Origin of the sequence: Methylocystis iwaonis, assembly GCF_027925385.1 — a bacterium.
Classification (GTDB): Bacteria; Pseudomonadota; Alphaproteobacteria; order Rhizobiales; family Beijerinckiaceae; genus Methylocystis; species Methylocystis iwaonis.
The window spans coordinates 170,727-283,804 of sequence record NZ_AP027142.1 but is presented as its reverse complement, the minus strand read 5'-3'; the positions used below and the strand labels follow the sequence as shown (position 1 = coordinate 283,804).

General features: G+C 64.0%; 108 protein-coding genes (2 of these 108 cut by a window edge). 52 read left to right on the top strand and 56 right to left on the bottom strand.

The window, feature by feature from the left end:
- Both mutS and QMG84_RS01360 read right to left on the bottom strand, forming a co-directional pair.
- Positions 1-2,193 carry the 5' portion of a DNA mismatch repair protein MutS gene (gene mutS / locus QMG84_RS01365; protein WP_281929929.1) on the bottom strand. The gene continues 468 nt to the left of window position 1, outside the view, so the window shows 2,193 of its 2,661 coding nt (coding positions 1-2,193); its start codon is at positions 2,191-2,193; the stop codon falls past the left edge of the window.
- 192 nt (positions 2,194-2,385) lie between these two features.
- The gene (locus QMG84_RS01360; RefSeq protein ID WP_281929927.1) at positions 2,386-3,267 is read right to left on the bottom strand and encodes a hypothetical protein; all 882 of its coding nucleotides are present in this window, start codon (positions 3,265-3,267) and stop codon (positions 2,386-2,388) included.
- Between the two features lie 416 nt (positions 3,268-3,683).
- On the opposite strand from QMG84_RS01360, the gene QMG84_RS01355 reads away from it, so the two are divergent.
- The 3 genes from QMG84_RS01355 to QMG84_RS01345 are packed head-to-tail and all read left to right on the top strand — an operon-like array spanning position 3,684 to position 5,646.
- Positions 3,684-4,601 (top strand): glycosyltransferase, encoded by a 918-nt coding sequence (locus tag QMG84_RS01355; RefSeq protein WP_281929925.1) that lies wholly within the window; start codon positions 3,684-3,686, stop codon positions 4,599-4,601.
- Positions 4,602-4,603: 2 nt separating this feature from the next.
- Positions 4,604-5,233 carry a class I SAM-dependent methyltransferase gene (locus tag QMG84_RS01350; protein WP_281929923.1) on the top strand — a complete coding sequence of 210 codons (630 nt, stop codon included), beginning with the start codon at positions 4,604-4,606 and terminating at the stop codon, positions 5,231-5,233.
- Positions 5,197-5,646 carry a GtrA family protein gene (locus tag QMG84_RS01345; RefSeq protein ID WP_281929922.1) on the top strand — a complete coding sequence of 150 codons (450 nt, stop codon included), beginning with the start codon at positions 5,197-5,199 and terminating at the stop codon, positions 5,644-5,646. Before QMG84_RS01350 ends, QMG84_RS01345 begins: the two co-directional genes overlap by 37 nt.
- A 56-nt stretch (positions 5,647-5,702) precedes the next feature.
- On the opposite strand, the gene QMG84_RS01340 is transcribed toward QMG84_RS01345, so the two are convergent.
- Positions 5,703-6,659, bottom strand: coding sequence for a GlxA family transcriptional regulator (locus QMG84_RS01340; protein WP_281929921.1), 957 nt, complete (start codon positions 6,657-6,659; stop codon positions 5,703-5,705).
- 81 nt (positions 6,660-6,740) lie between these two features.
- Here QMG84_RS01340 and QMG84_RS01335 point away from each other — a divergent pair, with 81 nt between their 5' ends.
- Positions 6,741-7,463 carry a DJ-1/PfpI family protein gene (locus tag QMG84_RS01335; protein ID WP_281929920.1) on the top strand — a complete coding sequence of 241 codons (723 nt, stop codon included), beginning with the start codon at positions 6,741-6,743 and terminating at the stop codon, positions 7,461-7,463.
- 130 nt (positions 7,464-7,593) lie between these two features.
- Here QMG84_RS01335 and cobS read toward each other — a convergent pair whose 3' ends face one another.
- Both cobS and QMG84_RS01325 read right to left on the bottom strand, forming a co-directional pair.
- Positions 7,594-8,592 carry a cobaltochelatase subunit CobS gene (gene cobS / locus QMG84_RS01330; protein ID WP_281929918.1) on the bottom strand — a complete coding sequence of 333 codons (999 nt, stop codon included), beginning with the start codon at positions 8,590-8,592 and terminating at the stop codon, positions 7,594-7,596.
- Positions 8,593-8,626: 34 nt separating this feature from the next.
- On the bottom strand, positions 8,627-9,220 hold the full coding sequence (locus QMG84_RS01325) for a J domain-containing protein (protein WP_202070848.1): 594 nt from the start codon (positions 9,218-9,220) through the stop codon (positions 8,627-8,629).
- Positions 9,221-9,428: 208 nt separating this feature from the next.
- Here QMG84_RS01325 and QMG84_RS01320 point away from each other — a divergent pair, with 208 nt between their 5' ends.
- The 3 genes from QMG84_RS01320 to QMG84_RS01315 all read left to right on the top strand — a co-directional run bounded on the left by QMG84_RS01320 (position 9,429) and on the right by QMG84_RS01315 (position 11,582).
- Positions 9,429-9,740, top strand: a complete 312-nt coding sequence (locus QMG84_RS01320) for a BolA family protein (protein ID WP_281929915.1) — start codon at positions 9,429-9,431, stop codon at positions 9,738-9,740.
- A gap of 291 nt (positions 9,741-10,031) precedes the next feature.
- The gene (locus QMG84_RS21360; RefSeq protein WP_350356501.1) at positions 10,032-10,463 is read left to right on the top strand and encodes a DUF4189 domain-containing protein; all 432 of its coding nucleotides are present in this window, start codon (positions 10,032-10,034) and stop codon (positions 10,461-10,463) included.
- A 93-nt stretch (positions 10,464-10,556) separates the two neighbouring features.
- Entirely contained in the window at positions 10,557-11,582 is a 1,026-nt protein-coding gene (locus tag QMG84_RS01315) for a glycosyltransferase family protein (RefSeq protein WP_281929914.1), read from the top strand.
- Positions 11,583-11,589: 7 nt separating this feature from the next.
- Here the strand turns inward: QMG84_RS01315 and QMG84_RS01310 are convergent, their stop codons facing one another.
- Positions 11,590-11,886, bottom strand: a complete 297-nt coding sequence (locus tag QMG84_RS01310) for a DUF6156 family protein (protein ID WP_281929911.1) — start codon at positions 11,884-11,886, stop codon at positions 11,590-11,592.
- A gap of 154 nt (positions 11,887-12,040) precedes the next feature.
- Here QMG84_RS01310 and QMG84_RS01305 point away from each other — a divergent pair, with 154 nt between their 5' ends.
- The 5 genes from QMG84_RS01305 to QMG84_RS01285 all read left to right on the top strand — a co-directional run bounded on the left by QMG84_RS01305 (position 12,041) and on the right by QMG84_RS01285 (position 15,340).
- Positions 12,041-12,505 (top strand): hypothetical protein, encoded by a 465-nt coding sequence (locus QMG84_RS01305; RefSeq protein WP_281929910.1) that lies wholly within the window; start codon positions 12,041-12,043, stop codon positions 12,503-12,505.
- Positions 12,506-12,592: 87 nt separating this feature from the next.
- A complete protein-coding gene (locus tag QMG84_RS01300) occupies positions 12,593-13,765 on the top strand; it encodes a phosphoserine transaminase (RefSeq protein WP_281929909.1) in 1,173 nt (390 codons plus the stop codon).
- A gap of 60 nt (positions 13,766-13,825) precedes the next feature.
- Positions 13,826-14,068: a type II toxin-antitoxin system antitoxin VapB gene (gene vapB / locus QMG84_RS01295; RefSeq protein ID WP_281929907.1), complete on the top strand. Its 243-nt coding sequence runs from the start codon at positions 13,826-13,828 to the stop codon at positions 14,066-14,068.
- A 3-nt stretch (positions 14,069-14,071) separates the two neighbouring features.
- Entirely contained in the window at positions 14,072-14,473 is a 402-nt protein-coding gene (locus QMG84_RS01290) for a type II toxin-antitoxin system VapC family toxin (RefSeq protein ID WP_281929905.1), read from the top strand.
- A gap of 246 nt (positions 14,474-14,719) precedes the next feature.
- On the top strand, positions 14,720-15,340 hold the full coding sequence (locus tag QMG84_RS01285) for a L,D-transpeptidase (RefSeq protein ID WP_281929904.1): 621 nt from the start codon (positions 14,720-14,722) through the stop codon (positions 15,338-15,340).
- A gap of 270 nt (positions 15,341-15,610) precedes the next feature.
- Here the strand turns inward: QMG84_RS01285 and QMG84_RS01280 are convergent, their stop codons facing one another.
- Positions 15,611-16,246: a Crp/Fnr family transcriptional regulator gene (locus tag QMG84_RS01280; RefSeq protein WP_281929902.1), complete on the bottom strand. Its 636-nt coding sequence runs from the start codon at positions 16,244-16,246 to the stop codon at positions 15,611-15,613.
- A gap of 171 nt (positions 16,247-16,417) precedes the next feature.
- Here QMG84_RS01280 and leuD point away from each other — a divergent pair, with 171 nt between their 5' ends.
- From leuD to ptsN, 6 genes are all read left to right on the top strand, one after another.
- A complete protein-coding gene (gene leuD / locus QMG84_RS01275) occupies positions 16,418-17,023 on the top strand; it encodes a 3-isopropylmalate dehydratase small subunit (protein WP_281929901.1) in 606 nt (201 codons plus the stop codon).
- Between the two features lie 144 nt (positions 17,024-17,167).
- Complete coding sequence (lptB, locus tag QMG84_RS01270; protein WP_281929899.1) at positions 17,168-18,169, top strand: LPS export ABC transporter ATP-binding protein; 1,002 nt, start codon at positions 17,168-17,170, stop codon at positions 18,167-18,169.
- 123 nt (positions 18,170-18,292) lie between these two features.
- Positions 18,293-18,898, top strand: a complete 606-nt coding sequence (locus QMG84_RS01265; protein WP_281929897.1) for a sensor histidine kinase — start codon at positions 18,293-18,295, stop codon at positions 18,896-18,898.
- Between the two features lie 145 nt (positions 18,899-19,043).
- Positions 19,044-20,633, top strand: coding sequence for an RNA polymerase factor sigma-54 (gene rpoN / locus QMG84_RS01260; protein ID WP_281929896.1), 1,590 nt, complete (start codon positions 19,044-19,046; stop codon positions 20,631-20,633).
- A 242-nt stretch (positions 20,634-20,875) separates the two neighbouring features.
- Positions 20,876-21,439, top strand: a complete 564-nt coding sequence (gene hpf, locus QMG84_RS01255; RefSeq protein WP_202070865.1) for a ribosome hibernation-promoting factor, HPF/YfiA family — start codon at positions 20,876-20,878, stop codon at positions 21,437-21,439.
- 157 nt (positions 21,440-21,596) lie between these two features.
- On the top strand, positions 21,597-22,061 hold the full coding sequence (gene ptsN / locus QMG84_RS01250) for a PTS IIA-like nitrogen regulatory protein PtsN (protein ID WP_202070866.1): 465 nt from the start codon (positions 21,597-21,599) through the stop codon (positions 22,059-22,061).
- 19 nt (positions 22,062-22,080) lie between these two features.
- On the opposite strand, the gene QMG84_RS01245 is transcribed toward ptsN, so the two are convergent.
- Both QMG84_RS01245 and QMG84_RS01240 read right to left on the bottom strand, forming a co-directional pair.
- Positions 22,081-22,371, bottom strand: coding sequence for a con-10 family general stress protein (locus tag QMG84_RS01245; RefSeq protein ID WP_202070867.1), 291 nt, complete (start codon positions 22,369-22,371; stop codon positions 22,081-22,083).
- Positions 22,372-22,527: 156 nt separating this feature from the next.
- Positions 22,528-23,325, bottom strand: coding sequence for a response regulator (locus QMG84_RS01240; protein WP_281929895.1), 798 nt, complete (start codon positions 23,323-23,325; stop codon positions 22,528-22,530).
- Between QMG84_RS01240 and QMG84_RS01235 the strand changes: the two genes are divergently transcribed.
- From QMG84_RS01235 to QMG84_RS01220, 4 genes are all read left to right on the top strand, one after another.
- The gene (locus QMG84_RS01235) at positions 23,313-23,894 is read left to right on the top strand and encodes a NepR family anti-sigma factor (RefSeq protein ID WP_281929893.1); all 582 of its coding nucleotides are present in this window, start codon (positions 23,313-23,315) and stop codon (positions 23,892-23,894) included. The two genes, QMG84_RS01240 and QMG84_RS01235, sit on opposite strands and share 13 nt — an antisense overlap.
- On the top strand, positions 23,891-24,460 hold the full coding sequence (locus QMG84_RS01230) for a sigma-70 family RNA polymerase sigma factor (RefSeq protein WP_281929891.1): 570 nt from the start codon (positions 23,891-23,893) through the stop codon (positions 24,458-24,460). The genes QMG84_RS01235 and QMG84_RS01230 overlap by 4 nt, the downstream gene beginning before the upstream one ends.
- A 79-nt stretch (positions 24,461-24,539) precedes the next feature.
- Positions 24,540-25,937, top strand: a complete 1,398-nt coding sequence (fumC, locus tag QMG84_RS01225; RefSeq protein ID WP_281929888.1) for a class II fumarate hydratase — start codon at positions 24,540-24,542, stop codon at positions 25,935-25,937.
- 362 nt (positions 25,938-26,299) lie between these two features.
- Entirely contained in the window at positions 26,300-27,562 is a 1,263-nt protein-coding gene (locus tag QMG84_RS01220; RefSeq protein WP_281929886.1) for an alpha/beta hydrolase, read from the top strand.
- 190 nt (positions 27,563-27,752) lie between these two features.
- Here the strand turns inward: QMG84_RS01220 and QMG84_RS01215 are convergent, their stop codons facing one another.
- From QMG84_RS01215 to QMG84_RS01200, 4 genes are all read right to left on the bottom strand, one after another.
- Positions 27,753-28,847, bottom strand: coding sequence for an alpha/beta hydrolase domain-containing protein (locus QMG84_RS01215; RefSeq protein ID WP_281929885.1), 1,095 nt, complete (start codon positions 28,845-28,847; stop codon positions 27,753-27,755).
- Positions 28,840-29,463 (bottom strand): UdgX family uracil-DNA binding protein, encoded by a 624-nt coding sequence (locus QMG84_RS01210; RefSeq protein ID WP_281929883.1) that lies wholly within the window; start codon positions 29,461-29,463, stop codon positions 28,840-28,842. The genes QMG84_RS01215 and QMG84_RS01210 overlap by 8 nt, the downstream gene beginning before the upstream one ends.
- A gap of 108 nt (positions 29,464-29,571) precedes the next feature.
- On the bottom strand, positions 29,572-30,120 hold the full coding sequence (locus QMG84_RS01205; protein WP_281929881.1) for an RBBP9/YdeN family alpha/beta hydrolase: 549 nt from the start codon (positions 30,118-30,120) through the stop codon (positions 29,572-29,574).
- Positions 30,120-31,805: a lysine--tRNA ligase gene (locus tag QMG84_RS01200; RefSeq protein WP_281929880.1), complete on the bottom strand. Its 1,686-nt coding sequence runs from the start codon at positions 31,803-31,805 to the stop codon at positions 30,120-30,122. Before QMG84_RS01200 ends, QMG84_RS01205 begins: the two co-directional genes overlap by 1 nt.
- Positions 31,806-31,972: 167 nt before the next feature.
- Between QMG84_RS01200 and QMG84_RS01195 the strand changes: the two genes are divergently transcribed.
- Positions 31,973-32,215, top strand: coding sequence for a type II toxin-antitoxin system VapB family antitoxin (locus QMG84_RS01195; RefSeq protein ID WP_281929878.1), 243 nt, complete (start codon positions 31,973-31,975; stop codon positions 32,213-32,215).
- A 9-nt stretch (positions 32,216-32,224) separates the two neighbouring features.
- Positions 32,225-32,608, top strand: a complete 384-nt coding sequence (locus QMG84_RS01190) for a type II toxin-antitoxin system VapC family toxin (protein WP_281929877.1) — start codon at positions 32,225-32,227, stop codon at positions 32,606-32,608.
- Positions 32,609-32,702: 94 nt separating this feature from the next.
- Here the strand turns inward: QMG84_RS01190 and QMG84_RS01185 are convergent, their stop codons facing one another.
- The 3 genes from QMG84_RS01185 to moaA form a co-directional block, all read right to left on the bottom strand.
- A complete protein-coding gene (locus QMG84_RS01185; RefSeq protein ID WP_202070877.1) occupies positions 32,703-33,017 on the bottom strand; it encodes a hypothetical protein in 315 nt (104 codons plus the stop codon).
- 409 nt (positions 33,018-33,426) lie between these two features.
- Positions 33,427-34,308, bottom strand: a complete 882-nt coding sequence (locus tag QMG84_RS01180) for an NAD(P)-dependent oxidoreductase (protein ID WP_281929875.1) — start codon at positions 34,306-34,308, stop codon at positions 33,427-33,429.
- Between the two features lie 4 nt (positions 34,309-34,312).
- The gene (gene moaA, locus QMG84_RS01175) at positions 34,313-35,350 is read right to left on the bottom strand and encodes a GTP 3',8-cyclase MoaA (RefSeq protein WP_281929874.1); all 1,038 of its coding nucleotides are present in this window, start codon (positions 35,348-35,350) and stop codon (positions 34,313-34,315) included.
- A gap of 195 nt (positions 35,351-35,545) precedes the next feature.
- Between moaA and QMG84_RS01170 the strand changes: the two genes are divergently transcribed.
- The 3 genes from QMG84_RS01170 to fabD all read left to right on the top strand — a co-directional run bounded on the left by QMG84_RS01170 (position 35,546) and on the right by fabD (position 39,294).
- Complete coding sequence (locus tag QMG84_RS01170; RefSeq protein ID WP_281929872.1) at positions 35,546-35,920, top strand: gamma-butyrobetaine hydroxylase family protein; 375 nt, start codon at positions 35,546-35,548, stop codon at positions 35,918-35,920.
- Between the two features lie 144 nt (positions 35,921-36,064).
- Complete coding sequence (gene acs, locus QMG84_RS01165) at positions 36,065-37,996, top strand: acetate--CoA ligase (protein ID WP_281929871.1); 1,932 nt, start codon at positions 36,065-36,067, stop codon at positions 37,994-37,996.
- A 353-nt stretch (positions 37,997-38,349) separates the two neighbouring features.
- Complete coding sequence (gene fabD / locus QMG84_RS01160) at positions 38,350-39,294, top strand: ACP S-malonyltransferase (protein WP_281929870.1); 945 nt, start codon at positions 38,350-38,352, stop codon at positions 39,292-39,294.
- Between the two features lie 63 nt (positions 39,295-39,357).
- Here fabD and QMG84_RS01155 read toward each other — a convergent pair whose 3' ends face one another.
- Positions 39,358-40,101, bottom strand: coding sequence for an outer membrane protein (locus QMG84_RS01155; RefSeq protein ID WP_202070885.1), 744 nt, complete (start codon positions 40,099-40,101; stop codon positions 39,358-39,360).
- A gap of 393 nt (positions 40,102-40,494) precedes the next feature.
- Here QMG84_RS01155 and fabG point away from each other — a divergent pair, with 393 nt between their 5' ends.
- The 7 genes from fabG (at position 40,495) to QMG84_RS01120 (ending at position 47,375) form a co-directional block, all read left to right on the top strand.
- Entirely contained in the window at positions 40,495-41,232 is a 738-nt protein-coding gene (fabG, locus tag QMG84_RS01150) for a 3-oxoacyl-[acyl-carrier-protein] reductase (RefSeq protein ID WP_202070886.1), read from the top strand.
- Positions 41,233-41,541: 309 nt separating this feature from the next.
- Positions 41,542-41,781, top strand: coding sequence for an acyl carrier protein (locus tag QMG84_RS01145; protein ID WP_016918578.1), 240 nt, complete (start codon positions 41,542-41,544; stop codon positions 41,779-41,781).
- Positions 41,782-41,900: 119 nt separating this feature from the next.
- Positions 41,901-43,163: a beta-ketoacyl-ACP synthase II gene (fabF, locus tag QMG84_RS01140; protein WP_202070887.1), complete on the top strand. Its 1,263-nt coding sequence runs from the start codon at positions 41,901-41,903 to the stop codon at positions 43,161-43,163.
- 185 nt (positions 43,164-43,348) lie between these two features.
- A complete protein-coding gene (gene mltG, locus QMG84_RS01135; protein ID WP_281929866.1) occupies positions 43,349-45,340 on the top strand; it encodes an endolytic transglycosylase MltG in 1,992 nt (663 codons plus the stop codon).
- Between the two features lie 51 nt (positions 45,341-45,391).
- Positions 45,392-46,264: a YicC/YloC family endoribonuclease gene (locus tag QMG84_RS01130; RefSeq protein WP_281932074.1), complete on the top strand. Its 873-nt coding sequence runs from the start codon at positions 45,392-45,394 to the stop codon at positions 46,262-46,264.
- A gap of 72 nt (positions 46,265-46,336) precedes the next feature.
- Positions 46,337-46,978, top strand: coding sequence for a guanylate kinase (gene gmk, locus QMG84_RS01125; RefSeq protein ID WP_281929864.1), 642 nt, complete (start codon positions 46,337-46,339; stop codon positions 46,976-46,978).
- Positions 46,979-47,009: 31 nt separating this feature from the next.
- Positions 47,010-47,375 (top strand): DUF488 domain-containing protein, encoded by a 366-nt coding sequence (locus QMG84_RS01120; RefSeq protein WP_281929863.1) that lies wholly within the window; start codon positions 47,010-47,012, stop codon positions 47,373-47,375.
- A gap of 57 nt (positions 47,376-47,432) precedes the next feature.
- Here the strand turns inward: QMG84_RS01120 and rsmA are convergent, their stop codons facing one another.
- The 6 genes from rsmA to purL all read right to left on the bottom strand — a co-directional run bounded on the left by rsmA (position 47,433) and on the right by purL (position 53,111).
- Positions 47,433-48,359: a 16S rRNA (adenine(1518)-N(6)/adenine(1519)-N(6))-dimethyltransferase RsmA gene (gene rsmA, locus QMG84_RS01115; RefSeq protein WP_281929861.1), complete on the bottom strand. Its 927-nt coding sequence runs from the start codon at positions 48,357-48,359 to the stop codon at positions 47,433-47,435.
- Complete coding sequence (gene pdxA / locus QMG84_RS01110; RefSeq protein WP_281929859.1) at positions 48,356-49,351, bottom strand: 4-hydroxythreonine-4-phosphate dehydrogenase PdxA; 996 nt, start codon at positions 49,349-49,351, stop codon at positions 48,356-48,358. Before pdxA ends, rsmA begins: the two co-directional genes overlap by 4 nt.
- A 254-nt stretch (positions 49,352-49,605) precedes the next feature.
- Positions 49,606-49,848, bottom strand: coding sequence for a hypothetical protein (locus QMG84_RS01105; RefSeq protein ID WP_202070892.1), 243 nt, complete (start codon positions 49,846-49,848; stop codon positions 49,606-49,608).
- Between the two features lie 382 nt (positions 49,849-50,230).
- The gene (grxD, locus tag QMG84_RS01100; protein WP_202070893.1) at positions 50,231-50,572 is read right to left on the bottom strand and encodes a Grx4 family monothiol glutaredoxin; all 342 of its coding nucleotides are present in this window, start codon (positions 50,570-50,572) and stop codon (positions 50,231-50,233) included.
- Between the two features lie 51 nt (positions 50,573-50,623).
- Complete coding sequence (locus QMG84_RS01095) at positions 50,624-50,854, bottom strand: BolA/IbaG family iron-sulfur metabolism protein (RefSeq protein WP_202070894.1); 231 nt, start codon at positions 50,852-50,854, stop codon at positions 50,624-50,626.
- A 19-nt stretch (positions 50,855-50,873) separates the two neighbouring features.
- On the bottom strand, positions 50,874-53,111 hold the full coding sequence (gene purL / locus QMG84_RS01090; protein ID WP_281929855.1) for a phosphoribosylformylglycinamidine synthase subunit PurL: 2,238 nt from the start codon (positions 53,109-53,111) through the stop codon (positions 50,874-50,876).
- Positions 53,112-53,405: 294 nt separating this feature from the next.
- Between purL and QMG84_RS01085 the strand changes: the two genes are divergently transcribed.
- Complete coding sequence (locus QMG84_RS01085) at positions 53,406-54,329, top strand: OmpW/AlkL family protein (protein ID WP_281929853.1); 924 nt, start codon at positions 53,406-53,408, stop codon at positions 54,327-54,329.
- A 438-nt stretch (positions 54,330-54,767) separates the two neighbouring features.
- Here QMG84_RS01085 and QMG84_RS01080 read toward each other — a convergent pair whose 3' ends face one another.
- The 8 genes from QMG84_RS01080 to hemE all read right to left on the bottom strand — a co-directional run bounded on the left by QMG84_RS01080 (position 54,768) and on the right by hemE (position 63,473).
- Positions 54,768-55,649: a ParB/RepB/Spo0J family partition protein gene (locus tag QMG84_RS01080; protein ID WP_281929851.1), complete on the bottom strand. Its 882-nt coding sequence runs from the start codon at positions 55,647-55,649 to the stop codon at positions 54,768-54,770.
- Between the two features lie 41 nt (positions 55,650-55,690).
- Positions 55,691-56,512 carry a ParA family protein gene (locus QMG84_RS01075; RefSeq protein ID WP_281929849.1) on the bottom strand — a complete coding sequence of 274 codons (822 nt, stop codon included), beginning with the start codon at positions 56,510-56,512 and terminating at the stop codon, positions 55,691-55,693.
- Positions 56,496-57,146: a 16S rRNA (guanine(527)-N(7))-methyltransferase RsmG gene (gene rsmG, locus QMG84_RS01070; RefSeq protein WP_281929848.1), complete on the bottom strand. Its 651-nt coding sequence runs from the start codon at positions 57,144-57,146 to the stop codon at positions 56,496-56,498. Before rsmG ends, QMG84_RS01075 begins: the two co-directional genes overlap by 17 nt.
- Complete coding sequence (gene mnmG / locus QMG84_RS01065) at positions 57,143-58,987, bottom strand: tRNA uridine-5-carboxymethylaminomethyl(34) synthesis enzyme MnmG (RefSeq protein WP_281929847.1); 1,845 nt, start codon at positions 58,985-58,987, stop codon at positions 57,143-57,145. The genes rsmG and mnmG overlap by 4 nt, the downstream gene beginning before the upstream one ends.
- 58 nt (positions 58,988-59,045) lie before the next feature.
- Positions 59,046-60,344: a tRNA uridine-5-carboxymethylaminomethyl(34) synthesis GTPase MnmE gene (gene mnmE / locus QMG84_RS01060; protein WP_281929846.1), complete on the bottom strand. Its 1,299-nt coding sequence runs from the start codon at positions 60,342-60,344 to the stop codon at positions 59,046-59,048.
- A gap of 236 nt (positions 60,345-60,580) precedes the next feature.
- Positions 60,581-61,846 carry a transcription termination factor Rho gene (gene rho, locus QMG84_RS01055; RefSeq protein ID WP_202070901.1) on the bottom strand — a complete coding sequence of 422 codons (1,266 nt, stop codon included), beginning with the start codon at positions 61,844-61,846 and terminating at the stop codon, positions 60,581-60,583.
- 154 nt (positions 61,847-62,000) lie between these two features.
- The gene (hemJ, locus tag QMG84_RS01050; protein WP_281929845.1) at positions 62,001-62,420 is read right to left on the bottom strand and encodes a protoporphyrinogen oxidase HemJ; all 420 of its coding nucleotides are present in this window, start codon (positions 62,418-62,420) and stop codon (positions 62,001-62,003) included.
- 24 nt (positions 62,421-62,444) lie between these two features.
- Positions 62,445-63,473, bottom strand: coding sequence for a uroporphyrinogen decarboxylase (hemE, locus tag QMG84_RS01045; RefSeq protein ID WP_281929843.1), 1,029 nt, complete (start codon positions 63,471-63,473; stop codon positions 62,445-62,447).
- A gap of 432 nt (positions 63,474-63,905) precedes the next feature.
- Here hemE and QMG84_RS01040 point away from each other — a divergent pair, with 432 nt between their 5' ends.
- From QMG84_RS01040 to dnaQ, 4 genes are read left to right on the top strand one after another with little or no spacing between them, the layout of a single operon-like run.
- Positions 63,906-64,532 carry a Maf family protein gene (locus QMG84_RS01040; RefSeq protein ID WP_281929842.1) on the top strand — a complete coding sequence of 209 codons (627 nt, stop codon included), beginning with the start codon at positions 63,906-63,908 and terminating at the stop codon, positions 64,530-64,532.
- Positions 64,533-64,540: 8 nt separating this feature from the next.
- Complete coding sequence (gene coaE / locus QMG84_RS01035; protein ID WP_281932072.1) at positions 64,541-65,128, top strand: dephospho-CoA kinase; 588 nt, start codon at positions 64,541-64,543, stop codon at positions 65,126-65,128.
- Entirely contained in the window at positions 65,106-65,276 is a 171-nt protein-coding gene (locus QMG84_RS01030; RefSeq protein ID WP_281929840.1) for a hypothetical protein, read from the top strand. Before coaE ends, QMG84_RS01030 begins: the two co-directional genes overlap by 23 nt.
- A gap of 13 nt (positions 65,277-65,289) precedes the next feature.
- The gene (gene dnaQ, locus QMG84_RS01025; RefSeq protein ID WP_281929838.1) at positions 65,290-66,012 is read left to right on the top strand and encodes a DNA polymerase III subunit epsilon; all 723 of its coding nucleotides are present in this window, start codon (positions 65,290-65,292) and stop codon (positions 66,010-66,012) included.
- A gap of 181 nt (positions 66,013-66,193) precedes the next feature.
- Here the strand turns inward: dnaQ and secB are convergent, their stop codons facing one another.
- The 14 genes from secB to QMG84_RS00955 form a co-directional block, all read right to left on the bottom strand.
- Positions 66,194-66,679: a protein-export chaperone SecB gene (gene secB, locus QMG84_RS01020; protein WP_202070907.1), complete on the bottom strand. Its 486-nt coding sequence runs from the start codon at positions 66,677-66,679 to the stop codon at positions 66,194-66,196.
- A gap of 108 nt (positions 66,680-66,787) precedes the next feature.
- Positions 66,788-67,669, bottom strand: a complete 882-nt coding sequence (locus QMG84_RS01015) for a 3-hydroxybutyryl-CoA dehydrogenase (RefSeq protein ID WP_281929835.1) — start codon at positions 67,667-67,669, stop codon at positions 66,788-66,790.
- 172 nt (positions 67,670-67,841) lie between these two features.
- The gene (locus QMG84_RS01010) at positions 67,842-68,786 is read right to left on the bottom strand and encodes an electron transfer flavoprotein subunit alpha/FixB family protein (protein ID WP_281929833.1); all 945 of its coding nucleotides are present in this window, start codon (positions 68,784-68,786) and stop codon (positions 67,842-67,844) included.
- Position 68,787: 1 nt separating this feature from the next.
- A complete protein-coding gene (locus QMG84_RS01005; protein ID WP_281929831.1) occupies positions 68,788-69,534 on the bottom strand; it encodes an electron transfer flavoprotein subunit beta/FixA family protein in 747 nt (248 codons plus the stop codon).
- Between the two features lie 120 nt (positions 69,535-69,654).
- Complete coding sequence (locus QMG84_RS01000) at positions 69,655-70,500, bottom strand: rhomboid family intramembrane serine protease (RefSeq protein ID WP_281929830.1); 846 nt, start codon at positions 70,498-70,500, stop codon at positions 69,655-69,657.
- Positions 70,501-70,559: 59 nt separating this feature from the next.
- Positions 70,560-71,987: a lipopolysaccharide biosynthesis protein gene (locus QMG84_RS00995; protein WP_281929829.1), complete on the bottom strand. Its 1,428-nt coding sequence runs from the start codon at positions 71,985-71,987 to the stop codon at positions 70,560-70,562.
- A gap of 169 nt (positions 71,988-72,156) precedes the next feature.
- Entirely contained in the window at positions 72,157-75,201 is a 3,045-nt protein-coding gene (gene ileS / locus QMG84_RS00990; RefSeq protein ID WP_281929828.1) for an isoleucine--tRNA ligase, read from the bottom strand.
- A gap of 213 nt (positions 75,202-75,414) precedes the next feature.
- Positions 75,415-75,723, bottom strand: coding sequence for a hypothetical protein (locus tag QMG84_RS00985; RefSeq protein ID WP_281929826.1), 309 nt, complete (start codon positions 75,721-75,723; stop codon positions 75,415-75,417).
- Positions 75,724-76,127: 404 nt separating this feature from the next.
- Positions 76,128-76,787, bottom strand: coding sequence for an arylesterase (locus tag QMG84_RS00980; protein WP_202070915.1), 660 nt, complete (start codon positions 76,785-76,787; stop codon positions 76,128-76,130).
- Positions 76,788-76,867: 80 nt separating this feature from the next.
- Positions 76,868-77,827: a bifunctional riboflavin kinase/FAD synthetase gene (locus QMG84_RS00975; RefSeq protein WP_281929824.1), complete on the bottom strand. Its 960-nt coding sequence runs from the start codon at positions 77,825-77,827 to the stop codon at positions 76,868-76,870.
- Between the two features lie 86 nt (positions 77,828-77,913).
- Positions 77,914-78,498, bottom strand: coding sequence for an NYN domain-containing protein (locus QMG84_RS00970; protein WP_281929822.1), 585 nt, complete (start codon positions 78,496-78,498; stop codon positions 77,914-77,916).
- A gap of 204 nt (positions 78,499-78,702) precedes the next feature.
- Entirely contained in the window at positions 78,703-79,173 is a 471-nt protein-coding gene (locus QMG84_RS00965) for a MaoC family dehydratase (RefSeq protein ID WP_202070917.1), read from the bottom strand.
- Between the two features lie 51 nt (positions 79,174-79,224).
- Positions 79,225-80,109, bottom strand: coding sequence for a TIGR01459 family HAD-type hydrolase (locus QMG84_RS00960; protein WP_281929819.1), 885 nt, complete (start codon positions 80,107-80,109; stop codon positions 79,225-79,227).
- Positions 80,106-80,822, bottom strand: coding sequence for a carbonic anhydrase (locus QMG84_RS00955; RefSeq protein WP_281929817.1), 717 nt, complete (start codon positions 80,820-80,822; stop codon positions 80,106-80,108). Before QMG84_RS00955 ends, QMG84_RS00960 begins: the two co-directional genes overlap by 4 nt.
- Before the next feature lie 100 nt (positions 80,823-80,922).
- Here QMG84_RS00955 and QMG84_RS00950 point away from each other — a divergent pair, with 100 nt between their 5' ends.
- The 3 genes from QMG84_RS00950 to QMG84_RS00940 all read left to right on the top strand — a co-directional run bounded on the left by QMG84_RS00950 (position 80,923) and on the right by QMG84_RS00940 (position 84,652).
- A complete protein-coding gene (locus QMG84_RS00950; RefSeq protein WP_281929815.1) occupies positions 80,923-81,792 on the top strand; it encodes an HpcH/HpaI aldolase/citrate lyase family protein in 870 nt (289 codons plus the stop codon).
- Between the two features lie 94 nt (positions 81,793-81,886).
- Positions 81,887-83,242, top strand: coding sequence for a COG4223 family protein (locus QMG84_RS00945; RefSeq protein WP_281929813.1), 1,356 nt, complete (start codon positions 81,887-81,889; stop codon positions 83,240-83,242).
- Positions 83,243-83,257: 15 nt separating this feature from the next.
- Positions 83,258-84,652, top strand: a complete 1,395-nt coding sequence (locus QMG84_RS00940; RefSeq protein ID WP_281929812.1) for a heme biosynthesis protein HemY — start codon at positions 83,258-83,260, stop codon at positions 84,650-84,652.
- A 271-nt stretch (positions 84,653-84,923) separates the two neighbouring features.
- Here QMG84_RS00940 and QMG84_RS00935 read toward each other — a convergent pair whose 3' ends face one another.
- Genes QMG84_RS00935 through QMG84_RS00925 form a run of 3 tightly spaced genes read right to left on the bottom strand, consistent with a single transcriptional unit; the run spans position 84,924 to position 87,267 of the window.
- Complete coding sequence (locus tag QMG84_RS00935; RefSeq protein WP_281929811.1) at positions 84,924-85,484, bottom strand: Smr/MutS family protein; 561 nt, start codon at positions 85,482-85,484, stop codon at positions 84,924-84,926.
- Positions 85,481-86,608, bottom strand: coding sequence for a murein transglycosylase A (gene mltA / locus QMG84_RS00930; protein ID WP_281929809.1), 1,128 nt, complete (start codon positions 86,606-86,608; stop codon positions 85,481-85,483). The genes QMG84_RS00935 and mltA overlap by 4 nt, the downstream gene beginning before the upstream one ends.
- Positions 86,578-87,267, bottom strand: a complete 690-nt coding sequence (locus tag QMG84_RS00925) for a Tim44/TimA family putative adaptor protein (protein WP_281929807.1) — start codon at positions 87,265-87,267, stop codon at positions 86,578-86,580. Before QMG84_RS00925 ends, mltA begins: the two co-directional genes overlap by 31 nt.
- A 127-nt stretch (positions 87,268-87,394) precedes the next feature.
- Here QMG84_RS00925 and QMG84_RS00920 point away from each other — a divergent pair, with 127 nt between their 5' ends.
- Positions 87,395-87,877: an FxsA family protein gene (locus QMG84_RS00920; RefSeq protein ID WP_281929805.1), complete on the top strand. Its 483-nt coding sequence runs from the start codon at positions 87,395-87,397 to the stop codon at positions 87,875-87,877.
- 240 nt (positions 87,878-88,117) lie between these two features.
- The gene (locus QMG84_RS00915) at positions 88,118-89,503 is read left to right on the top strand and encodes a M20/M25/M40 family metallo-hydrolase (RefSeq protein WP_281929803.1); all 1,386 of its coding nucleotides are present in this window, start codon (positions 88,118-88,120) and stop codon (positions 89,501-89,503) included.
- Positions 89,504-89,506: 3 nt separating this feature from the next.
- On the opposite strand, the gene QMG84_RS00910 is transcribed toward QMG84_RS00915, so the two are convergent.
- Together QMG84_RS00910 and QMG84_RS00905 are read right to left on the bottom strand one after the other, a co-directional pair.
- Positions 89,507-89,980 (bottom strand): pentapeptide repeat-containing protein, encoded by a 474-nt coding sequence (locus QMG84_RS00910; protein ID WP_281929801.1) that lies wholly within the window; start codon positions 89,978-89,980, stop codon positions 89,507-89,509.
- Positions 89,981-90,101: 121 nt separating this feature from the next.
- A complete protein-coding gene (locus QMG84_RS00905; protein WP_281929799.1) occupies positions 90,102-91,859 on the bottom strand; it encodes an alkaline phosphatase family protein in 1,758 nt (585 codons plus the stop codon).
- A gap of 224 nt (positions 91,860-92,083) precedes the next feature.
- On the opposite strand from QMG84_RS00905, the gene hemA reads away from it, so the two are divergent.
- A complete protein-coding gene (gene hemA / locus QMG84_RS00900) occupies positions 92,084-93,370 on the top strand; it encodes a 5-aminolevulinate synthase (protein WP_202070929.1) in 1,287 nt (428 codons plus the stop codon).
- Positions 93,371-93,648: 278 nt separating this feature from the next.
- A complete protein-coding gene (locus tag QMG84_RS00895) occupies positions 93,649-93,915 on the top strand; it encodes a hypothetical protein (RefSeq protein WP_281929798.1) in 267 nt (88 codons plus the stop codon).
- 128 nt (positions 93,916-94,043) lie between these two features.
- On the opposite strand, the gene QMG84_RS00890 is transcribed toward QMG84_RS00895, so the two are convergent.
- Entirely contained in the window at positions 94,044-96,305 is a 2,262-nt protein-coding gene (locus QMG84_RS00890) for an NADP-dependent malic enzyme (protein WP_281929796.1), read from the bottom strand.
- 226 nt (positions 96,306-96,531) lie between these two features.
- Between QMG84_RS00890 and QMG84_RS00885 the strand changes: the two genes are divergently transcribed.
- Together QMG84_RS00885 and QMG84_RS00880 are read left to right on the top strand one after the other, a co-directional pair.
- Positions 96,532-96,945, top strand: coding sequence for a hypothetical protein (locus QMG84_RS00885; protein ID WP_281929794.1), 414 nt, complete (start codon positions 96,532-96,534; stop codon positions 96,943-96,945).
- Positions 96,946-97,115: 170 nt separating this feature from the next.
- A complete protein-coding gene (locus QMG84_RS00880) occupies positions 97,116-99,530 on the top strand; it encodes a TonB-dependent receptor family protein (protein ID WP_281929792.1) in 2,415 nt (804 codons plus the stop codon).
- A 316-nt stretch (positions 99,531-99,846) separates the two neighbouring features.
- Here QMG84_RS00880 and QMG84_RS00875 read toward each other — a convergent pair whose 3' ends face one another.
- Positions 99,847-102,339, bottom strand: a complete 2,493-nt coding sequence (locus QMG84_RS00875; protein ID WP_281929791.1) for a putative bifunctional diguanylate cyclase/phosphodiesterase — start codon at positions 102,337-102,339, stop codon at positions 99,847-99,849.
- A 332-nt stretch (positions 102,340-102,671) separates the two neighbouring features.
- Between QMG84_RS00875 and QMG84_RS00870 the strand changes: the two genes are divergently transcribed.
- The 4 genes from QMG84_RS00870 to QMG84_RS00855 all read left to right on the top strand — a co-directional run bounded on the left by QMG84_RS00870 (position 102,672) and on the right by QMG84_RS00855 (position 107,999).
- A complete protein-coding gene (locus tag QMG84_RS00870) occupies positions 102,672-103,763 on the top strand; it encodes a CorA family divalent cation transporter (RefSeq protein WP_281929790.1) in 1,092 nt (363 codons plus the stop codon).
- A 104-nt stretch (positions 103,764-103,867) separates the two neighbouring features.
- A protein-coding gene (prfB, locus tag QMG84_RS00865; protein WP_281929789.1) for a peptide chain release factor 2 occupies positions 103,868-104,999 on the top strand; the annotation gives its coding sequence in 2 pieces (ribosomal slippage) (positions 103,868-103,936 and positions 103,938-104,999; 1,131 coding nt in all).
- 278 nt (positions 105,000-105,277) lie between these two features.
- The gene (locus tag QMG84_RS00860; protein ID WP_281929788.1) at positions 105,278-106,984 is read left to right on the top strand and encodes an OFA family MFS transporter; all 1,707 of its coding nucleotides are present in this window, start codon (positions 105,278-105,280) and stop codon (positions 106,982-106,984) included.
- 142 nt (positions 106,985-107,126) lie between these two features.
- Positions 107,127-107,999 carry an undecaprenyl-diphosphate phosphatase gene (locus QMG84_RS00855; protein ID WP_281929787.1) on the top strand — a complete coding sequence of 291 codons (873 nt, stop codon included), beginning with the start codon at positions 107,127-107,129 and terminating at the stop codon, positions 107,997-107,999.
- A 246-nt stretch (positions 108,000-108,245) separates the two neighbouring features.
- Here QMG84_RS00855 and QMG84_RS00850 read toward each other — a convergent pair whose 3' ends face one another.
- The 4 genes from QMG84_RS00850 to QMG84_RS00835 all read right to left on the bottom strand — a co-directional run.
- Entirely contained in the window at positions 108,246-109,421 is a 1,176-nt protein-coding gene (locus tag QMG84_RS00850) for a site-specific DNA-methyltransferase (protein ID WP_281929785.1), read from the bottom strand.
- Between the two features lie 141 nt (positions 109,422-109,562).
- A complete protein-coding gene (rnhB, locus tag QMG84_RS00845; RefSeq protein WP_281929783.1) occupies positions 109,563-110,174 on the bottom strand; it encodes a ribonuclease HII in 612 nt (203 codons plus the stop codon).
- Between the two features lie 112 nt (positions 110,175-110,286).
- On the bottom strand, positions 110,287-111,405 hold the full coding sequence (locus QMG84_RS00840; RefSeq protein WP_281929781.1) for a PA0069 family radical SAM protein: 1,119 nt from the start codon (positions 111,403-111,405) through the stop codon (positions 110,287-110,289).
- Between the two features lie 406 nt (positions 111,406-111,811).
- Positions 111,812-113,078, bottom strand: partial view of a homospermidine synthase gene (locus QMG84_RS00835; protein WP_281929779.1) — the 3' portion only. Its footprint extends 167 nt past the window's final position; 1,267 of the gene's 1,434 nt are visible here — the last part of the coding sequence; its start codon lies beyond the right edge, outside the window — the gene reads right to left on this strand; its stop codon occupies positions 111,812-111,814.

Genomic DNA, 113,078 nt, shown 5'->3' with positions numbered 1-113,078 from the left:
GGTCGCCGTGCCGCGGCCGATCTCGTCGAGAATGACGAGCGAGCGCGGTGTCGCGCAATTGAGGATCGCGGCGGTCTCCACCATCTCGACCATGAAGGTCGAACGCCCGCGCGCGAGATCGTCTGAGGCGCCGACGCGCGAAAAGAGACGATCGACGACGCCGAGACGCGCCTCTTGCGCCGGCACGTAAGAGCCCGCCTGCGCAAGCAGCGCGATCAGCGCATTCTGGCGCAGAAAGGTCGATTTGCCCGCCATGTTCGGGCCCGTGACAATGGCGATGCGGCCGGCCTTGTCGCCGGAGAGTTCGCAGTCATTGGCGGCGAAGGCCTTGCCTTGCGCTTGCAGCGACGCCTCCACGACCGGATGGCGCCCGCCGATGATGACGAACTCCAGCGAATGATCGACATGCGGTCGGGTCCAACCGCGTTTCTCGGCAACCTCGGCGAGCGCGCTCGCGACATCGAGCCGGGAGAAGGATTGCGCCAGCGCTTGCAGCTCCTTGGCGCCGGCGAGAATCTCTCCGGCGAGCGCGTCGAAGATGGCAAGCTCACGCGCCAGTGCGCGATCGGCGGCGGAAGCAATCTTACTTTGCAGCTCGACGAGTTCCTGCGTCGAAAAGCGCATGGCGTCCGCCATGGTCTGACGATGCGTAAACATCGAATCGAAAGGCGGGCGTAGAAGCTTCTCGCCCTGCGCGGCAGGCGCTTCGAGGAAGAAGCCGAGAAAATTGTTGTGCTTGATTCTGAGCTTCGCGCCTGTCTGCTCCGAGTAGCGCGCTTGCAGCGAGGCGATCACCACGCGGCTCTCGTCGCGCAGCGAACGCGCTTCGTCGAGTTCGGCGTCGCGACCCTCGCGGATGAAATCGCCATTACGCTTGTCGAGCGGCGGGCTGTCTTTCAGGCTTGTCGCAATTTCGTGAGCGAGCGCAGCGTCGGCGGTTGCGAGCGTCGCCGCTTCGCGAGCGATCTCCGCCGGCGCCTCGGCGCCTGAGAAGATCGCCGCAATGTCGCGGGCGGCCGAAAGCGCCGCCCCGACGCTCGCAACGTCGCGCGGCCCGCCGCGCTGCAATGCGAGACGCGAGACGGCGCGCGCGAGATCGGGCGCGCGTGCGAGCTTTGCCCGCAAGGACGCGCGAATTTCTGGCTTTTCGAGAAAGAAAGCCACGGCGTCGAGCCGCGCGTCGATCAAAGAAGGATCGGTGGAGGGCGCGGCCAGCCGTTCGGCGAGAAGCCGTGCGCCAGCGGATGTCACCGTGAGATCGACAACCGAGAGCAGCGAGCCCTCGCGTGCGCCCGAGAGCGTGCGGGACAGCTCCAGATTGGCCCGCGTCGCCGCGTCGATATCGAGCGTAGCGCTTTCGCGCAGGCTCATCGGCCGCGACAGCGCCGGGCGGCCGCCTTTTTGCGTGCGCTCGACATAAAGGATAGCGGTAGCCGCCGCGGCAAGCTCGGCCTCGCTGAGCGCGCCAAAACCTTCGAGCGTCGACACGCCGTAGAAATCCACGAGCCGCCGCGCCGCGTCGCCGGCGTCTCGCCCAAGCGGGGCGACGGGCGCGCCGAGCCCTGAGAAGATCGTGGCGAGCGCCTCTTCCCGGCACAGCGTTTCGGCGGCGACGATCTCGCGCGGCTCCAAGCGCGCCAGCGTGGAGGACAATTCGCTTTGCGCGCAATCGGCCACCGTAAACACGCCCGTCGAAATATCGACGCTTGCGACGCCATATCGCCACGCCCCATCGCCGCGCGCGCGGGCGACGGCGGCGAATGCATTGGCGCGCGCCGGGTCGAGCAGCGCGTCTTCGGTGATCGTGCCGGGCGTGACGAGCCGCACCACGTCGCGCTTCACGACGGACTTCGCGCCGCGCTTCTTGGCTTCGGCCGGGTCTTCGATCTGCTCGCAGACGGCGACGCGGAAGCCGAGCGCGATCAGCTTTTGCAGATAATCATTGGCGCGCTCGACCGGCACGCCGCACATTGGAATATCTTCGCCGAGATGCTTGCCGCGTTTGGTGAGCATGATGCCCAGCGCGCGCGAGGCGATTTCGGCGTCCTCAAAAAACAGCTCGTAGAAATCGCCCATGCGGTAGAAGAGCAGGCAATCGGCGTTTACCGATTTGATCTCGATAAATTGTGCGATCATCGGCGTCGCGCGCGCCGCGCCGGTCTGATCCTGCCCTTGCTCCGCTACTTTTTCCATGGCCGCACTTTAGCGGCGGCCCGGCGGCGGCGCCATTCGAGGCGCCGCTTTCATTGTGGAGCGCGCATGAAAAAGCCCCGGATCGAAGATCCGGGGCTGCGCCTACCTCCAGAGCGCCAGGAGGATGATGATCGGGATCGGCACCCCGAGGAGCCAGAGCAGAACGGAACGGCCTACGCCCATTTTCGCCTCCTACCAACGCATGGCGGATGAGAAGCCCAGATTCTCGTCGCGGTGACGCCCGCCGAGGGTGGCGCCGCCCCAGGCGGAGGCCGCCGCGAGCAGCATCGCCGCCGCGGCGACGAAGCTCGCGATGATCCCGGCCTTGCGGGCCTTGTCGGCAAGTTCCTTGGCGCGCGCGTGATCGTCCCTCACCTGCTGCGCGACGGCGTCGACCCGGGCGCCGGCGTCGGCGGGAGCAACGCCGCTGGTGGACGCCAGCACGTTCTGGAGATAGCTGCGATCCTCGCCGCTGATCTCGCCTGTCGCCTGGCCGCGCGCGACGATGCGAGAGACGATTTGCCGCGTCTCGGCCTCATTGGTCCCTGACGGAGCCGCCCCGGTCCGCGCGCCGCCGTCGCCGCGCATCAGCGTATCGACGCGATAATCGACCGGGTTGGTCATCCCGCTCTGCTGCGCCTGCTGGGTCGCCTTTTCCACGCCGGCTTTGCCGAGGTTGTAGAGAGACGAACCAGCCGCGAAGGCGACGATGAGAATAGCTGTCGCCCAGACCACGAGCCCATGCGCGCCGTCACGCACTTCCGCCTCGTCGCGCGGCGCATCGATATTGCGGCGGCGCAGCCGCCCGCAGACATAGCCGCCGGCGGCATAGCTCGCGACCGTCACCCACAGCACCCAGAGCGCCAGCGCGAGAGCGTGGGTGAAGGGCGACGCGCCCTCATAGGGCGAGGCCAGCGACAACCCGATTCCCGAGCCGAAGGCCGCCATGACGAAGGAGATGGCCGTCGTTACGGCGACGCCCGCGAGAATGGCGCCCCAATCGACGGCGGTGAAACGCGAGAGCGCGAGGCGCTCGGCGGTGGGCTCCAGGCCCCGCCCGATGACGTCTGCCATGGCGACCTCCTACCGCAGACCGAGGAGCGACAGGATCGCCATGACGATCACGACCAGACCGATGAGATAGATGATGTTGTGCATCGCGGCCTCCCTTCGGCGCGCAGTTGCGCCGGGAGCTGAAAAGAGATGCGACAACGCGGGAGAGGGGCGAATGTTCCGGCGCGCGGGCGGGGGCGAGGAGGCCAGGCTGCGCGGCGCTCGTGGTTGGAACGATACCCAGAAACGCCGATTGATAGGGTTTTCCCTCAAGCAAACAGGCCGCCGCGTAAGTCGCCACTACTTAACATGAAATCAACGATCTCACTTTATACAGCGTGGTTTGATAATCTGAGTTCTCAAGACGGGCGCAACCCCATATGTCAGGTCGCCTCCATTCATCGCTGACACGATCATCGCCCTGGCTCTCCGTCATCATGCCTACCTACCAAGGCCAACGATGGATCGACGCCGCGCTCCGATCGGTTGCGGCCGAGCCGGCGGACGGCATTGAGATTCTCGTTTTGGACAGCAGCCCGAACTCCGAGACCTTGGATATCGTTCGTCGCTACGATTCATTGCTGAATTTGCGCGTCATGAAACGCGACGAAGCTTCGATGTGGCATGCCCAGACCAACATCGGCGCGGAAAGAGCTGAGGCGGAACATCTTTGTTGGCTGCATCAGGATGATCTTTGGCTGCCGGGGCGCATCGAGGCGATCAGAAAATGGATAGAGAAAGCTCCAAACGCCGCGCTTCATCTGGCGCCGAGCGTCATTGTCGATGCCGATGGCCGAACGCTAGGCCTATGGCGCTGCCCATTGGAAAAAGACGCGGAGATCGACTCCAGCGAGATTGTGCAACGGCTGATCGTGCAGAATTTCGTATCGGCGCCCGCGCCGGTATTCCGAAAAGACGCTTGGCTTTTCTGCGGCGGGCTAGATGAAGCGCTATGGTATACCGCCGACTGGGATATGTGGCTGAAGCTCGCCGCTTTGGGGCCCGTTCACTACCATAGCGAGGCAACGACCGCGTTCCGGGTCCACAACAGCTCTCTTACGGTGACGGGCGCCGGCAAAATCGAGGAATTCTCGCAGCAGATGCAGATCGTTTTCGACCGGCACCTGCCCACTCTCGCTGAAATTGACAACTGCGCCGAAGCGGCCGGCCGCGCCTCTATCCGTGTCAACGCCGCGCTTGCCGCAGCGTCCGGAGGCGATTTCAGCCTATTGGCGCCCGCCGTTGCAGCGGTGCTGGGCCTCGGGCCGCTGGGCGTCGCGCGATATCTGAGAGACTCCCGCATTTATGATCGGATGGCGCCTCGCCTGCGGGCGAAGTTCGCGGGAGCCTTCTGATCATGGCGCTAGGCCCTCGCATCCGTGGCATTTTTGGCCCCTATGAGCGCCACGTCGCCGAAGCGTACAGGGCGGTCTTCCTCAATATCGACGCCTTGGTCGATCGCATCCGCCAGTGGGCTCCCGATGCGAAGGAGATATTGGAAGTAGGGTGCGGCGAAGGCGCCGTGACCGAGCGTCTTAGCGCCGCCTACCCCAACGCCCAGATTACGGCGATTGATCTGACGCCGCGGCTCGGTCGCCTTTACGCTGGGCCACGCGAAAGGGTGCGTTTTTTGCAGAAAGACGTTCAAGAAATCGCAAGGGTGAATCCGAACGCCTTCGATCTCGTCATTCTGTCAGACGTCTTACATCATGTTCCCACCGAAGGACGGCGCGCCCTGCTTGACGCGATCCGACGGGCAACGGCTGTGAATGGCAAATTCGTGCTCAAGGATTGGGAGCGGACCCGAACGCCGATCCACTGGCTTTGCTATGCGTCCGATCGATACATCACAGGCGACGCCATTAGCTATCTGACGCGTGACGAACTGATACGAAAGATCGACGATAGCTTCGGGCGAGCCGCACGTATCGAGGAGGCCCCCATTGCGCCATGGCGAAACAACATCGCCATATTGGTTGCGCCATGACCTTGCGTTTGGCCGCGGAAAGGTCCGGGCGCTATACTCTCATCGGAGCATTCTGCGCCGCGATGCACAACGTGCTTTTGATTGGCGGGGATTACCTCGGATTTCATTACGTCCAGATGAATATGGCTTCCTATTCTTTCGTGACGCCTTTAGGCTATCTGCTCCATTCTGCCTTTACTTTCCAGACGCCCAAATCGATACGCGCCTTTTTGCGTTATGCGTCCAGCATCGCCGCGGGCGTGCCGCTTTCCATCGGCATCATGGCGTTTCTCTGCGACGGCCTCGGTCTCCCGGTCGCTATCGCGACTCCGATCGCGACTCTTGTGCTGTTCGTGTGGAACTATTGCCTTGCGCATTGGACGATACTCGGCCAGTTCTGGCGGCGCGAGACATGGTCCAACCTCTCGCGATAGACCCCAGAGCGCTTTCCGCTAGATCGGTGTCTGGCGGCAAGCGCGCCCAATTCGCTTTAGCGCCCGTCCACCCGCGCCTGGCGGCGAAGACCTTGGGGCGGAACGCCAAAGGTTTGGACAAAAGCGCGACGCATTCTTTCGGGGTCGCCGAAGCCCACTCTGGCGGCGATGATTTCGATCGGTTCGACTCCCGCCTCCACACGTTCGCGCGCAACCTCGAGCCGCAGCCGCTCGATGGCTTTGGCGGGGCTCAAGCCCGTTGCCGCCGCAAAGGCGCGGCTGAAGTGGCGCGGGCTCATGCACGCTTCTTCCGCGAGCTTTTCGACCGTCCAACGCCGGTCGAGCCGGCCGCGCACTTTCTCGAGCAGAGACGCGAAGCGATGGTCCGGACTATCAAGCTCGAGCAGCGCCGAAAATTGCGACTGTCCGCCCGGCCGTCGATAATAAACAACCATCTCCCGCGCCGCGCGCTTGGCGATCTCCTCCCCCAAATCCTCCGCCGCCAAGGCGAGGGCCAGATCGACGCCGGCGCTGACGCCCGCCGACGTCCAGATCCGGCCCTGGCGGATGTAAATTCGATCGGCCCGGGTCTGAACTTGCGGAAACTGCCGCGCGAAAGCCGGCGCGGCGCGCCAATGGGTCGTCACGGAGAGTCCGTCGAGCAGTCCGGCGGCGGCGAGGATGAAGGCGCCGGAGCAGACGCTGCAGAGCCGGCGCGCGCGTCGGTCGGCGTCGCGAACGGCGGCGAGGGTCTCGTTGCACGCCATCGCGGCTCGTGCGCCCTCGCCGCCGACGACGATCAATGTGTCGATCGTCTCGATGTCGGAAAGCGCTTCGACCGGCAATTCGACGCCCGAGGAGGCCCGCACGCGCCCCTTTTCCTTCGCGGCCAAAACGGTGCGATAGGCTCCGCCTGCTGCAAAGCGCGACGCGATCTCGAAAACCGCAATGGGGCCGGCGGCGTCGAGGAGCTGAAAGTCCTCGTAAAGGAAAAAGGCCACGGTCCGGATCATGGCCTAAAATGAGGGAAAAAGGTCGTTTCGACAATGACGCGCCAAAGGTGAAATAGAAGCGCCCGAAAATGGAGGCGCCCCATGAGCCCACGCCCTTTCACCATCGTCTTCGCGCTCTATGACGGAATGACCCAGCTCGATTTCACCGGCCCGCATGAATTTCTGAGCCGCACGCCCGGGGCCGTGACCCTTGTCGCCAGCCGCGACGGCGGCGCGGTGAAATCCGACCGGCTCGAATTCGGCGGGACGGTTCCGCTGGCGACTGTCTCCGGCTGCGACCTGCTTTGCGTCCCGGGAGGCCTCTCGGCCACCGCAGTCGCGCTCGACCGGGTCTTCATTGCGGAGATTCGCCGCCTAGGGCTCGGCGCACGCTATGTGACGTCGGTCTGCACCGGCTCGCTGATCCTCGGCGCGGCGGGGCTTCTGAAAGGGAAGCGCGCGGCTTGCCACTGGGCCTGGCGCGAGCTCCTGCCGCTCTTCGGCGCCATTCCGCAAGCCGACCGGGTGGTGCGCGACGGCGACATCATCACCGGCGGCGGCGTGACGGCGGGGATGGATTTCGCCTTGACCGTCCTCACGGAGATCGCCGGCGCTGATGTGGCGCAGGCGATCCAGCTCGGCCTCGAATATGATCCCCAACCGCCCTTTCATGCGGGCTCGCCCCAATCGGCGCCGCCGCAAGTCCTCGCCCGTTTTCAGGCGACCGCCGCCCCGCTGATCGAAAAACGGCGCGCCCAGGCCGAGGAGGCCGCGCGGCTTTTGGTTGGGGATGCGTCCACGACCGAGACGGACGTCATACTTTGATCCGTCGTCAGCCTCCCGTCATTGCGAGCGAAGCGAAGCAATCCAGGCCGCGGCGGCTGCCCTGGATTGCTTCGTCGGCTTCGCCTCCTCGCAATGACGGGTCATGCTTCCCAAAATGCCGAGGCCGCCCTTAGGTCATCACCACATTCACCGCGCTCTCCGGCAGCTCCTTGCCGAAGCAGCGCTGGTAGAATTCCGCGACCAGCGGGCGCTCCAGCTCGTCGCATTTATTCAGGAAGGTCAGGCGGAAGGCGAAGCCGACGTCGTTGAAGATTTCGGCGTTCTCGGCCCAGGTGATGACCGTGCGCGGGCTCATGACGGTCGAGAGGTCGCCGGCCATGAAAGCGTTGCGGGTGAGATCGGCCACGCGCACCATTTTATTGGCGACGTCGCGCGTCTCCTTGGAGACGCCATAGGATTTGACCTTCGAGATCACGATATTGGTCTCGGCGTCGTGGGACAGATAATTCAGCGTGGTGACGATCGACCAGCGGTCCATCTGCGCCTGATTGATCTGCTGCACGCCGTGATACAGGCCCGAGGTATCGCCGAGACCCACCGTATTGGCGGTGGCGAAGAGACGGAAGCCCGGGTGGGGGCGAATGACGCGGTTCTGGTCGAGGAGCGTCAGGCGACCGGAGACCTCCAGCACGCGCTGGATAACGAACATCACATCGGGACGGCCCGCGTCATATTCGTCGAAGCAGAGCGCGACATTGTGCTGAACCGACCAGGGCAGAATGCCGTCGCGGAACTCCGTGACCTGCTTGCCGTCCTTGAGCACGATCGCATCCTTGCCGACGAGATCGATACGCGAAATATGGCTGTCGAGATTGACGCGCACGAAGGGCCAGTTGAGCCGCGCCGCCACCTGCTCGATATGGGTGGATTTGCCGGTGCCATGATAGCCCGTGACCATCACGCGGCGGTTGCGCGCGAAGCCCGCGAGAATGGCGAGAGTCGTCTGCCGGTCGAAAAGATAGTCCGGATCGATGTCCGGCACATGCTCGTTGCGCTCGGAAAAGGCCGGAACCACGAGATCCGTGTCGATCCCGAAAACCTCGCGCGCCGAAACCTTGATGTCGGGCACGCTTTCGAGACCCGAGCCGGATTTAACTTCTTCGACCAAAACCGTCCTCCGTCTGGCGGGCCGGCGCTCGCGCTCAGGCGAGCCGCGCGGCCCTCAGCGTCTTATAGGCATGAATGATTTCCCGCAATTTCTCCTCGCGGGAGCGATCGCCGCCATTGGCGTCGGGATGATGACGCTTGACGAGCTCCTTATAGCGCGCGCGCACCGCCTCGGGTCCAGCGGTCTCGTCGAGATCGAGCGCCGCGAAAGCCCGCATCGTCACCGGCGAATAACGCGGCTCGCGCTTCTCGGGGGCGCGCCGATGGAATTTGGCGCGGTTCATCCCCAGCGGGTCCGCCGTCGGGCCGCCCTCCTCGCGAAAGCCCGTCGCGCCGCGGCGCGTGCCCATCGCCCAGGTCGGGCGGTGGCCAATGGTCGCGTCCTTCATGTAGCGGGCGACGTCGGCGTCATTCATCCCGTTGAAATAATTGTAGGTGGCGTTGTATTCGCGAACATGGTCCAGGCAGAAGCAGAAATATTGCCCCTCGCGCAGCCGGCCCATGGGGGCGCGATAGGCGCCATCGGCCTCGCAGCCCGGCGAATCGCATTTCATCGTCGACTCGCGCTTCTCCTCGCGCGGCCGACGCTGCGTTCTGATACGGTCGAAGAGGGGCGAATTCAGATCCATCGGGTTTCATTATGATGGCGCGGGGCGGCGCCGCAAGCGCGAACCGCGCCAATTTTGTTGTGCGCCCGATCTTGCAAGAGAGGCGCCCGGAGCTTGGCGCTTCTTCCGATTGCGTCTAGAGCGAGCAACGGAATCGGCGCCGGATGGAAAGACCGGAGCAGGCTCCCGCGAGGAACCCGCTCTCGAGCTCTAGACATGGAGAAGGAATATGGCGGATCAGGGTAAAAGCGCCGTGAAAGGGCCGGTCGCCGCGAGCATCGAGTCGAAGCTCACCGAGGCGCTCGCGCCGATCGCTTTGAATGTTATCGACGAATCGCATCACCACGCCGGCCATCATCACGGCGGCGACAAGCGCCACGGCAATGAGAGCCATTTCCGGGTGGAAGTGGTGAGCGCCGCCTTCGAGGGCAAGAGCCGGGTGGAGCGCCACCGGATGGTAAATGCCCTGCTGGCCCAGGAGCTTAAAGAGGGGCTGCATGCGCTGGCGGTGACGGCCAAGGCGCCGGGGGAACCGACCTAACTGAGTTTCATCCTACGATGCTCGCGTGCGAACAGCCGGCGGCGCCTCGCAAGAAATAACAACTCAATTTTGGGGTCTCTATGCAGACCTCGCTAACGCGCGAGCTGCGGTTTTGGAGAAGGGCTAGTCCCTACCATCGTCCGGCTCTTGCATGGGAGCCGCCTCGCAACAGGCTTTCTGAATATCTTGGAAGTGAGAGCCGACGTCGAACCTCCGCGAATATAGGGCCCTAAAGTGTAGCCGAGCCATGATTCTTCCACTAATATTACTGGCCCTTGTCTAAAGGAGGTTATGGTGAAACACCGAAACTTAATTGCTGCGACACTCTGTTTCAGCGTTGCGAGTATGGTATCCCAGGCCGCCGATTTTCAACAAGCGCCACTGACACTGCCGACAATTATCAAGCTCACAGGCGGACATCGGTGGATTTCTATCGCGACTGCGAGATGGAATGATATCAATGGACGCGCTCGTTCGGCAGTTGGGTTTGCCGAAGGCCAGTCTGCTAGCGCTGCTTCGGCCGAAGCGATCCGTCAATGCCAAGAGCGAGGTGGGCGCGGATGCGCCACTCTCGGCACATATGACAACGGGTGCTTCTTCGTCACAATCGGAGTCCGATCAGGTTCTGTCTCTATCGGAACCGGATCGACAAGGCAGCGTTCAATCGAGAACTGCGAAAACGAGGGATATATCTGCCAGAAACCGATTGGCGGCTGCGTATAATCATTCTGTTGGGCGGAATCGATGCGGGATGCCCATTCGCGGTTGCAAATCGCAGAACAACTGGCACTGAAATCAAAGGAAATAGCGCCGCTGATGAAAGTTTATTTCTGCATCAATGAAAGCGGCCTCGTTCATTATATCGATCACTTGCGCGCGGCCGTGCGCTCGGCGCGCCAGATCGGCCGGCTGGAGCCGCATATTCTCTTCGACGGCGACCCGGCGATCCTGAAAGAGGCGCTGGCTGGCTGCGAGGCGGCCATACACCGACAAAAATCCAGCGTCGCCGAAGAGATCGCGCAGACCGAGGAGACGGCCGAATGGCGCAGAGGCGTCGCCGAAGGCGCGCTGCTGCGGCTGGAAATACCGGTCGTCGAAACCGACGACGACTATGTCCTCTACTGCGACTGCGACACGATCTTCACCCGGGCGGTTGGTCTATCTCACCTGAAACCGCGTTTTCTCGCCGCCGCCCCGGGTCATAATCCCAATGAATGGGACATGATTTGCTCCGGCGTTCTGCTGCTCAACGTCAAAAACATGCGAGCGGAATATCCCGCCTATATGAAATATGCGGCGGCAAATCTTGGCCGGCCTGCCTATTACGATCAGGAAGTTCTCAACGAATATTTCGTCGGCCGCATCGACCGCCTGCCCATCGAATATCACTGGAAAACCTATTGGGGCGCAAACCCGCTCGCCTATATCGTGCATTTCCACGGGCTGAAAAGAACGCATCTTGCCTGGATGCGTGACCCCATTCGAAGAGCCGAGCTGAAAAAGCTTTATTTTCTCATCATGTTCGAAAATGACGGCTTTGAATATTACGGCAAAGTCTTCGACAGCATCGTTACCAATGAGGCGCCGTCCTTTGCGCGGCTGATTTTGGGGCGCGTGAAAGACGTTCTAAGATTTGTCTTTCGGCGCGCCAGGAAATTTTCTTATCGACTCCTCGAGGAGGACGTCCCATCGACTTTCGACGAGACGTCTTACCTGTACAACAACCCGGACATCGCCATCGGCGTCTACAATGGCGCCATTCGCTCCGGGTGGAGCCACTACCGCGTCCATGGAAAGCTGGAGGGCCGCCCGGGCGGCGCGGTCGAGAGCAAGGCCGTCTAACCCAGCCTCACGCCCGCACCGGCGCCCCGTTCTCGTCGCAATCGACCTCCGTCACCTCGTCTCCCAGCTCGACGCGCGCGCGCAGGAGCGAGCCGTCGTCGCGATAGGCATATTGGTGGGAAAGCTCCACCTCGCCATAGACCAGCTTCTCGCAGGTCGCGATGCGGCCAGAGGCGTCATAGCTGACCCGAAAATAAGTATTGCGATTTCCCAGCTCGCTTTCGGCCAATGGCTCGACCAGCTTGAGCGGCATGCGCACGCCGCTATAGGTGAGAAAATAGCGATATTCTTTGGCCTGCGACATTGTCGATCCTCCCGTTTTCTTATGCGTTATGTGCCTAGAAAGAATCGCGCCAACATCGATCCGGCACGACGCTTGCGGAAAGCGCTCCGAGCAGCCCCTCGACGGGCCTGCATTGTCGCAACTGCGACAGAATACATGAAGAGGAGTGCGAGAAATGAGACTAGCCGAAGCCTACGCCAGCGCAACGATCGAACAAATCGAAGCCGCCCTCGCCGGCGGCAAGCTTGTGGTCTTTTCCGTCGGCCGTCCGCCGTCGCCGGACCATAAGGTCACCCGCAGCGCCGCCCTTGCCGAATATGTCTTCGCCAGCCCGGCCGTCGACGACGCCAAGGCCCCCGTCTTCGCCGAGAACCCCGTTACGGTGGCGTTGGTCGGAACCCCGGGCTGGGCCCGTGCGTTTTCCGCCGACGGCGCGGTCGTGGCCGATTTCTCCGCCGGAGCCGGCGCTGCCGAGATCAAATTCGACAGCATCTCCGCAACCCCGGGCTTTCCCCTCAAGGTTCTGTCGCTGAAGATCTCTCTGCCGGCCGAGACGGTCACCTATGAGAAGACGGAATATGGCCATATCTATCTGACTGGCCTGGAAAACGCCCATCGCAAGCTCTCCGTGCGCGGCTGATCCGCGCCTCTGGGAGTCTTGACGATTTCGTGACGAAAGCGTAGCGCGGGGCGGACTTTTCTCGTCCCGCCTTTCTCAGGACATCCCATGGCTACGACGTCCAAACCCGGCCAAAAGCCGGCGAACCCGCGTTTTTCCTCCGGCCCCTGCGCCAAGCGTCCCGGCTGGTCGTTCGAGAACCTTAAAGGCGCGGCGCTCGGCCGCTCGCATCGCTCCAAGGCCGGCAAGGACAAGCTCGCGCAGGCCATCGCGCTGACCCGCGAGGTTTTGCAGGTTCCCGCCGATTACCGCATCGGCATCGTCCCGGCCTCCGACACCGGCGCGGTGGAGATGGCGCTGTGGTCGCTCCTGGGCCCGCGCGGCGTCGACGTCGCCGCCTGGGAGAGCTTCTCGGCCGATTGGGTGACGGACGTCATCACGCAGTTGAAGCTCCCGAACGCCCGGACCTTCACCGCCGCTTTCGGCGAGCTGCCCGATCTCTCGCAGATCAATTTCGACAATGACTTCGTCTTCGCCTGGAACGGCACCACGGCAGGCGTGCGCGTGCCCAACGCCGATTTCATCCCGGCCGACCGCAAGGGGCTGACGATCTGCGACGCGACCTCCGCCGCCTTCGCGCAGAACCTCGACTTCTCCAAGCTCGACGTCACCACCTATAGCTGGCAAAAGGTGATGGGCGGCGAGGCGGCGCATGGCATGCTGATCCTCTCGCCGCGCGCCGTGGAGCGGCTGGAAAGCTACACGCCGGCCTGGCCAATGCCCAAGATTTTCCGCCTGACCCACAACGGCAAGCTGGTTGAGGGCATCTTCGAGGGCGACACGATCAACACGCCCTCGCTCCTCGCGACCGAGGACTATATCGACACGTTGAGCTGGGCGAAGTCGATCGGCGGCCTGCCGGCGCTGCGCGCCCGCTGCGACGCCAGCGCCAAGGCCGTCGCCGATTGGGTGGCGAATACGCCCTGGATCGAGCATCTCGCCGAGAATCCGGCGACGCGCTCCAACACCGGCGTCTGCCTCATCTTCTCGGACAAGAGCGCGGCGCAGAGCGAGGCCGAGAAGGCGGCGCTCGCCAAGAAAATGGTCGCCATGATCGAGGCGGAGGGCGCGGGCTATGATTTCGGCGCCTATCGCGACGCGCCCCCCGGCTTTCGCATCTGGTGCGGCGCGACGGTGGAGGCGTCCGACGTTGCGATCCTGACGCAATGGCTCGACTGGGCCTATGCGGAGGCGACGGCGGCGGTCGAGGCGGTCGGCTGACCTTGATGCTCCCTGCGCGTTGATATATCTTTTTCGGATATATCCGCGCTGGAGGCTCATATGGACAAAGCGAAGCTATTCTGGTCCGGCCGTTCACAGGCGGTGCGGCTTCCGAAAGACTATCGCATTGAAGCGGATGAGGTGCGAATCCGCCGGCGCGGCGACACGATCATTCTCGAGCCAATCCCGAAAGACTGGACTTGGCTCGACACGCTCGCGGGAACGCTCTCCGAGGACTTTCTGGAAGAGGGCCGCGAGCAGCCGCCCATCCAAGAGCGTCCTGACCTCGACAGCGTATTTTGATCCTTGCGCTACCTTCTGGACACCAACGCCGTCATCCACCTCCTGAAGACGGCGGACTCGGCGCTCGCGCGAAGGCTGCGCCAGCACCGGCCGGAAGACGTTTGCATCTCGGCGATCGTCACCCACGAACTCTATTTCGGCGCCTTCAAAAGCGCTCGGGTCGAGGCCAATCTCGCCCGGCTGCAAGCCTTGCTGTTCGAGGTGCTGCCCTTCGACCTGGAAGACTCTATCGCCTCGGGGGAGATTCGCGCGAAGTTGCGCGCGGAAGGGACGCCCATCGGCCCATATGATCTCCTCATCGCCGGGCAGGCGCTGGCGCGGGGTCTCACGCTCGTTTCCGCGAATGTAAAAGAGTTCCGCCGCGTTGAAGGGCTGACGGTCGAAGACTGGACCCACTCGGGCTAATCCGCGCTTCCCGCCCGCGTTCCGCCCTCCCCGGCGTCAGGCGGGAGCTATGCTCCCGTTCTAGCTCTTATACTGTTGCACGAGAGTCACTCCCCACACGGAAACGCGCGCCTGTCGCCTAGGCGGGGCGCTTCGCGCTTGCGATGGCCGAGCGTCTGCGAGACTAATCAAGGTGATCGCTTTCCCGCGCCTAGCTTGGCGGCGCGGGGCTTTTTGTCTTCTGCCGCAATCGAACAAGGGATACTCATGCGACGGCTCGTCCTAGCATCGCTCTGCATTTTTGCCGCTTCCGGCGCCTTCCTCTCGCAAAGCCAGGCGCGCAGCGCCGCTCCCCAGGCCGAAACCGATCCGCTGACCGAACTCTTTGGCGGCGCGCCCGCCGCCGCCCCCGCGCCGACCGGGCCCGATGGTCGTCCGCAGGCCGTCGCCATTCCGCGCGAGATCGTCGCGCTCGACGCCAAATATCCCGCCGGCACGGTTATCATCAACACGAGCGAGCGCCGTCTCTATTACGTGCTCGGCAATGGCCAGGCGATCCGTTACGGCGTGGGCGTCGGCCGTCCTGGCTTCGAATGGTCGGGCGTGCGCTACGTTTCCAGCAAGCGCGAATGGCCTGATTGGACGCCGCCGGCCCAGATGCTGCGCCGCCGCCCCGATCTGCCGCGCCACATGGAGGGCGGCCTCAACAATCCGCTCGGCGCGCGCGCCATGTATCTGTCGGGCACGCTCTATCGCATCCACGGCTCCAACGAGCCGGAGACGATCGGTCAGGCCGTGTCCTCGGGCTGTATTCGCATGACCAATGACGACGTCACAGACCTTTATGACCGCGTGAAGGTCGGCACCCGCGTAGTGGTGACGCGATAAGCGACGCGCTTGGGACATTCTGAAAGCGGTCGGCCTCGGTGCCGGCCGTCAGTTTGTTGGCGAACTCCCAAGGCGGCCTCGTCCTTCGAGACGCGAGCTTCGCTCGCTCCTCAGGATGAGGCCTAAGTGTTTGGTATTAGACGCAGAAGCCCCTCATGCTGAGGAGCCTGCACAGCAGGCGTCTCGAAGCACGAGGGGCGTCAACACAACATTGTTTGCGGTCTCACGGCCGGTCTCGACGCCGGCCGTTTGGCTGTACGCCGCCGCGGGTCAAGCGTCGCTACAAGACCGCGCCAGCTCCACATTATGCTGCATGCGCTTCATCATCAGCTTCATGAGATAGAAGCCGAATTGCGGATTTTGCGCCGCAAGCTCCAACAATTCGTCATAGCGCACGCTCAGGAGCGCGACCTCGCTGACGGCGACGGCCGTCGCCGTGCGGCGGTTCTCATCGGTGAAGAGCCCCATCTCCCCGAAAAACGCCCCCGGCTCGAGCGTGACGCCGAGCTCGCGCAGCAATATCCGGCCACGCACGAGGATATAGGCCTCCTCGGAGAGATCGCCCTTGCGATACAGCGTGAGGCCATCGGGCAGCGCGAGATGCTTCATGTAGGGGCGCAGCCATTCGTAATCGAATTCGCCCCCGCTCGCCGCGCTGGTCGCCGACCGCATGTCGCGGATGAGCCTTTGCATCTGCCGCAGGCGGAAGATGTTGATCGGCGCCATGAAGGCGTTGAGCGCGAACAGCGGGTAATAGCCCTTGAGAAAAAAATAGGCGGCGAAAAGCGCATTGGCGAGGATCGCCGCAATGCGCAGCGGGATCATCGTATTCGATACGAAGACGAAGACATTCGCCGCCGCAGCGAGATAGCCGATTGCCTCGACGAGCCAATTTCCTGGAATCATCGCCTGCCCGAAATCGCGCCGTTTTGCAGATCATATCAGAAAGGCCGGCGCGCCTGCGAGCCTCCGCGCCCGCTTCTCGAACTGAAACTGGCGAGAAGCCTTCCGCCGCTTTGCGCTTGTGCGGGCAATTTGCTAAAGGGCGCGTCAACTCTTAAACGCGCCAGGCAGGACATGGAAAAGTTCACTACGCTCACCGGGGTCGCCGCGCCGCTGCCGATCATGAACGTCGACACGGATATGATCATCCCCAAGCAGTATCTCAAAACCATCGCGCGGACGGGCCTCGGCAAGGGTCTCTTTTCCGAGATGCGCTATGGCGAGGACGGGTCCGAGAACCCCGATTTCGTGCTGAACCAGCCCGCCTATCGCCAGGCGACGATCCTGATCGCGGGCGATAATTTCGGTTGCGGCTCTTCGCGCGAGCACGCCCCCTGGGCGCTGCTCGACTTCGGCCTGCGTTGCATCATCTCGACGAGCTTCGCCGATATTTTCTACAATAACTGTTTCAAGAACGGCATTCTGCCGATCAAGGTCTCTCAGGCCGAGCTCGACAAGCTGTTCGACGACGCGGCGCGCGGTGCCAACGCCACGCTGACCATCGACCTCGAAGCCCAGGAGATTCGCGGTCCCGACGGCGGCGTCGTGAAATTCGACATCGACCCCTTCCGCAAGCATTGCCTGCTGAATGGCCTCGACGACATCGGGCTGACGCTTCAAAAGGCCGATAAGATCGACGCTTTCGAGAAGGCGGCCGGGCAGTCTCGCCCCTGGGCTTAGAATGGCCCGCAACGGAAGCGCGGCGCAGAACCATCTAGCGGCGCAGCCGCGCCTGAGTTAGGAACGCGGGGGACGACGCCTGACCGGAAGAGCAGGCGCCGCCGGGGGCCGCAATTGCCTCTTCCCAGTTCTCGACGGACGCCCTTGACTAGATTCGCCGGCCTTGCGACGCGCCTGCGCGCCGCCGCCCAGTCTCTGACCGGGCCAATCGGCGCGCTCCAGGCGCGTCTCGGCAAGACGACTCCTTCCCATAAGAAGGACGATCTGGCCGAGGCCGACTGGCGCGGCGAAGATGCTGCTGAAAATTTAGGCGCCTTTCCTGAGGACGCCCGCGTCTGGGCGCAGCCCAAATCCGCCGATCCGAGTGGTGACCCAAGCGCCTTCACCGCCGGGTCTTATCTCGAAGATCCCGGCTATGACGGACAGGGGCTTCTCTCTGTCCATAATCTCGCCAAGGCCTATAAATCCCGCCGCGTGGTCGAGGATGTGAGCCTTCACGTCGCGCGCGGCGAGGCCGTTGGCCTGCTCGGCCCCAATGGCGCGGGCAAGACGACCGTCTTCTATATGATCACCGGGCTGGTGAAGCCCGATAAGGGCGTGGTGTCGCTCGACGGATATGACGTGACGCCCTTGCCCATGTATCGGCGCGCGCGCCTCGGAATCGGCTATCTGCCGCAGGAAACGTCTGTTTTTCGTGGGCTTTCCGTCGAGGACAACATCCTTGCCGTCCTCGAGATCACCCAGCCAGACGAGAAGAAGCGCAAGGACGAACTCGAAGGCCTGCTCGACGAATTCCGCCTCACCCGCATGCGGCATACGCCGGCGGTTGCGCTTTCCGGCGGCGAACGCCGGCGCTGTGAGATCGCCCGCGCGCTCGCCGGGCATCCGTCTTTCATGCTGCTCGACGAGCCTTTTGCCGGCATCGACCCGATCGCAGTCGGCGGCATTCAGGATCTTGTGCGCCATCTCAAGGCGCGCGGCATCGGGGTGCTCATCACCGACCATAGCGTGCGCGAAACGCTGGGCCTGACCGATCGCGCCTACATTATCTACAACGGCCATGTGCTGACCGAAGGGCGACCTGAAGAGATCGTGGCTAATCCCGATGTGCGCCGAATATATCTCGGCGAGGATTTTAGGATGTAGTTTAACCTGCCAAGCTTTCAAAATTTGAGGAGAATTGATTTAATCCTTGCGGTTGCGCAAATAGATTTGGAGGCGCCAGTGGGTAGTCTCGCTTCGGACTTTTCCGGCAGAAATGCCGAGCTTATGGCTCATCTTCATGAAAAGGATCAGGAATTACAGCAGTTAAAAGAGAAATATAACGCGCTTTGCCGGCGCTTTAGAGATAATCTCGCGACGATTTCCATGCTTTTTGCCGCTCAGGCGCGACGAACCGTCCAGCCGGAACTTTGCCGCAAATGCGTTTCCTGTCTGGTCGGTGTCTATGATCTGGAAGATATTGGCGACGAACGGATTTCCATGGCGGCATATCTTCCGACGCTTTCCAAGGTGCTGGTCACGAGCTTCGACAACCGAATCAGGCTGGCAACCTCCGTCGACCCGACCATCACGCTCGATTTCCGGCGCGCCCACTGCATCGGCCTTATCTACGCAGAAGCCGCCTCGAACGCGCTCAAACACGCCTTCCCCGGCCTCAGCTCAGGCGCTGTCTATGCGACGCTGCGCGTCGACGGCGCAAAGCTCGCGCTGACGGTCGTCGACAGCGGTTTTGGCTTCGACGTCGAGATCGCAACGCGACAGAGGTCGGAAGGTTTGAATTTCATGCAAGAGCTGGCGCGGCAGATCGACGGCGACCTGGGCATCAGGTCGTCGCAAGCCGGCACGACCGTCTCGCTCACCTGCCCACTCTAAAGGATTCGAGGGTTAGTGATTAACCTTTAGGCGTTTCGGCTCTGACGGCGCCGTCTATTTGGCCCTGCCGAGCTTTCTGCCCCGTGCTATAAGCAAAAAACAGGCCGCGAAAGTGGCCCGGAGACAAGCGTGCGAGTGGGCGCAGATGGCGATTTCGACCAAGCTGATGATGCGTCAGGGCCAAGCCCTGGTGATGACCCCGCAGCTCTTGCAAGCGATCAAGCTGCTGCAATTTTCCAATCTGGAGCTTTCCGCCTTTTTGCATGACGAGCTCGAGCGCAACCCCCTGCTCGAGGCGCAGGAAGGCGACTACGCCGACGGTCCAGCCGCGGAGCGCGAGGCGAGCCATTCCGACGATTTCCGCGCGGAATCGCAGGGCGAAGCGGATCATTTCGGCGCGGAGCCTCACGAGGGCGATTGGGCCCGCGATTCGCTCGCGGTCGATTCCGCGACGCTTTCCTCCGATCTCGGCGCCGATTTGAGCAACACTTTCGACCCGGAGGGCCCGGCGGTGACAGCCCAGGCGCCGCGCGAGGCGCTGGAGGGCGCGGGCCTGTCCGCGACTTCCTGGAGCGGCTCCGCCGGCGGCGGGGGCGACGATGGCGAGGCGCCCAATCTCGAGGCTTATGTCGCGTCCCGCCCCAGCCTGCACGAGCATCTCGCCGAACAGCTCGCGCTCGTTTGCCCCGAGCCCGGCCGGCGGATGATCGGTCAGGCGATCATCGACGGCATCGACGAGACCGGCTATCTGCGCGAAGCGATCGAGGAGATTGCAGACAGGCTCGGCGCGGGCCTCGCCGAAACCGAGGCGGTGCTCGCGGCGATCCAGAGTTTCGAGCCATCCGGGGTGGGCGCCCGCGATCTCGCCGAATGCCTGGCGATTCAGCTCAAGGAGCGCGATCGCTACGATCCGGCGATGCAGATTTTCGTCGCTAATCTGGCCCTTGTCGCCAAGCGCGATTTCGCTCAGCTCGCCAAGCTCTGCGGCGTCGACGGCGAGGACATCGCCGACATGGCCGCCGAGCTGCGCAGCCTCGACCCCAAGCCCGGTCGCGCCTTTGGCGATTCGCCGATCCAGCCGCTCGTCGCCGACGTCATCGTGCGCGCGGCCCCTGACGGCTCATGGCATGTGGAGCTGAATTCCGACGCGCTGCCGAGAGTGCTCGTCAATCACAGCTATGCGGCGAAGGTCAGCGCCGGGGCGCGCGACGGCGACAAGACCTTCATCTCCACCTGCCTGCAGAACGCCAATTGGCTGACGAAAAGCCTGGAGCAGCGCAGCCGGACCATTTTGAAAGTCGCCTCGGAGATCGTCCGGCTGCAGGACGCTTTTCTCGCCAAAGGCGTGGAACATTTGCGGCCGCTCAATCTGCGCACTATCGCCGACGCGATCGGCATGCACGAGTCGACCGTCTCTCGCGTCACCTCGAATAAATATATGATGACGCCGCGCGGCATCTTCGAGCTCAAATATTTCTTCTCGGCCTCTATCGCGACGACCAGCGGCGCGGAGGCGCATTCGGCCGAATCCGTGCGATTCCGCATCAAGCAGATGATCGACAGGGAGACCGCCGACGACGTGCTCTCCGACGACGCCATCGTCGCCAAGCTGAAGGCGATCGACATCGACATCGCCCGGCGCACCGTCGCCAAATATCGCGATAGCCTGCGCATTCCTTCTTCGGTCGACCGCCGCCGGGCGAAAATGGCGATGGCGCGCGAGCAAGTTCATTGAATTGTGAATAGGGCGGGCGCCGCCGCCTCATTTTGCGGCGCCCATTGACTTCGCAGCCCCAGGCTTCTAACGCTGCCCGAAATTCCGCAGCGTTCCGCGGGAAAACCGTCTGAACCGCGAGCCCGTCGGGGCGCGTTCGGGTCTCGGAAGCGTATAGAAGAAAATCCGTAATTGGCGGTTAGCGACGGCGAGGCGTCTCGGCCTCGACCACGATTGGCCGCGTTTCGGAAAGGCAAAACGGCATGTCCCTGAGAGTTTCAGGCAAGAACATCAACATCGGCGAATCGTTGCGCGTCCATATCACGCAGCGTCTCGAGCAGACCACGTCGAAATATTTCGACGGCGGCGTCAGCGGCCATGTCACGATCGCGCCTGAAGGCTCCGGCTATCGCGCCGATTGCGCGCTGCATTTGACCTCGGGCATCGTGCTCCAGACCGACGGGCGCGGGCACGAGCCCTACGCCACATTCGATCAGGCGGCCGACCGGCTGGAGAAGCGCTTGCGCCGCTACAAGGAGCGGCTGAAGGGCCATGGCCAGGTCCATGAGTCGCCGGAGGTTGTGCCTTATCACGTGCTCGAGGCGCCCGATCAGGAAGCCGAGGCGCCCGTCGAATTCAGCGCCGCCGTGGTTGCCGAGAGCACAACCAAATTGCGTCGCCTGTCGGTGTCGGCCGCGGTTCTCGACCTCGACCTGTCGGGCGCGCCAGTCATGGTCTTCCGCCATGCAAATACTGGCCGCGTGAATATTGTCTATCGGCGCGCCGACAACAATATCGGATGGATCGATACCCCCGGCGGCGCATAGTCGAGCATAGAAAGCGCGTTCCGAGGTAAAGAGAAACGCCGCCGCGAGGACAGAGAAGACATAATCGTGGCTTTCCCGGCATGTATCTTGCGATTCCTTCCCGGCGCTGTCGCCAGGTGAAGGCGGTTCTCCAACGCTTGAACGGATAGGGCGTCGCATGCGGCTCACGGATCTTGTCACGCCGGAAGCAGTCATCGCCAATCTGAGGGCGACGACGAAAAAGCAACTGCTTCAGGAACTGAGCGAGCGGGCGGCGAAGCTCTCCGGACTGTCGGCGCGTGAGATCTTCGACGCGCTGCTGCATCGCGAGCGTCTCGGCTCAACGGGCATCGGCGAGGGCATTGCCATACCGCATGGCAAGCTCGCGAAGGTAAAGTCGATTTTTGGGATTTTCGCCAGGTTGGAGCGACCGGTGGAGTTCGAGGCGCTCGATGGCTCCCCGGTCGATCTGGTGTTTCTCCTGATCGCGCCAGAAACCTCCGGCGCCGATCACCTCAAAGCCCTTGCCTGCGCGGCGCGGATGCTTCGCGACCCTGGCCTAGTCGCAACCATCCGCGCCACGCGAGACCATGACGCGCTTTACTCTTTAATCTCGCAGCGTTCCAAGCCCTACGCTGCGTAACGCTTTTGCTGCGGGCGTCTTAGATAGACGCCCCCCGCTGCTGCTTCGGCTGTCCGCCGCCGTGCGAGGCGTGACCGCCCTTACGGCCAGCTTCCGACGCGAGCGTATGATCGCGCGAGAAACTGCGCTTCGACGGATTGACGCTCTGCCCGCCCTTGCGGCCAGCGCGCGCCGCCAGTTCCGGATTCTGAGAGAAGCTGCGCTTGTCGTCCGGGACGCTCTGGCCGCCCTTACGCGCAATCGCCCGCTGCTTCTCAGGATCCATCGACGCAAAACCTCGATTGGATTTTTTCACTTGCACTTCCTGCATGGTCGCCTCTCTTGCCCCCAGCGCCACGCGTATAACTTGCCTAATCGGCCAAGGTTTCTGCAATCGTGGAATATACGTAGCTAAGCTTGCGACGTAGCGAAAAAGCCCTTGGTAATTGTACTTAAATCCATTTTTACAGCGATTTTGCCCTATCGATCAGCCAGATTTCCGTTGCGACCTACGGTTGAAGAAGAGAGCCTGACTTATCACGGCCTTAAGGCTCTCGACGCTGAACGGCTTGGCGACCAAAAAGGCAGGCTCCGGCGGCGCGCCGGTCAGAAATCGCTCCGGATAGGCAGTCACGAAGATCACCGGAGTCGAAAGCGACCCCAAAATTTCGTTCACCGCATCCAGGCCGGAGCTGCCGTCGGCAAGTTGAATGTCGGCGAGGATCAAGCCGGGCTTGCCGATCTCGGTGGTTGCGATCGCCTCCCGGTGGGTGCGCGCGATTCCGACGACGTTATGCCCCAGTTCCTCCACAATGCTGCGCAGATCATGCGCGATCAGCGGCTCATCCTCGATGATGAGGACGTCCGTTGCGATCTGGTCGGCAATTTCGGCGTTCGCCGCGTTGATAAGCTCCGCGGCCTCCTGTTCGGGGACGTCAAGCGTTTCGCCGACCTGTTCGAGATCGAAGCCTTCCAGGGCGTTCAACAGGAAGGCGATGCGCGGTCTGAGCGAAATCGCGTCGAGGTTGTGGCGCGCGCCCGCGTCGTCGAGGGCATCGCCCGCCCCGGAATGAACAGCGACCGGCGCGGCGGACCAGATGTCGAGGAAAAGCTTGTAGAGGGAGACCCTCAGATCCTGGCTGTCATGAAGGCGTCGCGGCTCCGCGACAACAGCCTCGAGCGTTGCGAGAACATAAGCGTCGCCGCCTTCTCGATCGCCCACCAGGGCCCGAGCAAAGCGGCGCATATAGGGAAGGTGAGCGGAAATCTCTTGTGAAACAGACATGTTACGCCACTCCGGAGGCGGCTGCTGAACGGAAAGGAAGCGAAAGCATGAGACCTGCGTCAAAACAATCCGCACAATTTAAGGAACCAATCCGTGAGCGCGGCGTTTTGCTCTCCGTGCAACGCACTATACCGCGCGACGAAATCGGTCCGCCACAGAAAATCATGACTTTGCCGATCGGGGGCTCCATGGCGAAAAACAATCCGGAGAATGTTGTTGCGCGTGTGCAATATGGGCAGGACCAGCCGCGCGCCGAGACGCGACATTCACCGGGAGCGCTGCAGCCAGGCATGGCGGTTTTTGCAGGGGGCCTCCAGGCGGACGACGGCCCCCGGCGCGGGAGCGAGACCAGCGTAAGGAAAAACGGCGTAACTCTTTGTTCCGCCAAAATAACAAGAAGCCCACATCATGTCGATTTTGGGGACGCCCTCGGCAAAGAGCTTCGAAATCTCTATGACGATCTGGTCGCTCAGCCAGTTCCGGAACGATTTCTGAATCTCCTGAACCAGCTAGAAAAGAATGTGGTATCGTCGGGCCTGTCGAACAGCGCGCCCGGGGAGAGAGAGTGAGCGCCGAAGGACAAGGATCCAGCGACGGACAAAGTCTCAAGAATGACCTGATCGCAGCGATCCCCAGCCTGCGCGCCTTTGCTATTTCGATTTCGGGCAGTTCCGACCGAGCGGACGATCTCGTGCAGGAGACCCTCGTCAAAGCATGGGGGAGCCTCGACTCCTTCGCCGAGGGCACGAATCTCACTGCCTGGCTTTTCACGATTTTGCGCAACATCTACTACAGCGAGCATCGTCGGCGCCGCCGCGAGACGCCGGACCCCGACGGGGAGATGGCCGCGCGCCTGGTCACGCCGGAATCGCAAAATGCGCATATGGACTTCCTGGATTTTCGCGAGGCGCTGCAGAAGCTGCCCCTCGACCAACGTGAGGCGCTGATTCTCGTCGCGGCCCAGGGCATGTCCTATGAGGAAGCCGCCGAAATCTGCGGCTGCGCCCCTGGCACCATGAAAAGCCGGGTCAATCGCGCCCGCAACCGCTTAGCCGATCTTATGTCGCTCCCCAATTCCGGGCGCGAGATCGCCGAACCGCGCGCCGCCGCGCTGACGCCAGCCGGCCGAGATTGAACCGCCGCCCGAAATGCCGCATAGGGAGCGTTCTGCCGCGCCCCGCGCGCGGTCACGACCAGCTTCTCGAGCGAGACCGATGACTGAAGATAACCGCATTGAACGCGATTCCTTTGGCGATATCGCCGTGCCGTCCTGGGCCCTGTGGGGCGCGCAGACGCAGCGTTCGCGGGAGAATTTTCCCATCGGCGGCCAGCGCATGCCGATCGAGGTCGTCCATGCGCTCGCGCGCGTGAAGCTCGCCGCCGCGCAGGTCAACGCCGCCAAGGGGCTCATCAAGCCGGAAATCGCCAAGGCGATCACGGAGGCCGCGCAGGAGGTCATCGACGGCAAATTCGATGATCACTTCCCGCTGGTCGTCTGGCAGACGGGCTCCGGCACGCAATCGAATATGAACGTCAATGAGGTGATCGCGAACCGGGCCAATGAGCAGCTCGGCGCACCGCGCGGCTCCAAGGCGCCCGTGCATCCGAACGATCACGTCAATTGCGGCCAATCCTCGAACGACAGCTTCCCCACCGCCATCCACATCGCCGCCGCGCTCGCGATCAGCGGCAAGCTTCTGCCGGCGGTCGAGCGCCTTCATGCGGCGCTGGAGCGCAAATCCTCGCAGTTCGCCCCTCTGGTGAAGATCGGCCGCACCCATCTGCAGGACGCGACGCCCGTCACGCTCGGCCAGGAATTTTCGGGCTACGCCGCCCAGGCGAAATATGGCGCAGCGCGCATCCGCGCCACGCTTCCCGATCTTCTTGCCCTCGCTCAGGGCGGCACGGCGGTCGGCACCGGCGTCAATACGGCCAAGGGCTTCGCCGAGGAAGTGGCGGCGCATATTGCGACCCAAACCGGCCTGCCCTTCGTCACGGCGCCCAATAAATTCGAGGCGCTCGCCGCGCATGACGCCGAGGCTTTCGCCCATGGCGCGATCAATGCGCTGGCCACGGGCCTCTACAAGATCGCCTGCGACATCCGCCTGATGGGCGCGGGCCCGCGCGCCGGTCTCGCGGAGCTGAAGCTCCCTGAGAATGAGCCGGGCTCGTCGATCATGCCGGGCAAGGTCAATCCGACGCAGGTCGAGGCCATCACCATGGTCTGCGCCCGCGTCTTCGGCAACCATCAGACAATCACCTTCGCAGCGTCGCAGGGCCATCTCGAACTCAATGTGATGAAGCCCGTCATCGCCTTCGCGCTGCTCGAATCCGTCGACCTGATGGCCTCCGGCATCGACAGCTTCATCACCCGCTGCCTCGAGGGCGTCGAGGCGGATGAAGCCAATATCAAACGCTTCCTCGATCGTTCGCTGATGCTCGTCACCGCGCTCGCGCCGAAGATCGGCTATGACGCGGCCTCCAAGATCGCCCGCGCCGCCCATAAGAACGGCACGAGCCTGAAGGAAGAGGCGCTGGCCTCCGGCAAGGTGACCGAGGCCGAGTTCGATGAGATCGTGCGGCCGGAAAAAATGCTCGCGCCGAACGACTGATCCGGATTCAGCCCAACTTCCCGGGCGATAACCGTCATTGCGAGCGAAGCGAAGCAATCCAGAACCGCGACGTGGCTCTGGATTGCTTCGTCGCTTCGCTCCTCGCAATGACGGGGGCGCTGTTCGAGCGGGTGTTCGGCGGGAGGAAGCGCTGGGGATAATTTCCTCCCGCCGATTCGGAAGCCCCCTGGCGTCAGCCCCTGCTTCCGACGCCCGTTTTTTTAAGAACGGACGATGCATTCTTGAACGAATCCCGCCCGGGACGACGTGCGTTGACGCACCAGTCAAATTGCCGCCATAAATCTCGGACGCTTTTGCTTCGGCCTCCCGTGGGATCGTTCCTCTTTCGTCGGCGCTTTCAGATGCGATTTTCCCTAAGGTTCATGCGCGCTCCGGCCGCACTTCTGGCGCTTGGCCTCGCCGCCTGCGCGGGACGGCAGGAAGGCGTTCTTCTGCCCACCCACCAGCGCGCGCCGGGCACGAGCGTCGTAAATATGCTGGTGGCGACGACCCGCGCGCCCGACCTTAAAGACCCCGGCGAGATGTTCTCCGGCGAGCGCGGCGCCGGGCTTTCTTTTGCGGCGATGACCGTCTCGATCCCGCCCGACGCCTATCGGACGGTCGGCGAGGTGCAATGGCCCGAGAGCGCGCCGCCCGATCCGATGCGCGCCTTCACGACCGTCGACGCCGAAACCCTCAGCCTACCGGGGGCGATCACGGAACTGAACAAGCGGCTCGCGCAAACGCCGAAGCGGCAGGTCCTGCTCTTCGTCCATGGCTACAACACGCGCTTCGCCGACGCGGTCTATCGCTTCGCCCAGATCGTGCACGATTCCGATGCGCCGGTCGCGCCGGTGCTCTTCACCTGGCCGTCGCGCGGCAAGCTGCTGCAATATGGCTATGATCATGAGAGCGCGAACTATTCCCGCGACGCGCTCGAAAACGTCCTGCAGGCGCTCGCGCGCGACCCCAATGTCGGGGAAATTTCCGTCCTCGCTCATTCCATGGGCAATTGGGTGACGCTCGAAGCGCTGCGTCAGATGGCGATCCGCAATCGCGGCCTGCCGGACAAGATCAAAAATGTCATGCTCGCCTCGCCGGACGTCGATTTCGACGTCTTCAAGCGCCAGATTGCGACGATGGACGCCAGGCCGTCGATCTTCACGATTTTCGTCTCGCGTGACGACGAGGCGCTGGCGGTGTCGCGTCGCGTATGGGGCGACAAGCCGCGAGTCGGCGCCGTCAATCCCAACGCCGAACCCTATCGCGACGTCTTCGCGCACGACCGCCTTCTGGTGGTCGATTTGACCGATGTCGCCTCGGGCGGCGAGGACAAGCTCGGCCATTCGAAATTCGCCGAGGCTCCCGGCGTGGTCCGCGCCATCGGCGCGCGGCTCGCCACCGGCCAGTCGCTGAGCGAAGGGGGCGCCGGGGTCGGCGACAAGCTCGGCATGGTCGCCGCCGGCGCGGCCTCGACGGTGGGCGTCGCGGCCGGGGCCGCCGTGGCGGCGCCCTTCGCCATCGTCGATCCGCGCACGCGAGAGAATTTCGCCGACCGGCTGCAGGCCGTGGGCGAACAGGCCGGCGAAACGCTGCAGAGCGGCGCGAACGTGGCGCAGCCTTAGGGCGCGCTGTCCATGCATTCATCGGCTTGAATGGCGCGCGTCGGGGTTCGTCATTCCCGGCGGGCTGAAAGCCCGACCGGGAATCCAGAGCGACAAAAGCGCTGGTTTTGCTCTGGATTCCCGATCGCCCGCTTCGCGGGCGTCGGGAATGACAGCGGGCTTTGCTGAAAGATGGACGCGCGCCCAATCCCTAAAAAGGCGCGGTCCTCGCGGCCGCGACATAAGCGTCGGCGTCCTCCTTCAGAAGCAGCCGCTCCTTGACGAGCTTGTCGGCGACAATCCGCATGGTCGCGACGAAATAGGCGCGCGAGCCATAGCGCTCGACGAGCGAGGGGCGGGGATCGCCGGTTTTTTCGCGGTCCGTCTTCGTCGAGGGAAAAGGTAGAGCTACGCCCGCCGCGCAGCCGGCGCCGGCTTTATCTTTTTGCGCGCCAAATCCGGTGAAAGTCGCGATCGGCAGCGCCTGATCGGGCAGGCGCAGGCCCGCTGACTCATTCCCGTCGGCGTCGATTTTGGGAACGAGTCGCTCTCCTGAGGGCGGCGCCGGCAGCGCGGCGATTTTCGGCCAGACGAGCTTGCGGGCGTCGACGAGATCGGCCACAGCCGGGGCGCGCGAGGCTGGCGGCTTCACGCCCTTGGTCCAATCGTCCAGCACGACGAGCAGCGCCCGCAGCGCTGGGGCTTGCGAGCGCGTATTGAGAGGGCCGAGGCAATTGGCGCCCGCAATTGTCGTCGTTCCGGCGATAAAGAAGCGGCGGAGATTGGCGTCGTCCGGCCCTGCCGGCGCGGGCGGCGGTGGGGCGCGCCAATAGGCGTCGCTCCCCCAAGTCTCGATGCTGCGCGGTCCGTTTGCCGCGCGGGCGTCCTGCAGCAAAAGCCCGTCGAACAGCGCCCCCGCCTCGGCGAGAGTCGCGCCCGTTTCGCCGGCGCCGCGCGCGAGAACCCTCTTGGCGCGGGTCGTCTCACGCAGACGCGGCAGCAGATCGCGCAGCGCCTGGGCGCGAGCCGGCGCCGGCAGCTTGGCGAGATCCAGCGCAAAGACATTCATCCCGCGCCCCAGCGCCGTCGCCGCGAGATCCTCATTTTGCGCGGCGTCGATCAGCAAGACGCCGGGCGGCGCCGCCGCTTTTGTGCGCAGCATTTTCGCGTCGAGGCGGTATTCCTTGCCCTCAATTTTCAGCGTCGCATGGACGTCGGAGACCGCCTCTTCGAATGCGAGAAGCTCTGCGTGGGCGGGCGTTGAAAGAAGGAGGACTGCGCAGAAAAGCCTGAAGCGTCTATCCATTCGAAACCAATCCATCACCCGCCCGCGTCCATTCCGCGGCGATCTCCAGATCGCCGAGAAAGCGCGTCCACTCCCTGCGCTTATCTTCTTCTTCCTGAAGCCGCAGCAGAAAAGAGGGGTGGATGGTGGCGAGGAATTTGGCCTTTTCATCGAGGTCGATCAGGCGCCCGCGCAGCCGCGAGACGGGTTCGGAGCGGCCGAGCACGCCTCTTATCGCCGTGACGCCCATCGCCACGATGAGCCCCGGCCCGACGAGCCCCCGCTCTTGCTCCAGCCACCAGCGGCAGGCGTCGATTTCGCCGGCGTCCGGCTTCTTGTGCAGGCGGCGCTTGCCGCGCGGCTCGAATTTGAAATGTTTCACCGCATTGGTGACGAAGCACTCTTCGCGGGGCAGATGGACCTTGGCCAGCGCCTTGTCGAGGAGACGCCCAGCGGGGCCGACGAAAGGACGGCCCGAGAGGTCCTCCACATCGCCCGGCTGCTCGCCGACAAGCATGACCCGCGCGCCGCGCGGCCCCTCGCCGGGGACGGCTTGCGTCGCGTTGCGATAGAGCGGGCAGCGCGTGCAGATTTCTTCCTCGCCGGCGAGCGCCGCGAGGGTGACGAACTCGGACATAGGGGGCTAACGCCGGGAGCCGCTGAGAGTTCGTTCCTCGTGGACCGCGCGCCTTCAGGCGCGCATCTAAGCCTGGGCGAGCCTGAAGGCTCGCGGTCCAAGGGCGCCCTACAGCTTTGCTACAAAATGCGCGAAGGCCAGCGATCCCTCCGGCCAGGGGCCGTGGCCGCTGTCGACATTGATATGCCCGGCCGCGCCAGCGTCGATGAAACGCGCGCCGATGTCCTGCGCCAGGTTCTGCGCAAAAGAAGCATCGGAATAAGGATCGTCGTTGCTGCCGACCACGATCGCCGGGAATGGCAGGCGGGCGCGCGGGATGGGCAAAAAGGCGGAGTCGATCGTCGGCATCTCGCGCAGGACCGCCTCGGACGGCGGCGCAACCAGGAATGCCCCGGCGATCTTTTCACCAAATTGCTGCGCAGCATAAAGCGCAGCAATAACCCCGAGGGAATGGGCGACGAGCACCACCGGCCGCTTGGCCAAGCGAATGTCCCGGGAGATCGCCTCGACCCATTCCGCCCGGTTAGGGCTCGCCCAGTCGCGCTGTTCGACCCGGCGGGCGGTCGACAGCTTCTGCTCCCAGCGGCTCTGCCAATGGTCCGGTTCCGAGCCGAGATAACCCGGAATGACGAGTATATCCGCGTCGGCGGCGCGCATCAGGCGGCCGACCTCACAAAGGCGCCGGCAAGCGCGTCGTCGATCAGCTTGCGCGTGTTCGCGACGCCATAAAGCGCGGTGAAGGAGCCGAAACGCGGACCTTTCTTCTCGCCGAGCAGCACCTCGTAGAGCATGTTGAAGAAATCATTGGAGACGCCCGGCCGCTCCGGCGTCGCGTTCTTGGCGGCGAAATCCTGGTAGCGCGGCACGGCGCGGCCGACGTCGTAGAGGGCGGTCTGAATGTCTTCCGCCGTGGCGCTTTGCGGCAGCGCGCCGAGCACCGCGTCGATCTTCTGCAGCACTTCGCGCTCGACCTCGTCGGCCGCGCGATATTGCTTCGCCGGCTTCACGAAGTCGCGAAAGTAAGCGACCGCATAGCCCACGAGCTTGTCGAGATGCGGATGGTTCTCCGGTGAGGCGGAGGGCGCATAGCGCCGCAGGAAGCCCCAGAGCACCGCCGGGTCCTCGGCATTGGCGACGGCGGCGAGATTGAGCAGCATCGAGAAGGAGACGCTCGTCCCCTTCGCCTCGCCCTCATGGGCGAGCGTCTCGGGCGGCGGCGGATTGCCGGCGTGAATGTGCCAGACCGGATTGCCGAGGCGGTTCTTCCAATCCTGGCGCTGATAGGCGTCGAGGAAATTCAGATAATCGTCCACGGCGCGCGGAATCACGTCGAAAGAGAGGCGCTTCGCGGCGGTTGGCTTTTGGAACATGAACTGGGCGAGGCTCTCGGGGCTGGCGTAGGTGAGCCATTCCTCGATCGTCAGGCCATTGCCCTTCGACTTCGAAATCTTCTGGCCCTTCTCGTCGAGGAAGAGCTCGTAATTGAAGCCCTCCGGCGGCCGGCCGCCGAGCGCGCGCACGATCTGGCCCGAGAGCTTGACCGAGTCGATCAAATCCTTGCCGGCCATCTCGTAATCGACGCCGAGCGCGTACCAGCGCATGGCCCAGTCGGGCTTCCATTGCAGCTTGCAATGGCCGCCGGTGACGGGGCTCGTGAATTTTTCGCCCGTTTCCGGATCGGCCCAGTCGATCGTGCCCGCCTCGGGGTCCATGCCGGTGAGCGCGACCTGCATGACAACGCCGGTCCTGGGGTGAATCGGCAGGAAGGGCGAATAGGTCGCCGCGCGCTCCTCGCGGAAGCTCGGCAGCATGATCTTCATGACCGCATCATAGCGGGCGAGCATATGCTTCAACGCTGCATCGAAGCGTCCGCCTTTGTAATAGTCGGTCGAGGAGGCGAATTCATAGTCGAAGCCGAAGGCGTCGAGAAAGGCGCGCAGCCGCGCGTTGTTATGCGCGCCGAAGCTGTCATGCGTGCCGAAAGGGTCCGGCACCTGCGTCAGCGGCTTGCCGAGATGGGCCGCGACCAGCTCCTTGTTGGGGATGTTGTCGGGAACCTTGCGTAGCCCGTCCATGTCGTCGGAGAAGGCGATGAGGCGCGTCGCGATCCTGCCTTCGGTCAGCACCTCGAAAGCTCGGCGCACCATGCTGGTGCGGGCCACTTCGCCGAAAGTGCCGATATGCGGCAGGCCCGAGGGGCCATAGCCTGTCTCGAACAGGACGGAGGTCTGGCCGCTGTCCTTCACCCTTTTGACGAGCTTCTTCGCCTCCTCGAAAGGCCAGGCGGGAGAAACGCGCGCGGCGTCGAGAAGTTCGGGCGAAAAGGTCAACGAAGCGGGCATGTGCGAGGCGCAACCATCGAGCGTGTGTGGGAAGCGGGGCACAGTAGGGAGCGGCGCGGGGGGCGTCAACGCTGAGTGTGGCCTATGATTGGGCTTAACAGCGTTGCGGCTTATTCGAGCGGTGTATAAATTATCATCAACACGTCTACAGATATTGAGGCGCCACCATGCCCCTTCATATCGAGGACGAGGAGGCGACGGCCGCAGTCCGAGCGCTCGCCAAGGTCCGAAAGCTCACGCTGACCGAGGCCGTCAAAGTCGCCTGTCAGGAAGCCTTGGAGCGCGACCAGCGCGCGCAACCGGTCGCCTTGCGCCTTGCCGCCATTCACGCTCGCGTGCGCGCCGCCGGCCGCACCGGGGAGAAGGCTGATAAGGCATTTTTCAATCGCGAATGGGGCGAGACGGAATGAGCCCTCGTCATGGTTGAGACAAGCGCGCTGACCGCGATTATCCTTGAGGAAGAGGACTGGCAAGCCCTGGCGGAACAGATCGCTGACGCCGAGGCCGCAACAACTTGCGTCGCTATCTTCGAGACCTCGCTGGCGCTTGTTCGCGAGCTTGGGGTTACCCCTACAGAAGCTCTCGAAATCGCGGAAGCCACAGCCCTTAGCCTCGGGGTTCAAATCCGTTCCGTGACCCCGGAAATGATGCCGCTTGCGGCCTTGGCCCGCGAAAAATACGGCGCAGGGCGCAGCGGTTTGAACATGGGCGACTGCCTGTCTTACGCGGCGGCGCGTTCCTGGCAGGCGGAGCTGATCTACAAAGGCAATGGTTTTCCAAGGACCGACGTGAACAATTATTAGAAAAGGCGCTTAAAAACAGAAGGCGAGGCGCTCGTTGCGAGCCGCCTTCGCCTTCCAGTCGGCCTTCGACCGCGCGAGTTGGAACGCCCTGCGCTCAGTTGGCGCAGGTCACGCTGCGCATGTAGCGGACGCGACCCTTCTCGTCTGTGCTTGGTTTCAGAACGAGCGTGCAGTCTTCGTCCTCGGCGCCATAGGCGCGTCCCACCCTGATCGCCGGTCCACGCGCGAGCGGGCGCAGGCCATCGTCATTGAGGCTCACCGCCGCCTTGACGGCTGCGGGGGATTGTCCCTTCAGGGTCGGCGCGGTGGGGGCCGCGGCGACGGCGGCGCAGAGCCCAAAGGCGACCGTGAAACCAAGGACAATCCGCGACGAGCGGCTTGCAAACGGGCTTTCGCGCGTGACGGCCATAACAGCCTCCCCCCGAACAGGTTTGCGGCAGGACTTGTCCCAGAGCCGAATGCCCTTGGGTGTTCCTTTTTTTGTCGGGGGGAAACGCCGAGCCGTAGAAATGGTTGCATCCAAGCCACAGAAAAATTCATTCTTAGCCACGACCGGCCATATTTGCGCCTTAATGCTCAACCTTGGCCGCAGTCATTCCAGCGCTCGCGCCGCGAGCAAACCAGCGCGGGTTCCGCTTGATTGGTTGGGTGTCATTCCCGACGCTCGCGCAGCGAGCGATCGGGAATGACAAGCGCCAATGCGAGCTATTCAAACGGAAAGTGGCCCGTCATTGCGCGGAGCCGAAGGCGACGAAGCAATCCAGAGCCTCCGCTCGGCTGCTGGATTGCTTCGCTTCGCTCGCAATGACGGGCGGCTGTTACTTCTCCAGCCGCGCGAGCAGGCTGGAGGTATCCCAGCGCTTGCCGCCCATCGTCTCGACCTCGGCGTAGAACTGGTCGACCAGCGCCGCGACAGGGAGCTTGGCGCCATTGCGACGCGCTTCCGCCAGGCAGATGGCGAGGTCCTTGCGCATCCATTCGACGGCGAAGCCATGGTCGAATTCGCCGGCGAGCATGGTCTTGGTGCGGTTTTCCATCTGCCAGGATTGCGCCGCGCCATTCTTCAGAAGGTCCATGACGGCAGTCGCGTCGAGGCCCGACGCTTTGGCGAAATGCAGCGCCTCCGAGAGGCTCTGGATCAAGCCCGCAATAGTGATCTGGTTCACCATTTTGGTGAGCTGCCCCGCGCCCGGAGGCCCCATCAACCGGCAGGCGCGGGCATAAGAGGCGATCACCGGCTCAGCGCGCGCGAAAATCTCCGGCTCCGCCCCGCACATGACCGTGAGCGCGCCATTCTCCGCCCCCGCCTGTCCGCCGGAGATCGGCGCGTCGATGGCGCCGAGGCCGCGGCTCTTTGCTTCCGCATAAAGCTCGCGGGCGATTTGCGCCGAGGCGGTCGTATGGTCGACGAAAATGGCGCCTTCCGTCATGCCGCCGAAGGCGCCGTCCGGTCCGAGCGTCACCGAGCGCAAATCGTCGTCATTGCCGACGCAGGTAAAGACGAAATCAGCCCCCTCGGCGGCCTCGCGGGGGGTAGGGGCCCATTTTGCTGCACCTTGCTGCAGCGCAGCAAATTTCTCGGCCTTCGCCGTCGTGCGATTATAGACTGTGATTTTGTGGCCGCCCCGGGCGAGATGCCCCGCCATGGGGAAACCCATGACGCCGAGGCCCAGAAAAGCGACATTCTTCGAAACGGACATTCTCTCAACCGCCTGTCGTGCTCATATGGCGGGAGACCGCCGGAATCTGGGTCGCCCGGTCGATGACGAAGTCATGACCCTTGGGCTTACGCAAAATCGCGGCCTCGATGGCGGCGTGGAGCAGGGCGTCGTCGCCGCTGTCGCGCAGCGGCGCGCGCAGATCGGCGGCGTCTTCCTGGCCGAGGCACATGTAGAGCGTGCCGGTGCAGGTGACGCGGACGCGGTTGCAGCTCTCGCAGAAATTATGGGTGAGGGGCGTGATGAAACCGACGCGCCCGCCGGTCTCCTCAGCGCGCATATAGCGAGCCGGGCCGCCGGTGCGATAGTCGATCTCGGTGAGGGTGAGCGCTTCCGAGAGCCTGTCGCGCACCTGCGTCATCGGCAGATATTGATCGACCCGCGCCGGCCCGTCGATCTCGCCGAGTGGCATGACCTCGATGAAGGTCATGTCCATGCCGCGCTCATGCGCGAAGCGCACGAGGGGGACGAATTCATCCTCGTTCACGCCCTTGAGCGCCACGGCGTTGAGCTTGACCTTCAACCCCGCCTTCAGCGCAGCGTCGATCCCCGCCAGCACCCGCGCATGGTCGCCCGTGCGGGTCAGCGCCCGGAAGCGGTCCGGGTCCAGCGTGTCGAGCGAGACATTGATGCGCTCAACCCCGCAATCGACAAGCTGCGAAGCGAAGCGCGCGAGCTGCGAGCCATTGGTGGTGAGCGTCAGCTCCTCGAGCTTGCCGGAGACGAGGTGGCGCGACAGCGCGCGGAAGAGCTTCATCAGATCATGGCGCACCAGCGGCTCGCCGCCGGTGATGCGCAGCTTCTTCGTGCCGCGCGCAATGAAGGCCGTGCAGAGGCGGTCCAGCTCTTCGAGCGTCAGCAGGTCTTTGCGCGGCAGGAACGTCATGTGCTCCGCCATGCAATAGACGCAGCGGAAATCGCAGCGGTCTGTCACCGAGACGCGCACATAGGAAACCGCGCGCCCGAATGGATCTATAAGCGGCGCGGGCGCCGCGATCGCGGGCCGATGGGCATGGGCGTTCATCTGGTTAGGCTTCCTCGGGGACGGTCGCGCGCCGTCTTGATCCTTTCATATATTGCTGTCCGTCAAAGCCGTGAAGCCAGCAATTTCCGTGCAGCCATCGGGATTTCCAATAAGACCGGCGGGCTGGCGGCAGATTTCGCGCCGTAATAGGCTTTCCCCCAACCGCGCCGCGGGGCGCATCATTGGAGCCCTCACTTGACCGCCGAACCCTGGCCCACCGAAATCCGCCTGTTCGACAACGGCCATAATCTGCGCATTTCCTTCGACGATGGGGCGAGCTTCACGACGAGCGCGGAGCTTTTACGGGTGCGCAGCCCCAGCGCCGAGGTGCAGGGCCATTCGCCGGCGGACCAGAAGACCGTAGGCGGCAAGCGCAATGTCGCGATCATCGCCGTCGCGCCGGTCGGCAATTACGCGATCAGGCTCGACTTCGACGACCTCCACAAGACCGGCATTTACACCTGGCGCTATCTGCGCGAGCTGGGCGAGACGGCGGAAGCGAGCTTTGCGGCCTATCTGCACGAGCTGGCGGCAAAAGGGCTCGATCGCGACCGGCCGGGAGAGGCGTAAGGCGAGAAGCGGCCTGAAGGCCCGCGGTCCAGAGGCGCCGCGGACCGCGCGCCTTCAGGCGCGCAAAGAGGACAAGCCCTGCCGGGGCTGTTACCATCGACAGACAAGACGCCCGCCTCACGGGACGAGAAACAAGGGAAAGAAATGTCCGAGAAGATCTACCCCGTCCCGGAGGACTGGAAAAACGCCCGCGTCGACGAAGCGACGTACCGCGCCCTCTATGAGCGCTCGATGAAGGACCCCGACGGCTTCTGGGCGGAGCAGGCGCAGCGGATCGAGTGGATTTCGCCCTTCACCACTGTGAAGCGCTCGAGCTTCGACACGCATAACGTCTCGATCAAATGGTTCGAGGACGGGACCACCAATGTCGCGATGAATTGCATCGACCGGCATCTGCCCGAGCGCGCGAACCAGACGGCGATCATCTGGGAGGGCGACGATCCGTCCGTCTCGAAGCACATCACCTATGGCGAATTGCACGATCATGTCTGCCGCTTCGCCAATGTGCTGAAAAAACACGGCGTCAAGAAGGGCGACCGCGTCACCATCTATCTGCCGATGATCCCCGAGGCCGCCTACGCCATGCTGGCCTGCGCGCGCATCGGCGCCATTCACTCCGTCGTCTTCGGCGGCTTCTCGCCCGAGGCGCTCGCCGGGCGCATCGAGGATGCGCAATCGGACGTTATCGTCACCGCGGATGAAGGTCTGCGCGGCGGCCGCAGAGTGGCGCTGAAAGCCAATGTCGACGCCGCGCTGGAAAAAGTGGAGGCGAAAAGCGTCATCGTCGTCACGCGCACGGGCGCGGAGATCGACTGGGTTCCCGGCCGCGACTTCCGCTACGAGGAAGAAGCGGCGAGCGTTCACGCCGACTGCCCCTATGCGGAAATGGGCGCCGAGGACCCGCTCTTCATCCTCTATACGTCGGGCTCGACGGGCAAGCCCAAGGGCGTGCTGCACACCACGGGCGGTTATCTCGTCTATACGTCGCTCACCCATGAGCTCGTCTTCGACTATCGCCCCGGCGAAGTTTATTGGTGCACCGCGGACGTCGGCTGGGTGACGGGCCACAGCTATATCCTCTACGGCCCGCTCGCCAATGGCGCGACGACGCTGATGTTCGAGGGCGTGCCGAATTACCCCAGCGTCTCCCGCTTCTGGGACGTCATCGACAAGCACGGCGTCAACATCTTCTACACGGCGCCGACCGCCATCCGCGCGCTGATGGCGGCGGGCGAGGAGCCGGTGAAAAAATCCAGCCGCAAATCGCTGCGCCTTCTCGGCTCCGTCGGCGAACCGATCAATCCGGAAGCCTGGGAGTGGTATCATCGCGTCGTGGGCGAAGATCGCTGCCCCATCGTCGACACCTGGTGGCAGACCGAGACGGGCGGCATTCTGATCGCGCCTTTGCCCGGCGCGACCGCGCTGAAGCCGGGCTCCGCAACGCGGCCGCTTTTCGGCGTCTTCCCCGAGATCGTCGACAGCGCCGGCGATGTGCTGGAGGGCGCCTGCGAGGGCAATCTCGTCATCGCCGATTCATGGCCCGGCCAGGTCCGCACGGTTTTTGGCGACCAGGAGCGCTTCGTGCAGACCTATTTCTCCACCTATTCCGGCAAATATTTCACCGGCGACGGCGCGCGGCGCGACGCGGACGGCTATTACTGGATCACGGGCCGCGTCGACGACGTCATCAACGTCTCCGGCCACCGTCTCGGCACGGCGGAAATCGAAAGCGCCCTCGTCGCCCATGAGAAGGTCTCGGAAGCCGCCGTGGTCGGCTATCCGCATGATCTCAAGGGCCAGGGCATCTACGCCTATGTGACGCTGATGGAAGGCGCCCACCCCACCGAGCATTTGCGCAAAGAGCTGGTGAAATGGGTGCGCGAGGAAATCGGCCCCATCGCGACCCCCGACGTAATTCAATTCGCGCCGGGCCTGCCCAAGACCCGCTCGGGCAAGATCATGCGGCGGATTTTGAGGAAGATCGCCGAAGGGGAGTTCGGATCGCTGGGGGATACGTCGACGCTGGCGGAGCCGGGGGTGGTGGAGGAGCTGGTGCGGGGGCGGCCGGCGACTTGAGTCGTCGTAGCGCTGAGGCTGTCGGGAAAGATCAGTGGCCTCTGTCTCGCGACCCAGTGCTCCGAATTCGGCTTAACGAGCAGACGTGTTCCGGCGTCATGGCCGCGCTTGTCGCGGCCATCCACGCCGCGCCGACGCAGAAAGCTGAGAACATGAGCGGGATAACGCCGCTTCTTCTCCCCGCCCGTCGTGATGTCCCGGCGGGGATGCCCGCGACAAGCGCGGGCATGACGTGGCTGCGCAGGGCGCGTTAAGCCGAATTCGTAGCCCTGTCTCGCGACCCGGAAAACTTGACACGCCGCGCCCGCCAATGCCACTCGCGCCCCGACACGTAACGAAAGGGCGGAACGCGCATGGCGAAGGCATTTATTTTCCCCGGTCAAGGTTCGCAGTCGGTCGGCATGGGCAAGGCGCTCGCCGAGAGCTTCGCGCCCGCGCGCGCAGTTTTCGAAGAGGTCGATTCGGCCCTGTCGCAGCCGCTCTCCAAGCTGATGTTCGAGGGCCCGGAGGCCGAACTCACGCTCACCGCCAATGCGCAGCCGGCGCTGATGGCCGTCTCTCTCGCCGCGATTCGCGTGCTGGAGGCCGAGTGCGGCCTCGATCTCGCCAAAGACGCCGCCTTCGTCGCCGGCCATTCGCTCGGCGAATATTCGGCGCTTGCCGCCGCCGGGGCGCTCTCGATCGCCGATACGGCGAAGCTGCTGCGCATTCGCGGCGACGCCATGCAGAAGGCCGTGCCGGTCGGCGAAGGCGCCATGGCGGCGCTGCTCGGCGCCGAGCTCGATCAGGCGAAGGAAATCTCGGCCGAGGCGGCCGCCGCCCTTTCCGCCTGCTGCCAGGTGGCCAATGACAATGGCGGCGGGCAGGTCGTCATCTCCGGCGCGAAAATCGCAGTCGAAAAGGCGATGGAGATCGCCAAGGAAAAGGGCATCAAACGCGCCGTTCTGCTGCCGGTCTCCGCGCCCTTCCATTGCGCCCTGATGCAGCCCGCCGCAGACGCCATGGCCGCCGCGCTCGCCGGCGCCGCCATCTCTGCGCCGCGCGTCCCCGTGGTGGCCAATGTCACCGCGGCGCCGGTCACGGAGCCTGAAACGATTCGCCGTCTGCTGGTCGAGCAGGTGACGGGCGCGGTGCGCTGGCGCGAATGCGTCTCTTACATTGCGGCGCAGGGGGTGGATAAGTTCGTCGAAGTCGGCTCGGGCAAGGTGCTCGCCGGCCTTCTGAAGCGAATCGCGCCCGGCGTCACGGGCATTTCTGTCGGCGCACCGGCCGATCTCGACGCCTATCGGGCTTTCTAAGCCCGCTAAAAAAGAAAAGCCCGGCCGAGCGGCCGGGCTTCCCATCTTCGGCTGAAAGCCGAATCAGTACTTCGCGAGCACCGGAGCCGGAGCGCCGCCGAAGTTGAAGTGATAGTTCACGCCCGCGCGGACCGTGTGGAAGCGAGTGTGATTGTTGACGTTGTTCAGACCCCAGCCGGGGTTGAAGAACGCGTTCTGGTTGCTGCCGCTGATATCCGTGTAGAGATATTCAGCCTTGGCCGACCAGTTCGGCAGGAACTGCCACTCGACGCCGCCGCCAGCGGTCCAGCCGGTCTGCACGGTGCTGTACTGGTTCCACCAGGAGTTACGCTGCACCTCGCCATAGGCGAAGCCGCCCGTGCCATAGACCAGGAACTGCGAGTAGCCCGGGAAGTTGAAGCCGACGCGGCCACGAACGGTGCCGAACCAGTTGATGCGAGCGCGATCAGCGCCGCCCCACCAGCCGTTGCCGCCGCCCGAGCCGATGCTCGTGCCCTGGAAGTCGGTCTCGAGACCGACGACGAACAGCGGGGAGAGCTGGTAGTTGTAGCCGATCTGGCCGCCGCCGACGACGCCGCCGGAGCCGCCGTTGCCCGAGTTCCAGCCCCAATTCGCGACGTTGGAGGACGAGGAGTCCTGCCAGCCGCCGCCGATGTTCAGACCGGCGTAGAAGCCCGTCCAGGTGAGGACCGGCGGCGGGGGAACGAAAACCGGCGGCGGAGCCTTGCGGGAAGGCAGATCCGCAGCCTGCGCAGCGCCGGCCGCCAAGGCGGCCGCGACGGCGATAGCGGAGAGAGTCGTCTTCATTTCATAACCCTTTGCTCAAGTCAGAAACCAAAAATGGCCGCATCCGCCCTGACTTGGCGGCTCTAAGGTGATGCGGACCCCAAGCACAGCGATTGTGTCCGAAAACGAGATTCGAATTCAACCAAGGATGCGCAGAATCTGGCCGCGCCAGAGCTGAAACCTTGCCGGTGTGGTATTTGTGTCACAAGAGAACCTGACCAGTTTACAGAATGTTAGCCATAATTTTTTCCTGTTTCTTTAAGGACGTATGGTTGCGGCGACAAATTCCCGCCGCCTTGGCGCCGCATTTGCCCCCAGCCCCCGAAAGGGCCTCGCAATTTTCCGATTTGCCGTTAAACGGAAACGAGAAAGGAACCGGCGCGGCGCGTCGCGCCCGGTCAGGGAGGGCCGTTGATGTTCGACTTATCAGGCAAAACCGCGTTGGTGACCGGCGCGAGCGGCGGCATCGGCAAGGACATCGCCCGCGGCCTCGTCGCGGCTGGGGCGACGGTGGCGCTTTCCGGCACGCGCCGCGAAGCGCTTGAGGCGCTTGCCGCCGAAATCGGCGGGACCACGCATGTCGTCCCCTGCAATCTGGCCGATAAGGAAGACGCGGAGAAGCTCGTTCCGGCGGCGGAAGCGGCGATGGGCGGGGTCGATATCCTCGTCAACAACGCCGGCGTCACGCGGGACATGCTCTTCATGCGCCTGAAGGACGAGGACTGGAACACAGTGCTCGACATCAATCTCACCGCGGCCTTCCGCCTCTCGCGCGCCGTGTTGCGCGGCATGATGAAGAAGCGCTTCGGCCGAATCATCGGCATCACCTCGGTCGTCGGCGTCACCGGCAATCCGGGCCAGGGCAATTACGCCGCGGCGAAGGCCGGCATGATCGGCATGTCGAAATCGCTCGCGGGCGAGGTCGCCTCGCGCGGCGTCACCGTCAACTGCGTCGCGCCCGGCTTCATCGAGAGCCCGATGACCGACGGCCTCACCGACGCCCAGAAGGAAAGAATCCTGTCCGCCGTGCCGGCCGGCCGGCTCGGAACCGGCGCCGACGTCGCCGCCGCGGTCGTTTATCTCGCGAGCGCAGAGGCGGGCTACGTGACCGGCCAGACGCTGCACGTCAATGGCGGCATGGCCATGATATAAAAGGCGAAAACTGGCGGCGGCGGCGCTGGTTTTTTGCCGCCGCAACGCCGCCTCGCGCCCGATTTTCTCGAAAACGCGCGAAAGCCTGGGCCCTCTCGCCAACCCAATGGAAGTGTGTTACCAGACCTCGCCGCGAGTGGGGCGGCGCCGCCGTATTTCCCAGAGACTAGAGGGCATGAGCGCAGCTTTGCCGCGCCGCCCTCGGGACGCGGCCGGCGCACATGAAATCTTTGGAGAACACGGCGAGCGGATAATGTTCCGCATCGCCGAATCGGTGCGGCTGCACCACAGCAACAGGGACTAAATCAGATGAGCGATGTCGCCGAGCGCGTGAAGAAGATCGTTGTCGAACACCTCGGCGTCGAGCCCGAAAAGGTTGTCGACAAGGCCAATTTCATCGACGATCTGGGCGCCGACTCGCTCGACACCGTCGAGCTGGTCATGGCTTTCGAAGAAGAATTCGGCGTCGAGATTCCCGACGACGCGGCCGAGACCATTCTCACGGTCGGCGACGCCGTGAAGTTCCTCGAGAAGGCCAAGGCCGCCTGATCAGGCGCTGACGAGAAAGGCGCGCCGGCGGCAGGCCGCGCGCTTTTTCCATCGCGCGCCGCCCGACGACTCCGACGGGCGGCGAATATAAACAATCAAGAAAAATCTGAGAGTAAGCCATGCGCAGGGTGGTCGTCACCGGCCTTGGCGTCGTATCGCCCCTGGGCTGCGGCGTCGAAACGAATTGGCGGCGTCTCGTCGCCGGCGAACACGGCTTCCGCCGCATCGACACTTTTGAGGTCAACGACCTCGCCTGCCAGATCGCGGCCGTCGTGCCGCGCGGCGACGGCTCCAACGGCTCCTTCAATCCGGACGACTGGTTCGATCCCAAGGAGCAACGCAAGGTCGACGATTTCATCATCTACGGGACCGCAGCCGCGACCCAGGCGCTCGCCGACGCCGGCTGGAAGGCCGACACGGCTGAGAAGCAGGAGACGACCGGCGTCCTCATCGGCTCCGGCATCGGCGGTCTGGGCGGCATTTACGAGACCTCGATCACCCTGAAGGAAAAGGGCCCGCGTCGCGTGTCGCCCTTCTTCGTCTCGGGCCGAATCATCAATCTCGTCGCGGGCTATGTCTCGATCATGCACGGGCTCAAGGGCCCGAATCATGCGGTCGTGACGGCCTGCGCCACCGGCACCCACGCCATCGGCGACGCCGCGCGCATCATCGCCATGGGCGACGCCGACGTCATGGTGGCGGGCGGCGCCGAATCGCCGGTCAACCGCATCGGCGTTGCGGGCTTCGCCGCCTGTCGCGCGCTGTCGACCGGTTTCAACGACCGCCCGGCCGAGGCCTCGCGCCCCTATGACAAGGATCGCGACGGCTTCGTCCTCGGCGAGGGCGCCGGCTGCGTCGTGCTCGAAGAATATGAGCACGCCAAAGCCCGCGGCGCACGTATCTACGGCGAGCTCATCGGCTATGGCATGTCGGGCGACGCCCACCACATCACCGCGCCGTCGCCCGACGGCGACGGCGCCTATCGCTGCATGAAGATGGCGCTGCGGCGCTCGAATCTTCCGGTCAGCGAGATCGACTATGTCAACGCGCATGGCACGTCGACGCCGCTCGGCGATGAAATCGAGCTCAAGGCGGTGGAGCGGCTGGTCGGCAATCTCGAGGCGAAGCTCTCGATGTCCTCGACCAAATCGGCGATCGGCCATCTCCTCGGCGGCGCCGGCGCGGTCGAGGCGATCTATACGATCCTCGCCATGACCCATGGCGTTGCGCCGCCAACCCGTAATCTCGACAACCCTTCCGTCGAGACGGCGATCGACCTCGTGCCCAAGGTCGCGCGCGAGCGTGAGATCAATGTGGCGCTGTCCAACTCCTTCGGGTTCGGCGGCACCAACGCCTCGCTGCTCTTCCGCCGCGTGTCGTAACACATAGAATACACAAGGGTTTTCAGCGTGCGGCCCGGGCGAAGGCGTTTCGCCCGGGCCGCACGTCTGTTAACCATGGTCGTTCGTTCCTGAATTCGCCACAATAACCGATAGTGTAAGTCGGTTCTTGACAGGCGACTGCGGGCGCTTGCGGCAGGGTCATCTGGATTGGCGTGGTGACGATTATGAGCGACCAGACGGGCGAGAAGACGGCGACGCCGAAAGACGAGGCAAAGACCGCTCCGGAAGCGACGGCGCAATCGACACAAACTCAGCCGCAGTCGCCGGGCGCCGAGCCCGCGGCGCCCCCGGACGGCGCCGAGGCGAAATCCGCAGCGCCGACGGAGGAGCCGGCGGCTTCCTCCTTCTTCCGCCGCCGCGCCGCCATACAAAGCGCCAAACCGGCCGAGGCGCCGCCAGCCCCCCCGCCGAAGAAGAAGCGGCGCCGGGAAGGCACGCTTTCGGCGATGAGCGGCTTCCTGAGCTTCCTTCTTGTCGCACTGGTCGCCGGCGTTTTCGGCGTGATCGCGGTGATGCATAAGCTCAAGGAGCCGGGCCCGCTCGGCGCCGACAAGATCGTCTATATGCCCCCGCGCAGCGACGTGCCGGAAATGCTCTCGCAGCTCGAACGCGAGGGCGTGATCGACAGTCCCGGCCTGATGAATTTGGCGCTGTTGATCGAAGGCGCGCGCAGCAAGCTGAAGCCCGGCGAATATCTCTTCAAGAAAAGCGCCAGCCTGCGCGAGGTCATCGACGAGCTCGTCGCCGGCAAGCAGCTCATGCATAGCCTGACGATTCCCGAAGGTCTGACGAGCGAGCAGATCGCCCAGCGTCTGCGCGAATCGGACATGCTTCTCGGCGATATTCTGGAAACGCCGAAAGAAGGCGCGCTGCTGCCCGAGACCTATAAATTCCCGCGCGGCTTCCCGCGCGCCAAGCTCCTCGCCAAGATGCAGGAGGACCAGCGCAAGCTCCTCGATCATATTTGGGCGAAGCGCGCCAAGGATCTGCCGCTGCGCTCACCCTATGAGCTGGTGACGCTCGCCTCCATCGTCGAGAAGGAGACCGGCAAGACGGAGGAGCGCCCACGCGTCGCCGCCGTTTTCTCGAATCGCCTGCGAAAGGGCATGCGTCTGCAGTCCGACCCGACAATCGTTTACGGCCTCGTGGGCGGCAAGGGCACGCTGGGCCATAGCATTATGCGTTCCGAAATCGAGAAGTGGACGCCCTACAACACTTACGCCGTCGATGGTTTGCCGCCGGGGCCCATCGCCAATCCCGGCAAGGCGGCGTTGGAAGCGACCGCCAATCCCGCCAATACGCGCGATCTCTATTTCGTCGCCGACGGCACGGGCGGACATGTCTTCGCCGAATCGCTCGATCAACACGCTCGCAATGTCCAGAACTGGCGCAAGCTCGAGCAGGACCAAAAGGCCAAGCTGACCCCCGGCGCGGACCAATCCGTCCCGGCGGCAGTTCCGCCCGCAACGCCCAAGACCGACAAGCGCACCCAGGCGCCGATTGGCCGGCTGATGGCGCTCGACGCCGGCAACCCGGATTTTCCGCCGGGCCGCGCCATGTCGCCTCGCGAAGGAGCCCCGCATCGGCTGGGCAAGTTCAGCCCGGCGGGAGCGGCCTTTTTTCTCGGCGGACATGACGATCCCACCGCCGACGCCGCCCCACACCTCGCGCGCCTGCGGGTCGCCCGGCCCTATTTCACGCAGGAATCCGCCCAGCCGAAGGCGCTCCACAACGGCTTCGACCCGACGCTCCTTGCCGCCGGCGCTCCGGCGTCCGACAATGAAGGCGAAGACGGCTCGATTGGCCCCGACATGATGGCGCGCGAGGGCGCCGACGGAAAGGCGCTCCCGGAAGAGGTCGCCTCCTATCCAGTCTCTCCGGCGCGCCGGGCGGAGCAGAAGGCCCGCGCGGCCCGGTTGGGCCTGTCGGCCGGCTCTGACGAATTGCCCGCGGACACCCTGGCCGTGAAGGCCTCGATGGAAGAAACGGCGGCGGCCTCTTCGGCGGGAGGGCCGATCGCTCTCGCCGCGGCGCCACAACACGCCCGCCCGCGGGCATTCGACGCCTCGGAAGGCACGACGCTCGACCCGCTGCGCGACAAGAGCTGGGATCTGACGTCGGCGAAGACCGTTCCCTCGAGCGCCGAAATTCGCTAAATCCGGGTCGTTAACCCCGGAGAGTCCGTGACCGCTTCTTTTGTCGCCAGCATGACCGGCTTCGCCCGCGCGCGCGGAAGCCATGGCCCCTGGAGCTATGCCTGGGAGCTGAAAACCGTCAATGCAAAGGGGCTGGACCTGCGGCTGCGCGTCCCGCCGAATTTCGACGCCGTCGAGATCAAGGCACGCGCCGCCATTTCCGCCCGCCTTGCGCGCGGCTCGGTCTTCGGCAATCTGACCGCCAAACGCGCCGAGGAAGAAGGCTCGGCGCGGATCAATCGCCCGGCGCTCGACCGGCTGCTCGCCGCGCTCGACGACCTTCCGCAGCTTGCGAGCCTGCGACCCGCCTCGCTCGACGGCCTGCTGGCGATCCGGGGCGTTGTCGAGATCGTCGAGCCGGAAGACGACGAGGCGCAGCGCGCGGGTCTGGAAAAGAACCTTCTCGGCGCCCTGGACGAGACGCTCGACGCGCTCCTTGCCTCGCGCCGCGCGGAAGGCGCCGCGCTGACGGCCGTGCTGCGTGAGCGCCTGACCCGGATCGGCGCGCTCACCGCCCAGGCCGACGCTTTGCCGGCGCGCCAGCCCGAAGCCGTTCGCCAGCGGCTCGCCCAGCAAGTGGCGCGGCTCCTCGAAAGCGCCGAGGGCCTGGACCCGGCGCGTCTCCATCAGGAGGCGGTGCTGCTCGCGGTGAAGGCCGATATTCGCGAGGAGCTCGATCGTCTTGCGGCGCATGTGGCGAGCGCGCAGAAACTCCTCGCCGAGGGCGGCCCCGTAGGGCGGCGGCTCGATTTTCTGGCGCAGGAATTTTCGCGCGAGACCAATACGCTTTGCGCCAAGTCCAACGATCCGGCTCTCACCGAGATCGGGCTGGAATTGAAGATCGAGGTCGAGCAGTTGCGCGAGCAGGTGCAAAATATCGAATAGGCCATCCCAGCGGTTGAAAGAGCGGCCCCAATTGCCTATTGCCGATCGCCAACACTCGTGACAATCGTCGCCATGGACCATTCCCTTCCGCTGCGCCGCGGCGTCGTGCTCATCCTTTCCTCTCCCTCCGGCGCCGGCAAGACCACGCTGACGCGGATGCTGCTGCAGGACCGCGATCTCGACCTTACGCTTTCCATATCGGTGACAACCCGCGCGCGCCGGTCGAGCGAGGTCGACGGCATTCACTACCGCTTCATCACCGAGCGCCAGTTCATCGCCATGCGCGACGCCGGCGACTTGCTGGAATGGGCGGAAGTGCACGGCAATTTCTACGGCACGCCGCGCGGGCCGGTCGAGGCCATCCTGGCGCAGGGGCGCGACTCGCTTTTCGACATCGACTACCAAGGGACGCGCCAGGTGCGCGAGAAGATGGGCGCCGACGCGGTGACCGTCTTCATCCTCCCGCCGTCGATGAAGGAGCTGCGCGCCCGGCTGGAGCGCCGCGCCGAGGACGCGCCCGAAGTGATCGAACGGCGGCTGGAGAACGCCCGCAAGGAGATCGCGCGCTGGAGGGACTATGACTATGTCATCGTCAACGACGATCTGCAGCGCTCCTTCGACGATCTGATCGCCATATTGCGCGCCGAGCGCCAGCGCCGCCAGCGCCGCGAGCGCGAGATCGAAAGCTTCGTGGCCAAGCTTCTCGACGAATAGGCTTCCGCGCGGGGCGCGCTATCTCGCCCCCATGCCCGCCTTCGCCCTCAAGCGTGTCTATGAGCCGCCAAAGCCGGGAGACGGCGCGCGCGTGCTTGTCGACCGGCTCTGGCCGCGCGGCCTGACGAAGGAAAAGGCGGCGGTCGACCTGTGGGCGAAGGACGTCGCGCCAAGCCGTGAATTGCGCCGCTGGTTCGGCCACGCGCCCGAGCGCTGGGGGGAGTTTCAGGCGCGCTATCGCGAGGAGCTCGAAAGCCCGGAAGCGCAAGAGCAGATCGCGACGCTGCGCGCCTTGGCGCGCAAGGGACGCGTGACGCTGCTCTACGCCGCCGCCCATGATGAGGAAATGAACAACGCCGTCGCGCTGCGAAGCGTCCTGCGCCACAAAGCAAGCTAATGGACCGCGGGCCTTCAGGCCCGCATTTTTCAAGCGAGCCTGAAGGCTCGCGGTCCGCTATTGCCGCAGCATATCGAACGCGCGAGCGAGCGCCACGAAACCCGCGACGTCCACCTCCTCGGCGCGCTTCGTTTCCTCGATCCCAGCCTGCGCGAGCAGCGCCCCAGCATCGACGCCGAGGCTCTTGAGGCTCTGGCGCAGCATCTTGCGCCGTTGTCCGAAGGCGGCTTGCGTCACGCGTGAGAGCGATTGCGGATTGCAAGGAAGAGGCGCCGGATTGGGGACCAGCTCCACCACGGAAGAGGTCACTTTCGGCGGCGGCGTAAAGGCGGCGGGAGAGACGTCGAAGAGAATGCGGGCGCGCGTGCGCCAGCCGCAGAGCACGGCGAGACGGCCGTAATCGGCGCGGTTTGCCGGCGTCGCGACGATTCGCTGCGCCACTTCCTTCTGGAACATGAGCACGTAGCGGTCGAAGACCGATGGCCAGGGCTCGGCCTCGATCCAGCGGGTAAGCAGGGCTGTCGCGACATTATAGGGAAGATTGGCGCAGATGCGGGCGCGCGGCTGTTCGCCAGCGGCGCGAAGCGATGCAGAGCCGGGCTCCTGCTCCTTGATTGCTTCGCCTTCGGCTCGCAACGACGGCTGATGCGCGCACGCCACTTCGGCGACGTCGATCTCCAGAGCGTCGCCTTCGACGATCGTCAGGCGGCCGGGGTAATGCGCGGCGATTTCGCTTAAGGCGGGCAGGCAGCGCTGGTCGCGCTCTATGGCGACGACCCGCGCCCCCTGCGCCAGAAGCGCGCGCGTCAGGCCGCCCGGGCCGGGGCCGATCTCGATGACGACCGTATCCTCGAAAGGCCCGGCGGCGCGGGCGATGCGGCTCGTGAGATTGAGATCGAACAGGAAATTCTGGCCGAGCGTTTTTTTGGCGTCGAGGCCGTGGCGCGCGACGACCTCGCGCAGCGGTGGCAGATCGTCGATCACGCGGTCATCCGTCCCGCTAGCTTGATCGCCTCGATCAGGCTGGTGGGGTTGGCGACGCCCTTCCCGGCGATGTCGAAGGCCGTGCCATGGTCGGGCGAGGTGCGCACGAACGGCAGGCCGAGCGTGACATTCACGCCGCGGTCGAAAGCGAGCGTCTTGATGGGGATCAGCGCCTGATCATGCGTCGGGCAGAGCGCGACGTCATATTTCGCGCGGGCGGCGGCGTGGAACATCGTGTCGGCCGGGTGCGGGCCGCTAACCTGGATGCCTTTGGCGCGCAGGACGTCGAGGGCAGGCGCGATCGTCTCGATTTCCTCACGCCCGAGGGCGCCGTCTTCTCCGGCGTGCGGATTGAGCCCCGCGAAAGCCAGCCTCGGATTGGCGAGTCCAAAGCGGTTTTTCAGATCGCGGGCGACGATCTCTCCGGTCTCGACGATGAGCTCCTTCGTCAACCGCTTCGGCGCCGCGGCGAGCGGAATGTGAATGGTGATGGGCACGACGGCGAGTTCTTGCGACCAAAGCATCATCACCGCGCGGGCGTCAGCCTTGAAGCGACGCCGCGCCAATTCGCCGAGAAACTCCGTATGTCCGGGATGCGGGAAGCCTGCTGCGTAAAGCACGGATTTTGCGATCGGGTTTGTCACGACGGCGCGCGCTTCCCCCGCGACGACATGATCAACGGCCCGTTCGATCGAGGCGATGGTCGCCGTGGCGTCCTCTGGATCGGGACGGCCGAATGGGCCCCGCACGTCGTAACCATGGGAAACGACGGGTAGCGCGCGGTCGAAAATCTCGGCCGCATGTGCTGGCGTCGTCTCCTCGAGCGGGACGTTCATCCCGAGCGACCGTGCGACGCGCATAAGGTGAGCTGCGTCGGTGATGATGAAGAAGGGCGGAAGGCCGGCGGCGTCCCTCGCGGCATAGGCTTCGAGGGCCAGCTCCGGCCCGATGCCCGAAGGATCGCCCTGGGTCAGCGCGAGCGGGAGGGTCATCGAGCGCCCAATTCGGTGGATCGGCGCAGGCGGCGCGTCAGTCGTGAACTCATGGGGAAACAGTTGCGCAGGACGTCGCGGAAATCAAATTGGGCGCCAATGCGTGAAGCGCCTCGGTCCACAATGGATGTTCGAGACCTTTACGCCGACGAGGATTCGGCCTCGTCGATCAACCCGTTCTCCAACCGACGAGCGGTGAAAAAATGCCCCGGCGGTCTCGCCGGGGCCTTTGCGGGTTCTCGTGAATCGCCGGTTCAGCGAGCGCCCTCGAGAGTGATGTTGCCCGTTGGGTCGTGCGGGCGCCCTCGGAAGACGTAAGGCGACTGATGACGCGTCGCGTCGCGGGGCGTGACGCTCAGCACCTCGTCGCGTCGGTGCTTTTGCATCGATTGATCCCAGACCTCATCGAAATCGAAGAATCTGTCGGAAGCGCAGGCCGGGGCGGCAGAGAGCACAACACCCAGCGCCGCGGCCGCAAAGAGCAATTTGACGGACATTGGTTTCCTCCATCTCCAGAGCGCCTCCCGGATTCGGCGAACGCCAACCCGACATTGCGTCTGTAAAAAGGAGTGTTGTTCATCTCACTGTCACAATAAAGTGGATATTGGATTCCCCCCTCGCGGACATATTCGCGCAATATGTTCGGACGCTCAAAAAAATGCGCGCCGCTCGGGACGAACGGCGCGCAGGACGATGCGATCGGGAAGCGGACGTATACGAGATCCGCTTATTGGGCCGGCGTCATTCCCGACGCTCGCTCGAGCGAGCAATCAGGAATTCAAAGCAAAACCAGCGTTTTTTGGCTCTGGATTCCCGGTCGGGCGTTCAGCCCGCCGGGAATGACATTCCCCAATGCGAGCTGTTCAAACGAAAATAGTGTTACGCCTTGCCGGCCTGGGCGTGCGGCACGCCTTCCTTGTCGAAGAGCGCAACGAGTTCGCCCGACTGGAACATTTCCCGGGTGATGTCGCAGCCGCCGATGAACTCGTTCTTGATGTAGAGCTGCGGGATCGTCGGCCAGTTGGAATAGGTCTTGATGCCTTCACGGATTTCGCCGTCGGCAAGCACATTGATCGCCTTGTAGGGCACGCCGATATGGTTGAGGATTTGCACCACTTGCATGGAGAATCCGCACTGCGGGGCCTGCGGGGTGCCCTTCATGAAGAGGACGACGTCGGAAGATTCGATCTCGCTCTTGATGCGGCTGTTGGCGTCGGACATCTGCTTTTCCTTTCCTGCGGCGTTCAAGGCGCCGCTTCTGGCCTCGTCATTTTACGGCGCGCGGGTCGTCAACGCCAGCGCGTGAAGCTCGCCGCCCAGCCGTGAGCCGAAGGCCGCATTCACGAGCTGATGCTGCTTCACCCGCGACAGCCCACGAAACTGCTCGGAAACAACCGTCGCAGCCCAGTGGTCGTTGTCGTCGGCGAGCGCAGTCAGCTCGATGGTCGCGTCGGGGAGGGCGGCCTTGATGATGCTTTCAATCTCGGCGGCGGGCATAGGCATTGGGTTCGTCCTCTTTGCGTCATGAATTGTCGGGAAAGACACTGTCGTCCCCGGCCATGAAGGCCGGAAGCGGCGTTTCATGCGCTTTGCGCAGTTCGGAGAGCAATATCGGCGCCTCGCCGGGGAGCTTCAAGGAATCGCCGCCTGTGACACCAAGTGTCACAGCGGAAATGCCAGCATCCACACATGCGGCCAAAACAGTCAGAGCGTCCTCGCCAGCGGTGACAAGGCAACGGGCCTGATCCTCGCCAAAGAGAACAGCGTGTCTCGGGCCATCGGGAAGCGTCGAAACGGCGGCGCCGATCCCGCCCGCAAGCGCCATTTCCGAAAGCGCGACGGCGAGGCCGCCGTCGGAAAGGTCATGCGCGGCGGAGACTTTGCCCGATAGGATGAGCTCACGAACGAAATCGCCGTTCTTGCGCTCGGCGGCCAGATCGACCGGCGGCGGCGCGCCTTCCTTGCGGCCGCAAACTTCCGCGAGATAAGCGGACTGGCCAAGCCAGCCCTTGGTCTCGCCGATGAGCAGAATCGTTTCGCCCTCGCGCGCGAAGCCAGGCGTCGCGGAGGTCGCGACATCCGCGATGACGCCGACGCCGCCGATCGCCGGCGTCGGCAGAATGCCGGCGCCCTGCGTCTCGTTGTAGAGAGACACATTGCCGGAGACGATCGGGAAATCGAGCGCCGCCGCCGCCTCGCCGATGCCCTGCAGGCAGCCCACGAACTGGCCCATATATTCGGGCCGCTCGGGATTACCGAAGTTGAGATTGTCAGTGAGCGCCAAAGGCTTCGCGCCGGTGACGGTGATGTTGCGCCAGGCTTCCGCCACCGCCTGCTTGCCGCCCTCGACGGGATCGGCGGCGCAATAGCGGGCGGTCACGTCGGTCGTCACAGCCAGGCCCTTCGGCCCCTCCTTGACGCGAATCACCGCTGCGTCGCCGCCGGGACGACGCACGCTGTTGCCGAGAATGAGATGGTCATATTGCTCCCAGACCCAGCGCTTGGAGCAAAGATTAGGCGTCGACAGAAGCCTCAACAGCGCGTCGCGGTTCGAGAGCGGCGGCGTCACGGCGGCCGGGTCGATCACCGGCTGTTTGGGCGAGGGAACCCAGGGCCGGTCATAGACCGGCGCCTCGTCGCCAAGCTCCTTGATCGGCAGATCGGCTTTCACCTCGCCCTTGTGTTTCACGACGAAACGCAAATCGTCGGTAGTCTTGCCGACGATGGCGAAATCGAGCCCCCATTTGCGGAAAATGCCCTCGGCCTGTTCCTCGAGCTCCGGCTTCAGCACCATGAGCATGCGCTCCTGGCTCTCCGAGAGCATCATCTCATAGGCTGTCATGCCTTCCTCGCGGCAGGGCACGGCGTCGAGGTCGAGCTCGATGCCCAGATTGCCCTTGGCGCCCATCTCGACCGCCGAGGAGGTGAGCCCCGCCGCGCCCATGTCCTGAATGGCGATGACGGCGCCCGAGGCCATGAGCTCGAGGCAGGCCTCGAGCAGCAGCTTCTCGGAGAAGGGATCACCCACCTGCACGGTCGGCCGTTTCTCCTCGGCGTCCGCCTCGAAGGCGGCCGAGGCCATGGTCGCGCCATGAATGCCGTCGCGGCCGGTCTTGGAGCCCAGATAGACGATCGGGTTTCCGACGCCCGCCGCAGCCGAATAGAAAATCGCATCCGCCCGCGCGAGGCCCACCGCCATGGCGTTGACGAGGATGTTCCCGTCATAGCTCGCGTCGAATTCGGTCGAGCCGCCAACCGTCGGCACACCGAAGCTATTGCCGTAGCCGCCAACGCCCGCAACGACGCCCGAGACAAGATGCCGCGTCTTGGGATGGGCCGGCCGGCCAAAGCGCAGGAGGTTCAGACAGGCGATCGGCCGCGCGCCCATGGTGAAGACGTCGCGCAAGATGCCGCCCACGCCCGTCGCGGCGCCCTGATAGGGCTCGATGAAGGACGGATGATTGTGGCTCTCCATCTTGAAGACGCAGGCGTCGCCGTCGCCGATGTCGATGACGCCGGCGTTCTCGCCGGGACCCCGGATGACCCAGGGCGCCTTGGTCGGCAGCTTGCGCAGATGGATGCGCGAGGATTTATACGAGCAGTGCTCGTTCCACATGGCCGAGAAAATGCCCAGCTCGGTGAAGCTCGGCGCACGGCCGATCAGCTTCAGGATGCGGTCATATTCGTCGGCTTTGAGCCCATGCGCGGCGGCGAGTTCGGCGTCGACCTTGGGTTCAGCGGGGGAGGCGTTGGCGGTCAAATGAGCAGGCCCTGCGCAAAGGCGGCGCTTTTTTGGGCGCCGCGGGGGCGCCGAAAGCGCCGGAATTGCCTGAGAGTCTCAAGCGATTTTTCGTAAACCTCGATTAGCGCCGGGCGTCCCGCAAGGCAACAGCACAAAAATGTTGCGCTACGGACACAATGCCAAAGAATGAACAGTCCACAGCGTTTTTATTGATCTTTATCAAGCGTAGGCGTCCAAAAACGTAGCAACTTCTTTGCCGACTCGGCGCGGACGGCGTCGACCGTCCACCGAAGCGATTTCGAGGGGGTTCCGATGAGGAATATTGTTCGCGGCGCTGTCGCCGCCATTGCGTTGGGGACGGCCGCCGTCTCTGCTCACGCGGCCGATCTGCCGAGCATCAAGGCTCCGCCGCCGGCGCCGGTGTTCGTCGACACCTATCAGCCCTTCCAGATCCGCCTCAAGGTCGGCAGCCTGATCCCGCTCGACGGCACCGCCAAGATCTATGACGCTGGCGCGGTGCATCCCACGCTCGCCGCCCTCGGCGTTCCCGGCGGCAGCGTCGGCGTCGCCACTGGCCTGAGCGCCGGCTATGGCAGCCTGGTGCCGGGCGCCAGCACGAGCATCTCCACCTCCGTCATCCCGATGCTCGACGTCGCCTATTATCTGACCAAGAACTGGGCGATCGAGGCCATCTGCTGCGTTTCGCCGCATCATATCCAGGGCACGGGCGTTCTGGCCGGCTCCAGCCTGGCGCACACCTGGGCGTTCCCGCCGTCCGTGATGCTGCAGTATCACTTCACGAACTTCGGCGCCTTCCAGCCTTACCTGGGCGTCGGCGTGAACTTCACGACCTTCTGGGGCACCCGCGCCGGCAACAACAATTGGGCGCTCAATTTTGCCCCCGGTTCGACCGCCACCACGCTTGGCGCTTTCGGCGCCACTGCGAGCTTCTACTCGGCCAGCATCACCCCGTCCTGGGGCGTCGTCGGCCAGGCTGGCGCGGACTACATGTTCAACGAACACTGGGGCGTCAACGTCGATGTGAAATACATCATGGTGGAGCCCAACGCGCACGCCAATATCGTGGCCTTCATCCCGGGCCCGGTTGGCGCGGCGCTCAATCCGGTCTTTGTCCCGGTCAACGCTGCGGTGAAGATCAACCCGCTGGTCGTCTCCGCCGGTCTGACCTACCGCTTCGGCGGCGATTGGGGCGTTCCGAAGCTCCTGCCGTTCTGATCCGAACGTCTCAAACTTAAAAGAAAACCGGCCCTAGCGGCCGGTTTTTTTATTGGCGAGTAGACCAGGTTGCTAGCCGTGGTCTTATACCGTTTCCGTTTGAATAGCTCGGATTGGGGCTTGTCATTCCCGACGGGCCGAAGGCCCGATCGGGAATCCAGAGCCACAAACGCGCTGGTTTGGCTCTGGATTCCCGATCGCTCGCTACGCGAGCGTCGGGAATGACACCGAACCAATCAAGCGGATCTCGTATTACGCGTTTTCGCTAAAGGATCTCGGCCGTCATTGCGAGCGGAGCCAAGCAATCCAGGGCAGTGATGGGGCTCTGGATTGCTTCGTCGCTTACGCTCCTCACAATGACGGCAGCGCTGCTCGAACCGAATTTTTCAGCCCGCTGGGAATAACGCAAGTCACCGCGGCTTCGCCGAGCGGCTCAAATCACCCATTCAACAGCCGACAAATCGCGTCGAGCTGGTCGAGCGATTGATAGCGGATGCGAATCTCCCCCCGCTCTCCTTGATTTTTGATCTCCACCGCCATGCCGAGCGAATCGCCGAGCGATTTTTCCAAGGCGCGGGTATTGGCGTCCTTTTCCGGGCGCGGCTTTTTACCGCCATCGGAGTCGTTGGCCGGAGATTGGGCGTTCGTCTGAGCCTGGCTCATGGCCTCGACGTCACGCACGGTCAGCCCCTGTTCGACGATCTGCCGCGCCACCGCCTCAGGGTTCTCGACCGCCAGCAGCGCACGAGCGTGACCGGCTGAAATCTTGCCGTCCTGCACCAGCATTTTGGCGCCTTCCGGGAGGTTCAGCAGCCGCATCGTATTGGCGACATGCGAGCGGCTTTTGCCGATAATCTTGGCGATGTCGCTCTGGGAATAGCTGAACTCGGCGCCCAGACGCTCATAGCCCTTCGCTTCTTCTATCGCGTTGAGGTCAGCGCGCTGGACATTTTCGATGATCGCGAGCTCGAGCGCTTCCTTGTCATCGGCCTCGTGGATGACGACTGGAACATCCGCAAGACCGGCGGCCTGGGCGGCGCGCCAGCGTCGCTCGCCGGCGATGATCTCATAGGCGTCGGCGACGCCCGGAATCGCGCGCACGACGATCGGCTGGATAATGCCCTTTTCGCGGATGGAATTCGAGAGGTCTGCGAGGTCCTCCTCGCGAAACATGGTGCGCGGATTGCGCGGATTGGGGCGCAAAAACTCGATCGGAACCTTGCGCTGTCCACGCGGACGCTCACTGGGCGCCTCATCTCCGGCGTCGCCCAAAAGCGCCGCCAGGCCGCGACCAAGCCGTCGGCGCGGTTCTTCTGCCATATCGAAAACGCTCCCTAATGGTCGTAACTGTATTGCCGAAACTACGCCGCTCTCAGGCGCTTCTCGCGCTGGATCACTTCGGAGGCGAGCTTGAGATAGGCCTGGCTACCGGAGCATTTCAGATCATAGAGCAGCACCGGCTTGCCGTGAGACGGCGCTTCGGAAACGCGCACATTGCGCGGAATCATCGTCTCATAGACCTTGTCGCCCATGAAGCGCCGCACATCCGCCGCGACCTGGGTCGCGAGATTATTGCGCGGGTCGTACATGGTCAGCACGACGCCATGGATCGACAGTTTCGGATTGAGCGTCCGCGTCACCTGCTCGACAGTCGAGAGAAGCTGCGACAGACCTTCGAGCGCGAAGAATTCGCATTGCAGGGGCACGACAACCGCATCGGCGCTCGCCAGCGCATTGATGGTCAGCAGATTGAGCGACGGCGGGCAATCGACGAGAATATAGTCGTAGCGCTTGCCGTCGAGATGATGCTCCGCTGCCGCGAGCTCGGCCAACGCGCGCTTCAGCCGAAAGGCGCGATCCTTGTCGCCGGCGATCTCCAACTCGACGCCCAGCAGATCGAGCGTCGAAGGCGCGATCGACAGGCGCGGCACGACCGTCTGGACAATGGCGTCGGCAAGGCTCGACTCGCCAAGCAGGACGTCATAGGTCGAAATCTTACGGCTCTTTCGATCGACGCCAAGGCCGGTGGAGGCATTGCCCTGCGGATCGAGATCGATGACCAGCACTTCCTCGCCCACAGCGGCAAGCGCCGTGCCGAGATTGATCGCTGTGGTGGTTTTGCCGACGCCGCCCTTTTGGTTGGCGAGGACGAGCACGCGCTGGCCGCTATTTTCTCCGGACAAAATCTGCCTCTGAAGGTGAATGGACGACGATCAATCTGGCGCGCTTATGCGTGCGGCTCTGAACAGTCTCGTAAGTAAAATTACCGACAGGCTGAGCGGCGGTCAATTCATCACGCCATTCCTCGCCCTTTAAAAACACCGCTTTTGCGCCGTTTTCCAAAGGTTCGCGCGTCATTTCCACAAGCCGGGCGAGGGGGGCTAGAGCGCGAGCGCTGATGGCCTCGACTTTCCCTGCCAGGGGCGGCAAGGCTTTCTCGATCCGCTCGGCATGGATCTCGACGGGCGCGCCTGTTTCACGTGAAACAGCCCGTAGGAACGCCGCCTTGCGCTGATCGCTCTCGATCAAATGAACTAAAGCGCCGTCAACTCCTTTGCGTAAAAGGGCCGTCACCAACCCCGGAAACCCGGCGCCGGAGCCAATATCCGCCCAAATCCTCGCCTCAGGCGCACATTCTGCGACCTGCGCCGAGTCCGCAAAGTGGCGCAACCAGACATCGCCCAACGTGTTGGGGGCGACGAGATTAATCTTCGCCTGCCAGCGTTGAAGCAATTGCTCATAGACCGAAAGTTCGCCTTCGATCTTCCGCAGGGCTGGGACAAGTTCGAGCGCCGCAGCGCGAGAGGCTCCGCTCACGCGCGACGCGCCCATGCTGCGAGAAGTGTTAGAGCTGACGGAGTCATGCCGTCGATTCGCTGCGCCTGGCCGAGTGTCCGCGGCTTCAGGAAGGCGAGCTTCCCACGCAGCTCAGCGGATAGACCAGCAATGGCGTGATAATCCAACGTATCCGGCAGGGCGAGTTCCTCGTCTCTTCTGAAAGCGTCGATGTCCGCCTGTTGCCGGTCGAGATAGACGGCATAGCGCGCATCAGTCTCGATCCGCTCGGCTGTCGCTGCATCAATCTGGCCAAGTTGAGGCCAAATCTCCCTCAAAGACCCAAGCGTGACAGAAGGCAAAGCGAGGAGAGCAAAACCGCTGCGGCGCTGGCCGTCCTGATTGACGGCAAGCCCATGTTTCAACGCCGCCGCTGAGGTCAAAGAGATGCTTTCCAGCAAAGCACGCGCGCGGGCCAGTTTCTCCGCCCTTGCGCGGTAAACCGCTTGGCGCTCGCCTCCGATGCAACCAATATCGATGCCCTTTGGCGTCAGCCGCTCGTCCGCATTATCCGCCCGCAGAGAGAGCCGGTATTCGGCGCGAGAGGTGAACATTCGATAGGGTTCCGTTACACCGCGCGTGACGAGATCGTCGATCATGACCCCGAGATAGGCCCCGGCGCGATCGAAAATCACCGCGCTCTTTCCTTGCGCCAAACGCGCGGCGTTGAGCCCCGCGACGAGGCCCTGGGCGGCGGCTTCCTCATAGCCGGTCGTGCCATTGATCTGGCCCGCCAGGAAAAGGCACCTCAGGCGCTTTGTTTCCAGGCTGGGCAGAAGCTCGCGCGGATCGACATAGTCATATTCGATGGCGTAGCCCGGCCGGAGAATAAAGGCCTTTTCGAGGCCCGGTATCGACTGAATGAAGGCGTGCTGGGTCGCGACCGGCAGAGAGGTCGATATGCCGTTCGGATAGACAGTGTCGTCGTCGAGCCCTTCCGGCTCCAGGAAGATTTGATGCCCGTCACGATCGCCAAAGCGCGTGACCTTATCCTCGATAGAAGGGCAGTAGCGCGGACCCGGCCCAGAGATGGCGCCGGTCTTGAGCGGAGAACGATGGAGATCGGCGCGGATAATCTCATGCGACCGAGCCGTCGTCCGCGTAATCGCACAGGCGACCTGGGGATTTTCGATCCGCTCAGTGAGGGTCGAAAAGGGCTCGGGCGTCTCGTCGCCATATTGCTTTTCGAGGCTCTCCCAGGCGATCGTCTTGCCGTCGAGCCGGGCTGGAGTGCCGGTCTTGAGGCGGCCAACCGCAAAGCCTGCTGACCGCAGACGGCGCGAAAGACCGAGCGCCGGCGGATCGCCCATTCGGCCAGCGGGGGTGCGCTCGTCTCCTATGTGGATCATCCCGCCAAGAAAAGTGCCGGTCGTGATGACGATTGCGTCTGCGTGAATTATGTCGCCAGCGCCGGTCGACACGCCTCGGACCTCATCTCCCTCGACCAGAAGGTCCTCGACTGAGGCTTCGACAATCGACAAATTCGGGACCGCCTCGATGGCTGCAAGCATAGCGGCTCGATAGAGCTTGCGATCCGCTTGGGCGCGGGGCCCACGCACGGCCGGGCCCTTTGAGCGATTGAGCATTCGAAATTGGATGCCGCCCAGATCGGCGACGCGGCCCATGAGTCCGTCGAGCGCATCGATCTCGCGAACCAATTGGCCCTTGCCGAGCCCGCCGATCGCGGGATTGCACGACATCACGCCGATCGTCGCGCGGGAATGCGTGACAAGCGCCGTCTTCGCGCCCATCCGCGTAGCCGCAGCCGCGGCTTCGCAGCCGGCGTGCCCGCCGCCGATCACGATGACATCGAAATGTTTCATATCCCCCTGCAAGCTTCCTCTCCGAAGCCCTCGCACTGTTTCACGTGAAACAGTCTATTTACTTACCGATGCAAAAGCGCGCGAACACGGCCTCAAGAACGTCTTCGACATCCACCGCGCCGACGATACGCCCAAGCGCTCTTCCGGCGGAACGTAAATCTTCCGCGATGAATTCCAAGTCTTTTTCAGCGCCCAGGGCCGAGCCGAGACAGGCCGCGGCGGCTGAGATTGCCGTGCGGTGACGCTCACGGATGAGCAAAGCAGAAGCCCCATCGCCCAAGCGCTGTCTTGCGAACTCGCCGACGTCTTTCAAGAGGGTGTCCACACCCGATCCGGTTTCTGCGGAAATCCCAAGCCAGCCAGCAGGGGCAGGCGTTAAATCCGTCTTCGTCGCAACCTTCAGCACATCGACATGCGCCGCCATCTCCGGCTTCGGCTCGTGAGCGTCCGGAGACAGCCAGAGGACGAGATCCGCCGTTCCGATCCGCTCAAGCACCCGGTCGACGCCGATCCGCTCAATTTCGTCCGCCGCGTCGCGCAGGCCCGCGGTGTCGACGAAGGTCACGGGCAATCCCACGACGTCGAGATGCGCCTCGATCATGTCCCGCGTCGTGCCCGGGGTGGGCGATACGATTGCGAGGTCGCGGCACGCCAGCGCGTTGAGGAGCGTCGATTTCCCGGCATTAGGCGCGCCGAGGATCATTACGAGGAAGCCCTCGCGCATTCGCTCGGAGGCGGGGGCCGCTTTCAGCGCGGCGTGCATCTCCACAAGCAAGGGCTCCAGCAATTGGCGTAGCCGCGCTTGGTCGAAACTCCCGACGTCGCTTTCGTCGCTGAAATCCAGTTCCGCCTCGACAAGCGCCAGAGCCTCGATCAGCGCGGCGCGCCAACGCTCGACCTCGCGTCGCAATGCGCCGCCGGCAATGCGCAGCGCTTGCCGCCGCTGCGCCTCCGTCTGGGCATCTATGAGATCGGCAAGCGCCTCCGCCTGGGAGAGGTCGAGCTTGCCATTGGCAAAGCCGCGCCGCGCAAATTCGCCGGGCTCAGCCATGCGCAAACCGGGTCGCCGGGAAAGGGCCGATAACACGCCGTCGACAACAGCGCGGCCACCATGGAGATGGAGCTCGGCGTAATCTTCACCCGTTGCCGAATGGGGGGCAGGGAAAAAGAATGTCAGGCCCCGGTCGAGCTCCTCACCATTGGCGGGGTCTCGCAGCGTCGCAAGACGCAAGACGCGAGGATCGGGGACGCCGCCCGTGACGTCAGTGAGAAGCTGTTGCACGGCCTGCCCGGAAAGGCGGATCACCGCAATAGCGGCGCGACCGGGGCCGGTGCCAAGCGCGAAGATCGTATCCATGGGTCAGGCCGCGCGCCACGATTGAAGAACGATCAGAATGACATTGCCGACGTTCGGGAACAAGCGACGCTCGGAAACCCACGGAAAGTCGTCAGGGCCGGCTCGTGGCCGTAAATCGCGTCCTGGCCTGGGTCGCCGCACTCGTCGGCGTGGATGGCCGGGACGAGCCCGGCCATAACGGTCCACTAGAGCGCGAACCAAAAGACAAAGTGGGCGCATCACTATGCGCCCACGCCTTACGTGTTCATCGAATCGAAGAAGGCCTGATTGCCCTTCGTCTCACGCAGCTTGCCGAGCAGGAATTCGATCGCGTCGACCGTGCCCATCGGATTGAGGATGCGGCGCAGGACATACATCTTTTTGAGGATGTCCGTGGCGACGAGCAAATCCTCTTTGCGGGTGCCGGAGCGCGTGATGTCGATCGCCGGGAAGACACGCTTGTCGGAGACCTTGCGATCGAGAATGATCTCGCTGTTGCCGGTGCCTTTGAACTCTTCGAAGATGACTTCGTCCATGCGCGAGCCGGTGTCGATCAGCGCCGTCGCAATGATCGTCAGCGAGCCGCCTTCCTCGATGTTGCGCGCCGCGCCGAAGAAGCGCTTCGGCCGCTGCAGGGCGTTGGCGTCGACGCCGCCCGTCAGAACCTTGCCGGAAGAGGGCACCACCGTATTGTAGGCGCGGCCCAGGCGCGTGATCGAGTCGAGCAGAATCACCACATCGCGACGGTGTTCGACAAGACGCTTGGCCTTCTCGATCACCATTTCCGCGACTTGCACGTGGCGCACCGCCGGTTCGTCGAAGGTCGAGGAGACCACTTCGCCGCGCACGGAGCGCTGCATGTCGGTCACTTCCTCGGGACGCTCGTCGATGAGCAGCACGATCAGGTAGCATTCGGGATGGTTGGTCGTGATCGACTGCGCGATATTTTGCAGCAACACGGTCTTACCGGTGCGCGGCGGCGCGACGACGAGGGCGCGCTGGCCTTTGCCGATCGGCGCCACGAGATCGATGACGCGCGCCGAGAGGTCCTTCTTCGTCGGATCCTCGATTTCGAGCTTCAGGCGCTCATCGGGATAGAGCGGCGTCAGATTGTCGAAGGGCACCTTGTGGCGCACCTTCTCCGGATCCTCGAAATTGATCGTATTGACCTTGAGAAGCGCAAAGTAACGTTCGCCTTCCTTCGGGCTGCGAATCATGCCTTCAACAGTATCGCCGGTGCGCAGGCCGAATTTGCGAATCTGCGACGGCGACACATAGATGTCGTCTGGACCGGCCAGATAATTGGCGTCGGGCGAACGCAGGAAGCCGAAGCCGTCCTGCAAGACCTCGACAACGCCCTCGCCGACGATTTCGACGTCGCGGCTGGCAAATTGTTTGAGGATCGCGAAAAGCAATTCCTGCTTGCGGAGCAGGGAAGCATTTTCAACTTCATGCTCCTCAGCGAAAGCAAGGAGCTCGGCAGCGGATTTAGCCTTTAAATCCGAAAGTTTGATTTCCCGCATGTGGGCCTTCGAAGGAGACAAGCGTTCAGGAGAGCGGGCAAGATGCGGGAAGACTTTTCCCGAGCGCCGGAGGGAATCGGCGGTCGCTGAGACGACTATCTGCCAGAGGTAAGGTCACCTACATAAATCTTTTTCGAATCGGATGCAAGAGCGTTCAAAAGGGCTTCACGATCACCATGACGACGATCCCAAACATGAGCAGCGTCGGGAGCTCGTTGATTATCCTGAAATAGCGGGCGGGATGGGCGTTTGCGTCCCTGGCGAACCGACCCAACAAAACGCCGTCGTATATATGCGTTGCAGTCATCAAGACGACGAGCGCTGCTTTCACGTGAAACCATGGATGGTGAAACGCGCCGCTATCCACGGCCATGAAGAGCCCCGTCAGCCAAGCGACGATCATCGCCGGCGTCATAATGACGCGATAAAGCTTACGCTCCATGATCTTGAAGGTTTCCGACTGCCGGCCGGGCGCCGCGTCGGCATGATAGACGAAAAGCCGCGGCAGATAGAGCAGCCCGGCCATCCAGGCGATGATGGCGATGACGTGCAAGGCCTTGATCCAAAGATACATCAACCCGCTCCAGCCCCGGTGAAATCAGCCGCGTCGCACCCGCGCCACGAGCCTCTCGACATTCTCGATCGGCGTCTGCGGCAAAATCCCATGGCCGAGATTGAAAATATGCGGCCGTCCCTTGAAGGCGTCGAGAACCGAATCGACCTCCCGATCAAGCGCCCCGCCGCCGGCCAGCAGCGCCAGCGGATCGAGATTGCCCTGAAGGCACGCGTTGTCGGCGGTTTCGGCCACTGCCCATTTGGGATCGAGCGCCGTATCGAGCCCATAGCCATCGGCATGGAGCTTTCTCGTGAGCGCAGGTAGCTGCGCATCGGCGCCGCGCACGAAAGCGATGACCGGCGTTTGCGGGCTCTTCTCCTTCAGCCGCGCGACCATGCGCGCAATCGGCCGCGCGCACCAGGCTTCGAATTCATTGGCGGGCAGAACGCCCGCCCAGGAATCGAAGATCTGCACCACTTCCACCCCGGCTGCGATCTGAGCGAGCAGATAATCGACCGAGGCGTCAACGAGCCGGTCGATGAGTTGCTGGAAAGCCTCGGGGTGGCGAAAGGCGAAAAGCCGCGCCGGCGCCTGATCCGGCGTGCCCTTGCCGGCGATCATATAGCTCGCGACCGTCCAGGGCGCGCCGCAGAAGCCGATGAAGGCGACATCGACGGGAAGCTCGGATTTCACACGGTCGATGGTTTCGAAAACCGGAGTAAGCTTTCCGATCTCGAAGGCGCCGAGCCTTGCTACGCTCTCCGGCGTCTCGATCGGATCGAGCCTTGGACCCTCGCCGCTTTCAAAAGAAACTGTCTGGCCCATGGCGTCCGGCACCACGAGAATATCGGAAAACAGGATCGCCGCGTCGAAATGGAAGCGGCGGATCGGCTGCAGCGTCACCTCGGCCGCCATGGCCGGCGTGTAGCAGAAGTCGAGGAAGCTTTTCGCCTTGGCGCGCAGCTCGCGATATTCGGGCAGATAGCGTCCCGCCTGACGCATCAGCCACAATGGCGGAATTTCATGCGCATTGCCGCGAAGGGCGGATATCAGGCGTTTTTCCTCTGACAATTGGTCATTCCCCGCTTCGCTCGGCTCCGGTGAACCCAGACCTAGCCCGAACGCGATAAAATTAAAAACCCTTTAAAAAAGGGATGATTTACTTTTTATTAACCAATGCGCCGCAGAGGTTAATTTTCGTTAACACTTTGCCCACAGCCTCCGCTGAATCTGGATAAGTTGGGGCAGCCAGAGCCGGACAGCGGGAATAGGGCGTATAACACGTTTTTACAGTTGTTTACGTCTATCCTTCCTTGTGGAAAACAGGCGCATTGGCTGTTTATGAGTCATGAGTCGCGGATTCACGACGAATCCAGCGACAGGGAGAACCCTGTTGATGGATTGGGGCGGATATGCCCAGCAGTCGACAGGGTGGTCCTTGCGGCCGCATAATTGTCCCCGCTTTCCCTCCTTCCAGCCGTGCCTGTGGATCGAGCCCCTACCGTGAGCGACGTCGCTTCCTTTTCTTTCTGGCGGGCCTCCGAGCCGCTGATTCTCGCCTCCAAAAGCGCGGGCCGGCGGCAGGTTCTCGCCCAGGCGGGAATTCCCTTCGATTGCCGTCCCGTCGATCTCGATGAACGCGCGATCGAATCATCGCTCGGCCCGGTTGGGGCCGACGCGATCGCTCAGGCGCTGGCGAGAGCGAAGGCCGCCGCCGCGTCAGTGGCTGAGCGCGGGCGCCTCGTGCTTGGCGCGGATCAGGTGGCGAGCTGTGAAGGCCGGATTTTCGGCAAGCCGGAGAATAGGGAGAAAGCGGCGGAGCTGTTGGGTTTCCTGTCCGGCCGCCGGCATCGTTTGCATTCGGCGATCGCTCTGTGCCGGGACGGCGCGGTTTGCTTCGAGACCGTCGTCCATGCCGATCTCGCCATGCGGGAGCTGAGCGTGTCGTTCATCGACGACTATCTCGACGCGATGGGCGCGGCGGCCTTTACGAGCGCCGGGGCCTATCAGGTCGAAGGGCTCGGCGCGCATCTCTTCTCCGAGGTCTGCGGCGATCATTGGACCATCATGGGCATGCCAATCCTGCCGCTTCTCGACGCCTTGCGCCGTCTTGGCGCGCTCGCCGCGTGAGCCGGGCGATGCTGCGCGTCGGCCTGACCGGCTCCATCGGCATGGGGAAATCGACGACCGCGCAAATGTTCCGCGAGGCGGGCGTCCCCGTGCTCGATTCCGACCAGATCGTCCATGACCTCTATCGCGGCCCCGCCGTCGCGCCGATCGAGGCGGCCTTTCCGGGCGTGAGCGTCGATGGCGTTGTCGATCGCGGGAGGCTCGCGGCGCAGGTGCTTGCCGACCCGGAAGCATTGAAGCGGCTCGAGGCGATCGTCCATCCGCTGGTCTGGGCGGCGCGGGACGATTTTTTGAAGGATCAGGAGAAAAAGGGCGCGTCGATTGTCGTCTATGACGTGCCGCTCCTTTTCGAGACGGGAGCGGAAAAGAGCGTCGACGCGATTGTCGTCGTCTCCGCGCCAGAAGATGTGCAAAAGGCCCGTGTCCTGGCGCGGCCGGGCATGACGGAAGAGAAATTCGCGGCCATTCTCGCTAAACAGGTACCGGACGCCGAAAAACGCGCCCGCGCCGATTTTGTCGTGCATACCGGGCAGGGGATCGAAGCGGCGCGGCGGGAAGTGCAGGCCATCCTAGATGAGCTCGAAAGAAGAAGGTGAACCGCTGCCCTGCAAAAGCGGGTGGCGAAAGGCGGTCGACCTTCTCGCCGATCTTCTCGATGGCTTGGAGTTCGTCGGTTGGTTTTTGAAGCTTGCGTTCACCCTCATCCGCTGGATGTTCGGCCTTCTGTGGCGCCTTGTCGAATGAGAGATTAAGTCTGATGCGCGAGATTGTTTTCGATACGGAAACCACCGGTCTCGATCCCTTTAAGGGGGATCGCGTCGTCGAAATCGGCGCCGTCGAGATTTTAAATCTCATTCCCACCGGCCGCGTTTTCCACGTCTATATCGATCCTGAGCGCGATATGCCGGAGGAGGCCTTCCGCGTGCACGGACTGTCGCGCGAGTTCCTGTCCCAGCATAAAAAATTCGCCGAGATCACGCGCGAGTTCATCGATTTTCTCGAAGACTCGCCGATGGTCGCCCATAACGCCGAATTCGACGTGCGCTTCATCAACGCCGAATTCGCGTTGCAGAAGCTGCCGCCGCTCGCGCCTGCGCGCATCGTCGATACGCTCGCCATGGCGCGCCGGTTGCATCCGGGAAGCCCGGCCTCGCTCGACGCGCTTTGCCAGCGCTACGGGGTCGACCTGTCGCGCCGCGACAAGCACGGGGCGCTCCTTGACGCCGGGCTGCTGGCGGAAGTCTATGCGGAGCTGCGCGGCGGACGCCAGGCGGCGCTCTCGCTCGCGACGGTCGGCCGGACGCGCCGCGCGCAGACCGGCGACCTGCTGCGCGCCCGTCCCGAGCCTCTGCCGAGCCGTCTGACGGCGCAAGAGGAAGAAGCGCATCTCGCTTTCGTCGGCGGGCTCAAATCGGCGATCTGGGAAAAATATCTGCCCAAAAAACAAGAAGGCGGAGAGCAATCGCCCTCCGCCGCGTGAATCATTTCATCCCGCTTGATGGGTTCAGCGTCACCAGACGCTCGCAAAGCGAGCGATCGGGAATCCAGAATAGAACTGGCGCTCTTGCGGCTCTGGATTCCCGGTCGGGCTTTCAGCCCGCCGGGAATGACAAATTCGAATGCGAGCTGCTCAACCGTAAACGGTGTGAATTAGAACAACCTCAGGCGTTCGCGACCGGCGGCTGAGCGGCGGCTTCGGCGGCCTTCTGCTGGTAAAGCGCGACGAAATCGATCGGGTCGACGTAGAGCGGCGGGAAGCCGCCGTCGCGCGTGGCGTCGGCAACAATCTGGCGGACGAAGGGGAACAGCAGGCGCGGGCATTCGATCATCACGATGGGATGAATCTGCTCCTGCGGAATGTTGATGAGGCGGAAGACGCCGCCATATTCCAGGTCGAGCTTGAACAGCAGGCCCGCGCCCTCGCCGGCCTTGGCGTCGAGGGTGAGCGTCACCTCGAAGTCGGCCGGGGCCAACTGCTTGGCGTTGACATTGACCTGAATGGAAATATTCGGCGCCTGCTCTTGCGGTCCAAGAGAATTCGGGGCGTTGGGGTTTTCGAAGGAAAAGTCCTTCAGATATTGCACAAGCGCATTGAGGGCCGGAGCGCCGCCCTGCGCGCCGCCGCCGTTTCCATTCGTATCGGTCATTCGAGAATCTCCAGCCGTGCCGCCGGATGGCGGAAAGTGGGGCCCGCCTAACACGTCTCCCCATGCGGAACAAGGCAGGGAGGCGCCTCTTCGGAGGGCGGTGAGACGTCAGCGCGTCGGCGTCGGCGTGCCGCTGCGATAATCGTAGAAACCGCGCTGCGTCTTTTTGCCGAGCCACCCCGCCTCGACATATTTCACGAGCAGCGGGCAGGGGCGATATTTGGTGTCGGCCAGACCTTCGTGGAGCACCTGCATCACCGAAAGGCAGGTATCCAGGCCGATGAAATCCGCGAGCTGCAGCGGGCCCATGGGATGATTGGCGCCGAGCCGCATGGCCGTGTCGATCGCCTCGACCGATCCCACGCCCTCATAGAGCGTGTAGATGGCCTCGTTGATCATTGGCAGCAGAATACGATTGACGATGAAGGCCGGGAAATCCTCGGCGACCGTCACCGTCTTGCCGAGCTTGGCGCAGAAGCCTTTCGCCGCTTCGAAGGTCACGTCGTCGGTCGCAATGCCACGGATCAGCTCGACAAGCTGCATGCGCGGCACCGGATTCATGAAGTGAATGCCGATGAAGCGTTCCGGCCGGCCGGTGATGGACGCCAGGCGCGTGATGGAAATCGACGAAGTGTTGGACGCGATGATGCCGTCCGGCTTCACGACCGTCGCGACGTCGGAGAGAATCTTGCGCTTGACCTCTTCATTCTCGGTCGCGGCCTCGATCACGATGTCGCAGTCGCCGAAATCTTGCAGCGTCGGCGCGGCCGAGACATGCGGCAGCGCCCTGTCGACGGCCTCGGCGGTGAGGAAGCCGCGTTCGACGGACTTCGTCATCTGCACGCCGACATCCTTGATCCCGGCCTCGACGCGTTCCGGCGTGATGTCGTTGAGCGCGACGTCCAGTCCCGCAAGCGCGCAGACATGCGCGATGCCTTTGCCCATTTGCCCTGCGCCGATGACGCCGACTTTGCGAATTTCGAAGCTCATAGTTCGAACACCATTCCGAGAGGACCGCCGTCATAGGGCGGGACGGCTGCGATGCAAATGCGGCCAACATTGCAGTGCAATATAACGCGCGAATGGATCGAAAGAAAACCGGCAAGCTTCAAAATGTCAGGATCTCGCTCCCCGCCGCCACAAGGGGCGGGGAGCGTTATTCTTACTTGCCGAGCTTGGCGAGTTCCGCGTCGAGCTCCGGAATCGCCTGGAAGAGATCGGCGACGAGGCCATAGTCCGCGACCTGGAAGATCGGCGCCTCTTCGTCCTTGTTGATGGCGACGATGATCTTCGAGTCCTTCATGCCGGCGAGATGCTGGATCGCGCCGGAAATGCCGACGGCGACGTAAAGCTCGGGCGCGACCGCCTTGCCGGTCTGGCCGACCTGCAGGTCGTTCGGCGCATAGCCGGCGTCGACCGCGGCGCGCGAGGCGCCGATCGCGGCGTTGAGCTTGGTCGCGACCGGGTCCAGCACCTTCTGGAAATTCTCCGCGGAGCCGAGCGCGCGGCCGCCGGAGATGATGATGCGGGCCGAGGTCAGCTCGGGACGCTCGGACTTGGCCAGTTCCTCGCTCTTGAAGGAGGAAACGCCCGGATTGGCGCCGCCGCCGATGGTCTCGACCGGGGCCGAGCCGCCCTCGGGCGCGGCGGCGAAGGCCGTCGTGCGGACGGTGATGACCTTCTTGGCGTCCTTGGCGCGGACCGTCTGCACGGCGTTGCCGGCGTAGATCGGGCGCTCGAAAGTGTCGGGCGAGACGACCTTGATGATGTCCGAGACCTGGGCGACGTCGAGCAGCGCCGCGACGCGCGGCAGGACGTTCTTGGTCGCGCTGGTCGAGGGCGCGATGATCACGTCATAGCTCGGCGCCAGCGACAGGATGAGGGTCGCGACCGGCTCGGCGAGCACATGGTCGAGCGCGGCGTCTTCCGCATAAAGCACTTTCTCGACGCCGGCGAGCTTGGCGGCTTGGTCGGCGGCGCCTTGCAGGCCCGGGCCGACGACGAGGATGTGGACCGGGCCGCCGATCTCTTTCGCGGCGGTGAGCGCCTTGGCGGTCGCGGGCGCAAGCGCGCCATTGGCGGTTTCAGCAAGAAGCAGAATGGCCATATCAGAGAACTCCCGCTTCTTTCAGCTTGGAGACGAGTTCGGCGACCGAGCCGACCTTGATGCCGGCGGCGCGGGTCGCGGGCGCGGCGGTCTTCAGCACCTCGAGGCGCGGCGTGATGTCGACGCCATAGTCGGACGGCGCCTTCACGGCGACCTCCTTCTTCTTCGCCTTGATGATGTTGGGCAGCGAAGCGTAGCGCGGCTCGTTGAGGCGCAGGTCGGTGGTGACCACCGCCGGAAGCTTCAGGCTCACCGTCTGCAGGCCGCCGTCGATCTCACGCGTCACGTCGACCGAGCCGTCGGTCAGATCGACCTTGGAGGCGAAAGTGCCCTGGCCCCAGCCGAGCAAAGCGGCGAGCATCTGGCCAGTTTGGTTGGAGTCGTCGTCGATCGCCTGCTTGCCGAGAATGATGAGGCCCGGCTGCTCCTCGGCCGCAATCTTGGCGAGGATCTTGGCGACGGCGAGCGGCTCGACCGTCTCGTCGGTCTTGACCAGAATGCCGCGGTCGGCGCCCATGGCAAGGCCGGTGCGCAGCGTCTCGTCCGCCTTGGCCGGACCGATGGAGACGATGACGACTTCCGTCGCCTTGCCGGCTTCCTTCAGGCGCAGCGCCTCTTCGACGGCGATTTCGTCGAAGGGGTTCATCGACATTTTCACGTTCGCGAGATCGACGCCTGAACCGTCTGGCTTGACCCGGATTTTAACATTGTAGTCGACGACCCGTTTGACGGGCACGAGAATTTTCATCGCGCGACCTCTGGAGATGAAGAGCGGACGCGGCGCGTCCCGCTAAAAACTGTGGCGGTCTGGTAACGGGGGCGCGCGCGCAAGTCAAACGGGGAGGTCAAGCCTCTTTTTCAAGCCCCTTCAGTTTTCGGAAGGGGTTTCTTCCGGCGGCAGGGCCTGAGGCGCAGGCGACGTCGTGGTCGGGCGATGCAATCCCCGGTCGAAAAGTCTATGGCTGCGCCGCTTGAAAAAGGGCGTCAGCACGAGCCCCGCCGCGATGCCGCCGACATGCGCCATCCAGGCGACATGGCTTTCGCCGCCGCCCCAGCTCGCGTTCAAAAGCTGGAGCAAAATCCAGGCTCCGATGAAAATGAAGCCCGAAGCGTGGAAGGAGAACAGCGGCGGCTTCAATCCGAAAAGCGGCCGCAGCGGCGAGCGTGATTTCTCCGCAAGCGTGATGAGCCAGAAGGGAAACATCACGAATGTGAGCGGCGGGAAAAAGCCTGTGACCGTCGCGCGCGGGTAGAGCAGCAGAAAGGCTGCGCAGACGCCCGATATGGCGCCCGAGGCGCCGACAAGCGGCACGATGGATTGCGGCGTCGCATAGACATAAAAGGCGCCCGCCACCACGCCGCAGCAGAGATAAAACAGCAGATAATGCAGCGAGCCCATGGCGTCTTCGACATTGTCGCCGAAGACATAGAGGAAGAGCATGTTGCTCGCGATATGCAGCAGCGACGAATGGAAGAACAGCGAGGTGACGAGCGTCGCCGGCGCCGGCGGGCCGACGATCCAATCGGCAAGATCGGCCTCGCCGAACAGCACGCGCGGGATGATGGCGAAACCGCGCATGATGGTTAAGGGATCGCCGAAGAACTCGCTGTAGACGACCACGAAAACCAGAATATTGAGGACGATCAGCGCGTGATTGACGATCGGCCGCTTGAGATGGCGCAGGGGTGCGTCGTCGTAGAGCGGCATGACCATCGCAAAAACCTCATCGGCTGGAGCACGATAACCCTAACATAAGCGCGCCAGCGCTTCTGTCACGCCCGCTGGAGCCGAGGTCGCAGCCAGGCGATCGCCTGCGTGCGCAGGCCGGCGATGTCGAAGGCCGCGACCATCACGCCATAGATGGCGCCGCCCGAGAAAATCTGCAGCAGCAGCGTCGCAAATCCCGGCGCCATGCTGCGCAGCGGGAGTAGCGCGATGAACATGACGCCCGTGGCGACGATCGCCGCGAGAAGATCCCAGAACGACGGCCAGACCGGCTGCGCCCGCAGTGCAAAGAAAATTGTCGTCGCCAGCGCCGCCAAATAGCCGCCGGCCTGAGCGATCGCGAGGTTGGAGGCGTCGGCGCCCCAAGGCAAAGCGAAAAGCAAGGTCAGCGACACCAAGGCGGCGGCGAGCGCGGCCGCGATCAGCGGCCCGGTGCGCTTGCTGATCTGAAAAACGGGGTTCAAGCCGAAGTTGATGATCCCCATGGCGAAGAGCCCAGGCATCAGTAGCCCGAGATAATGGCCGAAAGGCCCACGGAACTGCGCGGGCACGATCAGCGCTTCGACCGAGGGCAGAACGAGCCACAGTCCGGCGCAGGCCGGCAGCAGGAAGGTGAAGACGACGCTCATATTATGCGCGACCTGAATACGGGCGCGATCTTCGCCATGCTCCTCATGCGTCGCCACGGCGATCTGAAACAAGAGCACGTCGAACGCCGAGCCGAAGGCCGTGATGGCGCGCATGCCGAGGTCATAGGCGAGGGCGAACTGGCCCGTCTCGGCGAAGTCGTAGACGCTGGCCACGATCGAGCGCGCGGCGAGGGGCATCGATGTATACAGAAGGTGGGCCGCGATGATGGGCGCGCTATAGGCGATGAGAAGTTTGGCGGTCTTCGGTTGGGCGCCCAAGCAGTGTGCGTCTGGATCGCGTAGCGAGGCGCGCGTGAGAAATACCGAGCCCAGGAGGCTCGCGACGCCGCCCGCGAGCGCAACGCCGGCCGAGTGGAAGAGGAAGGCGCCGCCGCCGAGCAGAATAAAGGCGAGGATGTTCTTGACGAGGACGAGTCTTCCATAAGCGCCATCCTCGAAACGCGCGCGGGCGAGGGCGGTCGAATAGTCGAACAGGCCGTTGGCGGTCGCGGTGAGGAGCGCGAGCAGGATCAGCTCGCTGTCGAAGTCGAGCTCCGGGCCGATGAGCGAATAGAGCAAGGTGCTCGACGCCAGAAAGACGCTGACGACGACGAAGGATGTCCCCAGCGTCGAACGGATGACGGGCTCGTTCTCGCGCGTGCGCTGGGAATAAAAGCGCGTTGCCGAAAGCCGCAGCCAGTCGTAAAGCGCCGTCTGCACGACGACTGCGATGGAGAAGGCGAGCGCGAAGCGGCCATATTCCTCGGGGCCGAGGAACTTCGCGACCATTAGGCCGATGATGAAATTGGTGACGGTGTTGGCGAGAAAGGCGAGGAGGACTTTCAAAGGCCCCCTCCCCAGCCCTCCCCCGCTGACGCGGGAGAGGGGGTAACGCCGCGGCCTTCATCGGGATCCGCGATTTTTCCCGCGCGACGCGCCTCGCTCCCTCTCCCGCGAAGCGGGGGAGGGTTGGGGAGGGGGCAGAGCCGCGTCACGCCTTCTTTCATTCGAACCGCTACGCGCTCCAGCGCCCAAGCGCCTTCAGCTCTTTGAGCGCCTGTGCGTCGCGGGGCGTGACGTCGGGATAGTCCGGGTCCGCGGTCGCCGGGTCGAAATATTTCCACGAGCGGGCGCATTTGGCGCCGCTTGCGCGGCTCGGAACGACCGCGACGCCCTTCACCTCGGGGAGGCGGAAGGCGTCGGCAGGGCCCTCGCCCGTCTCGATCACGATGTCGGAGACGATGCACACTTCCGCGAAATCGACTCCGTCCAGCGCAGCGCGCAAATGGCCGTCGGCGACATAGACGATCGGCGCCGCCTCCAAGGAGGAGCCGATACGCTTCTGCGCGCGTTCGATTTCCAGCGCGCCCGTCACCACCGCGCGGATGGCGCGCACGCCCTCCCATTTCTTGGCCAGCGCCTCGTCGCGCCAATGCGAGGGAATATCCGGGAAGCTCTCGACATGCACCGAGACGGCGTCCGCATAGCGCGCGAGCCAGGCTTCCTCCGCCGTGAAGACGAGGATCGGCGCGAGCCAGGTCGTCACGCAGCGGAAGATGCGCTCGATGACGGCGAGCGACGCCTTGCGCTTCACGCTCGACGGCGGCTCGCAATAGAGCGCATCCTTGCGGATGTCGAAATAGAAGGCCGAGAGATCGCTCGTCATGAAGGGCGTGAGCAGCGCCACGACCCGCTTATAGTCATAGGCCGCATAGGCGACGCGGATTTGCCCATCCATCTCGACGAGACGATGCAGCATGAGCCTTTCGAGCTCGCTTGCATGTTCGAGCGCTGCGTCGTCGTCCGCGCCGTAATGCGCGAGCGCGCCGATCATCCAGCGCAGCGTGTTTCGCAATTTGCGATAGAGATCGACGAAGGTCTTGAGAATCTCCGGGCCCACGCGCAGATCGTCGGCGTAATCGGAGGCCGCGACCCACAGGCGCAGAATGTCGGCGCCCGAGTCCGAGATCACTTTCTGCGGCGCGACGACGTTGCCGAGCGACTTCGACATTTTGCGCCCCTTCTCGTCGAGCACGAAGCCATGCGTCAGCACGGCGTCATAGGGCGCGCGGCCGCGCGTGCCGCAGCTTTCGAGGAGAGAAGAGTGGAACCAGCCGCGATGCTGGTCCGAGCCTTCGAGATACATCACCTCGTCGTCGCCGCCGTCGCGCTTTCTGTGGAGGCCGGCAAGCGCGGGAAAGCTCGTCGGATCGTCGAGCACGAAGGCGTGCGTCGAGCCCGAGTCGAACCAGACGTCGAGAACGTCGGCGATCTTTTCATAGTCGTTCGGATCATAGTCGGGCGCGAGAAAGCGCTCGGCGGCGCGCGTCTCGTACCAGGCGTCGGCGCCTTCCTTCTCAAAGGCCGCGACGATGCGAGCGTTCACGCGCGGATCGACAAGGATCTCATGCGTGCCCTTCTTGACGAAGACGGCGATCGGCACGCCCCAGGCGCGCTGTCGAGAGACGACCCAGTCGGGGCGATTGGCGATCATGCCGCGGATGCGGTTCTCGCCCGCCGCGGGGGTCCATTGCGTGCGGGAGATTTCTTCCAGAGCGATCTCGCGCAGCGTCGGCGCATTGGACCGCGCGCCTTCAGGCGCGCCCCCATGCGCGCCTGAAGGCGCGCGGTCCATGGGCTTGTCCATTGCGATGAACCCGGACGCGATGGATTTATCCATCGCGATGAACCACTGCGGCGTATTACGGAAGATGACCGGCTTCTTCGAGCGCCACGAATGGGGATACTGGTGTTTGAGGCGCCCGCGCGCGATGAGATTGCCGGCTTTCACCAGCTCCGCCATCACGGCCTCATTGGCGTCGCCCTTCTCGCCCTTTTCGGTAAGCACGCGCTTGCCGGCAAAGCCCGGCGCTTCCTTGGTGTAGAAGCCGTCTTCGTCGACCGTATAGGGGATGCGGCTGTCGATGCCGGACTCGGCGAGACGCCTGCCATTCGCCATCCAAATGTCGAAGTCCTCGCGGCCATGGCCCGGCGCCGTATGCACGAAGCCCGTGCCCGTGTCGTCGGTGACGTGGTCGCCGTCGAAGAGCGGCACGTCGAAGGCATAGCCCAGATGCGCGAGCGGATGGGCGCAGACGAGTTCCGCGAGCGTCAAGGCCGGCACATCGCGCAACCGTTCGAAGCCGTCCACCTTAGCGGCCTTGAAAACGTCTCCCGCCAGCTTGTCGGCGAGAATGAATTTGGCGCCCGGGAAGGCCCAATTGTTCTCCGGCGCCTCCGTCACGCGATAGAGGCCGTAGGCGATTTTCGATGAGAAGGAGATTGCGCGATTGCCCGGCAGCGTCCAGGGCGTCGTGGTCCAGATCACCACGCGCGCGTCGGCAAGGTCCTCGTCCGCGCCGCGCGGGATCGGGAACGCCACCCACACCGTATCGCTGGTGTGGTCCTCATATTCGACTTCCGCTTCCGCCAGCGCCGTCTTCTCGACCACGCTCCACATCACAGGCTTGGAGCCGCGATACAGCAAGCCATTCTCGGCGAATTTCATGATCTCGCGGGCGATGATCGCCTCGGCCGGATAGGCCATGGTGGCGTAAGGGCGGTCCCATTCGCCGGCGACGCCGAGCCGCTTGAATTCCTCGCGCTGGACCCTGAGCCAGTTCTCGGCATAGGCCCGGCACTCGCGCCGAAACGCGATCATCTCGTCCGGCTGGGCGAAGTCGGGCTTCTTCTTGCCCTTGGCGCGGTAGTTTTCTTCCTCGATCTTCCATTCGATCGGCAGGCCGTGGCAGTCCCATCCCGGCACATAGACGCAGTCCTTGCCGGTCATGCGCTGGCTGCGCGTGACGATGTCCTTGAGGATCTTGTTCAGCGCATGGCCGATATGGATGTTGCCATTGGCGTAGGGCGGGCCGTCGTGCAGCGTGAATTTCGGCCGGCCCTTGGCGGCCTCGCGCATTTTGGCGTTGAGGCCGATTTCCTCCCAGCGCTTCAGGAACTCGGGCTCCCGCTGCGGCAGGCCGGCGCGCATCGGAAAATCCGTGACCGGCAGATAGAGGCTCTTGGAATAGTCGGGCCCTTTGGGCGTGTCGTCGTTCATGGGGTCTCGAAACCGGGGTCGGGCGGCGCCGGGACGGCCGGCAAGGTCCGCGTCACATAATGGATTTGGAAAGGAAGCGCCAATCGCGCCAAATACCCGGAACCCGCGCGAGCGCAGCTCAAGCGCGGACCGGGCCGGTAATTCGTATGCGCCGCAAAATCAGCATGCCCCTCTTTAGCAAGAGGCGCGGGAGCCGGAAAGCCTCAAAAAAATCTAGCGCAGCCGGCGGAAGGGACCCAAGCCCAAGGCGTTCGCCACCCAGGCGCCCGCGCCGAGCAAGGCCACGGCCGGGACGAGGATGAGCAGGAGCCCGGAGAGGAAAAACAGGCAGAGGCCGACGAAGAGCAGCAGGCCGGCGCCGACCAGCATGCTCTGGAACGGGCCAAGCTTGACGAACTTGATCTCGCTCTGGCCCGAGGAAATCCAGACGCGCGAGGTCGGAAAGCCGTCGTCCTCCGCCTCGGCGCGCGATTTTTGACCCGGCGGGATGATTTCTATGTCGCCTCTGCGTTCGTCGCTCATCTTCATTACCCCTCGGATGCGAAGATAGGGACTGGCGAACCCCGCTGCAATGCGGCGCGTCTCAACGCAGGGGTCCGAATTCGGGTTGACGAGCAGACGTGTTTCCTACGTCATGGCCGCGCTTGTCGCGGCTATCCACGCCGCGCCGACGCGGAATGCTGAGAACATGAGCCGGCATAATGCCGCTTCTTCTCCCCGCGTGTCGCAATGTCCTGGCGTGGATGCCCGCGACAAGCGCGGCCATGACGCGGCTGCGTAGGTTCGTTAACCTGGATTCGGAACCCTGTTTCTCGACGCCGCCCGCCCGCCGTCATTGCGCGCGAAGCGACGCAATCAGGGCGTCATTGTGGCTCTGGATTGCTTCGTCGCTTTCGCTCCTCGCAATGACGGCGCTCTACCGGTCGTCACCGCCAAGCGTGGTAGCGCCGGCGCTCGGGCGCCCGCAGCGTCCGCTCGACCATGGGCGCCATCCGCGCCGCGATGTAATCCGAGCCCAGCACATTAGGATGCTTGTTGTCGTCCTGGATAAGCGCGGGGTTGTTGTAGACGCCGTCGAGGAAGAAGGGATAGAGCGCCACTTTGTGCTGGGCGGCGAGCGTCGGATAGACCCAATCGAAGCGCAGCTTATAGGCGAGGTCGCGGCGGCGGGGGTAGGACAGCATGCCAGCGAGGATGACTCGCGAGCCGCGCGCCTTGCTGTAGCGGACGATGGCGTCGAGATTCCGATAGACGACGGCAGGGTCTTCCTGCTGCAGCATGTCATTGCCGCCGAGCTCGACGATGACGGCGTCGGCGCCATAGGCGAAGGCTTTGGGCAGCCGCTCGAGCGCGTCGCCGGTGGTGTCGCCCATCTCGGAAGCGTCGAGAACTGCGACATTTCGATCGCGCATGTGGAGCCGCCGGTTGAGCGCCCAGGGGAAAGCGGTCCCCTCCGGCAGATTATAGCCGGCGCTCAAACTGTCGCCGATGATGAGCACCCGCTTGGGCTGCGCCTGCGCGCTCGGAGGGAGGCCGGCAAGCGCGGCGAGAGAAAGGAAAGCCGCAAAAAGACGCGCGCCGCTCATGTCTGATCCTCCTGGCCGAAAGCGTTAGACTAGGAGGCTAGGGCCCTTTGCCCTCAGGCCAAGCGGGGCGGGCGCAGGTTTCAGCGGCGCGCGAGAATTTCTCGCGCCTTGGCGCAGTCGTCCTCCATCTGGGCGATCAGCGCCTCGACGCTGTCGAATTTCGCCTCGCCGCGGATGAAGCCGAAAAAGGCGACCTCGACCTCTTTGCCATAGAGATCGCCCGAGAAGTCGAAGAGGAAGACTTCGAGCAGCGGCGGGCCGTTATCGAAGGTCGGCCGGCGTCCGAAATTGGCTGCGCCGTCGCGCAGGACGCCGTCCATTTCCATCGTGACGGCATAGATGCCGTGTCGCAGCCGGTTCGAGGGATCGAGCGCGATATTGGCGGTCGGGAAGCCGAGCAGCCTTCCGCGCTTGTCGCCGTGGCGGACGACGCCGCGCACAAAGTAAGGGTGGCCCAGGAGACGACGCGCCAGTTCGACGTCGCCTTTTTCCAGCGCCTCGCGCGTGGCGGTGGAGGAGACCGCTTCCAGGCTTCCCTCCTCGTCCCGAGTGATGCGGTCGACGATCTCGACCGCAAAGCCCAGCCGCGCGCCTTCGGATTTCAGGAATGCCGCATCGCCCTTGCGGCCGGCGCCGAAACGGAAATCATAGCCCGCGACGACAGCCGAGAGACCCAGCCGCTTGGCGAGAATGTCCCGGGTGAAATCCTCGGCCGGGCGGGCGGCGAATTCCTTGTTGAAGGACAGAACGATCATCCCGTCGAGCCCGAGCCGCGCGGCCTGCGCCGCCTTGGCATCGGGGGGCGTCAGACGGAAGATCACCGGCTTGCCGGCGAAAATATCGGCCGGATGCGGCTCGAAGGTGAGCAGGACGCAGGGCTTACCGAGCTTCCTAGCCAGCGCCTGGGCGTGCGCGACAACGCCGCGATGGCCGCGATGCAGCCCGTCGAAATTGCCGATGGCTGCGACGGCGCCTTCGAGCCCGGCGGGCGGGCTCACAGGGTCTCGGGCGAGGATAAAAACTTTAGTGTGGTCGGTCACGTCGGCATCCGGAGAAGGCGAGAACTTTGCGCGGCCTCGCATCCGAAAAACCATTATCGTATCGCACGGGCTAGGTCGAACCCACGTCACCCGATGACGATATCCGAGTGCGCTCTTAGCTCGGTCCGTACGTTGTGTCCGAGTGGGTCGAGAATAACTTTGACCCCTTCTCGACGCACAAACTTGAACGCGGGAACGAAGTCAGAGTCCCCAGTAACGACGACCACTGCACGGACGGTTTCTCGTAATGCGAGTCTGGCCATGTCTAGGCCGATTCGCATGTCGACCCCTTTTTGGGATAAATCCAGATCAAAGTCCGCGTCGACCAAAGGTCGCTGGCTGACAGTCAGTTCCCGGGCGACGCGCGGCTTAATTCGCCACTTTTCTTTCGATAGCCGCGTTTCCCCCATCCTCAAGGCAAAATGCGGCTTAAGGACGAGCTGGTCGTAAAGCGACTGGCTCAAACGAAATCTTTCTGTGGTTGCGAGCTTCAGCGGAGTCCGGGAAACAGGCCTTGTCAGAGCCTCGGACGACGGCGGCGCATCATAGTAGTAAATGCGGAGCAACTCGTAATCAGAAACGGCTGGTAAGTTTTGCAGACGTTCGCATTCGTTAACAATCTCATCAGCGCTCGCGTGATGCCCATGCTTTTCGAACAATTTCTTCGTCAAAAAGCCTCCATCCAAAAGGATGGCGTATAAAGACCGATACAAGTGAATTGCTCATAAAAATGGAGCCGGCTCACTCCCTAGGCTTTCGCCGCCGCTTAAGCGGTTTGTCGGAATGAAGCCGGCTCGCTGGTTTATGCCGGGGCTGCAAATCAGCCGCATCTAAATATATGCGGCTTGCAATCCTGGGATCAAGTTAAACCTGCCCTACGCCGTCGCCGGCTTCTCCGCCGCCGGCCGCATCGCCTGCTCGCGGGACGGCACCATTACCGCCGCCTCGCCGTCCAGCACCACCTTGCCGTCGACAAGGCATTCGCATTTGAGCTTGGCGCGACGGCCCTTTTCGACGAGCTCCACCACCTCGACCACGACCGTGATCACGTCGCCGATCTTCACGGGCGCGCGGAAGTTCAGGGTTTGCGAGAGATAGACGGCGCCCGGGCCGGGCAGATACATGCCGATGACGGTCGAAATCAGTGAGGCCGTGTAGAGGCCGTGCACGATGCGCTCGCCGAAGCGCGTCTTTGACGCGAAATGGTCGGAGAGATGGATTGGATTGCGGTCGCCCGACAGATCGGCGAAGGCGATCACGTCGTCGTCCATTACCGCCTTCATCAGCGTCTCGCGCATGCCGACGCTCAGGTCTTCGAAATAATAGATTTTGAACGGCGTCGACATGTAGTCACCAGATCGTTTGACGGGGCGGGCCAGGGGCCCATTTCCCCCCTTTTACCAGAAAACTTCGCTTGCCAAAGCCACAGGACGCGCGCCCGCCAGCTCTGTCAAGCGCGCGAGCGCGTCGCGATCGACGGCTCCGCCATTCGGGCGCAGCTCCTCGGCGTGCACCCCATCGGTGACGAAGACGCAGTCGAGCCCCGCCATCCCGGCGCCCGCAAGGTCGGTCAGCGCGCCGTCGCCCATGGCGAAGACCCGGCCTTTATCGACCGCGCCGCCCCGCAGCGCGGCCAGGCGTTCGAGGGCGGCGGCGTAGATCGGCGGATGCGGCTTGCCGAACATCAGCACCTTGCCGCCCATCGCCGCATAGCGCTCGGCGAGCGCGCCCGCGCAATAGACGATGTCGCCGCCGATGGCGACCACAATGTCCGGATTGGCGCAGAGCATGGTGAGATCGCGGGCTTTCAGCGCCGCGAGCCTTTCGTCGTAATCCTGCGGGATTTCCTCGCGCTCGGCGAAGAGGCCGGTGCAGACGACGTAGTCCGCCTCCTCGGGGGAAACCTTCGCGACCGGGGCGCCGAGGCGGCGGCCTGCTTCCTCGAAGAGGCCGTTGTCGCGCGGCGGGCCGAGATGATAGCAGGCCTGCCCCTTGCGCGAGACGATCTCGCGCAGCGTCAATTCGCCGGCAGAAACGAGATCGTCGAAGGCGTCCTCCGGCAGGCCCAGGCCCAAAAGCTGCCGACGCACTTCGGCGTCCGGCCGCGAGGCGTTGGTGATGAGCACCACCCGCCCGCCCTGCGCGCGGAAACGCTGCAAGGCGTCGGCGGCGCGCGGGAAATGCTTCTTGCCGTCGATGAGCACGCCCCAGACGTCGCACAGCAGCGCGTCATAGCGCCCGGCAAGCTCATGCAGACCGGAGAGCATGGGGACGTCCGTCAAAAGCGCGCCTCCAAAAATGCGTCGGCGTGGGCTTTTTCCGCGATCGGAAGGAAGTCGCCCGACTGCTCGTCGAGCGCCAGCAGCTTTCCATCCGAGACGCTGAAAAAGGCGCCGTGGAGCGTGAGATAGCCGCGATGCTCCAAAACCTGCACCATAGGGAAACTGCGCAAATTGATGAGGGTCTGCTTGACCGACTCGAATTCGAGCCGATGCAGATAATCCTTATCTTCGGGATCGGGCGCCTGGCCGAGCCGTTCGGCGGCGGGCGCGAGCATTTTGATCCAATCGCCGACGAAGTCGCTGTGGCTCAGCCGCGGCGTCTCGGGATCGGCGGCGATCATCGCATAGGCCTTCACGCCGCCGCATTGCCCGTGGCCCAGCACGACGACGTGCTGAACTTCCAGCGCCATGAGCGCATATTCGAGCGCGGCCGACGCGCCGTGGAAGTGATCGTCGGGCTCGTAAGGCGGCACCAGCGCCGCGACATTGCGCAGGACGAAAAGCTCGCCTGGCCCCGCGTCGAAAATCGACTCGGGGTCGACACGCGAATCACAGCAGCAGATCACCATGGTCGTCGGTTTTTGACCCTCTTCGGCGAGCGCGCGAAAACGCGCCTGCGCCGAGCGGAAGCGGCCGGAAAGAAAAACCTCGTATCCTTCTATAAGGCGCGGCGGGAGGCCGCCCTTTTTCGCGGGGCCGGGTGCGGCTGCCATCGATTGTTTCCGAGATGTGAATGGCGGAGACGCCTCTTATTGTGTAGACCAGCCGGCACGGCAAGAAAAAGATGAACCTACCACGCGAGCGAGCTCAAAGATGATTTCGAAACTGAAACGCAGCGTCCTGGCCATGCCCGGCTCCAACGCCCGCGCGCTGGAAAAAGGCAAAAGCCTTCCCGCCGACGTTTTGATGTTCGAGCTCGAGGACGGCGTCGCCGAGGGCGCCAAGGCCATGGCGCGCGAGCAGGTCGCCTCGGCGGTGACGGGCGGCGGCTACGGCCAGCGGCAGGTGGTGGTGCGCGTCAACGCGCGTGGGTCGGAATGGTATAAGCCCGACATCTCCGCGATCGCGCCGACGGGGCCGGACGCCATCGTCATCCCCAAGGTCAATTCCCGCGACGACATTCTGAAAGCCGCCGCTGATCTTGTCGCGGCCGGCGCGCCCTTCAAGACCAAACTCTGGGCGATGATCGAGACGCCCCGCGCCATCTTCGACATCGAGAAGATCGCCAGCGCGTCGGACGATCCGGCTTCGCGCCTCGAAGTGCTGGTGCTCGGGCCCAATGACATCGCCAAATCGACCCGCGCGCGCCTGACGCCGGGCCGGCCGGCGCTGGTGTCGTGGCTCTCCGCCGGCGTGCTGGCGGCGCGCGTGCACAATATCGAGATCATCGACGGCATCTACAACGATTTCAAGGACGAGGCGGGGCTGCGGCGCGAGGCCGAGCAGGGCCGCGACATGGGCTTCGATGGCAAGATGCTGATCCATCCCAGCCAGATCGGGCCGGTCAACGAGATCTTCGCGCCGAGCGCCGAGGAAGTCGATTTCGCCCGCAAGATCATCGCCGTCTTCGACGAGCCGGAAAACGCCGAGAAGGGCGTGGTGCAGATCGACGGCAAGATGGTCGAGCGGCTCCATCTCGACATCGCCCGCCGCACCCTGGCGCTGATGGAGGCCGCCGGCTGACAAGCGGACGCCGGCGCATTAGCCTGTTTCGCGCGCAATCTGCGTACTTTATACCTGCTTCACCATGGGGTGAAACGCAGCGAGGACGATCAGCATGGCGGCGCCTGAATCAGAGGTGACGAAGGATCAAGCTTCCGAGGTCGAGACTCCTGTGGCGACGCAGGCGCAAGTCCCGCCGCCGCGCCCGCCGGGGAAGCGGCGCTCAGGAGGCGTTGCTTCCAAGCTTGTCGTTTCGACCCTGGCCTTGCTGGTCGCGCTGGGCGCCGCCGGCTATGGCGCGCTGACCTTCCGGAACGTGGACCCGCGCGTCGGCGAGGTCGCGACTCAAATCGACGCGGGTCTGGTCGCGGCGCAGGGCGCTGTCGATAAAGCGCGGGGATTTCTCGACGATCTGACCGGATCGACCAAGCCCGCGCCCAAGGCGCCCTCGCGCCACGCCTTGCTCGACAAGGCGCCGCTTGCCCCCGCGCCCACCCCGGCTCCGGCTGAAACCGCGCCCCCCGCGCCGCCGGCCCCGGCCGAAGCCGTGAAGGAGCCTGAAAAGCCGCTCGAAGCGCCTCCGGCCGAAGCGAAGCGCGTCGATATTCCTGAGCCCGCTCAAAAGCCTGTCGAAACCGTCGAGGAGGCGCCGGCGCCTTTGCCGCCGCCTGCCCCTGCCGCGGCGCCGGTCGAGACGCTGAAGCCCGCGCCCGTCGCCAAGGGCGAGGCCCGCGACGCCGACGGCTTCACCGACCGCGACCTCATTTCCGCGCTCGAAGGCCGCATCGAAGCCATGAGCGACGAAATCCAGGCTCTGCGGCAGAAGCTCGAGGCGCCCAAGAGCGAAGCGCGCGCCGCTCCCGAGACCGAGGTGTCCAAGGCCGAGGTGTCCAAGGCCGAGGAGACGCCGAAGCCCGCGCCGGCGCCGGTCGTCGTCCCTGCCGTCGACACGGCGAGCGCCACATTTGTGGTCGCTTTCGCGCTTCAGCGCGATCTCGAGGCCGGCAAGCCCTTCTCTGAGGAAATCGCGGCGCTTGCCCGCCTGAAGGCGGAGCCCGCGCCGGCGCCCGTATTGATCGAGCTCTCGGAAAAAGGGGCGCCGACCGGCGCGCAGCTTCGAGAGTCCCTGCGCGGGGTCGCCAAGAAGCTCGAAGCGCATGAGGCCCATCCCGGGGCGGCGCATGAAGGCGGCAATCTGACGGGACAACTGCTTGAAAGCGCAAGCAAGCTCGTGAAGGTCCGGCCGGCGGGAGAAGCTCATCCGGAAAGCGTCGCCGGCAAGGTTCAGCGTCTCGAAACCGCGCTGGCGCGCAATGATTTCGCCGACGCAGAAAGCCTTTACAACAGCCTGCCGGACGAGGCCAAAGCTGAATCCAAGGAATTCGGCGAAACGCTTCATCAACGCAGCGAGGCGGCCAGGGCGGCCGATGATCTGCTGCGGAGCGCCATAGCGGCGATCGGCAAGAAATAAGCGGGAGCGAGGGTCATGCTATTCGTTTTCTTCTTTATCCTCGCCCTCGCCGCCGCCGCCTACGGGCTTGAATGGCTGATTCAGCAGCCCGGCTCGTTGACGCTGGAATTCGCCGGCAATCATATCGAGACCTCGATCCCCGTCGCGATCGGCGGCCTGCTGGCGCTCACCGCCGCCGTCATCCTGGTTTGGGCGATCGTCATCGCGCTGGTGCGGCTTCCCGGCCGCGTGGCCGGCGGCTCGCGTGAGCGGCGCAAGGCGAAGGGGCTCGACGTGATCTCGCAAGGCTTGATCGCCGTCGGCTCCGGCGACGCCGCGCGCGCCCGCAAGGCCGCCCAGCTCGCCGAGAAGCTCCTGCCCGAGGAGCCGCTGACCCAAATGCTCGTCGCCCAGGCGGCGCAGCTCTCGGGAGACCGCGCGACGTCGGCCAAGGCCTTTCACAAGATGACGCTGAAGCCCGAGACCAAGCTTCTCGGCCTGCGCGGGCTGCATATCGAGGCCAAGCGCCGCGAGGACGCCGAGGCGGCGGCGCATTTCGCCAACGCCGCCCATGAGATCGCGCCCCTGCCCTGGGCCGGCTCCGCCGTGCTGGAGCATCTTGCCGCGGCCGGCGATTGGGAGAAGGCGCGCGAGGCGCTCGAAAAGAGCGTCAGCGCCAAGGCGATCGACCTCGCTTCGGCGCAGAAGCTGCGGGCGGTCATCGAGACGGCCATGGCGGTGTCGCGCGAACGCGAGCACCCCCATGACGCGCTGCATCTCGCCCGTCAGGCCCTGAAGCGCCGGCCGGGCTTCGTTCCCGCCGCCGTGACCGCCGCGCAGGTGCTCATCCGCCACGGCGATTACAAGCAGGCGGCCAAGCTCATCGAGGGCGTCTGGACCGCTTCGCCGCATCCAGAGCTTGCGGCCCTCTATCTCGAAGCGCTGCCGGGAGAATCGAACAGCCAGCGCGTGGCGCGGGTCGAAAAGCTCGCCAAGCTTGCGTCCCAGGCGCCCGCAAGCCGCCATATCGTCGCCGAGGCGGCGCTCGCGGCCCGCGATTTCGCCAAGGCCCGCGAGGCGCTCGCGCCGCTCGTCGCGGAGGGGCAGCATCCGAGCGCTCATACCTGCCTGCTGATGGCGGAAATCGAGGACGCCGAGAACGGCCAGAGCGGACAGGTGCGCGAATGGCTGGCGCGCGGCAGCCGGGCCCCGCGCGATCCTGCCTGGATCGCCGATGGCGTTGTCTCCAAGCACTGGCTGCCGATGTCGCCCGCTACGGGCCGGCTCGACGCGTTCGAGTGGAAGACGCCGCCGCATTCGGCGCCGCAACTCGCGGAGGAAGGGCGCGCCAATATTCCTGCCGCTTTCCTGGCCGCGCCCGTGGAGAAGCCCGCGGCGCTGACGGCGGCTCCCGCCGAAACTAACGCGTGATACTATTTCTGTTTGAATAGCTCGCATGGGGCTTGTCATTCCCGGCGGGCTGAAAGCCCGACCGGGAATCCAGAGCCGCAAAAGCGCCGGTTTTGCTCAGAGCCCGTCATTGCGAGCGAAGCGAAGCAATCCAGGGCAGCGATGCGGCACTGGGTTGCTTCGTCGGCTCCGCCTCCTCGCAATGACGGCGGTAATTCCGATCGCTCGTTTTGCCGGGATTAACACCCAACCAATCAAGCGGATCCCGTATGACTTTGGGCGACCGCCGAAATCAGCCGACGCGGTGGCGATCCGCGCGGCGGATCTGCACGTAAAGCGCGCCTTCGCCCCCGTGATGGCGCGCCGCTTCGCCGAAGCCGACGACGACGTCGCGCAGGCTCGGCGCCTGTAGCCACATGGGCACGACGCGGCGCAGCACGCCGCCCTCCTCGCGCGAGAGGCCTTTGCCGGTGACGATGATCGCGACCTTGGCGCCCTCCGCCTGCGCGCGGCGCAGGAAGGCGTTGAGCGCGCGCTGGGCCTCGTCCTGCCGCATTCCGTGAAGATCGAGCTTCGCCCCGACCTCGAGCCGGCCCCGCTTGATCTTCACCCGCGTGCGATGGTCGATCTCGACGAGAGGCGTCGCGGGCTTGGGCGCCGGCGGCCGGTCGCGATGGGCGACCGGCGCGGGGGCTTTTTCACGCACCGGCTCGGGAGCGCTTGCCGGCGCGGGCGGCTCTGCGACGGGCGCGGGCCGCGCCCGGAAAGGGCGTACGCTGGCAGTGACAATCGACCAAAGCTCGGACTCGGCGCGAGTCAGCCGGCGGGAATAGCGTCGCCTGTCGTCGCTCACGGCGATGGGTCCTTTTTTGGTAGGAAAACGTGGAAATCAGCCTCATGCCGGACGCGGCCCGCCAGCGCGCCGGCGCGCGCGCCCGAACCGAAAAACAGATCGGCCCGAGCCGCGCCTAAAATCGCCGATCCCGTATCCTGCGCAATCATCAGCCGCGCGAAATGGGTCGGCGCCTCGCTCTCCCAGGGAACGTCCGCGGCGATCCAGAAGGGGAGGCCGTAACACCAGATCGACCGATCGACGGCGATGGAGCGCAGCGGCGTGAGCGCCGCGCCTTCGCCCCCGATCGGCCCGAGCGCCCGGTCTTTCGATTCGTCGACGCGGAAGAACACATAAGACCTGTTTTTCTGCATCAGCCTTCGTCCAGGCTGACCGGGGCCGACGCCCATATCACGCAGAGCAGCCTTCAGCCCTTCGAGCGACATCGCGCCTTCGGGCATGAGCCCGCGCTCGATCATCAATCGGCCGACGGAGGTGTAAGGCCAGCCGTTGCGGCCGTCATAGGTGAGCGCGCGCGCGGTTCCGTCCGGAAACCGTAATCGGGCGGAGCCTTGCACCTGAATGAGGAAGAGTTCGACCGGGTCTGCGACATAAGCGAGCGGGATCGACCCCGTCGCCGCCCCCTCTTCCTCGATCTCGCGTCGAGGCGGATAGGGAATGAGGCTCTCATCCCTCAGACGCCGTGCGCTCGTGAGCGCCTCCCCGGACGCTAGGGAAAGCGGCGCGTCGTTCAATGTGACGAGATCGGACGGACGCGAGAGCGCCGGCGTTTCGAAACCGGGCTCGGGGGCGCGGCGGGCTTCGACCTCCGGCTCGTAATAGGCGGTGACAAAGCCCCTTTTGGCGAGGCGAAACGGCTCGAACCAGCGCCGAAAGAAGGCGGCGCCCGACTCTGACCCTTCAAGCGCCGCGCGCGCCGCGGCGATCAGCTCCGGCGGCGGCGGACAGGCAGGCCGCTGTTCCTGTGCGGCTTCGAGAATGCGCTCGGCGGAGCGCCGGAAGACGGGAAAAGCGGCGTCGAGATCGTCCTCGCCAAAGCCCGCAATCGCATCGAAGGCGACCGGTTCGAGATCCGACGGCGGACGCACGAAAATCACACGGCGCGGGTGGCGACGAGCTTCCAATTCGGGTCCGAGGCGCGCGGATCGCGTGCGAAGGTCCACAGCTCTTCGACCGGCATGGTGGCGCCGCCTTCGATGACTTCGCCCGCCTTGTCCTTGCGGATATTCATCAGCCGCACGGCGAAACGGACGGTGATCTCATTGAGGCGCGGCGCGGCGCTGGCGGAATCGACCAGCGCCGAATCGATGGCGACGATCGCCGTCTCCACGGCCTCTTCGACCGCCTCGCGCCGCGCGATCTCGCCGGCGAAACCGTCGAAGACGTCCTTGGCGAGCAACGGGCGCAGCGCGTCGCGGTCGCCCTTGGCGAAAGCGCCGACGATCATCTCATAGGCGCGGCGCGCGCCGTCGACGAACGCCTTGCCGTCGAAGCGCGGATCGGCGGCGGCGATGGCGTCGAGGCCCGTGATCGCCTCGGCGCGATTCTCGGCGACGCCCTTCCAGCGATCCTCGGGCCGCACCGCCGGCAAATCGTCGGCGGGCGCGGCGCCCGGCAGCGGGGCTGGCCCCACCGGCGCGCGGCGCGGCTCGAATTGCGTGGGCGGGGGCGCGTCGCGGTCGACGCGCATGCCGAGCACGGAGCGCAGCTTCCACACTACGAAAATGGCGAGCGCCGCAAAGACGATCAGCGACGGGTCGAAAGGTTCGCCGCTCGGCGACATTGGTCACTCCCGGATTCTTCTCTTGTCGGCTAACATGTCGCCGCTCACATGTCACGAATCAAGGCCGGCTCCGCGCCCAATCGGGCGTGCGCGGCCAAGCGTTTGCGCGCGCGGGAGTGTTTCACGAGTGACCGACAGGACGAAGCTCATCGGCTTGGCGCTCGGCCTTTGGCTCGCGCTCGAAATTCTGGCCTTCGCCTTCGTCCTGCGCGCGATCGGGCTCCTCGCCGCGATTCTTTTGGGGCTCGGCACGACCGCGCTCGGCCTTGCGGACGTCAAGGGGCTCCTCGCCGTCTGGCGGGAGCGCGGAAAATGGCGCGCCGAGGGCGCCATGCTCGATGGGGCGGTTCAGGCGTTCGCGTCTTTCCTATTGATCTTGCCGGGCTTCGCCTCGGATGTCGCAGGGCTCGCGCTGAAATCGCCGTCCGTGCGCTCTGCGGTGCTGAGCCGCATCCGGAACCGTGGGAGGAGCCCCCACAAGCCGGCCGGCCCGCAGACCATCGACCTCGCGCCGCACGAGTGGAAACATCTCACCAAAAGCGGCCGCCCCAAGCGCAAGCGCAAGAAGCCGGATGAGGGCGGCAAGAGCGGCGATTGGCAGCGAGAATGACTGTCTGGCGTCGCGAGCCCCAAATACCCCCCCGGCCGTCATTGCGAGCGACGCGAAGCAACCCAGGAGCCGTAATGGCTGCCCTGGGTTGCTTCGTCGCTTCGCTCCTCGCAATGACGGCTGGCAGCGTCGCAATGACGGCTGGTCGCGCGCTCAGGCTTAGAGCCAGTGATCTCTCCGGCCTTTTCTCCGCCCTAACTTCGCACTAGCTTCGCTCCAACTGCGAAGGACTTGATTCCCATGGCCACGATCGACGCCGTCCTGAACACCATCGACGCGAATCTCCCCGCGTCGACCCAGCGCCTCTTCGACCTTTTGAGCATCCCCTCGGTCTCGACCGACCCCGCCTATACCCAGCATTGCCAGCGCGCCGCCAATTGGCTGGCGGACCAGCTCAAGGGCCTGGGATATACGGCCGATGTACGCGAGACGCCCGGCCATCCGATCGTCGTCGGCCACGCCAAGGCGAAGCGCAAGGATGCGCCGCATGTGCTGTTTTACGGCCATTACGACGTGCAGCCGGCCGATCCGCTGGGACTTTGGGAGTCGGACCCCTTCGCGCCGCGTCTCGTGGCCGGCAAGGACGGCGACGAGATCGTGGCGCGCGGCGCTTCCGACGACAAGGGCCAGCTCATGACCTTCGTCGAGGCCTGCCGCGCCTTCGAAGCGAACGGCGGCCTGCCCTGCAACGTCACTTTCCTCTTCGAGGGCGAGGAGGAGACGGGCTCGCCTTCCCTCCCCGGCTTCCTCGCCGCCAATAAGGACGAGCTGTCGCGGCCCGACATTGCGCTCGTCTGCGACACCAGCATGTGGAACGCGACCACGCCGGCGATCACGGTCATGTTGCGCGGCCTGGCGCAGGAAGAAGTTTTCATCCGCATTGCCAGCCACGATCTGCATTCGGGCATGTTCGGCGGGCCGGTGAACAATCCCGTGCATGTGCTCGCGAAAATCATCGCCGATCTGCATGATGACGAAGGGAGAGTGACGCTCCCGGGCTTCTACGCCGGCGTGCCCGAAATCCCCGAAGACATTGCCGAGCAATGGCGCGCACTCGATTTCGACGAGGCGAAGTGGCTCGGCGAGATCGGCCTCACGCGGATCGGCGGTGAGAAGGGCCGCGGGATATTGGAGCAGATTTGGGCGCGGCCGACCTGCGACGTGAACGGCGTCGTCGGCGGCTATACCGGCAAGGGCTCGAAGACGGTGCTGCCGGCGGAAGCGTCCGCCAAATTCTCCTTCCGGCTTGTCGGCAAGCAGGACGCCAAAGCGGTGCTGGAGAGCTTCCGCGCCTTTGTGAGGGAGCGGTTGCCGGCCGACGCCAAGGTCGAGTTCATCAACCATGGCGCCTCCAACGCGCTGCAGCTTCCCTTCGGTTCCGAGGCGCTGAACCGGGCGCGGCGGGCGCTCAGCGAGGAGTGGGGCAAGGAGGCCGCGCTGACCGGCTGCGGCGGCTCGATCCCGATCGTCGGCGCCTTCAAGCGCGACCTCAATATGGATGCGCTGATGATCGGCTTCGCGCTCGACGACGACCGCATCCATTCGCCCAATGAGAAATACAGTTACACGTCCTTCCACAAGGGCGCGCGTAGCTGGGCGCGTGTGCTGGATGCATTGGCCTCATGAGGCTCAGCCGAAAGGCAGGCGCTCCCCGCGCGTCCCGATTTGCCGGCAATCGTAGAAGCGGTTTTTCTCGAAGAGCGGCGCGTGCTTGCCGGGCCGCTCGTCTTTCACGAATGCGCAATTCTCGAAAACGCACGCGACCAGCCGGCAGTCGCTGAAGAGGCAAGCGCCGCCGAGATTGTCGAGTTCGAATCGGCAGCGCGTGAAGGCGCAATCGAGCAAGTCGACGCCCCGGAATGAGCAACCGCGGAAGACGCAGTCCTCGAAACTCGTGCGCGAGATGAGGGCTGTGTTGAACGGCTCCCAGTACCAGCTCATCCGCGTGAAACTGCAGCCAAGAATGACGCCCCCGACGCTCGGCCGGGAGATTTCGAAACCCTCGAAGCTGCAATAGGCGAAGACGGTCTCCGTCGGCAGGGACGCGAAGCGCCCGCAGCTCTCCGTGAACTCTTCTTGCTGGACCAGCGCCATCTCACCCATCGCTTCCTTCCTGGCGAGGGGATGATCGGCGATGGCGAGCCTCCGCGCCTTGCGCCGCCACACATGAAAAACCCCGGCCGGGCTCGCGCGCCGACCGGGGGCCTTGATAGCTTGCGATGCCTTAGCGGGCGATCATCACCGCCGTCGAGAGGCTGCGAACCGCCGCGTCGCGCGTGGAAAGCGACGGGAGGCCGAAGCGTTCCTCGATCAGCTTCAGCACGGACGTCGTGTCATGCGCCTGGCTATCGACGCCGGAGCGGCGGAAGCGAGCGGAGATGACCAGCGCCGGGATGCGGGTGCCGGGGCCCCATTGATCGGACGGCGCCGATTTGTCGGCGTTGTGGGGCGGCGGCGGCACATGGTCCCAGGCGCCGCCGAATTCGTCATAAGTTATGACGATCAGCGTCTTCTGGGCGTCCGGGCCTTTGACGATCGCGTCAACCAGCGCGACGAGATGGTTGCTGCCGGTGGATTCGCTCGCATAGCCGGGGTGCTCATTGTCCGCGCCCAGCGGCTTCACGAAGCTCACAGCCTTGAGCTTTCCGTTCTTGGCGGCGTCGATGAACTCGGCCTCGTCGAGCAGATGCGCCTTGCGCGCGTCCGTCCCCGGCGCGTAGGCGGCGAAATAATTGAACGCCTGATGGTGATACTGGAAGTTCTTATCCGGACAGCGGAGCACGCCGCCGATCGTCTGCGGGTTGGCGTTGGGGTCGGCGCAGACGCCGCCGGCGCCATTCGTCCAGCCCTTGCCGCTCGTGTTGCCCTCGGCGTTGTCCCAGCCGCCGGAATACCAGGCCCAGTCGGTGACTTTATCGGTCAATAGATCGCCGATCGTCTTATCGGCGAGCGGCGGCAGGCGCTCCGCGTCGGCGGTTCCGGGCGCGTAGGGCCACGCCCTGGGCTGCGTGGTGTTGACCACATAATCGCCGCAGGCGACGCCGGCGGGCGCAGGCGGCAGCTTCGCGGCATTGCGGGCGTCTCCGGCGCAATAAGCGGTCAGCGACCTGTCGCGAAGCTTCGCCGCCGTCGCGGCGTCCGTCGAGGAATAGAGCGGCGTCTTGGTGGGCATGCCGTTGGCGTCGACGACAGAGTGAAGGTCGTTGCCGGAGCCGTCGGTCACCGGATTGACGAAGACCGGCGTCCTCGCCGCGATCAGCCACTGATGGTTGAGGAAGGAGCCGCCGAAGGCCGCCTGGAAGAAGTTGTCCTCGACGACATATTTCGGCGCGCCGGGCTGGTGCAGATATTCATAGATCGGCAGCTTGCGGGTGTCGTAATAGCCCATGACGAGACCCATGGCGTTGCTGCCGGTGACATAGCGATTCTGCTGGCCGCCATTGATCTGATACTGCTCGGAATAGAAATTATGCACGATGTCCCGCGTGCAGCCGCCAGCCAGTCCCTGGCCTTTCGCCACGCCGTTCGACGCGGAGACGCCGGGCGCCGGGCAGGTTGTGTCGATCGCCGCGATATAGTCGTCGATCTTGAACGGGCGATTGTAAAAGGCGCTGTTGATCGGCGAACCGGCGCCCGCTGTATTATCCGTGCAGCCTGTGGCGAGCGGCGCGGGCGACGTGAGATTGGCGTCGTTCTGCGGCAGGCAGAGATAGGGCTTGGAGCCGTCGGCGGAGGACCGGATCTGCGTCCACCAGGGCGCCGGCTGGCCGGAATGCTCGACATCTTCGAGCGCGCGCAGGCCGTTGACCTCCCGCTCGCCGACCTCGCCCCAGAGCCCATAGAGATTATCGAAGCTGTGGTTCTCCTGGTAGATGACCACGATCTTGTCGAAATCGCCGAGCCCCCCGTGGTCTTCTTCCTGGGCGGCGGCGGGCGCCGTCGCAAGCGCGGCAAGGCCCAGCGCGACCTTAAAGAATTTCATAATGCTAGCCTTTTAACTAAGCCCGGCCGAGTTTTAGGCAGCCTCCATATCGGGTCTGCGAACCGGCGGCCAGAGCGTCAAGCTCGACGCCTCTGCCGCGACGTTCCGCCACTCGCTTTCCGGCTTAGGATGGGCTATGTAAGAAAACGTCCAAACAAGGCGCTGGGCAGGACGGGGCCGGCAGTCTGGGTTTGATGGGCGTCAAAGATCGAGGGTTGGGTCACATGGTCTATCGGCGATATTTCGAGGCGGCCGTCTCCCGTCTGAAGGACGAACGCCGTTATCGCATCTTTGCGCATCTCGAGCGCGACGTTGAGAGCTTTCCCCTCGCCCGATGGATTCGAGACGACGGCTCTATCGAAAACGTCACCGTATGGTGTTCGAATGATTACCTCGGCATGGGCCAGCACCCCGAGGTCATCGACGCGATGGTGGAGACCGCCAGCAAAGTCGGCGCCGGCGCGGGCGGCACCCGCAATATTTCCGGCACAAGCCACGCGATCGTGGAGCTGGAGCGCGAGCTCGCCGACCTCCACGGCAAGGAAGCGGCGCTCGTCTTCACCTCGGGCTGGATTTCCAATCTCGCGGCGATCTCGACCATCGCCGACCTGCTGCCCAATTGCGTGATCCTCTCCGACGCCTCGAATCACAATTCCATGATCGAGGGCGTGAAGCGGTCGCGTGCGGAACGGAAAATCTTCCGCCACAACGACCTCGCCCATCTCGAAGAGCTGCTGATCGAAGCCGGCGACCGGCCGAAGCTCGTCATCTTCGAGAGCCTCTATTCCATGAACGGCAATGTCGCGCCTGTCGCCGAGATTGCCGCTCTCGCCGAGCGTTACGGCGCCATGACCTATGTGGATGAAGTCCACGCGGTCGGCATGTATGGCCCGCGCGGCGCCGGCATCTGCGAGCGCGAAGGCGTCATGGGCCGCATCGACGTCATCGAGGGCACGCTGGCCAAGGGCTTCGGTGCCATGGGCGGCTATGTCGCCGGCGACGCCGCGGTGATCGACGCTATTCGCTCTTATGCGCCGGCGTTCATCTTCTCTACCGCTTTGCCGCCGCCGGTCGCCGCCGCCGCCTGCGCCGCGGTCCGGCTGCTGAAGCGCCGCTCCGATCTGCGCGCCGCGCATCAGCGCGCGGCGCATATCACCAAACATGCGCTGGCCGCCGCCGGTCTTCCGGTGTTGGAAAACGGCTCGCATATCGTGCCGGTGATGGTGCGCGAGGCGGAGCTGTGCAAGGCGGCGAGCGATCTGCTGCTCACGCGGCACAATATCTACATCCAGCCGATCAACTATCCGACCGTCGCCAAGGGCTCCGAGCGCCTGCGCATCACGCCGACGCCTCGCCATACGCACGATCATATTGCTCACCTCGTCGAAGCAATGGTCGATGTCTGGCAGACGCTCGGGATCGCCTTCGCCGAGCCGCCGTCGCATCTCCATGTCGACGAGAAGAGCGCCGAGCGCTGCACCTATCCGGAGATCAAGCTCGCGGCGCAGTAATACGGTCGCTCGTCTAAGATCGTCGTGAAATCCGAGCCCCAGGCTGTATGCAGCCTGGGGCTTTTCGTTGCAGCGGATCGCTCGTTGTCACGCCCGCCGCCCGCGACGCGAGCGCTCGCGGCGTGCTACGGTCTCCAAGCCTTGGGCCGGGCCATATGGTTAAAAAACCGTGTGATTGATTAGAATTGTCCCGTGCAAGTTCAAATGGGGTTAGGCGGCGTGGTGTCCTCTATTTTCGACACGAACTGGCAACCACATCGGCAAATGGGGCCATCGCAATGAGCCGTCTTCATTATTCCTTCAACAGCGGTGCGGCGGCCGCCGTGGCGCAACCGGAGCCTGAGGAAGCGCGCGTCCTTCGCGCGCCCCGCCGGTCGAAGCTCAGGAACCGGCAATATCTGAGAAGCGTGATGGAAAATCTCGGCCTTTTCGCCTTCGGCTTCGGCGCGTCGAATCTCGTGATCCATTTTGCCTTCGGCTTCTTCTATGGCCTACCCATGTCGAGCCTGTTGCATATCATTTCTAATATGAAATCCGTTTGGTAGGGCCGTCACTCCCGGCGCTCGCAAAGCTAGCGCTTGGGAATCCCAAACAAAACCAGCGGTTTTGCGGCTCCCGTCGGGCTTTCAGCCCGCGGGAATGGCTAAAGCCTTAGTTCGAGGCGGGCCGCGCGCTAGCCGCCGAGGCCGAAAGCCGCGAGCGCCGCCATATTCACGATCTCCGTGTCAGTCGATCCGAGCTGGACGATCTGGATGGGCTTGTCGAGGCCGACGATCAGCGGGCCGAGGACGGTGGCGTCGCCCAGTTCCTGCAGCATCTTGGTCGAGATCGCCGCCGAGTGGAAGGCCGGCATGATGAGGACATTCGCCGTATCCTTCAGCCGGGAGAAGGGATAGGCGCTCATCAAATCTTTGTTGAGCGCAATGTCGGCGCCCATCTCGCCCTCATATTCGAAATCGACGCGGCGCTGGTCGAGAACGCGCACCGCCTCGTGCACGCGCGCCGTGCGTTCGCCCGGCGGATAGCCGAAGGTCGAGAAAGCCAGCATGGCGACGCGCGGCACGAGGCCGATGCGCCGCGCGACGCCCGCCGCCTCGATCGCGATTTCGGCAAGCTCTGTAGCTTCCGGCAATTCGGTGATCGCCGTATCGGCGACGACCACAACGCGGCCTTTGGCGAGAATGAGCGACACGCCGATGACGCGATGTCCGGGCTTCTGATCGACGACGCGGCGCACTTCTTCCAGCGCATTGGAGAAATTGCGCGTGACGCCCGTCACCATGGCGTCGGCGTCGCCGCGCGCCACCATGGCGGCGGCGAAATGGTTGCGGTCCTGATTGATGAGGCGCTGGCAGTCGCGGAACAGGAAGCCCTTGCGCTGCAGCCGCTCGAACAGGAACTGCGCATAGACGCCGTTGCGTTGCGACAGCTTCGCATTGTGAATCTCGATGCCGGGAACGAGCTCCACGCCGGCGTTGGCGGCGTTGGCCCTCACCCGATCCTCGCGCCCGACGAGCACCGCCTCGCCCAATTCCTGATTCACATAAGCGACCGCCGCGCGGATCACCTGTTGCTCCTCGCCTTCGGCGAAGACGACGCGCTTGGGCTCGCGCCGCACGCGCTCATAGATGGTCTGCATGAGGCCCGCGACCGGATCGCGTCGCGCCGAGAGTTCGGCGCGATAGGTTTTCATGTCGATGATCGGACGGCGCGCGACGCCCGACTCCATCGCCGCCCGCGCCACCGCTGGCGGGATCACCGAGATGAGGCGCGGATCGAAAGGCGCGGGGATGAGATAGTCGCGGCCAAAGCGCGGTCGCGCGCCGCGATAGGCGTTGGCGACTTCGTCCGGCACGTCCTCGCGCGCGAGATCGGCGAGCGCTTGCGCGGCGGCGATCTTCATCTCCATGTTGATGGTCTTGGCGCGCACGTCGAGCGCGCCGCGGAAGATGTAGGGAAAGCCCAGGACATTATTGACCTGGTTCGGGTAGTCCGAGCGTCCCGTGGCGATGATGGCGTCCGGCCGCGCCGCGCGCGCTTCTTCCGGCGTGATTTCCGGATCGGGATTGGCCATGGCGAAAATAATCGGGTCCGGAGCCATGGATTTCAGCATGTCGGGCGTCAGCGCGCCCTTCACGGACAAGCCGAAGAAGACGTCGGCGCCCTCGAGCGCCTCGGCGAGCGTGCGCGCGCTCGTCTCGACGGCGTGCGCGCTCTTCCATTGGTTCATGCCGGCTTCGCGACCGCGATAGACCACGCCCTTGGTGTCGCAGAGCGTGACGTTGCGGTGATCGAAGCCGAGCGCCTTGGCGAGATCGAGACAGGCGATGCCCGCCGCGCCGGCGCCATTGCAGACGAGCTTCGTATTTTTGATGTCGCGGCCCGTCAGCAGCAGCGCATTGATGAGGCCGGCGGAGGAGATAATCGCCGTCCCATGCTGGTCGTCATGAAAGACGGGAATATCCATGAGCGCGCGCAGGCGCTCTTCGATCACGAAACACTCGGGCGCTTTGATGTCCTCGAGGTTGATGCCGCCGAAAGAGGGCCCGAGATAGCGCACGGCGGCGACAAATTCGTCGATCTCCTTGGTGTCGACTTCGAGATCGATCGAATCGATGTCGGCGAAGCGCTTGAACAGCGCCGCCTTGCCTTCCATCACCGGCTTCGCCGCGAGGGGCCCCAGATCGCCGAGGCCCAGGATCGCCGTGCCATTGGTGATGACCGCGACCATATTGCCGCGCGTGGTGTAATCGAAGGCGAGCGTCGGGTCTTTGGCGATGGCGTGCACGGGCGCGGCGACGCCCGGCGAATAGGCGAGCGACAAATCGCGCTGCGTCGCCATGGGCTTGGTCGACACGACGGCGAGCTTTCCCGGCCGCCCGCGCGAGTGGAAGAGCAGCGCCTCCTTGTCGGTGACGACGGGACGATCGCTCATGCTCTCATTCATGTTCCGCAAGCCTTTCCGATTGCAGCGCCTTCGGCGGCGCAGCATAGCGGGGCGGGGGTGGGGATCACAAGCGTCTGAAACGCGATGGACGGGTCTCTCGTCGAAAAGAATGCAAGCAATGTGTTGCGAATGTGCAACATGGCAAGAATAGATGAGACGGCCTTTGTTAGCCCACCTTGCGCCAGCTTGGCTGTGAGGATTACTCCCTAAAGCCATGCGGCGGAAAGTAAAACGATCGGCTCTAGCAGCGCGCCTGGTGCATGCGCTGCTGATCGTTTGCCTTATTCTCAGCGTCGCGCCGCGCGTTTTCGGCAATCTGCTCTGGGCTGCTGGCGCGCCGCGTGTGGGCGTCGAGCGTACTGTCGCGCCCCAAAACGCCATTTGCGAGCGGCGAGAGCATGCCGGCGATCAAACGGATCATCATGCGGATGGTCTCGACTGCTGCGTTTTTTGCCGCTTCGACAGCGATAAGGATTTCCTGCGCCTTGGCCTCGTCCCGGCGATTGTCTTCCTTGTAGAGTTTCCTGACGCGCCGACGGCGCTCGAATTCCCAACGGTGGATATTCCGCCCGCGCCGATACAGGGCGCGCTGACCGCTTGGTCCGCCACGGCGCCGCCGACGATTTAGTTCTTTTCCTGCGTCGATCGATCGCGCCTCCGAGGAGACGCCGCCCGATACGACAGCAAGCCGCGCCCCGAAGCGTTCTCAATCATCTGTGGCCCAAGCGATCGCGTGATCGCATGGCGCAGCGCTTCTGGAGCGTTCTTTCCTGTTTCGAGATACGAAAGCTTCTTCCCATGTGCCGGAAGTCTCTAAGCGCGGGCGCGTCGCTGCTCGCTATCGCCATTGTCGCGAACTCTCACGCCTACGCGCAACAAAATCTGCCGACGATCGACATCGGTGGGCAACGTCAAAAACACACAGGCGGAAGGCCTGCGGGGGCCGTCCCAAATCGACTGGCGCTGAACGGGCCGAGCGCCGCGCCCGCCTCTTCGCCGCTCGTCAGCGCGCAGGCCGCGCCGGGCTTCAGCCCCGAAAAATTGAAGCTCCCCATTTACCGCGAGCCAACCGGTCAGACCGTCACGGAAATCAGCGCCAAAACCTTCGCCGAACAACCCTTGGGCACGGTCGGCGACATGCTTCGCTACAGCCCCGGCGTGTCCTTCAAACAGGGCAATGGTCCAAGGGATATGACCATTTCGATCCGCGGTTCGGGGGCCAGGGTCGGCGGCGCGATCCAAAGGATCATTCTTTTGGACGACGGCTTCAGAATGGCGATGCCGGATGGCTTCTCCCGCGCCGACTGGGTCGATCCTCACGCCTATGCCGGCTTCGACGTATATCGCGGGCCGTCTTCGGCTTTGTTCGGCAATTTCGCGGTTGGCGGCGCGATCAATTTCCGCACGCGCAGCGGCGCGGAGATCAATGGCGTCGAAGCGGGGAGCGAAGGCGGCAGCTTCGGCTACGTCAATAATTACGTGACCATCGGCAAGAAAATCGGCAAGCTCGATTTCGCCGTCTTCGCGAGCGACATGCGGCTCGAAGGGTTTACACTCAACAACAACAGCAACACGCAAACCGTGAATCTGCGCGCGACTTATGAGGTGACGCCGCAGGATAAGGTGACCTTCAAATTCATCCATAATCAGCTCTATGGCGAGCTGCCGGCGCGCTTGTCGCTCAACCAGTATTATGCGAACCCCTTCCAAAGGGGGTGCAACGCCATTGCCCCGGCTCTGGGCGTCGCGAACCAATCTTGCGGCGGCACGAGCCTGTTCATCAACGGCGTGAATGGCGCGTCGCTTCCCATCACCGCAACGCAAAGCGGCTGGTTGCGCAACGATCGTTTCGACGCGCTCGGCTTGCGTTGGGAGCATGAAGTCGACGCCAGCACCGTCATCCGCACGACCGGAATCTATTACGACAAGGAGTTCTGGCAGCCGATCGACACGCCGGTTACCTACGCCAACGTCCCTGGGGTGGACATCCGGACGGATGTGACGACTCTCGGCCAATTCCTCGGGCGCGATCTGCGCAACAATGTGGAAGTCTATTACAACAGCAGCCGGTTCACGACCAACACCAAGCCTCTGGCCATGTTCGGCCCGGGCAATGTGATGCCGCAGCCGGTCAACAAGCTGGACGCGCTCGTCTCCAATTTCGGCTCTCGCTTCCGTTCGGAATATGCGCTTACGCCGACTCTCACTGCCGTCATCGGCATGGACGTCGAGGCGAGCCGAAACAATTCGCAGTCCGACAACCTCGGCTACGCCAACGTCGGCAACCCGTTTCTTCCGACGAGCTTCAGCACCGTGAAGTTCAGTGATCTTTGGGTGAACTGGGCGCATGAGGCTTCGCTCACCTGGCGGCCGAGCAGCGAGTGGCAGGTGCGGGCGCGCACGTCGCGCGGCTTCGGCACGCCGAATTATTTGGCGTTTTTTGTCGACCAGCAGGGCAATATCGGACCGAACACCGGCTTGAAGCCGCAAACAAATACGGGCGTCGACGGCGGGATTGTCTGGACCCCGAACGACAAGCTCACCGTCTCTTTGACCGGCTTCTATGAGTGGTGGACCGACGAGATTCTGGCCCAGCGGCCCGGCGCCGGCAAATTGACCTACCAGTTCAACGCCCCCGGCTCCGTCCATCGCGGCGCCGAATTCGCGGCCGATTACGAGCTGCGGGAGGGATTGAAGTGGCTCGTGAATTACACCTACAACAATCAGGTCTTCACGAATTACATCGAGCAGAGAAACAGCGGCGGCGGCGCGCCCTACAGCGCCAACACCTACTATCTGAACAGAGCCGGCTATAAAGTCCCCAACGTGCCTGCCCATCAACTAACGACGCGGCTGACCTACGATCAGCCCACCGGGGACTTCAAAGGGCTCGGGGCTTTCATCGAGTATATCTACCAATACTCCTACTATATCGACAATGGAAACCAGCTCACCATCCCGAGCTATGGGCTGGTGAACCTCAACGCCCACTACAAGCGGGAACTGTCGGACAGTTTCCTCAAGGAGTTCACCGCCTTTGTTCAGGTCAATAATGTGCTGAACCAGAACTGGGTCGCGGGGGCGACGAACCTCACCAATACGCTGTTGTACGGCTTCCAGGCCCCCGGTTCTTATCTGGCGCAGAACGCCACCGGTTCGATTTACGCGGGCGCCCCGATCAGCGTCCAAGGCGGCGTCAAAGTGAAATTCTGAACGCGTGCAACGGCGGGCTTTGCCGAGTCCGTCATTGCGAGCGAAGCGAAGCAATCCAAGGCGGCGATGCGGCCCTGGATTGCTTCGTCGGCTCCGCCTCCTCGCAATGACGGCGGTGAGTCCCTGTGTGTTCAAACGGCGCGAGCGTCGGGAATGACGCCGACCCAATCAAGCAAATTACGCCAAACACTTAGGCCTCATCCTGAGGAGCGAGCGAAGCTCGCGTCTCGAAGGACGAGGCCGCCTCGGAGGTTTGCCAACAAGCTGACGGCGGGCTTTGCCCGAACTTTGCGGCGAAAACGAATTCCGGCGCTCCTCACGCTACCTCCTCCTCTTGCCACGCGCCGAACAGCTTTCGCGCCGCTTCCGCCGGCAGCGGCTTGGCGAAGAGATAGCCCTGCATCTGCGTGCAGCCTTCCTTGCGCAGATGCGCGAGCTGCTCTTCCGTCTCCACCCCTTCCGCCACTGTCGCCACATTCAGACACTGGCCAATTCCCGTCACCGCGCGAACGATGGCGACGCATTGAAGGTTGGTCGGCAGCTCCTGCACGAAGGAGCGATCGATCTTGATTTTGTCGAAGGGGAATGCGCGCAGATAGAAGAGCGAGGAATTACCCGTTCCGAAATCGTCGAGTGAAATATGCACGCCCAGGGCGCGCAACTGGTGCAAGATCGCGAGATTGTCGCGGCTCTCCACCAGCAGGACGGACTCGGTGATCTCGAGCTCCAGGCGGCTCGCCGGCAGACCGCTGGCTTCCAGCGCCCGGACGACCGATTGGACGAGGGTCTCGGACTTGAATTGCGCTGGCGAAAGATTGACGCTCAGGCGCGTCGCCGGCGGCCAGTGCATGGCTTCGAGGCAAGCGCGGCTCAACGCCATCTCGCCGATCGGGATGATGAGTCCGCTGGCCTCGGCGATGGGAATGAACTCCGCGGGAGAAATGGACCCGCGCGTCGGATGGGTCCAGCGCAGCAAAGCCTCCATCGCGACGATCCGGCGGCTCTCGATCTCGGCGATCGGCTGATAATGCACGTCGAAGGCGTTGTGCATCAGCGCGTCCCTGAGATCCGCCTCCAAGACGCGGCGACGTATCAGCGCCGCCGCCATCCCCGCGTCGAACAGCCGATAGGCGCCGCCGCCGGCCTGCTTGACCTGATAAAGCGCAATATCGGCGTATTGCAGCAGCGTGTCGGGGTCGCTGGCGTGCGCCGGGGCGATGGCCACGCCGACGCTCGCGTTCACCAGCACGTTTTGGCCGTTGATTTTGAGCGGATGGCCGAGCGCGCCGACGATTTTTTCGGCAAACTCGCCGGCCTCGTCCGGCGAGGTGAGACCGGCTTGGACAAAAGCGAACTCGTCACCTCCGAGACGGGCGACCATGTCCCCCGGCCGCAGGATGTCGGAGAGCCGCTCCGCCACGGCGACCAGCAATTGGTCGCCCGCGGGATGCCCCAGCGTGTCGTTGATGTCCTTGAAATCATCGAGATCGATGTAATGTGCGGCGAGGGCCTCGTCAGGTTGCAGCGCCTCCAGGCTGGCCGCGAGGCGCATGCGAAACTGGTTGCGGTTCGCAAGACCGGTGAGCGAATCGTGAAGCGCCATATGGGCGATGCGCGCCGAAGCCGCGAGCTGCTCGGTCACGTCGACCACCGAGACGAGGACGGCGCGGCGGCCGTCGAAGTCGAGCTCCCGAGCGTGAATTTCCAAATCCCGACGCCGCCCGTCGGCGGAGCGCCCCTGCCAAATTCGATCTGCGCTTGCGTCGCCCGGGATTCCTTGGATGCCCGGAAGGTGCGGGTGTTCTTTCTCCTCGAAAAGAGCTTCGAGAGTGGCGTCCAGGAGGCGGTCGCGTGAATGGCCGAAATGCCGGACCGCCGCGTCATTGGCTGCGAGAATGCGCCTGCTTTGTGGATCGTGCACCCACATGGGCATGGGGTTTTCCTCGAACAGCAGCCGGAAATATTCCTCTCGGGCTTTGAGCCGGGTGACGTCGGTCAAGGTGATGGCGATGAGATCCGCGCCCATCGGGGCGGCGCTGAGGCGCAAATGCCGGGGCGACTCCGGGAGCGGCCCGGCGATCTCGAATTCGTCGCCGCGCCTGTTCTTCGACAATTCGATCAGCCGGGCGAGCGTGCCGTCGCGCGCAAAAGTGGGGGCCGCCTCGGACAGGCGCCGCCAGCGAAGCGCCGTCTCCGAATCGCCAAACAGTCGTGCGGCCCCGTTATTGAGGCTCAGAATGCGGAAATCCGAGATCGCGTCCGCGGGGTCGTCGAAGACGGCCGCGAGCGTGACGAGACCGTCGTCGGTCGCGCGGTAAATGGCGTCGACGACATTGTGCGCCTCCGCTCGTTCGCGCGAGAAGACGAGGAAAACCGTCGCGCCTTTTCTGGTCGACAAGGGGAAGATGACAACTTCGCGGCTCGTCGCGAGACCGTCCCGCAGCCAATGCAGCACCTGCATGGCTGGCGCGCGTCGCTGCGTCGCGAGGGCCGTAGCGTCACGTAAGCACGCGGCGCAATATTGATCGATCGCCTCCAGGGCCGTGCAGCGCAGCTCCTGGCCGAGCCAGCTCTCGATCGACCTGCCCGCATAATAGATTTCGAGGCCGCCGCCGCGCCCCTCCCCCATGAGGCCGAGATCGTCGGCGAGCGTTCCGAGACTCCCCAGAGCAAGTTCCTCGAAGCGTGGGAATTCAGACGGCTTATCTGTCTGGCAGCCCCAGCTCACGCACAGCTCGCGGACTTCCTCGAAGTCGCTCAGCACTCCATAAGCGGCGGATATGTCGTCCGCCGAATCCATAGACATCATGACGCCGCACCAGAAATCGATCGGAATTTAGCCTGAAGGTGTCGGCGGGAGTTGAAAAAAACGTAAATATTCCAGCGCGTTGTTGAACATACTGCGTCGCAATAGTGTCACAAAGCTTGGCGGTAACGGGCGGGGCCGACGAAAATGTGCGCGGCGCCCTTCCCAAGCGCAAAGGAGGCGTTTAATTGAGACGTCTGAAGCCGGAGCTGAGCGCGCTTTCTCTTCCCGGCGCCGGGGCGTTCCCGAACCCCCAAACCATTGCGCCCGGTTGCGCCGGACATCACTGCGGAGGCTCGGCGCGGCTCAAGACGATTTCCCGATAGCCCGAGCTCATGACCGCCGACCGCCTGAAAGAACCCCTTCACGCCGGCATTCCCGGCTGTCTCTGGATCATCCGCTTCGACGCGCAGGGCCGGGCCGAGCCGGGCTCGGCGGCCGATCTCGACGCGCTCGGCAAGGCGCGCGAGGGCTTTGTCTGGCTGCATCTCGATCTGACCGACGTGCGCGCACGGCCGCTCATCGGCCGGATCGAGGCGCTCTCGGACAGCGCGCGCGAGGCGCTCCGCGATCCGATCGATCACCAATATCTCGAATATTCGGAAAACCTGCTGAGCGGCGCCCTGCTCGATCACGAGCGCACCCTCGCCGGCCCGGCCTCGCGCACGGATTTCCTGCGCTTTGCGATCGACGAAAGCTTCCTGGTGACCGCCCGGCGGCGGCCGATGAGCTGCGTCGACGCCATCCGCAGCGCCGTTGGCCGCGGGACGATCGTCGAGTCGCCCTTCGCGCTTTTCGAGATGATGACGACCCATATCGTCGACGAGCTGAGCAGGACCGCGAACAACATCGGCCTCGCCTTCGATCGCGCCGAGGATTTGATCATCGACGCGCGCGGGCGCGATGCGCGGCCTTTGCTCGGCGCCGGGCGCCGCGACGCCGTGCGGCTCTCGCGGCAGATTGGCGGCCTTGTCTCGACGCTGGCGCGCCTCGAAGACATCGAGGACGATCCCAATAGCGCCGCCGACAATGCGCTGCGCGAGACGGCGTCACGGCTGGTGCAGCATACCGAATCGCTCGCCCGCGACATGCAAACCCTGCAGGATCGCGCCCGCCTGCTGCAGGACGAGCTGAACGCCATTCTCAATCTCGAGACCAACGACCGGCTCTATGTGCTGACCGTGGTCACGACGCTCTTGCTGCCGGCGACCTTCGTCACTGGTTTTTTCGGGATGAATCTCAAGAATCTGCCTTTCTCGGAAAGCGAGGAGGGCGTCGTCTACGCCACCATCGTCTGTATTTTTGCGGCGGGACTTGTCCTGCTGTTGATGCGACGCTGGGGCCTCACCGATTCAGAGGGCGCCGAAGAAAGCCGGCCGCGCGGCTCCAAGCCGCCGGCGCCGCCGGCCGACACCAGCAGTTACTGAAGCGGGCGCGATCGGCGCTTTACATGCCGGCCCGCCCCGCCTAATTTCCGCGCCACTCGAAACGGGGAGCGCCGCTCCCCGAGCTTTCCGAAAGACAAAAACCCATGCGCGCCGAGCCGCTTGCGCTCAAAGAACAGATCGAGCAGTCCATGGGACTGCTGAGGAGGCATCTTTGACGTCGAGACTGCAACCCGCCGTCTCGCCGAACTGAACGTCAAGGCCGAAGACCCCAATTTCTGGAACAACGCCGACGAAGCGCAGAAGCTCATGCGCGAACGCACCCAGCTCGAGGAGCAGATGGGCGCGATCGACAGGCTTGCGCGCGATCTCGAAGACGCGTTGACGCTCGTCGAGCTTGGCGAGGAAGCCGGCGACGAGGCGACCGAGAAAGAGGGCGTCGAGGCGCTCAAAGCCCTGCTCAAGGAGGCCCAGCGCCGTCAGATCGAGGCGCTGTTCTCGGGTGAAGCCGACGGCAACGACACCTTCATCGAAATCCACTCGGGCGCTGGCGGCACCGAGAGCCAGGACTGGGCGCGCATGCTGTTTCGCATGTACGCCCGTTGGGGCGAGCGCAAGAAGTTCAAAGTCGAGGTGATCGAGGAGACCGCCGGCGAAGAGGCCGGCATCAAATCGGGCACGCTTCTGGTCAAGGGCCACAACGCCCATGGCTGGGCAAAGACCGAATCGGGCGTGCATCGTCTGGTGCGCATCTCGCCCTTCGACTCGAACGCGCGGCGCCATACGAGCTTCGCCTCGGTGTGGGTCTATCCGGTGGTGGACGACCGGATCGAGGTCAATATCAACGAGTCGGACTGCCGTATCGACACGTATAGATCGTCCGGCGCGGGCGGTCAGCACGTGAACACGACCGATTCGGCGATCCGCATCACCCATATGCCGACCGGCATTGTCGTGGCCTGTCAGGCCGAGCGCTCACAGCACAAGAATCGCGCGACCGCCTGGAACATGCTGCGCGCCCGTCTCTATGAGCGCGAGCTGGAAATGCGCGAGGCCGAGGCGAACAAGGCAGCCGCCAGCAAGACCGATATCGGTTGGGGGCACCAGATTCGTTCTTACGTTCTGCAGCCCTACCAGCTCGTGAAGGACCTGCGCACCGGCGTCACGTCCGGCACGCCGTCCGAAGTGCTCGACGGCGAGCTCGACGACTTCATGCAGGCCTCTCTCGCCCAGCGCATCTATGGCGGCGGGCCGGAGAAGGTGGAGGACGTGGAGTAGCGCGCGACGGGGCGCCCCCCCCACCCGGCGCCGCCGAAGCCCGTCTGAAAAACGGGCGTCTAAACGACGCCCTGGCGCCGCCATCCTCGGTAAAGGGGGCCGCGAAGCGGGGGAGGATTGGGGAGGGGGCGACCTCACCCCGCCATCCTTTTCGCATCCGCAGAAGCTCCCGCTTCATTTGATCAATCTTTCGCGGCGCGATAAGAAGCAAGCCGCCAAGCGCCTTTGTTTTTCATTTGCGTCAATCGGCGCCGTCCCGCGCCGCGAAAGGTCGAGAGATGGACGCCGCTGTTGCGCCGCAACCAAGTTTCCTGAGCCGCGAGCGCTCCATCGCCTCGCCGACATTCAACCGCTGGCTCGTTCCGCCGGCCGCGCTCGCCGTGCATCTTTGCATCGGCATGGCCTATGGCTTCTCGGTGTTCTGGCTGCCGCTGTCGCGCATCGTCGGCGGCGCGGCGCCCAAGGAATGCCCGGCCGACATGGGCTTCTTCCAGACGATCGTCGCAACCAATTGCGACTGGAAGATCAGCATGCTGGGCTGGACCTTCACGCTCTTCTTCGTTCTGCTCGGCTCCTCGGCGGCGATCTTTGGCCATTGGCTGGAGACGGCCGGCCCCCGCAAAGCCGGCCTCGCCGCCGCCTTCTGCTGGTGCGGCGGCCTGCTCATTTCGGCGCTGGGCGTCTATCTTCACCAGATCTGGATGCTCTGGCTCGGCTCCGGCGTCATCGGCGGCGTCGGCCTCGGCCTCGGCTATATCTCGCCCGTCTCGACGCTCATCAAATGGTTTCCCGACCGGCGCGGCCTGGCGACCGGCCTCGCCATTATGGGCTTTGGCGGCGGCGCCATGATCGGCGCGCCACTCGCCGATCGGCTGATGGGCTATTTCGCGACGCCGACCTCGCCGGGCGTCTGGCAGACCTTCGTGGCGCTCGCCGGCATTTATTTCATCTTCATGGTCAGCGGCTCGCTGGGCTATCGCGTGCCGGCCGACGGCTGGGCGCCCAAGGGCTGGACGCCGCCGGCGCCGGCCGCCAACGCCATGGTCACCCATCGCCACGTCCATCTCGACGTCGCCTGGAAGACCCCGCAATTCTGGCTGCTCTGGGGCGTGCTCTGCCTCAATGTGTCGGCCGGCATCGGCGTGCTCGGCATGGCCTCGCCCATGCTGCAGGAGGTCTTCGGCGGCAAGCTCATCGGCCTCGACCTCGGCTTCGACGCCCTCAACGCCGACCAGAAGAAGCAGATCGCCGCCATCGCCGCGGGCTTCACCGGCCTCTTGAGCCTGTGCAACATCGGCGGGCGCATTGGCTGGGCCTCGGCCTCAGACGCCTTCGGCCGCAAGGTCACTTATGCGATCTTCTTCGTGCTCGGCCTCGCGCTCTACGCCGCGGCGCCTTTCGCGGCAAAGGGCGGGCTCGTCTTCCTGTTCGTGCTGCTCTTCGCCGTCATCATCACAATGTATGGCGGCGGCTTCGCGACTATTCCGGCGTATCTCGCGGATATTTTCGGCACGCATTACGTCGGCGCCATTCATGGCCGGCTGCTGACCGCCTGGTCGACGGCGGGCGTGCTCGGCCCGGTTCTGGTCAACTACATTCGCGAATATCAGCTTTCGATCGGCGTGCCCCGCGAAGCCGCCTATAACCAGACAATGTATGTGCTCGCCAGCCTGCTGCTGGCGGGGCTTGTCTGCAATCTCCTCGTTCGGCCGGTCGCCGAGAAATATTATATGACCGATGAAGAGGTCGCGGCCGAGAAGAAGACCAGCGTCGCCGCGGTGAAGCAGGAAGAGGAAGAGATCCACGCCGATTTCGAGGATTTTCTGGAGGAGGGGCTGGAGCCGCATGACCCTGTGCCCTCGGTCGCCCTTCGCGCGGCGCCGCGCCTCTCGCCGGTCTTGATCCTCTCCTGGCTCGCGGTCGGCGTCCCGCTCGCCTGGGGCGTATCGATCACGTTGTTGAAGGCGATGGCGCTGTTCAAATGAGCTGGATCGAGCGGCGCACGCGGGGGCCCTTTTGCTTGCCCCCGTGGCGCCTCGTTTTCTTTCCATTAACCACAACCGCGCATGGTCGATATTCCGTAGCGCCCCGCGCGGAGCCCCCGCGCCCCATTCCGGCGGAGAGAAAATGGCGACGGCTTGCACCAATGGTCTCGACACAGGTTTTGTCGACCTCGGTTATATGAAAGTGGCGGCGCTCGGCGTCGTTCAGGGCATTTCCGAGCTTCTGCCGATCTCCTCCACGGCGCATATGCGCATCGTGCCGGCGCTGCTCGGCTGGAAGGACCCGGGCTCCGCTTTCTCCGCCGCCATGCAGCTCGCCGCGCTCGCCGCGGTGGTCAGCTATTTCTGGGGCGACATCCGCGCGCTGGCTGTGGGCTCCATTGGCGCAATTCGGCGGCGCGACTTCAACGACTGGACCTTCCGTTTCGTCCTTTGGATCGGCTTCGCGACCGTGCCGATCGGGCTCGCCGGCATTCTCCTGTCGCACACGCTCAACACTTGCGGCTCGCCGCTGCGATCGCTTCCGGTCATCGGCATTTCCTGCGTCGTCATGGCCGCACTGCTCGCGCTCGCCGAGCTTTACTGCAATCATAAGCGCACGCTCGACCATGTGAGCCTGAAAGACGCCTTGATCGTCGGCTTCGCCCAGGTCGGCGCGCTTGTTCCCGGCGTGTCGCGCTCGGGTTCGACGCTGACGGCGGCGCTCTTTCTCGACCTCAAGCGCGAAGAAGCCGCGCGCTTCTCCTTCCTGCTTGGCCTGCCCGCGATCGCACTCGCCGGCCTCAAGGAATTATGGGAGCTGCACAAGGCGCATCTCGATTTTCACGGCTGGTCGGTGCTGTCGCTTGGGCTTCTCGTGGCGTCGATTTCCGCCTTTGCGGCGATCTGGGGCCTGCTGCGCATTCTGGAGCGCTTTTCCGCCTGGCCCTTCGTCGCCTATCGCGCCTTCATCGGCGTCGTGCTGCTCGTGGGCTTTTACGGCGGCTTCCTGGTCTAAGACGTGAACGGACCGCGCGCCTTCAGGCGCGCTTGTTTGTTTTTGCAAACCTCCGAGGCGGCCTCGTCCTTCGCGAGGCGAGCTTTGCTCGCTCCTCAGGATAAGGGCCTAAGTGTCTGACGCAGATAACAGAAGCCCCTCATGCTGAGGAGCCTTGCATTAGCAAGGCGTCTCGAAGCGCGAGGGGCGTCATCGCCAATTTTCAAGCAAGTCTGCGCGGGCCTGAAGGCCCGCGGTCCGGAGCTTTTACTCCGCGGCTTCGCGGAGCGCTTCGCGCGCCTGGGAGCGCAATTCGTCGATCGGCGCCAGGCGGCCGTTTGTCTCGAAGTGCCAAAAGGTCCAGCCATTGCAGGCCGGGAGACCCTGCGCCAGCGCGCCGGTCTTGTGAATTGAGCCGACGAAACCCGAGAGCGAGACGGCGCCGTCGGCGCGCACGATCGCCGTATGGCGTTTTTTGACGTCCGTCAGCACGGCGCCGGGCGCGATCATGCCCGCTTCGACGAGGCTCCCAAAAGCAATGCGCGGTTCGGCGCGTTTGGATGGCGCGAGCGCAACCGCGTCTTCGGAAAGCGGCTCGACGGCGGCGATGCGCGCGGCCGCCGCCTGAGCATAGCCGTCCTCGCGCTCGAGTCCGATAAAATCTCGGCGCAATCGTTTCGCGACCGCGCCCGTTGTGCCGGTGCCAAAGAAGGGATCAAGCACAAGATCGCCGGGATTGGAGGCGGAGAGGAGCACGCGCGCGAGTAGCGTCTCCGGCTTTTGCGTCGGATGCGCCTTGCGGCCTTCCGAGTCTTTCAGCCGCTCGGAGCCGGTGCAGATCGGCAGGAGCCAATCCGAGCGCATCTGGCAATCCTCATTGCCGGCCTTCAACGCTTCATAGTTGAAGGTGTAGCTCTTCACGGCCGGGTCGCGCGCCGCCCAGATCATCGTCTCATGGGCGTTGGTGAAGCGACGGCCGCGGAAATTCGGCATCGGATTGTTCTTGCGCCAGACGATGTCGTTCAGGATCCAGAATCCGAGATCCTGCATGATCGCGCCGACGCGGAAGATATTGTGATAGGAGCCAATGACGAAGATCGTCGCCGTTGGCTTCATGACGCGGCGGGCGGCGGCGAGCCAGTCGCGCGTGAAGGCGTCATAGGTCGAGAAGTCGGCGAATTTGTCCCAGTCGTCATCGACGGCGTCGACGAGGCTCTGGTCCGGGCGCGTCAACTTATTGGCGAGCTGGAGATTATAGGGCGGATCCGCGAAGACGAGATCGACGCTCTCTTCAGGGAGCGTCTGCATCAGCTTGACGCAATCGCCGCGCAATATCGTATTTCTGGCAGGCTGCGCGTGGAGCGGCCCGGCGATGGATAACCCGGTACGCGTGACCTTTATCCGGGATTTGAGGCGGGCCGCCCCGACGCGCGCGCTACTCATGAACTCGACACCACATACGCTACCAACACGTGTGAAGATGCCGGAACTAGGTAAAAAGCGCGTATAGAGCCGGCGCGGGATGGCGTCTCTTTTTCGAACGAAAATCTTAATGAAGTAAGAAACTTAGCTTTAATGCCTCGTTTATACTTTCTCCCGCAGCGGCGAGAAGCTTAAGCGATGTGCGGGAGTTGGGCCGTTCTCGCGCAAGGCGTCGAGATGGCGCCGTGCGGCGTAGCCGACATTGGTTTCGAATCCATAGCTCGGGTAGTGTGCGGCAAGTCGCCGCATCATTGCGTCGCGCGCGACTTTAGCGACGATCGACGCAGCGGCGATGGATAAGGTCGACGCGTCTCCCTTGACGATCGCGCGGCACGGGCAGGCGAGGCGCGGCGGATCGGAGCCGTCGACAAGCACATAGGCCGGCGCGTGCGACAGGGTGGCGACCGCGCGGACCATGGCCGCGAGCGATGCTTGTCGGATGTTGATGGCGTCGATCTCAGCGGGCGTGACGAAGGCGATGCTGACGGCGATCGCCTTTTCCATAATCCGCTCGAATGCGGCTTCCCGCTCTTTCTGGTTCAGGCCTTTCGAGTCGTCCAACCCGCGCGGGAGGCGCTTTGGATCGAGAATGACCGCGGCGGCGGCCACCGGCCCGGCGAGCGGGCCGCGCCCGACTTCGTCCACGCCGGCGACCGGCCAGATTCCCTGCCGATGCAACCGGCCTTCGATGCGGAAGTCGGGGCCGGCGCTCATGGCGCAACGCCAGAATGAAAGGGCCGGGTGAAATTTCGGTCGGTCATGTGCATGGCGATCTAAAAAGCGGCTGGCCGTCTTATTGGCAATGAAAAATTCGCGGCTCGCCCGCTCAAAAGAGGCTGAGCTGCTGAGGACCTCGGCGCGGCGGCTCGAAGAGGTCCGTTCGCAATTTGAACGTCGAGTTCGAAAAGCCGAGACGCTTGGCGGCGAGCTCGAAACGCCGGCCGAGCATCCACGCGTAAGGCCCCTCGCCTGTAAAGCGTTTGCCGAAGGTCGGATCATATAGCTTGCCGCCGCGCGTCGAGCGCACGAGCGACAGGGCGCGGCGGGCCTTGTCGGGGAAATTGGCGACCAGCCACTCGCTGAAGAGATCGCGCACTTCGAGCGGCAGACGCAGCATGATGTAGCCGGCCTCGCGCGCGCCGGCGGCGTGGGCGCGGGTGAGGATCGCCTCGATCTCGTCGTCATTGATGGCGGGAATGATCGGCGCGGCCATCACGGCGACCGGCACGCCGGCGGCGGCGAGCTTTTCCATGGCGTCGAGCCGGCGCTCAGGCGTGGCGGCGCGGGGCTCCATGATCCGGGCAAGGCGTGGATCGAGCGTCGTCACCGAAAAAGCGACCTTGGCGAGCCCGTCTTTCGCCATCGGGGCCAGAAGATCGAGATCGCGCAAGACGAGCGCCGATTTCGTCACGATCGCAACCGGATGTTTCACGCGCGCCAGAACTTCCAGAATGGAGCGCATGATGCGGTGGCGCTTTTCAGAAGGCTGATACGGATCGGTGTTCGTGCCGATGGCGATGACTTTCGGCGCGTAATTTTGAGCCGAGAGTTCGCGCTCCAAAAGCTGCGCCGCGCCTTCTTTGACGAAAATTTCGGTCTCGAAATCGAGCCCCGGCGAAAACCCCATATAGGCGTGCGTCGGCCGCGCGAAACAATAAACGCAGCCATGCTCGCAGCCGCGATAGGGGTTGATCGAGCGATCGAAAGCGATGTCGGGAGAATCATTCTTCGTGATGATCGAGCGCGGCTTTTCGACGTGAATGTTGGTCTTCAGCGCCTCCAGGGTCTCGAGCGAGCCCCAGCCGTCGTCCGCTTCCTCGCGGATTTCCTTTTCATAGCGGCCGCTGCGCTTCGACAGCGAACCGCGCCCGCGCCGCCGCTCGGGGTCGACCAGCGCGCCGATTTGCGCCTGCGCATCCGTCGAGATTTCAGCGAGCCGACCCATGATCCACTCCCGACAAAACGGCCCCTAAGGGGAGGCCGGCCGGAGCCGGCCTCCCGTGATCGCGACTTTGGGGACTTGACGCCCCGCCGCGGCTCGACCTGCCGAAGCGGAACATAGCGCGAATAAAGAACGAATAAAGAACATTCTCGGAGCATGCAAGAGGGTTTAAGATGAAGTTAAGGGCTCACTGCTGGCAAAGCGTCCGGCGCGGCCGGTGGACCAGCAGGGATCGAAAGCAAACGAACGCCCGTCATTGCGGGCGAAGCGAAGCAATCCAGGGCCGCGGTGGCTGCCCTGGATTGCTTCGTCGCCTTGGGCTTCTCGCAATGACGGCCTTGAGACTTGCGACACAAAAAAAGAGGCGACGCTTGCGCGCCGCCTCCATGCGTTTCGTTGCGAGGTTCGCTCAGCGAACCAGAATGTTCTTGAACTGCCAGGGATCGCTCGTGTCGATGTCCTCCGGGAACAGGCCGGGGCGGCCTTCGAGCGGCGTCCAGTCGGTGTAATAGCCCTTCACCGGCCCGAGATAGGGCAGTTGCACTTCGAGGCAGCGCTTGTAGTCGACTTCGTCCGCCTCGACGATGCCGGCTTCCGGATTCTCGAGCGCCCAGACCATGCCGGCGAGCGCGGCGGAAGACACCTGCAGGCCGGTGGCGTTCTGATAGGGCGCGAGGTCGCGGGTCTCTTCAATCGAGAGCTGCGAGCCGTACCAATAGGCGTTCTTGGCGTGGCCGAAGATCAGCACGCCCAGCTCGTCGATGCCGTCGACGATCTCGTGCTCGTCGAGGATCTTCCAGCTCGGCTGCATCTTGCCGGCGGCGCCGAAGATTTCGTGCAGCGACAGAACGGCGTCATTGGCCGGATGATAGGCGTAATGGCAGGTCGGCCGGTAGGCGACATTGCCCGCGCCGTCGCGCACCGTCAGGTAATCGGCGATCGAAATCGCCTCATTATGCGTGACGAGGAAGCCGAATTGCGCGCCGGGCGTCGGGCACCAGCTACGCACGCGGGTGTTGGCGCCGGGCGAAAGCAGATAGATCGCAGCGCCGCAGCCGGCAGCATGGGTGCGGCCGATGTCCGGCAGCGACTTCTCATGCGTGCCCCAGCCCAGCTCGGCCGGCTGCATGCCTTCCGAGACGAAGCCCTCCACCGACCAGGTGTTGACGAAGACATTCTGCGGCTTGGGGTCACGCGCCCGCTGCGTGTCGCGTTCGGCGATATGAATGCCCTTGACGCCGAGCTTCTGCGCCAGCGCGCCCCATTCGGCGCGGGTCGTCGGCTCCTTGTCGAAGACGCCCGTGTCCTTGGCGATGTCGACGAGCGCCTGCTTGACGAACCAGGACACCATGCCGGGATTGGCGCCGACGCAGGAGACGGCGGTCGTGCCGCCCGGGTTCTTGCGGCGCTCTTCAAGAACGGTCTCGCGCAGCGCGTAGTTCGTGCGCGCGTCATTGCCCATGTTCTTGTCGAAATAGAAGCCCGGCCAGGGCTCAATGACGGTGTCGACGTAAAGCGCCTTCAGCTCGCGCGCGAGCTTGATCATGTCGAGCGAGGAGACGTCGACGGAGAGATTGACGATGAAGGCCTGTCCGCCGCCCTTGGTGAGAAGCGGCGTGAGCACTTCGCGATAATTTTCGGGGGTGAGCTTTTCTTTGAGAAAAGCGATGCCGCGT

Bases quoted from the DNA above. Each gene is read 5' to 3' on its own strand.
- mltG (WP_281929866.1), top strand. From the start codon at position 43,349: ATGAGCGACCAGACGGGCGAGAAGACGGCGACGCCGAAAGACGAGGCA.
- QMG84_RS01085 (WP_281929853.1), top strand. From the start codon at position 53,406: ATGAGGAATATTGTTCGCGGCGCTGTCGCCGCCATTGCGTTGGGGACG.
- fabG (WP_202070886.1), top strand. From the start codon at position 40,495: ATGTTCGACTTATCAGGCAAAACCGCGTTGGTGACCGGCGCGAGCGGC.
- QMG84_RS00980 (WP_202070915.1), bottom strand. From the start codon at position 76,787: ATGAGCGGCGCGCGTCTTTTTGCGGCTTTCCTTTCTCTCGCCGCGCTT.
- QMG84_RS01350 (WP_281929923.1), top strand. From the start codon at position 4,604: ATGGCGCTAGGCCCTCGCATCCGTGGCATTTTTGGCCCCTATGAGCGC.
- QMG84_RS00855 (WP_281929787.1), top strand. From the start codon at position 107,127: ATGGCGACGGCTTGCACCAATGGTCTCGACACAGGTTTTGTCGACCTC.
- secB (WP_202070907.1), bottom strand. From the start codon at position 66,679: ATGACCGATACGAATGGAAACGGCGGCGGCGCGCAGGGCGGCGCTCCG.
- QMG84_RS01105 (WP_202070892.1), bottom strand. From the start codon at position 49,848: ATGTCCGTCAAATTGCTCTTTGCGGCCGCGGCGCTGGGTGTTGTGCTC.
- QMG84_RS00840 (WP_281929781.1), bottom strand. From the start codon at position 111,405: ATGGGTCGGCTCGCTGAAATCTCGACGGATGCGCAGGCGCAAATCGGC.
- pdxA (WP_281929859.1), bottom strand. From the start codon at position 49,351: ATGACCCTCCCGCTCGCGCTGACCCAGGGCGATCCTTCGGGCATCGGG.
- mnmE (WP_281929846.1), bottom strand. From the start codon at position 60,344: ATGGATACGATCTTCGCGCTTGGCACCGGCCCCGGTCGCGCCGCTATT.
- QMG84_RS01190 (WP_281929877.1), top strand. From the start codon at position 32,225: ATGGTTGAGACAAGCGCGCTGACCGCGATTATCCTTGAGGAAGAGGAC.
- QMG84_RS00915 (WP_281929803.1), top strand. From the start codon at position 88,118: ATGGCCACGATCGACGCCGTCCTGAACACCATCGACGCGAATCTCCCC.
- fabF (WP_202070887.1), top strand. From the start codon at position 41,901: ATGCGCAGGGTGGTCGTCACCGGCCTTGGCGTCGTATCGCCCCTGGGC.
- moaA (WP_281929874.1), bottom strand. From the start codon at position 35,350: ATGAACGCCCATGCCCATCGGCCCGCGATCGCGGCGCCCGCGCCGCTT.
- QMG84_RS01360 (WP_281929927.1), bottom strand. From the start codon at position 3,267: ATGGCAGACGTCATCGGGCGGGGCCTGGAGCCCACCGCCGAGCGCCTC.
- QMG84_RS00925 (WP_281929807.1), bottom strand. From the start codon at position 87,267: ATGTCGCCGAGCGGCGAACCTTTCGACCCGTCGCTGATCGTCTTTGCG.
- QMG84_RS01130 (WP_281932074.1), top strand. From the start codon at position 45,392: ATGACCGGCTTCGCCCGCGCGCGCGGAAGCCATGGCCCCTGGAGCTAT.
- QMG84_RS21360 (WP_350356501.1), top strand. From the start codon at position 10,032: ATGGTGAAACACCGAAACTTAATTGCTGCGACACTCTGTTTCAGCGTT.
- QMG84_RS00965 (WP_202070917.1), bottom strand. From the start codon at position 79,173: ATGTCGACGCCGTTCAAAATCTATTATTTCGAAGACCTGAGCGTCGGC.
- QMG84_RS01210 (WP_281929883.1), bottom strand. From the start codon at position 29,463: ATGTCCGAGTTCGTCACCCTCGCGGCGCTCGCCGGCGAGGAAGAAATC.
- QMG84_RS01185 (WP_202070877.1), bottom strand. From the start codon at position 33,017: ATGGCCGTCACGCGCGAAAGCCCGTTTGCAAGCCGCTCGTCGCGGATT.
- QMG84_RS01095 (WP_202070894.1), bottom strand. From the start codon at position 50,854: ATGCCTATGCCCGCCGCCGAGATTGAAAGCATCATCAAGGCCGCCCTC.
- QMG84_RS01285 (WP_281929904.1), top strand. From the start codon at position 14,720: ATGCGACGGCTCGTCCTAGCATCGCTCTGCATTTTTGCCGCTTCCGGC.
- QMG84_RS01220 (WP_281929886.1), top strand. From the start codon at position 26,300: ATGCGATTTTCCCTAAGGTTCATGCGCGCTCCGGCCGCACTTCTGGCG.
- QMG84_RS01335 (WP_281929920.1), top strand. From the start codon at position 6,741: ATGAGCCCACGCCCTTTCACCATCGTCTTCGCGCTCTATGACGGAATG.
- ileS (WP_281929828.1), bottom strand. From the start codon at position 75,201: ATGAACGACGACACGCCCAAAGGGCCCGACTATTCCAAGAGCCTCTAT.
- QMG84_RS00940 (WP_281929812.1), top strand. From the start codon at position 83,258: ATGCTATTCGTTTTCTTCTTTATCCTCGCCCTCGCCGCCGCCGCCTAC.
- QMG84_RS00905 (WP_281929799.1), bottom strand. From the start codon at position 91,859: ATGAAATTCTTTAAGGTCGCGCTGGGCCTTGCCGCGCTTGCGACGGCG.
- hemJ (WP_281929845.1), bottom strand. From the start codon at position 62,420: ATGTATCTTTGGATCAAGGCCTTGCACGTCATCGCCATCATCGCCTGG.
- QMG84_RS00885 (WP_281929794.1), top strand. From the start codon at position 96,532: ATGCGGCGGAAAGTAAAACGATCGGCTCTAGCAGCGCGCCTGGTGCAT.
- QMG84_RS01315 (WP_281929914.1), top strand. From the start codon at position 10,557: ATGAAAGTTTATTTCTGCATCAATGAAAGCGGCCTCGTTCATTATATC.
- rnhB (WP_281929783.1), bottom strand. From the start codon at position 110,174: ATGAGCGCCGGCCCCGACTTCCGCATCGAAGGCCGGTTGCATCGGCAG.
- QMG84_RS00875 (WP_281929791.1), bottom strand. From the start codon at position 102,339: ATGATGTCTATGGATTCGGCGGACGACATATCCGCCGCTTATGGAGTG.
- QMG84_RS01280 (WP_281929902.1), bottom strand. From the start codon at position 16,246: ATGATTCCAGGAAATTGGCTCGTCGAGGCAATCGGCTATCTCGCTGCG.
- QMG84_RS01015 (WP_281929835.1), bottom strand. From the start codon at position 67,669: ATGAGCTTCGAAATTCGCAAAGTCGGCGTCATCGGCGCAGGGCAAATG.
- QMG84_RS00850 (WP_281929785.1), bottom strand. From the start codon at position 109,421: ATGAGTAGCGCGCGCGTCGGGGCGGCCCGCCTCAAATCCCGGATAAAG.
- QMG84_RS01120 (WP_281929863.1), top strand. From the start codon at position 47,010: ATGCCCGCCTTCGCCCTCAAGCGTGTCTATGAGCCGCCAAAGCCGGGA.
- QMG84_RS01200 (WP_281929880.1), bottom strand. From the start codon at position 31,805: ATGCCCGCTTCGTTGACCTTTTCGCCCGAACTTCTCGACGCCGCGCGC.
- QMG84_RS00985 (WP_281929826.1), bottom strand. From the start codon at position 75,723: ATGAGCGACGAACGCAGAGGCGACATAGAAATCATCCCGCCGGGTCAA.
- hpf (WP_202070865.1), top strand. From the start codon at position 20,876: ATGTCCCTGAGAGTTTCAGGCAAGAACATCAACATCGGCGAATCGTTG.
- coaE (WP_281932072.1), top strand. From the start codon at position 64,541: ATGCTGCGCGTCGGCCTGACCGGCTCCATCGGCATGGGGAAATCGACG.
- QMG84_RS01310 (WP_281929911.1), bottom strand. From the start codon at position 11,886: ATGTCGCAGGCCAAAGAATATCGCTATTTTCTCACCTATAGCGGCGTG.
- gmk (WP_281929864.1), top strand. From the start codon at position 46,337: ATGGACCATTCCCTTCCGCTGCGCCGCGGCGTCGTGCTCATCCTTTCC.
- QMG84_RS01355 (WP_281929925.1), top strand. From the start codon at position 3,684: ATGCCTACCTACCAAGGCCAACGATGGATCGACGCCGCGCTCCGATCG.
- QMG84_RS01305 (WP_281929910.1), top strand. From the start codon at position 12,041: ATGAGACTAGCCGAAGCCTACGCCAGCGCAACGATCGAACAAATCGAA.
- fabD (WP_281929870.1), top strand. From the start codon at position 38,350: ATGGCGAAGGCATTTATTTTCCCCGGTCAAGGTTCGCAGTCGGTCGGC.
- dnaQ (WP_281929838.1), top strand. From the start codon at position 65,290: ATGCGCGAGATTGTTTTCGATACGGAAACCACCGGTCTCGATCCCTTT.
- ptsN (WP_202070866.1), top strand. From the start codon at position 21,597: ATGCGGCTCACGGATCTTGTCACGCCGGAAGCAGTCATCGCCAATCTG.
- rpoN (WP_281929896.1), top strand. From the start codon at position 19,044: ATGGCGATTTCGACCAAGCTGATGATGCGTCAGGGCCAAGCCCTGGTG.
- QMG84_RS01320 (WP_281929915.1), top strand. From the start codon at position 9,429: ATGGCGGATCAGGGTAAAAGCGCCGTGAAAGGGCCGGTCGCCGCGAGC.
- acs (WP_281929871.1), top strand. From the start codon at position 36,065: ATGTCCGAGAAGATCTACCCCGTCCCGGAGGACTGGAAAAACGCCCGC.
- QMG84_RS01345 (WP_281929922.1), top strand. From the start codon at position 5,197: ATGGCGAAACAACATCGCCATATTGGTTGCGCCATGACCTTGCGTTTG.
- QMG84_RS01340 (WP_281929921.1), bottom strand. From the start codon at position 6,659: ATGATCCGGACCGTGGCCTTTTTCCTTTACGAGGACTTTCAGCTCCTC.
- QMG84_RS01000 (WP_281929830.1), bottom strand. From the start codon at position 70,500: ATGGTCATGCCGCTCTACGACGACGCACCCCTGCGCCATCTCAAGCGG.
- leuD (WP_281929901.1), top strand. From the start codon at position 16,418: ATGGAAAAGTTCACTACGCTCACCGGGGTCGCCGCGCCGCTGCCGATC.
- QMG84_RS01205 (WP_281929881.1), bottom strand. From the start codon at position 30,120: ATGCGCGCCGCCGACGCGGATATACTCGTCATTCCGGGTTATCTCGGC.
- QMG84_RS01300 (WP_281929909.1), top strand. From the start codon at position 12,593: ATGGCTACGACGTCCAAACCCGGCCAAAAGCCGGCGAACCCGCGTTTT.
- QMG84_RS00955 (WP_281929817.1), bottom strand. From the start codon at position 80,822: ATGGCAGCCGCACCCGGCCCCGCGAAAAAGGGCGGCCTCCCGCCGCGC.
- mnmG (WP_281929847.1), bottom strand. From the start codon at position 58,987: ATGAAACATTTCGATGTCATCGTGATCGGCGGCGGGCACGCCGGCTGC.
- QMG84_RS01005 (WP_281929831.1), bottom strand. From the start codon at position 69,534: ATGAAAATTCTCGTGCCCGTCAAACGGGTCGTCGACTACAATGTTAAA.
- QMG84_RS00910 (WP_281929801.1), bottom strand. From the start codon at position 89,980: ATGGGTGAGATGGCGCTGGTCCAGCAAGAAGAGTTCACGGAGAGCTGC.
- grxD (WP_202070893.1), bottom strand. From the start codon at position 50,572: ATGTCCGACGCCAACAGCCGCATCAAGAGCGAGATCGAATCTTCCGAC.
- QMG84_RS01245 (WP_202070867.1), bottom strand. From the start codon at position 22,371: ATGCAGGAAGTGCAAGTGAAAAAATCCAATCGAGGTTTTGCGTCGATG.
- QMG84_RS01010 (WP_281929833.1), bottom strand. From the start codon at position 68,786: ATGGCCATTCTGCTTCTTGCTGAAACCGCCAATGGCGCGCTTGCGCCC.
- QMG84_RS01030 (WP_281929840.1), top strand. From the start codon at position 65,106: ATGAGCTCGAAAGAAGAAGGTGAACCGCTGCCCTGCAAAAGCGGGTGG.
- QMG84_RS00945 (WP_281929813.1), top strand. From the start codon at position 81,887: ATGGCGGCGCCTGAATCAGAGGTGACGAAGGATCAAGCTTCCGAGGTC.
- QMG84_RS00950 (WP_281929815.1), top strand. From the start codon at position 80,923: ATGATTTCGAAACTGAAACGCAGCGTCCTGGCCATGCCCGGCTCCAAC.
- QMG84_RS01180 (WP_281929875.1), bottom strand. From the start codon at position 34,308: ATGTCCGTTTCGAAGAATGTCGCTTTTCTGGGCCTCGGCGTCATGGGT.
- hemA (WP_202070929.1), top strand. From the start codon at position 92,084: ATGGTCTATCGGCGATATTTCGAGGCGGCCGTCTCCCGTCTGAAGGAC.
- QMG84_RS01240 (WP_281929895.1), bottom strand. From the start codon at position 23,325: ATGTCTGTTTCACAAGAGATTTCCGCTCACCTTCCCTATATGCGCCGC.
- QMG84_RS00860 (WP_281929788.1), top strand. From the start codon at position 105,278: ATGGACGCCGCTGTTGCGCCGCAACCAAGTTTCCTGAGCCGCGAGCGC.
- QMG84_RS00880 (WP_281929792.1), top strand. From the start codon at position 97,116: ATGTGCCGGAAGTCTCTAAGCGCGGGCGCGTCGCTGCTCGCTATCGCC.
- QMG84_RS00870 (WP_281929790.1), top strand. From the start codon at position 102,672: ATGACCGCCGACCGCCTGAAAGAACCCCTTCACGCCGGCATTCCCGGC.
- QMG84_RS01195 (WP_281929878.1), top strand. From the start codon at position 31,973: ATGCCCCTTCATATCGAGGACGAGGAGGCGACGGCCGCAGTCCGAGCG.
- QMG84_RS01145 (WP_016918578.1), top strand. From the start codon at position 41,542: ATGAGCGATGTCGCCGAGCGCGTGAAGAAGATCGTTGTCGAACACCTC.
- QMG84_RS01215 (WP_281929885.1), bottom strand. From the start codon at position 28,847: ATGGATAGACGCTTCAGGCTTTTCTGCGCAGTCCTCCTTCTTTCAACG.
- QMG84_RS01325 (WP_202070848.1), bottom strand. From the start codon at position 9,220: ATGGATCTGAATTCGCCCCTCTTCGACCGTATCAGAACGCAGCGTCGG.
- fumC (WP_281929888.1), top strand. From the start codon at position 24,540: ATGACTGAAGATAACCGCATTGAACGCGATTCCTTTGGCGATATCGCC.
- vapB (WP_281929907.1), top strand. From the start codon at position 13,826: ATGGACAAAGCGAAGCTATTCTGGTCCGGCCGTTCACAGGCGGTGCGG.
- QMG84_RS00895 (WP_281929798.1), top strand. From the start codon at position 93,649: ATGAGCCGTCTTCATTATTCCTTCAACAGCGGTGCGGCGGCCGCCGTG.
- QMG84_RS01155 (WP_202070885.1), bottom strand. From the start codon at position 40,101: ATGAAGACGACTCTCTCCGCTATCGCCGTCGCGGCCGCCTTGGCGGCC.
- QMG84_RS00890 (WP_281929796.1), bottom strand. From the start codon at position 96,305: ATGAGCGATCGTCCCGTCGTCACCGACAAGGAGGCGCTGCTCTTCCAC.
- QMG84_RS01265 (WP_281929897.1), top strand. From the start codon at position 18,293: ATGGCTCATCTTCATGAAAAGGATCAGGAATTACAGCAGTTAAAAGAG.
- rho (WP_202070901.1), bottom strand. From the start codon at position 61,846: ATGCGGGAAATCAAACTTTCGGATTTAAAGGCTAAATCCGCTGCCGAG.
- QMG84_RS01080 (WP_281929851.1), bottom strand. From the start codon at position 55,649: ATGGCAGAAGAACCGCGCCGACGGCTTGGTCGCGGCCTGGCGGCGCTT.